The 115,343-nt window shown below is 68.4% G+C and carries 94 protein-coding genes, 1 pseudogene and 1 riboswitch (1 of these 96 only partly in view); of the genes and pseudogenes, 39 read left to right on the top strand and 56 right to left on the bottom strand.

The window, feature by feature from the left end; translation table 11 throughout:
- Nucleotides 1–205: 205 nt before the first annotated feature.
- Both ACVCL9_RS09635 and ACVCL9_RS09640 read right to left on the bottom strand, forming a co-directional pair.
- Nucleotides 206–1,201, bottom strand: coding sequence for a hypothetical protein (locus ACVCL9_RS09635; protein ID WP_447098297.1), 996 nt, complete (start codon nt 1,199–1,201; stop codon nt 206–208).
- Between the two features lie 106 nt (nt 1,202–1,307).
- Nucleotides 1,308–2,549: a S8 family serine peptidase gene (locus ACVCL9_RS09640; RefSeq protein WP_447098296.1), complete on the bottom strand. Its 1,242-nt coding sequence runs from the start codon at nt 2,547–2,549 to the stop codon at nt 1,308–1,310.
- A gap of 121 nt (nt 2,550–2,670) precedes the next feature.
- Here ACVCL9_RS09640 and ACVCL9_RS09645 point away from each other — a divergent pair, with 121 nt between their 5' ends.
- The 6 genes from ACVCL9_RS09645 (at nt 2,671) to ACVCL9_RS09670 (ending at nt 7,450) form a co-directional block, all read left to right on the top strand.
- Entirely contained in the window at nt 2,671–3,162 is a 492-nt protein-coding gene (locus ACVCL9_RS09645) for an RNA polymerase sigma factor (RefSeq protein WP_136257897.1), read from the top strand.
- The gene (locus ACVCL9_RS09650) at nt 3,159–3,890 is read left to right on the top strand and encodes an anti-sigma factor family protein (RefSeq protein ID WP_447098295.1); all 732 of its coding nucleotides are present in this window, start codon (nt 3,159–3,161) and stop codon (nt 3,888–3,890) included. Before ACVCL9_RS09645 ends, ACVCL9_RS09650 begins: the two co-directional genes overlap by 4 nt.
- Nucleotides 3,891–4,021: 131 nt before the next feature.
- Complete coding sequence (locus ACVCL9_RS09655; RefSeq protein ID WP_136257895.1) at nt 4,022–4,423, top strand: VOC family protein; 402 nt, start codon at nt 4,022–4,024, stop codon at nt 4,421–4,423.
- A gap of 155 nt (nt 4,424–4,578) precedes the next feature.
- A complete protein-coding gene (locus ACVCL9_RS09660) occupies nt 4,579–5,310 on the top strand; it encodes an ion channel (protein WP_447098294.1) in 732 nt (243 codons plus the stop codon).
- Between the two features lie 26 nt (nt 5,311–5,336).
- On the top strand, nt 5,337–5,762 hold the full coding sequence (locus ACVCL9_RS09665; protein WP_447098293.1) for a cupin domain-containing protein: 426 nt from the start codon (nt 5,337–5,339) through the stop codon (nt 5,760–5,762).
- A gap of 140 nt (nt 5,763–5,902) precedes the next feature.
- The gene (locus tag ACVCL9_RS09670) at nt 5,903–7,450 is read left to right on the top strand and encodes a GH39 family glycosyl hydrolase (RefSeq protein WP_447098292.1); all 1,548 of its coding nucleotides are present in this window, start codon (nt 5,903–5,905) and stop codon (nt 7,448–7,450) included.
- A 37-nt stretch (nt 7,451–7,487) separates the two neighbouring features.
- On the opposite strand, the gene ACVCL9_RS09675 is transcribed toward ACVCL9_RS09670, so the two are convergent.
- Entirely contained in the window at nt 7,488–9,080 is a 1,593-nt protein-coding gene (locus tag ACVCL9_RS09675) for a tryptophan halogenase family protein (protein ID WP_447098291.1), read from the bottom strand.
- 141 nt (nt 9,081–9,221) lie between these two features.
- Here ACVCL9_RS09675 and ACVCL9_RS09680 point away from each other — a divergent pair, with 141 nt between their 5' ends.
- Both ACVCL9_RS09680 and ACVCL9_RS09685 read left to right on the top strand, forming a co-directional pair.
- Nucleotides 9,222–11,642 (top strand): TonB-dependent receptor, encoded by a 2,421-nt coding sequence (locus tag ACVCL9_RS09680; protein WP_447098290.1) that lies wholly within the window; start codon nt 9,222–9,224, stop codon nt 11,640–11,642.
- 637 nt (nt 11,643–12,279) lie between these two features.
- Nucleotides 12,280–13,644, top strand: a complete 1,365-nt coding sequence (locus ACVCL9_RS09685) for a hypothetical protein (protein ID WP_447098289.1) — start codon at nt 12,280–12,282, stop codon at nt 13,642–13,644.
- Between the two features lie 280 nt (nt 13,645–13,924).
- Here the strand turns inward: ACVCL9_RS09685 and ACVCL9_RS09690 are convergent, their stop codons facing one another.
- Nucleotides 13,925–16,483, bottom strand: coding sequence for a glycoside hydrolase family 3 N-terminal domain-containing protein (locus ACVCL9_RS09690; protein WP_447098288.1), 2,559 nt, complete (start codon nt 16,481–16,483; stop codon nt 13,925–13,927).
- Between the two features lie 114 nt (nt 16,484–16,597).
- On the bottom strand, nt 16,598–17,611 hold the full coding sequence (locus tag ACVCL9_RS09695; protein ID WP_395119919.1) for a LacI family DNA-binding transcriptional regulator: 1,014 nt from the start codon (nt 17,609–17,611) through the stop codon (nt 16,598–16,600).
- Nucleotides 17,612–17,914: 303 nt separating this feature from the next.
- Between ACVCL9_RS09695 and ACVCL9_RS09700 the strand changes: the two genes are divergently transcribed.
- Nucleotides 17,915–20,107, top strand: coding sequence for a Six-hairpin glycosidase-like protein (locus ACVCL9_RS09700; protein WP_447098287.1), 2,193 nt, complete (start codon nt 17,915–17,917; stop codon nt 20,105–20,107).
- Entirely contained in the window at nt 20,104–21,591 is a 1,488-nt protein-coding gene (locus tag ACVCL9_RS09705; protein ID WP_447098286.1) for an MFS transporter, read from the top strand. The genes ACVCL9_RS09700 and ACVCL9_RS09705 overlap by 4 nt, the downstream gene beginning before the upstream one ends.
- A gap of 93 nt (nt 21,592–21,684) precedes the next feature.
- Here ACVCL9_RS09705 and ribB read toward each other — a convergent pair whose 3' ends face one another.
- A complete protein-coding gene (ribB, locus tag ACVCL9_RS09710; RefSeq protein WP_447098285.1) occupies nt 21,685–22,776 on the bottom strand; it encodes a 3,4-dihydroxy-2-butanone-4-phosphate synthase in 1,092 nt (363 codons plus the stop codon).
- A gap of 132 nt (nt 22,777–22,908) precedes the next feature.
- Nucleotides 22,909–23,550 carry a riboflavin synthase gene (locus ACVCL9_RS09715; protein ID WP_447098284.1) on the bottom strand — a complete coding sequence of 214 codons (642 nt, stop codon included), beginning with the start codon at nt 23,548–23,550 and terminating at the stop codon, nt 22,909–22,911.
- Between the two features lie 128 nt (nt 23,551–23,678).
- Nucleotides 23,679–23,853, bottom strand: a riboswitch (FMN riboswitch).
- A 109-nt stretch (nt 23,854–23,962) separates the two neighbouring features.
- Between ACVCL9_RS09715 and ACVCL9_RS09720 the strand changes: the two genes are divergently transcribed.
- Nucleotides 23,963–25,153 (top strand): hypothetical protein, encoded by a 1,191-nt coding sequence (locus ACVCL9_RS09720; protein WP_447098283.1) that lies wholly within the window; start codon nt 23,963–23,965, stop codon nt 25,151–25,153.
- Nucleotides 25,154–25,199: 46 nt separating this feature from the next.
- Here ACVCL9_RS09720 and ribD read toward each other — a convergent pair whose 3' ends face one another.
- The 3 genes from ribD to glyA all read right to left on the bottom strand — a co-directional run bounded on the left by ribD (nt 25,200) and on the right by glyA (nt 28,271).
- Nucleotides 25,200–26,294: a bifunctional diaminohydroxyphosphoribosylaminopyrimidine deaminase/5-amino-6-(5-phosphoribosylamino)uracil reductase RibD gene (gene ribD / locus ACVCL9_RS09725; RefSeq protein WP_447099566.1), complete on the bottom strand. Its 1,095-nt coding sequence runs from the start codon at nt 26,292–26,294 to the stop codon at nt 25,200–25,202.
- Between the two features lie 120 nt (nt 26,295–26,414).
- Nucleotides 26,415–26,924 (bottom strand): transcriptional regulator NrdR, encoded by a 510-nt coding sequence (gene nrdR, locus ACVCL9_RS09730; RefSeq protein ID WP_395119928.1) that lies wholly within the window; start codon nt 26,922–26,924, stop codon nt 26,415–26,417.
- Between the two features lie 93 nt (nt 26,925–27,017).
- Nucleotides 27,018–28,271 carry a serine hydroxymethyltransferase gene (glyA, locus tag ACVCL9_RS09735; protein ID WP_447098281.1) on the bottom strand — a complete coding sequence of 418 codons (1,254 nt, stop codon included), beginning with the start codon at nt 28,269–28,271 and terminating at the stop codon, nt 27,018–27,020.
- A 169-nt stretch (nt 28,272–28,440) separates the two neighbouring features.
- On the opposite strand from glyA, the gene ACVCL9_RS09740 reads away from it, so the two are divergent.
- The 5 genes from ACVCL9_RS09740 to pyrF all read left to right on the top strand — a co-directional run bounded on the left by ACVCL9_RS09740 (nt 28,441) and on the right by pyrF (nt 33,660).
- Entirely contained in the window at nt 28,441–29,436 is a 996-nt protein-coding gene (locus ACVCL9_RS09740; RefSeq protein ID WP_447098280.1) for an aldo/keto reductase, read from the top strand.
- Nucleotides 29,437–29,467: 31 nt separating this feature from the next.
- Nucleotides 29,468–30,358: an NmrA family NAD(P)-binding protein gene (locus ACVCL9_RS09745; protein ID WP_447098279.1), complete on the top strand. Its 891-nt coding sequence runs from the start codon at nt 29,468–29,470 to the stop codon at nt 30,356–30,358.
- Nucleotides 30,355–30,972 (top strand): TetR family transcriptional regulator, encoded by a 618-nt coding sequence (locus ACVCL9_RS09750; RefSeq protein WP_447098278.1) that lies wholly within the window; start codon nt 30,355–30,357, stop codon nt 30,970–30,972. The genes ACVCL9_RS09745 and ACVCL9_RS09750 overlap by 4 nt, the downstream gene beginning before the upstream one ends.
- Nucleotides 30,973–31,072: 100 nt before the next feature.
- On the top strand, nt 31,073–32,740 hold the full coding sequence (gene ettA / locus ACVCL9_RS09755) for an energy-dependent translational throttle protein EttA (RefSeq protein ID WP_447098277.1): 1,668 nt from the start codon (nt 31,073–31,075) through the stop codon (nt 32,738–32,740).
- Between the two features lie 107 nt (nt 32,741–32,847).
- On the top strand, nt 32,848–33,660 hold the full coding sequence (gene pyrF / locus ACVCL9_RS09760) for an orotidine-5'-phosphate decarboxylase (RefSeq protein ID WP_447098276.1): 813 nt from the start codon (nt 32,848–32,850) through the stop codon (nt 33,658–33,660).
- Between the two features lie 68 nt (nt 33,661–33,728).
- Here the strand turns inward: pyrF and ACVCL9_RS09765 are convergent, their stop codons facing one another.
- Nucleotides 33,729–33,986 (bottom strand): hypothetical protein, encoded by a 258-nt coding sequence (locus ACVCL9_RS09765; RefSeq protein WP_395119932.1) that lies wholly within the window; start codon nt 33,984–33,986, stop codon nt 33,729–33,731.
- On the opposite strand from ACVCL9_RS09765, the gene ACVCL9_RS09770 reads away from it, so the two are divergent.
- Entirely contained in the window at nt 33,940–34,446 is a 507-nt protein-coding gene (locus ACVCL9_RS09770; RefSeq protein WP_447110609.1) for a helix-turn-helix domain-containing protein, read from the top strand. The genes ACVCL9_RS09765 and ACVCL9_RS09770 overlap by 47 nt on opposite strands.
- Nucleotides 34,447–34,474: 28 nt before the next feature.
- On the opposite strand, the gene ACVCL9_RS09775 is transcribed toward ACVCL9_RS09770, so the two are convergent.
- The 3 genes from ACVCL9_RS09775 to ACVCL9_RS09785 form a co-directional block, all read right to left on the bottom strand.
- Nucleotides 34,475–34,843 (bottom strand): hypothetical protein, encoded by a 369-nt coding sequence (locus ACVCL9_RS09775; RefSeq protein WP_395119934.1) that lies wholly within the window; start codon nt 34,841–34,843, stop codon nt 34,475–34,477.
- A 138-nt stretch (nt 34,844–34,981) separates the two neighbouring features.
- A complete protein-coding gene (gene def, locus ACVCL9_RS09780; RefSeq protein WP_395119935.1) occupies nt 34,982–35,518 on the bottom strand; it encodes a peptide deformylase in 537 nt (178 codons plus the stop codon).
- An 81-nt stretch (nt 35,519–35,599) separates the two neighbouring features.
- Nucleotides 35,600–36,382 (bottom strand): DUF4197 domain-containing protein, encoded by a 783-nt coding sequence (locus ACVCL9_RS09785; RefSeq protein WP_447098274.1) that lies wholly within the window; start codon nt 36,380–36,382, stop codon nt 35,600–35,602.
- A 170-nt stretch (nt 36,383–36,552) separates the two neighbouring features.
- Between ACVCL9_RS09785 and ACVCL9_RS09790 the strand changes: the two genes are divergently transcribed.
- On the top strand, nt 36,553–38,625 hold the full coding sequence (locus tag ACVCL9_RS09790) for a carbon starvation CstA family protein (protein ID WP_447098273.1): 2,073 nt from the start codon (nt 36,553–36,555) through the stop codon (nt 38,623–38,625).
- Nucleotide 38,626: 1 nt separating this feature from the next.
- The gene (locus ACVCL9_RS09795) at nt 38,627–38,821 is read left to right on the top strand and encodes a YbdD/YjiX family protein (protein WP_395119938.1); all 195 of its coding nucleotides are present in this window, start codon (nt 38,627–38,629) and stop codon (nt 38,819–38,821) included.
- Between the two features lie 27 nt (nt 38,822–38,848).
- On the opposite strand, the gene ACVCL9_RS09800 is transcribed toward ACVCL9_RS09795, so the two are convergent.
- On the bottom strand, nt 38,849–39,646 hold the full coding sequence (locus tag ACVCL9_RS09800; RefSeq protein WP_447098272.1) for a class I SAM-dependent methyltransferase: 798 nt from the start codon (nt 39,644–39,646) through the stop codon (nt 38,849–38,851).
- Nucleotides 39,647–39,970: 324 nt separating this feature from the next.
- Complete coding sequence (locus tag ACVCL9_RS09805) at nt 39,971–41,239, bottom strand: hypothetical protein (protein WP_447098271.1); 1,269 nt, start codon at nt 41,237–41,239, stop codon at nt 39,971–39,973.
- 439 nt (nt 41,240–41,678) lie between these two features.
- Here ACVCL9_RS09805 and ACVCL9_RS09810 point away from each other — a divergent pair, with 439 nt between their 5' ends.
- Nucleotides 41,679–42,212: a DUF2127 domain-containing protein gene (locus ACVCL9_RS09810; protein ID WP_447099533.1), complete on the top strand. Its 534-nt coding sequence runs from the start codon at nt 41,679–41,681 to the stop codon at nt 42,210–42,212.
- Here the strand turns inward: ACVCL9_RS09810 and ACVCL9_RS09815 are convergent.
- From ACVCL9_RS09815 to ACVCL9_RS09840, 6 genes are all read right to left on the bottom strand, one after another.
- Complete coding sequence (locus ACVCL9_RS09815; RefSeq protein WP_395119941.1) at nt 42,200–43,093, bottom strand: DMT family transporter; 894 nt, start codon at nt 43,091–43,093, stop codon at nt 42,200–42,202. The two genes, ACVCL9_RS09810 and ACVCL9_RS09815, sit on opposite strands and share 13 nt — an antisense overlap.
- A 79-nt stretch (nt 43,094–43,172) precedes the next feature.
- Nucleotides 43,173–44,057: a glycosyltransferase family 2 protein gene (locus tag ACVCL9_RS09820; protein WP_447098270.1), complete on the bottom strand. Its 885-nt coding sequence runs from the start codon at nt 44,055–44,057 to the stop codon at nt 43,173–43,175.
- Nucleotides 44,058–44,210: 153 nt separating this feature from the next.
- A complete protein-coding gene (locus tag ACVCL9_RS09825; protein ID WP_447098269.1) occupies nt 44,211–44,975 on the bottom strand; it encodes a hypothetical protein in 765 nt (254 codons plus the stop codon).
- Nucleotides 44,976–45,003: 28 nt separating this feature from the next.
- Nucleotides 45,004–48,870, bottom strand: coding sequence for a phosphoribosylformylglycinamidine synthase (purL, locus tag ACVCL9_RS09830; RefSeq protein WP_447098268.1), 3,867 nt, complete (start codon nt 48,868–48,870; stop codon nt 45,004–45,006).
- 78 nt (nt 48,871–48,948) lie between these two features.
- A complete protein-coding gene (locus ACVCL9_RS09835) occupies nt 48,949–49,722 on the bottom strand; it encodes a thioredoxin fold domain-containing protein (RefSeq protein WP_395119947.1) in 774 nt (257 codons plus the stop codon).
- A gap of 114 nt (nt 49,723–49,836) precedes the next feature.
- A complete protein-coding gene (locus tag ACVCL9_RS09840) occupies nt 49,837–50,355 on the bottom strand; it encodes an adenine phosphoribosyltransferase (RefSeq protein WP_447098267.1) in 519 nt (172 codons plus the stop codon).
- Nucleotides 50,356–50,477: 122 nt separating this feature from the next.
- Here ACVCL9_RS09840 and ACVCL9_RS09845 point away from each other — a divergent pair, with 122 nt between their 5' ends.
- Nucleotides 50,478–50,858: a VOC family protein gene (locus tag ACVCL9_RS09845; protein ID WP_447098266.1), complete on the top strand. Its 381-nt coding sequence runs from the start codon at nt 50,478–50,480 to the stop codon at nt 50,856–50,858.
- 12 nt (nt 50,859–50,870) lie between these two features.
- Here the strand turns inward: ACVCL9_RS09845 and ACVCL9_RS09850 are convergent, their stop codons facing one another.
- The 7 genes from ACVCL9_RS09850 to lptF all read right to left on the bottom strand — a co-directional run bounded on the left by ACVCL9_RS09850 (nt 50,871) and on the right by lptF (nt 60,148).
- Nucleotides 50,871–51,893 (bottom strand): LacI family DNA-binding transcriptional regulator, encoded by a 1,023-nt coding sequence (locus tag ACVCL9_RS09850; protein WP_395119950.1) that lies wholly within the window; start codon nt 51,891–51,893, stop codon nt 50,871–50,873.
- 189 nt (nt 51,894–52,082) lie between these two features.
- A complete protein-coding gene (locus tag ACVCL9_RS09855) occupies nt 52,083–53,504 on the bottom strand; it encodes a sugar porter family MFS transporter (RefSeq protein WP_447098265.1) in 1,422 nt (473 codons plus the stop codon).
- Nucleotides 53,505–53,766: 262 nt separating this feature from the next.
- A complete protein-coding gene (recQ, locus tag ACVCL9_RS09860; protein ID WP_447098264.1) occupies nt 53,767–55,581 on the bottom strand; it encodes a DNA helicase RecQ in 1,815 nt (604 codons plus the stop codon).
- Between the two features lie 140 nt (nt 55,582–55,721).
- Nucleotides 55,722–56,807 carry a hypothetical protein gene (locus tag ACVCL9_RS09865; protein ID WP_447098263.1) on the bottom strand — a complete coding sequence of 362 codons (1,086 nt, stop codon included), beginning with the start codon at nt 56,805–56,807 and terminating at the stop codon, nt 55,722–55,724.
- Nucleotides 56,808–56,848: 41 nt separating this feature from the next.
- Nucleotides 56,849–57,868, bottom strand: a complete 1,020-nt coding sequence (gene ltaE, locus ACVCL9_RS09870) for a low-specificity L-threonine aldolase (protein ID WP_447098262.1) — start codon at nt 57,866–57,868, stop codon at nt 56,849–56,851.
- A 70-nt stretch (nt 57,869–57,938) separates the two neighbouring features.
- Nucleotides 57,939–59,039, bottom strand: a complete 1,101-nt coding sequence (gene lptG / locus ACVCL9_RS09875) for an LPS export ABC transporter permease LptG (RefSeq protein ID WP_447098261.1) — start codon at nt 59,037–59,039, stop codon at nt 57,939–57,941.
- A complete protein-coding gene (gene lptF / locus ACVCL9_RS09880) occupies nt 59,039–60,148 on the bottom strand; it encodes an LPS export ABC transporter permease LptF (protein WP_395119957.1) in 1,110 nt (369 codons plus the stop codon). Before lptF ends, lptG begins: the two co-directional genes overlap by 1 nt.
- 263 nt (nt 60,149–60,411) lie before the next feature.
- Between lptF and ACVCL9_RS09885 the strand changes: the two genes are divergently transcribed.
- Together ACVCL9_RS09885 and ACVCL9_RS09890 are read left to right on the top strand one after the other, a co-directional pair.
- On the top strand, nt 60,412–61,896 hold the full coding sequence (locus tag ACVCL9_RS09885) for a leucyl aminopeptidase (RefSeq protein ID WP_447098260.1): 1,485 nt from the start codon (nt 60,412–60,414) through the stop codon (nt 61,894–61,896).
- Nucleotides 61,897–61,989: 93 nt separating this feature from the next.
- Nucleotides 61,990–62,412 (top strand): DNA polymerase III subunit chi, encoded by a 423-nt coding sequence (locus ACVCL9_RS09890; RefSeq protein ID WP_395119959.1) that lies wholly within the window; start codon nt 61,990–61,992, stop codon nt 62,410–62,412.
- A 105-nt stretch (nt 62,413–62,517) separates the two neighbouring features.
- On the opposite strand, the gene ACVCL9_RS09895 is transcribed toward ACVCL9_RS09890, so the two are convergent.
- The 3 genes from ACVCL9_RS09895 to ACVCL9_RS09905 all read right to left on the bottom strand — a co-directional run bounded on the left by ACVCL9_RS09895 (nt 62,518) and on the right by ACVCL9_RS09905 (nt 70,416).
- Complete coding sequence (locus ACVCL9_RS09895; protein ID WP_447098259.1) at nt 62,518–66,066, bottom strand: ATP-binding protein; 3,549 nt, start codon at nt 66,064–66,066, stop codon at nt 62,518–62,520.
- A gap of 139 nt (nt 66,067–66,205) precedes the next feature.
- Nucleotides 66,206–69,769: a two-component regulator propeller domain-containing protein gene (locus tag ACVCL9_RS09900; protein WP_447098258.1), complete on the bottom strand. Its 3,564-nt coding sequence runs from the start codon at nt 69,767–69,769 to the stop codon at nt 66,206–66,208.
- 95 nt (nt 69,770–69,864) lie between these two features.
- On the bottom strand, nt 69,865–70,416 hold the full coding sequence (locus ACVCL9_RS09905; protein ID WP_447098257.1) for a YdeI/OmpD-associated family protein: 552 nt from the start codon (nt 70,414–70,416) through the stop codon (nt 69,865–69,867).
- A gap of 139 nt (nt 70,417–70,555) precedes the next feature.
- Here ACVCL9_RS09905 and ACVCL9_RS09910 point away from each other — a divergent pair, with 139 nt between their 5' ends.
- A complete protein-coding gene (locus tag ACVCL9_RS09910) occupies nt 70,556–72,019 on the top strand; it encodes a GTPase (protein ID WP_447098256.1) in 1,464 nt (487 codons plus the stop codon).
- Between the two features lie 109 nt (nt 72,020–72,128).
- Here ACVCL9_RS09910 and ACVCL9_RS09915 read toward each other — a convergent pair whose 3' ends face one another.
- On the bottom strand, nt 72,129–73,871 hold the full coding sequence (locus ACVCL9_RS09915) for a hypothetical protein (RefSeq protein WP_447098255.1): 1,743 nt from the start codon (nt 73,869–73,871) through the stop codon (nt 72,129–72,131).
- An 82-nt stretch (nt 73,872–73,953) separates the two neighbouring features.
- Nucleotides 73,954–74,715 (bottom strand): hypothetical protein, encoded by a 762-nt coding sequence (locus ACVCL9_RS09920; protein ID WP_447110610.1) that lies wholly within the window; start codon nt 74,713–74,715, stop codon nt 73,954–73,956.
- Between ACVCL9_RS09920 and ACVCL9_RS09925 the strand changes: the two genes are divergently transcribed.
- From ACVCL9_RS09925 to ACVCL9_RS09935, 3 genes are all read left to right on the top strand, one after another.
- Nucleotides 74,710–74,946, top strand: a complete 237-nt coding sequence (locus ACVCL9_RS09925) for a hypothetical protein (RefSeq protein ID WP_447110611.1) — start codon at nt 74,710–74,712, stop codon at nt 74,944–74,946. The two genes, ACVCL9_RS09920 and ACVCL9_RS09925, sit on opposite strands and share 6 nt — an antisense overlap.
- A gap of 283 nt (nt 74,947–75,229) precedes the next feature.
- Nucleotides 75,230–77,272: an elongation factor G gene (gene fusA / locus ACVCL9_RS09930; protein WP_447098253.1), complete on the top strand. Its 2,043-nt coding sequence runs from the start codon at nt 75,230–75,232 to the stop codon at nt 77,270–77,272.
- Nucleotides 77,273–77,290: 18 nt separating this feature from the next.
- The gene (locus tag ACVCL9_RS09935; protein WP_447098252.1) at nt 77,291–78,205 is read left to right on the top strand and encodes a sel1 repeat family protein; all 915 of its coding nucleotides are present in this window, start codon (nt 77,291–77,293) and stop codon (nt 78,203–78,205) included.
- 147 nt (nt 78,206–78,352) lie between these two features.
- On the opposite strand, the gene ACVCL9_RS09940 is transcribed toward ACVCL9_RS09935, so the two are convergent.
- The 9 genes from ACVCL9_RS09940 to ACVCL9_RS09980 form a co-directional block, all read right to left on the bottom strand.
- On the bottom strand, nt 78,353–78,730 hold the full coding sequence (locus ACVCL9_RS09940) for a hypothetical protein (protein ID WP_447098251.1): 378 nt from the start codon (nt 78,728–78,730) through the stop codon (nt 78,353–78,355).
- Nucleotides 78,731–78,796: 66 nt separating this feature from the next.
- The gene (locus ACVCL9_RS09945; RefSeq protein ID WP_447098250.1) at nt 78,797–80,104 is read right to left on the bottom strand and encodes a DUF58 domain-containing protein; all 1,308 of its coding nucleotides are present in this window, start codon (nt 80,102–80,104) and stop codon (nt 78,797–78,799) included.
- Nucleotides 80,104–81,102, bottom strand: coding sequence for an AAA family ATPase (locus ACVCL9_RS09950; protein WP_447098249.1), 999 nt, complete (start codon nt 81,100–81,102; stop codon nt 80,104–80,106). The genes ACVCL9_RS09945 and ACVCL9_RS09950 overlap by 1 nt, the downstream gene beginning before the upstream one ends.
- Entirely contained in the window at nt 81,099–82,214 is a 1,116-nt protein-coding gene (locus ACVCL9_RS09955) for a DUF4350 domain-containing protein (RefSeq protein WP_447098248.1), read from the bottom strand. Before ACVCL9_RS09955 ends, ACVCL9_RS09950 begins: the two co-directional genes overlap by 4 nt.
- Nucleotides 82,211–83,743, bottom strand: a complete 1,533-nt coding sequence (locus tag ACVCL9_RS09960; protein ID WP_447098247.1) for a DUF4129 domain-containing protein — start codon at nt 83,741–83,743, stop codon at nt 82,211–82,213. The genes ACVCL9_RS09955 and ACVCL9_RS09960 overlap by 4 nt, the downstream gene beginning before the upstream one ends.
- Nucleotides 83,733–84,710, bottom strand: coding sequence for a stage II sporulation protein M (locus ACVCL9_RS09965; protein WP_395119973.1), 978 nt, complete (start codon nt 84,708–84,710; stop codon nt 83,733–83,735). Before ACVCL9_RS09965 ends, ACVCL9_RS09960 begins: the two co-directional genes overlap by 11 nt.
- Nucleotides 84,707–85,387 carry an RDD family protein gene (locus tag ACVCL9_RS09970; RefSeq protein WP_395119974.1) on the bottom strand — a complete coding sequence of 227 codons (681 nt, stop codon included), beginning with the start codon at nt 85,385–85,387 and terminating at the stop codon, nt 84,707–84,709. Before ACVCL9_RS09970 ends, ACVCL9_RS09965 begins: the two co-directional genes overlap by 4 nt.
- Nucleotides 85,388–85,400: 13 nt before the next feature.
- Nucleotides 85,401–85,919 (bottom strand): RDD family protein, encoded by a 519-nt coding sequence (locus ACVCL9_RS09975; RefSeq protein WP_395119975.1) that lies wholly within the window; start codon nt 85,917–85,919, stop codon nt 85,401–85,403.
- An 82-nt stretch (nt 85,920–86,001) separates the two neighbouring features.
- Nucleotides 86,002–86,469 (bottom strand): SET domain-containing protein, encoded by a 468-nt coding sequence (locus tag ACVCL9_RS09980; protein WP_447098246.1) that lies wholly within the window; start codon nt 86,467–86,469, stop codon nt 86,002–86,004.
- Between the two features lie 179 nt (nt 86,470–86,648).
- Between ACVCL9_RS09980 and ACVCL9_RS09985 the strand changes: the two genes are divergently transcribed.
- Entirely contained in the window at nt 86,649–87,140 is a 492-nt protein-coding gene (locus ACVCL9_RS09985) for a hypothetical protein (RefSeq protein ID WP_395119977.1), read from the top strand.
- A gap of 22 nt (nt 87,141–87,162) precedes the next feature.
- Entirely contained in the window at nt 87,163–88,953 is a 1,791-nt protein-coding gene (locus ACVCL9_RS09990) for an acyl-CoA dehydrogenase C-terminal domain-containing protein (protein ID WP_447098245.1), read from the top strand.
- A 152-nt stretch (nt 88,954–89,105) separates the two neighbouring features.
- On the opposite strand, the gene ACVCL9_RS09995 is transcribed toward ACVCL9_RS09990, so the two are convergent.
- A complete protein-coding gene (locus ACVCL9_RS09995) occupies nt 89,106–89,351 on the bottom strand; it encodes a hypothetical protein (RefSeq protein WP_395119979.1) in 246 nt (81 codons plus the stop codon).
- 99 nt (nt 89,352–89,450) lie between these two features.
- Here ACVCL9_RS09995 and ACVCL9_RS10000 point away from each other — a divergent pair, with 99 nt between their 5' ends.
- Complete coding sequence (locus tag ACVCL9_RS10000) at nt 89,451–90,485, top strand: Lnb N-terminal periplasmic domain-containing protein (RefSeq protein ID WP_447098244.1); 1,035 nt, start codon at nt 89,451–89,453, stop codon at nt 90,483–90,485.
- A gap of 222 nt (nt 90,486–90,707) precedes the next feature.
- Nucleotides 90,708–91,307 (top strand): OmpA family protein, encoded by a 600-nt coding sequence (locus ACVCL9_RS10005; protein ID WP_395119981.1) that lies wholly within the window; start codon nt 90,708–90,710, stop codon nt 91,305–91,307.
- 96 nt (nt 91,308–91,403) lie between these two features.
- On the opposite strand, the gene ACVCL9_RS10010 is transcribed toward ACVCL9_RS10005, so the two are convergent.
- Entirely contained in the window at nt 91,404–92,843 is a 1,440-nt protein-coding gene (locus ACVCL9_RS10010) for an RNB domain-containing ribonuclease (protein ID WP_447098243.1), read from the bottom strand.
- 115 nt (nt 92,844–92,958) lie between these two features.
- On the opposite strand from ACVCL9_RS10010, the gene ACVCL9_RS10015 reads away from it, so the two are divergent.
- Complete coding sequence (locus tag ACVCL9_RS10015; RefSeq protein ID WP_395119983.1) at nt 92,959–93,432, top strand: GNAT family N-acetyltransferase; 474 nt, start codon at nt 92,959–92,961, stop codon at nt 93,430–93,432.
- Between the two features lie 67 nt (nt 93,433–93,499).
- Here ACVCL9_RS10015 and ACVCL9_RS10020 read toward each other — a convergent pair whose 3' ends face one another.
- Nucleotides 93,500–94,273 (bottom strand): SapC family protein, encoded by a 774-nt coding sequence (locus ACVCL9_RS10020; protein WP_395119984.1) that lies wholly within the window; start codon nt 94,271–94,273, stop codon nt 93,500–93,502.
- A gap of 230 nt (nt 94,274–94,503) precedes the next feature.
- Between ACVCL9_RS10020 and ACVCL9_RS10025 the strand changes: the two genes are divergently transcribed.
- A complete protein-coding gene (locus ACVCL9_RS10025; protein WP_395119986.1) occupies nt 94,504–95,109 on the top strand; it encodes an HNH endonuclease in 606 nt (201 codons plus the stop codon).
- Nucleotides 95,110–95,430: 321 nt separating this feature from the next.
- Here the strand turns inward: ACVCL9_RS10025 and ACVCL9_RS10030 are convergent.
- Nucleotides 95,431–95,826 (bottom strand): annotated as a pseudogene (locus ACVCL9_RS10030) (low affinity iron permease family protein); the annotation flags it as partial.
- Between the two features lie 140 nt (nt 95,827–95,966).
- Between ACVCL9_RS10030 and dxs the strand changes: the two are divergent.
- Nucleotides 95,967–97,856 (top strand): 1-deoxy-D-xylulose-5-phosphate synthase, encoded by a 1,890-nt coding sequence (gene dxs / locus ACVCL9_RS10035; RefSeq protein ID WP_447098242.1) that lies wholly within the window; start codon nt 95,967–95,969, stop codon nt 97,854–97,856.
- A gap of 132 nt (nt 97,857–97,988) precedes the next feature.
- Here dxs and ACVCL9_RS10040 read toward each other — a convergent pair whose 3' ends face one another.
- Entirely contained in the window at nt 97,989–98,129 is a 141-nt protein-coding gene (locus ACVCL9_RS10040; protein ID WP_447098241.1) for a hypothetical protein, read from the bottom strand.
- 28 nt (nt 98,130–98,157) lie between these two features.
- Between ACVCL9_RS10040 and ACVCL9_RS10045 the strand changes: the two genes are divergently transcribed.
- A complete protein-coding gene (locus ACVCL9_RS10045; RefSeq protein WP_447098240.1) occupies nt 98,158–98,658 on the top strand; it encodes a hypothetical protein in 501 nt (166 codons plus the stop codon).
- A 96-nt stretch (nt 98,659–98,754) separates the two neighbouring features.
- On the opposite strand, the gene prmC is transcribed toward ACVCL9_RS10045, so the two are convergent.
- From prmC to ACVCL9_RS10065, 4 genes are all read right to left on the bottom strand, one after another.
- Nucleotides 98,755–99,585, bottom strand: coding sequence for a peptide chain release factor N(5)-glutamine methyltransferase (prmC, locus tag ACVCL9_RS10050; protein WP_447098239.1), 831 nt, complete (start codon nt 99,583–99,585; stop codon nt 98,755–98,757).
- Nucleotides 99,578–103,675, bottom strand: a complete 4,098-nt coding sequence (locus tag ACVCL9_RS10055; RefSeq protein ID WP_447098238.1) for a hypothetical protein — start codon at nt 103,673–103,675, stop codon at nt 99,578–99,580. The genes prmC and ACVCL9_RS10055 overlap by 8 nt, the downstream gene beginning before the upstream one ends.
- A 694-nt stretch (nt 103,676–104,369) precedes the next feature.
- Nucleotides 104,370–105,263 (bottom strand): hypothetical protein, encoded by an 894-nt coding sequence (locus ACVCL9_RS10060; RefSeq protein ID WP_447098237.1) that lies wholly within the window; start codon nt 105,261–105,263, stop codon nt 104,370–104,372.
- 951 nt (nt 105,264–106,214) lie between these two features.
- Nucleotides 106,215–108,917, bottom strand: a complete 2,703-nt coding sequence (locus ACVCL9_RS10065) for a M1 family metallopeptidase (RefSeq protein ID WP_447098236.1) — start codon at nt 108,915–108,917, stop codon at nt 106,215–106,217.
- Nucleotides 108,918–109,076: 159 nt separating this feature from the next.
- Between ACVCL9_RS10065 and ACVCL9_RS10070 the strand changes: the two genes are divergently transcribed.
- Together ACVCL9_RS10070 and ACVCL9_RS10075 are read left to right on the top strand one after the other, a co-directional pair.
- Nucleotides 109,077–110,084: a LysR substrate-binding domain-containing protein gene (locus tag ACVCL9_RS10070; protein WP_447098235.1), complete on the top strand. Its 1,008-nt coding sequence runs from the start codon at nt 109,077–109,079 to the stop codon at nt 110,082–110,084.
- A gap of 184 nt (nt 110,085–110,268) precedes the next feature.
- On the top strand, nt 110,269–110,868 hold the full coding sequence (locus tag ACVCL9_RS10075) for a hypothetical protein (RefSeq protein ID WP_447098234.1): 600 nt from the start codon (nt 110,269–110,271) through the stop codon (nt 110,866–110,868).
- 308 nt (nt 110,869–111,176) lie between these two features.
- Here the strand turns inward: ACVCL9_RS10075 and ACVCL9_RS10080 are convergent, their stop codons facing one another.
- Genes ACVCL9_RS10080 through ACVCL9_RS10090 form a run of 3 tightly spaced genes read right to left on the bottom strand, consistent with a single transcriptional unit; the run spans nt 111,177 to nt 113,652 of the window.
- A complete protein-coding gene (locus ACVCL9_RS10080) occupies nt 111,177–111,986 on the bottom strand; it encodes a Stf0 family sulfotransferase (protein WP_447099568.1) in 810 nt (269 codons plus the stop codon).
- A 47-nt stretch (nt 111,987–112,033) separates the two neighbouring features.
- Nucleotides 112,034–112,858, bottom strand: coding sequence for a hypothetical protein (locus ACVCL9_RS10085; RefSeq protein ID WP_447098232.1), 825 nt, complete (start codon nt 112,856–112,858; stop codon nt 112,034–112,036).
- A 56-nt stretch (nt 112,859–112,914) separates the two neighbouring features.
- On the bottom strand, nt 112,915–113,652 hold the full coding sequence (locus tag ACVCL9_RS10090; protein WP_447098231.1) for a hypothetical protein: 738 nt from the start codon (nt 113,650–113,652) through the stop codon (nt 112,915–112,917).
- A gap of 192 nt (nt 113,653–113,844) precedes the next feature.
- On the opposite strand from ACVCL9_RS10090, the gene ACVCL9_RS10095 reads away from it, so the two are divergent.
- Entirely contained in the window at nt 113,845–114,402 is a 558-nt protein-coding gene (locus tag ACVCL9_RS10095) for a dihydrofolate reductase family protein (RefSeq protein WP_447098230.1), read from the top strand.
- 131 nt (nt 114,403–114,533) lie between these two features.
- Nucleotides 114,534–114,920, top strand: coding sequence for a VOC family protein (locus tag ACVCL9_RS10100; RefSeq protein ID WP_447099532.1), 387 nt, complete (start codon nt 114,534–114,536; stop codon nt 114,918–114,920).
- A 24-nt stretch (nt 114,921–114,944) separates the two neighbouring features.
- Here ACVCL9_RS10100 and ACVCL9_RS10105 read toward each other — a convergent pair whose 3' ends face one another.
- Nucleotides 114,945–115,343 carry the 3' portion of a VOC family protein gene (locus ACVCL9_RS10105; protein ID WP_447098229.1) on the bottom strand. It continues 18 nt past the right edge of the window, so only the last 399 of its 417 coding nucleotides appear in the window; its start codon lies off the right edge, out of view; its stop codon occupies nt 114,945–114,947.

A 115,343-nucleotide genomic window follows, 5' to 3' on the forward strand; every position in this document is an offset into this window, starting at 1 on the left:
CGCGGCTCCGGTGCCGCCTTTCGCGTGTCAACTGGATGCATCGCGCACTCTTTCTCACCCCTGCGACGATCCTCGTCCGCTGCCTCCTGCCCGCCTGCCTTCTCGCCATCCCGGCGCGGGCCGCGATGAAGGCGGGGAGCGAACCGCGGCCTGCGGCGAACCCGGGACAGGGTTCGCGGCAGGCCGCGGAAGTTGCACTACGGACTCAGTGCTGCGCATCCGCGCTGGCACCGGCGTCGCCGTTGGCTTGTGCCGAGGCGGAGAGGCCGCCGCGGGCCGAGCCGTGGGCGTTGGCGTGGCCGCCGGCGTTGGCCGAGCCGTTGCTTTGGGCGGCCGGGCCGGCGTTGGCGTCGGTGGTGCCGTGGGCGGCGCCGGAGCCGGAGACGTCAAGCGATGCATTGCCGGCGCGGCGTGCGGCATCCGCTGCTTGGGGTAGCAGGCCCGACGACGGGGGCGTCGAGTCATTCGACGGCTGTTGCGCGGCGTCCGTGGTTACCGGGCTGGTCCGCGCCGCGTTGCCTGCGGCAGCCGCGCCGAGCGAGCCGTCCGCGCTGACCGACTGGGCGCCGTTGGCGATCGCCCTCCCGGCGCTGTCCAGGCCCGCGCTGGCCGCGGCTTCGGCGTTCGCCGGGGCGCTCTGCACGCGATCCAGCGCGTTGCGGGTTCCGCGTTTGGCCGTCGAGACGGCTGAACGCGTCGAGCCGGCGGCCTGACCGGCGGCATCTGTGGCGGCCCGGCGCGGACCGCTGGCGTCGATGGCGCCATTCACGGAAGAACCCAGTTCGCCTGCACCATTCAATACCGCGTTGCCGTTGCCGGCGGGGTTGGCGGCGACCGAGCCGGCGAGGCTGCCGGCCGCACCCGCGCCCGCCTGGCCGTTCACCTGGCGAGTGGCCTGCGCGGCGGCACCGGTGGCCGCATCGGCGGCTGCCGCGGCACGCTGGTGCGGCGCGCGACGTTCGGCGGCACGGGGGTTCACGTCGGGAGCATGGAGATTGCCCATGCCGCGGGCGGCGCCGTCGATGCGACCACCGATCTGGTCCATGGTGCTCGGCATGGAACCGCGCAAGCCACCGCCGATGCCACCACCGAGCGCGCCGCCCAGCACCTGGGCATGCACCGGTATCGCCGTGGCGAGCGCAAGCGTGCCGGCGAGCAGGCCGATGGTGACAGTCTTGTTGATGAGAGTCGTGTTGCGCATGGTAGGACCTCCTGCCAGCGGACGATCCGCGGCTTCCAAGGTCCTGTACGTCGCTGCCGGGGGAATCCTTCCGTACCGGCCAGTGACGCTTGGGCGGCGTTCAGTTTCAGGGCGACAGCAGGCCGTAACCGTAACGCGGGTCGCGACCGCGGGCGCCGAGCGGGCGCGCTTCGCCGATCAGCTGCTGCTGCACCTGGGCCGCGGCGCCGGTGCGCGGGGCTTCCAGCAGTCGCGCCGCTTTTCGCGCCACGATCGGCGCCGCGAACGAGGTGCCGCGCAGTGCGTTGCGGCCGCTGCCGACCACGCCGGACGCACAGAAATCCACCTGCTCGCCGCTGCCGGCTTCGGGCAGCACACGGTCGTGCGCGTCGACGCCGCTGACGCCGATCACGTCCGGGTACGCCGCCGGATACAGCGGTGGCGCCGCGGGGCCGTCGTTGCCCACGGCGCTGACCAGCACGTGGCCGCGGGCGATCATCGCCTGCACTGCACGCGCGAGCACCGGGTTGTCCGGACCGACCAGGCTGATGTTGATCACCGCCACGTGCTCGCGCGCCATCCACGCCAGCGCGTCCACCAGTTTCGAGGTGGCGCCGCCGACCGCATCGCCGCACCACAGGTCGGCGGCATACAGCGTGTCCGCGTCGCCGGCGACGAGGCGCGCGGCGACCGCCGTGCCGTGCCGCGACGGATTCGCCGTGGTGCAGCCGTGCCGCTCGATGCGCGCGTGCGCCAGCGCGGGATCGCCGGGATCGACGCCGCCGTCGATCAGCCCCACGCGTTGCGATGGCGCAACGGACGACGGCGCCGCTGCCGTCGCGACGCGGGCCGCGTCGCCCTCGCCGGCGGGCAGGTACAGGTGCTGGTAGGTGAACGCTGCACCCGGCGCGGCTCGCTGCAGGGCGCGCAGGGCGCGGGACGTGCGGCGGTCGCGGGTGTCGTGCAGCACCACGAAGTCCAGCCCCAGCGTGGCATCCGCCGACGTTTCGCGATCCACCACGAAACCGGCTGCCTGCGCGGCATCGCGTTGCGCCGTCGACAGGCCGGTGGCGAGGAATTCGCCGCGCAGGACCGGCGCGCCGTGCGGGTCGATGTCGACGCGCCGAGGCTCCCTGCGCCGCAGCGTGTCGATCTGCACTTTTCGCGTGAGGGCGAGCGGGCCGCGCAGCAGGTCGTCGACGCTGTGCAAGGGCGCAACGGGATCCAAGCCGGGCAGACGCGCGCCGGGCAGTTGCACGTTCGGCAATCCTTGCACCGGGCCGAGCACCTGCGCCTGCGCAGGCGCCACGCCGATCGAGGCGATGGCCAGCAGCAAAACGAACACGGCGGACGGACGGCGCATGGGCATGGCCAACGGCCTCGGGAGCAACGGGGCCGGATGCTAGCATGGGTCCGCTTTACGCCCTCGAACCGCGCCGACGCGCACGAGGGATGGAATCCACCCCTCCAGACGTAATGGAAGGTGATGCGTGAATTCGAGCGACGCCGTGCGCGAAGGACTGATCCCGCTGTTGCCGCGCCTGCGCCGGCTGGCGCGGGCGCTGGCCGGCCAGGCCGCCGACGCCGACGACCTGGTGCAGATCGTGCTGGAGCGCGCGCTCGCTCGTGCCGCGCAGTGGCGGCCGGATGCCGCGCTGGATCGGTGGGTGTTCGCGATCGCACGCAATGCCTGGCGCGACGAACTGCGCGCGCGCGGCCGTTCGCAGCATCTGTTCGCGCCGGAGGAAGCCGGCGAGATGGCGGCCGACCGCGCCAGTGCGCAGCCGGCGCAGCAACTGGAACTGGCGATGGCGCTGGCGGCGCTGCCGCCGGACCATCGCGAAGTGGTGGCCCTGGTGCTGGTCGAGGGCATGTCCTACGGCGAGGCCGCCGAGCTGCTGGAGGTGCCGGTGGGCACCGTCACCAGTCGCCTGGCTCGCGCCCGCGCCACCTTGCAGGCCCACCTTGGGAAAGAAGCATGAACGCGATCGACGACGACACCTTGCAGGCTTACGTGGATGGCGAACTCGACGCCGACGCGGCCGCGCGCGTCGACGCCGCGCTGGCGCACGACGCCGTGCTCGCCCACCGCGTGCAGCAGGCGCGTGCCGTGCGCGCGCAACTGCATGCCGCGTTCGACCCGGTGCTCGACGAGCCGGTGCCGGCGCGGCTGTCCGCCTTGCTGCAGCCGCCCGCCGCGCCGGCGCTCGCCGGTGGACGTCATGCGCACGCCATGCATCGCCGCGCACCACGGCGCTGGTATGTGGGCGCCGCGCTGGCCGCGTCGGTGGCACTGCTGGCCGTGGCCCTGTGGTGGCCGCGCGCCGGCGGCGACATGCTGCGCATGCACGGCGGCCAGTCGTTTGCCGCCGGTCCGCTGGAGCAAGCGCTGAATCATGCGCTGGCAAGCGAACCGGAAGCAGATGCGCAGGTGGCGATCGGCCTGAGTTTCCGCAGCAACGACGGGCACATCTGCCGCAGCTTCGTGCTGCATCGTGCACCGGCGCGCGCCGGGCTCGCCTGCCATGGTGACGGCGGCTGGAGCGTGCCCGTGCTCACCGCGGCGCCCTCGCCCGGGGACGACGGCGAACTGCGCCAGGCCGCCAGCGACTTGCCGAGCGCGGTGCGCGCCGCGATCGACGCCCGCTTGCGCGGCGAAGTCTTCGATGCGAAACAGGAGCGCGCAGCGCGCGACGCCGGCTGGCAGTAACCGTGCAGCCCATCACGCGGACTGCGCGACTGCGGCCGTCGACGGTCTTGCATCGCCGGTCCGCTGCCGTGCAGGCTAGGCAGCGCCCGACCGTCGGCCGGCCGCCACCTTCCAATGCGGAGACATACGCCATGTTCAGTCACGTGATGGTCGGCTCGAACGACATCGAACGGGCAAAGCGCTTCTATGACGCCGTGCTGGGTACGCTGGGAGCGGGCCAACCGCACCGCGACCGGACCGCCACCGGCCACGACCGCCTGTTCTATCGGCACGACGGCAACACCTTCTGCGTGAGCGAGCCGATCGACGGCGGCGCGGCAACGTTCGCCAACGGCGGAACGATCGGCTTCAAGTGCAACTCGCCCGAACAGGTGCGCGCGTTCCACGACACCGCCGTGGCCCACGGCGGCACCTCGATCGAACAGCCGCCCGGGCTGCGCGAAAGCGGCTTTGGCGCGCTGTACCTGGCCTACGTGCGCGACCCCGACGGCAACAAGCTGTGCGCGAGCCATCGCGTCAGGCGGGAGGAGTGAGAGCGGGCGAGAAGATGTCTTGTGCCGAGCCGCGCGGAGAGCCCGGAAGGCCCAGTAACGTCATCCCAGCGAACGCGGGAATCCCTGGTGCGCCCCGCAAGATCAAGACGAATTCCCGCGTTCGAACTTCCTTTCGTTGAAACGCAGGAGCACGCATGAACCAGACCGCGAACGCCTCCGACCACCACACTTCGCGCATCGCCCGGCCACGCTGGGTGGCCACGGTGATCCGCCATCCCTCGGCGATCCTCCTGCTGGTGCAGCTGGCCGGCTTGCTGCTGTATCCGTTCATCGAGCAGACGCATTCGGCGCGCGCGTTGTTCGGCGCGTTCGGTGTGGTGGTGTTGCTGCTGACGATCGCGATGGTGCAGCGCACGCGCGGACGCGGCTGGGTGAGCCTGGCGATCGCGGTGCCGGCAGTGGTATTGAACGTGATGGGCCTGACGCTGGAGCTGCCGGCGCTGCGGCCCTGGTGGGCGGCGCTGGAGGCGCTGTTCTACTTCTACGCGGCCGGCTGCCTGATCGCGTACATGCTGGCCGACCGGCGCGCCACCACCGACGAGCTGTTCGCCGCCGGGGCCACCTTCACCCTGCTGGTGTGGGCGTTTACCTATGTGTTCGTGTTGTGCCAGACCTTGCAGCCGGGCTGTTTCTCCGCGGCGGTCGACCCGCAGGCGCCGCGCACCTGGACCGAGCTGCTGTTTCTCAGTTTCGCGCTGATGTCGAGCACCGGCATCGGCGATGTCATCCCGATCACGGTGCATGCGCGCGCGGTGGCCAGCCTGGAGATGTTCGTCGGCGTGATGTATCTCGCGCTGGTGGTCTCGCGGCTGATCGGGCTCACCATCGCTCCGTCGGCAGCGGGCGGCAAGCGCGGAGAATCGTGATTTTTCGACCGGATGAGGAGGTTCGCATGAACGCGCCAGACGCCACCCGCAAGCCGCTGATCACGCGACCGGCGCAGGGCCGCCGCTACGACATGGGCCGCATGCGCGCGGTATTCCATGCCGATGGCGCGCAGACTGCCGAGCGCTACTCGCTGTCGGAGTGGTGGCTGCAGCCGCGCACCGGCGGGCCGGGCAGCCATGCCCATGACGACGACCACATCTATTACGTCCTCGCCGGCACGCTCAGCGTCTGCATCGACGGCGAGTGGGCGCCGGCGCCGCGCGGCAGCTGGGTGCTGATCCCCGGTGGCACGCCGCACGATTTCGAGAATCGCGACGCCGCCGAATGCGGTTTCCTGTGCATCAACACGCCCGCTGGCTTCGAACGGAAGATGCACGAACTGGTGGCCTGGTTTGCCGACAACCCGCTGGGCGACGCCCGGTCCGGTTGACTCGCGCCGGCCGGGCGGACGGGGCTCACTGGACGTCGCACGCCGACTGCAAGATACTGCGGCAGTCGGCACGTAAACGTTTACATCGCGCGCGCCCGACCCCACCGACCCAAGCTCCGCTGACGACGAGGAATCCCCCGATGCGCCTCCCGGCCGCCTTCCGCCATTTCCTGCTCGGCCTGTGCGCCAGCGCCTTGCTGGTTGGCTCCGCCCTCGCGGCCACGCCGGCCACCGTGCAGATCCGCGTCGACGCGCAGGCCGCCGGCACGCCGTTCCCGCACTTCTGGGAAACCATGTTCGGCTCCGGCCGCGCCTCGCTGTCGCTGCGCGACGATTACCGCAAGGACCTGGACGCCGTGCGCGAGGCTACCGGCCTCAGCTACATCCGCTTCCACGGCATCTTCGACCACGACGTGGGCATGGTGAACCGCGACCCGGACGGCTCGATCCGCTACAACTTCTCCTACATCGACCAGATCTACGACGGCCTGCTCGAGCACGGCGTGAAGCCCTTCATCGAGCTGGGCTTCATGCCGCCGGCACTGACCTCCGACCCGAACGAGCTGCAGGAGTTCTGGTATCACCCCAACCGCGCGCCGCCGAAGAACTACGCCGAGTGGGACGCGATGATCACCGCCTTCGCCCGCCACCTGGTCGCGCGTTACGGCATCGACGAGGTAGCCAGCTGGTACTTCGAGGTGTGGAACGAGCCGAACATCGGCTTCTGGGCCGGCGAACCGAAGCAGTCCACCTACTACACGCTGTACGACCACACCGCCCGCGCGCTGAAGGCGGTGAGCCCACGCCTGCGCGTCGGCGGGCCGGCCACCGCACAGGGCGCGTGGGCCACGGATTTCCTGGCGCACACGAAAAAGAACAACGTGCCGGTCGATTTCCTCAGCACCCACGTCTACGGCGACGACACCGCGCAGAACGTGTTCCACAGCGACGAGCACATCCCGCGCCGCGACATGGTCTGCCGCACGGTGGACAAGGTGCACAAGGAGATCCTCGCCTCGCCCTACCCGCAGATGCCGCTGGTGTTCAGCGAGTACAACGCCAGCTACGCCAACCTGCCCAACGTCACCGACACCGTGTTCATGGGGCCGTGGATGGCCAACACGATCCGCGAGTGCGCCGGCAAGATCCAGATCATGAGCTACTGGTCGTTCTCCGACGTGTTCGAGGAACAGGGCATCGTGCGCAATCCGTTCTACGGCGGCTTCGGCCTGATCGCCGCGCGACGCATCCCCAAGCCCGCATTCAACGCCTTCGCGATGCTGCACAAGCTGGGCGATCGCCAGCTGAAATCGGACTCCGACTCGGCCCTGGTGACCAGGCGCGACGACGGCACCGTGGTGCTGGCACTGTGGAACTACGCCCCGCCAGTGGGCGACACCGCCAGCTACACGCCCGGCAAGCCCCGGGGCACGAACAGGCATTTCAGCGTCGACGTGCGCAACCTCGCCGCCGGCGCCCATGCCACCGTGTGGCGGCTGGACGAAAACCACGGCAACGCGGTAGCCGCGTTCGACCAGATGGGTCGCCCGGACTTCCCCAGCCGCGCGCAGATCGCCGCCTTGCGCAAGGCCGGCGAGATGGCGCCGCCGCAGCGCGTCGAACTGCATGATGGCAAGCTGCAGCTCGACATTCCGCCGCAGGGGCTGGTGGTGGTCGAGTTGCGCTGAGGTCGGAGCCCGGCGCGCATCGCGCGCGCCGGAGGCGTCAACCGCCGACTGCCACCGGTTCGTTTGTGCGAACCGGATTTCGCTGCGCATGTTGCCGGCACAACTGCTCCACCAGCGCCCGGTGATCCGGCAGATCCTGCAGCGCGCGCCCCGCCACCTGCTGGATCATCGCGAACTCGCGCCGCGCCTCGTCCATCTGCGGGTAGGCGCTGCGGGCGTGCTCCAGGTCGGTCCTGAACTCCATGCCATAGAGCACGTACTGCCAGCTCGCCGGCATGAACATTTCCAGGTCGGTGACGAAGTCCAGCCGGTGCGGCGGGCGACGCCGCCACAGTTGCAGGCGATCGCGCAGCGTCTGCGGAATGCTGGCCGGGTTGGCGTTGTCGATCCAGAACGCCGAGTCGCGCCGTTGCGACAGGCAGTAATGCATCTTGATGAAGTCGATGATGCGCTCGTAGCGCGCCACCATCATTTCGTTGAAGCGCCGTGCCGTGCGCTCCATGTCGTCGTGATCGGCCGGGAACAGGTGGGTCAGCATGCACACCGCCAGCTCGACCAGCGCGATGCCGGTGGATTCCAGCGGTTCCACAAAGCCGCCGGCCAGCCCGACCGCCACGCAGTTCCCGCGCCAGTGTTCCGGGCGATAGCCGGTCTCGAACTGCAGGTGCTGGGCTTCGAGCGCATCGGCCGCCGCACCGACGTAACGGCGCGCGATCTCCTCGGCCTGCGTGGCATCCATGTGCCGGGACGAATAGACGTGGCCGATGCCGCGGCGCTTCTGCAGGCCGATGTCCCAGACCCATCCCGCCGGCTGCGCCGTGGCCCGGGTATACGGCAGGATCGGCGTGTCCGGTGCCGGATACGGCACCTGCAAGGCCACCGCGCGATCGACGAACAGCACGTCGCGGCGACTGCGGAACGCCGATCGCATGGCGCCGCCGATCAGGCTGCCGCGCAGGCCGGTGCAATCCACGTAGAGGTCGGCCGAGAGCGCACCGAGCTCGGTGGTGACCACCCGCGCGATATTGCCCCGCTCGTCCAGCTCCGTGCGTTCGACCGTCGCCAGATGGCGCTTCACGCCCAGGCCTTGGCCGTGCTCGGCCAGGGTGGCGGCGAAGGCGGCCGCGTCGAAATGGTAGGCATGGTTCATCGGTGCCTGGTAATCGGCATCGGAGGCGTGCTTTGGTGCGCGCCCGTGATCGACCAGCCGGCTCTGCATGGTCACCGCTTCGGCGAACGGCGTGCCTTCGGGGGCGGCGCCCAGCAACCAGTAAGGCAACAGCTCGGGACTGCCCGGCCGACGGCTGGGCGTGTTGAACGGATGGAAGAAACGATCCGCTCCCGGCATGCCCGGCGGCCGCACCCAGTTGACGTACTGGATGCCCTGCTTGAACGTCGCCGTGGCGCCGACCAGGAACCGGCGTTCGTCCAGGCCGATCGCCGCCAGCGTGCCCCGGATCGAGGGAAAGGTCGCCTCGCCCACGCCGAGCAGGCGGATGTTCGGCGACTCGACCAGCTCCACCTGGACGCTCTCCGGCGCCGTGCTGTTCATCGCCTTGGCCAGGTAGCAGGCGGCCAGCCAGCCGGCCGTGCCACCCCCGACGACCAGCACCTTCTTGAGACGTGGCATGGATTTTCTCCCCTGCTGCCATGCAGCAAGCAAATTCGCGATATTCGCAGTAGCATCCGAATTGACAGCGCTGTCATATTGAAGTTGACAGCGCTATCAATCAGCCTACCGCAAGCTCACGATATTGGGGAGAGGGAGACCATGAAACTTCGCTATTCCGCGCTGTACATCGCCGTGACCGCTGTATTTGCATCGGCCGCGGTCCACGCGGCAGGCCAGCAGGCAAGCCAGCCGACGGAGAAAGCTCCCTCCGCCAGCAAGGTCAAGAACCTGGATGCCGTCCAGGTCACCGCGACCAAGCGCGAGACGCCGCTGCAGAAAACCCCGATCGCCATCACCGCGATCGGCGGCGACACGCTCGACAAAGAGCGTGTGATGACCGTGCAGGACCTGACCAAGCTGGTGCCCGGTCTGCAAGGCACCTCGCAGGGCGACCACGGCGTGGTCACGCTGACCTTGCGCGGCATCGGCAACGACAGCGCCAAGACCGAGTATGCCGATCCGGAGGTCGCCACCTTCGTCGACGGCGTGTACACCCCGCGTGCCGAGGCCGCCGCGAGCCTGCTGCTGGACATGGACAGCGTGGAAGTGCTGCGCGGCCCGCAGGGCACGTTGTGGGGCCGCAACTCCACCGCCGGCGCGATCAGCTTCAACACCGTCAAGCCCGACATCGATGGCGGTTTCTACGGCAACGGCAGCATCGGGCTGGGCAACTACAACCAGAGCGGCGTGCGCGCGGCGGTGAACCTGCCGATCAGCAACACCTTCGCGGTGCGCGTGGCCGCCGTGCACGAACAGCACGATGGCTACGTCGACTACCAGAACCCGGTGGGGCAGATCCCGACGCTGGCGCAGCAGCAGGCCAACTATCTCGCCTCCGGCGGCGATCCGGCCAACTTCCGGCCGATCGACACCAACCTGTTCGTGCAGAAGGGCCCGAAGTACAACTCCCAGGACCAGTCCGCCGCGCGCGTGAGCGCCCGCTGGCGGCCCAGCGACAGCTTCCTGTGGGATCTGTCGTACGAGTACTTCAAGGATCGCGGCACGCCGGGCATGAACCTGATGCAGCATCCGCGTGCGGGGCAGGATTTCTGGTCCGCGCTGATCGACGTGGCGCCGTACCTGGACCGCAGCTCGCACTCGGTACGCAGCCGGATGGACTGGGTCATCAACGACAACCTCGAACTGACCTACGTGGCGGGCTTCAACCGCTACTCGGGCAAGAGCGACTTCGACCAGGACGGCGGCGTCAACGTGCCGACCAGTTTCACCACCAACGGCGTGTACCAGGAAGACCGCACCAACCATTCCAACTATCTCAGCTCCAGCCACGAGTTCAACCTCAAGTCCCGCGGCGACAACACGCTGGACTGGATTCTCGGCGCGTACTACGAGCACGAGAACAACAACATCCGCTTCGACATCCCGATCATGAACGGCACCCAGCAGGGCACCGTCAGCTGGCAGGGTTCCTTCATCCAGCCGGAGGAACGGGTCACCGCCACCGCCGCCTTCGCCCAGGCCACCTGGAACATGAGCGACAGCTGGCACCTCACCGGCGGCGCGCGCTGGTCGCACGACAAGCGCGAGAACCGCGGCGGCGTCAACTGGGGCTGGGCCTACGACCCGGCCTACCCGCAGCAGCCCATCTCGCCCGGCCAGCAGCCCGGCGATGTCGGCTTCGCCATCAGCCAGCACAACGACGCCACCTACAGCAAGAGCAAGCCCACCTGGCTGCTGCGCATCAACCATGACGTCGGCGCCAACAGCATGATCTACGCGAGCGTATCGACCGGCTACAAATCCGGCGGCACCCAGGACGGCGGTGCCCTGTACCAGCCCGAGACGCTGACCAACTACGAGATCGGCGCCAAGCTCGCGTTCCTCGACGGCCACCTGACCTGGAACAGCGCCGCGTATTACGAAGTGTTCAAGAACTACCAGTTGTCGGCACCGGTCACCTATCCCGATGGTTCGCACGGGCTCGGCTTCTCCAACGTCGGCGGCAAGACCAAGGTGGCCGGCTTCGAATCGGAGCTGGCCTGGCAGTCGACCAACGACCGCGCCAACCTCGTGCTGTCGGTGATCCCCGAGAAGAAGCTGGGCACGGAGAAGTACGCCGCCAGCAACGACTACTACGTGCCGACGATCTGCCCGCCGGAGTCGACCATCAGCAACAACTGCATGGACATTTCCGGCAACGACCTGCCGCACGCCCCCAACGTGTCGCTCACCGCCATCTACGAGCACGACTTCGTGCTGGGCAGCGGCGGCCGCCTGACGCCGCGGATCAGCGCGCAGTACCAGAGCGCCCAGTGGCTCAGCTGGTTCAACTTCGGCGCAGGCGACAAGCAGAAGGCCTACGCGCGCGGCGATCTCTCGCTGCGTTACACCGAGCCCGGCGACAAGTGGTACATCAACGCCTACGTGCAGAATGTCACCGACGGCAAGGTGAAGAGCAACGCGGCAGGCAGCACCCTGCTCGCCGACGGCAGCGTGGCGTTCACCTCCCAGTACCTGCCGCCGCGCACCTACGGCGTGCAGTTCGGGTTCTGGTTCTAAGGAGCCATTCGTTTCACCGGCGACAGGCCCCTCCCCTGCGGTCGCCACTGGATGCCCCGGCAACGGGGCATCCTTTTTTGCCGGCTGCAAACGCGAAGTGATCCAGCCTGAGCGACCTCATGCGAGTGCATGGAAGCCAGCGTAGCTCTACTGCCTCCTCTGACCGTGGCCGATGTGGATGCGGCCCGCTTCTTGCCCGAGCGCACGATTGAGCGCGTCGGCCGGCCCTATCGACGGCACGCCGGGCGCGGTCCTGGAACTGTCGCAAGCGATCGCCCGCTACATGTTGCAAGGTGATCGCGGCTTCCAATGCCGCGATACTTGCTGGTCGGCCCAACTTTCATCGTCGACAAGCAAGGGCTATCGTGATTCATGGAATGCAATCAACAGGGCGCACGGGTGGCTGGACCAGGTGTCGGATGCCACAACTTTGCCAGCGCTTGCGAACGCTCTCATCAAGGGGGTCCCGATGCGAGTCCCTGTTCGCGCCGTAGCGTCAGAAGTACCAATCTCACGTGCCGGATGAAAGATATGCGCTGGCCCCTGTGCCGCCCGCGAGGCCATCTTGCCCGCCCTGTCGCGGCTGCTGGGCGATTCCGCCTTGGAGCGGTCTGCGGATACCGTGAGAAGCGAAAACATGACATACCGCAATAACAAATGCGCGACGCATCGAGACGGAGTGCTGGCACTCGCAAGAGCGATTTATGCGACGGCTTTCCTGTGTGTAGCCAGTTTTGGCGCTGCCGCAGCCCCTCCTCCCTTCCAGAGATTCAATGACTCATTGAAGGCCTTCACTCGCGGGGCCGCCGACAATTTCGAGACGTATATGGCTCTGCGCCATCTATATGCAGAGATCGATCCTCCGCACCGCAATTACGCCGCTCAGATGCTATCGATGTACGATGCAATGAACGGCCGTTATGAGGATGCAGATATCCACTTCCGGGAATCCTTCCCCGGGGCAACGAAACCGCGTAGTTGCCCAATTGACGGGTACCGGTCTGTTCCGTTGAAGGAGGCTATCACCAGCGTCGCGCTCGATTCCCGGGTGCTCATGATCAACGAATCGCACTCGGAGATTGGGACGCGCGCACTCATCCTCCGAATGCTTCCAATACTGCGCAAGGCGGGCTTCCGGAACGTCGCTTTCGAGGCTTTGGCGGGCCCGAAAGACATGCCGGGGTGGGTCGCAGGAGCTTCAGTTTTACCCCTCGATGACAGAGATCTGGTTACGCGGGGTTATCCGCTCGACTCCAATCAGGCCGGGTTCTATCTGCGCGAACCGGTTTTTGGCGAACTCATCCGGCATTCGATCCAACTTGGATTCAATTTGGTTGCGTACGATCCAAGGAACTTCTCGTCGCGGGACGATCGCGAAGAGAAGGAGGCTCGAAACCTGAAGGCTTTCTTGGACGAACATCCACATGAGCGACTGCTCGTCATAGCTGGTTATTCCCACATCTGGAAGACCGGTGGCTGGATGGCGGACAGATTGAGAACCATGGGAAATTACAAAATTACCTCCGTTGACCAGATAGATGGTTGGGGTGGATGTGAAGGCACCACGTGGTCGAAATCATATCCATTTGTTTTCATGAGCAGATCGTCAAATTCGGAGTATTGGGCCTATAAAAAAGGCACGGACGTGACGGTTCTCAATCTGATGAACAATCAGCGCGGCGCAAGGACGAGCTGGCTATCACTGAACGGATTCCGGCGGAAGGTCACGCTGCCTGGCTCGGTGTGCAATGGGCTAGCGCCATGCCTGGTATCGGCCACCTACATTTTGGAATCGGCGGACGCCGTTCCGGCTGATCGTCTTTTTGTATTGGAAGGCGAGAAACCCATTTTGTATCTCCGACCGAACACCTATCGCCTGACTTCCCAAACTGGCACAGGCAAATTGGTGTGGCGTCTACAAGTAGACCAAGAAGGAGAGACGCTGGAGCCAGTAGAGACTCAAGCACGCAGCCATAGGAACCCACTCAAAAATTCGCGGTGAGGTTCCCGCTGTTGTTCTCAAAGTCAATATTTTTCGAATCAACGCAAGCGTTCGCCCGCCACGGCCTCTCTCGCATCCTTCGGACGGTTTGGATGCATCCTGGTTAAGGGGCACCGTGCCCGATCCGGGTGCGGCCATCGGTCAAGTGTTTCGGGCATTGCCTCGGTTCGGGCGTCGGGCCACCGCTCCTGCGTTGCCTCAATTCGGGCGTCCCTGCCCTCGCGCTGCCTTCGCCATGTTGTCGTGTTGGGAGGGCTTTCGACGTCGAGAGTCGCGCCTCTCAATGCGCCTTGCAGGCCAGCGTCCTGTCTGCCACGGTGCCCAGCGACACTTCGGTGAGGACAATGCTTTCGCCACGGCTGCTGGTCCACTCGAATGGCCGATCCAGCTTGCTCATGTCGGCGCCCGCATCGCGGAAGCACTTCAGCGGAATGCCCACACGCAGCCACTGCCCGCGCGGCAGCGCCGCGAGTTGGGAGCCGATCGAAACCCCGGCGCCGCAGCCCTTGCCGCAGGCGACGCCGAGGGTCGTGCCGCGGGGCGACAGCGCATCGATGCGCAGGGTGGCCACCAGCATCACGTCGCCGTTGGTCTGGCGATCCAGGTCCAGCGGCGAGCTGCTCGCCAGCGCGGCGGTCGCCGTGCCGGCAGCGGACCAGCTCAAGCGTCGCGCGTCTTCCTGCGCCTTGTAGTCGAGGGCGGCCACTTGCAGGCTGCCGTCGCCGGTGGCGGCAGGCGCCGACGATACGGTGTCGCTTTCGCCGTTGGCGGCCGTCAGTTGCAAGGCGAAACCGTGCGCCGCCTGGCCGCGCACGAAGTACACCCCGGCGCGCTCGTCATCCAGCGCCACGCCGGCCTGCTCCGGCAAGGTGCCCAGCTCGCGGTGATCGGCATAGCTCAGGCCATAGCCATAGGGGAATTGCGGGTGGTAATCCGGCTGTCCCACGTTGAGCGGTGTCTGGATCGCCGTGCGCGGCCACGAATAGGGCAGCTTGCCGTGGAAGTCGTAGTCGATCGAGCCGTCGCGCTTGCGCAGCAGCACGTCGGCGATGCCCTCGCCCTCGCTGCCGGGCAGCCATGCCACCACGAAAGCATCGGAGGCGTTGATCTCGCGATTCATCCACAACGGCCGGCCGGTGATGAACAGGGCCACCACCGGAACGCCCCGATCATGCAGGCGGCGCAGCAGGTCGAGGTCGTGATCGTTTCCGGGCTTGTAGGCAAGGTTGGGCAGGTCGCCCTGGAACTCGGCATAGGGATCCTCGCCGAACACCACGATGGCGGCGTCGGGCTTCTGCCTGTAACTGCCGTCGACCGACAGCACCGCCGTGCCGCCCGCGGCACGCACCTGCGCATCGATGCCGGCCCAGATCGAGGTCGCGCCGGGGAAGTTCGCGTTGGTGAGGCCGGTGCCTTGCCAGGTCAGGGTCCAGCCACCGTTCTGCTTGGAGATGTTGTCCGCGCCATCGCCGGCGACCAGGATGCGCTTGCGCGGGTCCAGCGGCAGCAGGGCGTGGTTGTTCTTCAGCAGCACCAGCGACTCGCGCACGGCGCGCCGCGCCACGGCCCGATGCGCGGCGCTGCCGATCACCTGCGCCGATGAGCGGGCCAGCGGATTTTGGCTGGGCAAGCCTTGCTTGAACATGCCCAGGCGCATCTTCACCCGCAGGATGCGGCTGACCGCGTCGTCCACGCGGCTCATCGGGATCGCGCCGGACTTCACCTCGGCCAGCGTGTTGCGGTACAGCCCCTTCCAGGAATCGGGCGCCTCCAGCATGTCCAGGCCGGCGTTGTAGGCGGCGGCGCAATCCTCGTTGGTGCAGCCGGGCACCTGGCCATGCGCGTTCCAGTCGCCCAGCACGATGCCGTCGAAACCCATGCGCTTTTTCAGCACGTCGGTGATCAGCGCCTTGTTGCCGGCCATCTTCACCCCGTTCCAGCTGGAGAAGGACACCATCACCACCTGCACGCCGGCGCGGATGGCCGGCGGATAGCCCGCGCCATGCACGTCGCGCAGCACCGCCTCGCTGACTTCCGCGTCGCCCTGGTCCTTGCCGTCCCTGGTGCCGCCGTCGCCAATGAAATGCTTGGCGGTGGCGATCACGTGATTCGCATCGAGGAACTGCGGCGTGCCGACCGCGCCCTCCAGCCCGGTCACGATCTGCGAGGCGTATGCCGCCACCAGTGTCGGGTTTTCCGAATAGCCCTCGTAGGCGCGGCCCCAGCGACTGTCGCGCGGCACGGTCAGGGTGGGGGCGAAGGTCCAGTTGATGCCGCTGGCGCGCAGCTCCCGCGCGGTGACCTTGCCGATGTCGCGCAGCAGTTCGGGATCGCGCGTGGCGCCCAGGCCCACGTTCTGCGGAAACAGCGTGCTGCCGACCAGGTTGTTGTGACCGTGCACGGCGTCGATGCCGAACAGCACGGGGATCGCGGGGCGCCCGTCGGAGCGCTCCAGCGAGGCGCGATGGAACGCGTCGGCCAGCTTCTTCCACTGCGCCGCGGTGCCGTACTCGCCACCGTCGGGGCCGGAATTGCCGCCGGCCAGGATCGAGCCGAGGCGGTACTGGCGCACGTCCTCCGGCGTCACGTACTTGATGTCGGCCTGGATCATCTGGCCGACCTTGTCCTCCACCGACATGCGATCCAGCAACGCCTTCACCCGTGCGTCCAGCGCGGGGTCGGCCGGCAACGGCGAGCTCACCCTGGGCCACAGCTGCGGATGCACGGTGGTCGAGGGGCTGACGGCATGGGCCGGCACGGCAACGAGCAAGGTGCCAGCGATCGAAACGACCACAAGACGGCAGGACAGGCCCCGGATCGGGCGAAAGGACTGTGGCACGTGAGGCTCCAGGCTGGCTCGCGCGCAAGGCGCGGAAGCCGCAGCGTGACACAATTGACAGCGCTGTCAATTTGCAGGGCAACATCGCCGCGGAGCGGGCTCGCGGCGGCCAATTCAGGCGGGGCTGGCGGTCGAGTCGCGGACTTCCAGCGAGAACGGCATCTCCACCAGCCGCCCTGGTCCGCGACCGCGCAATACTTCCAGCAATTGCAGGGCGGCGACCTTGCCCATCTCGCGGCTGGGCTGGCGAATCGTGGTCAGTGCCGGCCACAGCTGGCTGGCCAGCGGGATGTCGTCGAAGCCGCACACGGAAATGTCCTGCGGCACCTTCATGCCCCGCTCGTTGGCCACCCACATCACGCCGCTGGCCATGTCGTCATTGGCCGCGAACACCGCGGTCGGACGTTTCTTCAGCGCGAACAACTGCCGCGCCGCGGCCACCCCCGAGGCGAAGGTGAAGGCACCCTGCACCACCAGTGCCGGGTCCTCGACCAGGCCGGCGGCGGCCATCGCCTCGCGGTAGCCGGCCAGTCGCCACCTGCTGGCGCCGTGGTCGGCAATACCCGAGACGTGCGCGATCCGCCGGTGTCCAAGCGACAGCAGGTGCTCGACCATCGTGCGCGCGGCGAGTTGCTCGTCCATCGCCACGCCGATGTTGTTCTCCCGCGACACCGGCGACACGCTGGCGAACGGCACCTGGCGTTCGCGCAGGCGCTTGAGCAGCGGTGCGTAGTCGGTGATCGGCGGGGTCAGCACGATGCCGTCGGGATGATGGTCGGAGATCACCGCATCGAGCCGGCGCACGAAGTCCTCGCCGCGCATGCGCAGCGGCCGCACCATCATGTTGTAGCGGTGCGCGTCGCAGGCCTCGAGCACGCCATCCTGGATCTCGGCCAGGTAGGTCGAGGCGGGATTGTCGTTGTTGTCGTACAGCATCGCCACCAGGAACGAACGATTGCCGGCCAGGCTGCGTGCCGACGACAGCGGCCGGTAATCCATCGCCTCCATCGCCTCGGTCACGCGCTTGCGCGTGGCGTCGCTGACGTTGGCCTCGTCGTTGAGCACGCGCGACACCGTCTTGGGCGAAACGCCCGCGCGGCGTGCAACGTCTTCCAGCCTTACCCGCATGCCTTGATCCAAGTGTTGCCGCGCCTGCGCTCAACTATGCGGTCAGCGCCGGCCCGTTTACAAGAACCGCCGCGACCGGCGGTCGGCAGCCGCCCGGACCCGGCGCGGCCAGGGCATGAATACGTATGCATCGGGTAGTCGTCGGCGCGCGCGGCTGCCTACCATGCCGGATGGCCGGGCCGGTTGGGTGCCGTGGATGCTGCACTCGCAACGTGCAGGCCGGGCGCGGCCGTGACATAACACCTGTCGGAGAATCCAGCACATGAGCCGCATGACCCCTCGCCACACTTCCAGGCTCTCGCCATGCTGGGCCTGATGCTGGCTGCCGCCATGGCCAGCGCGCCGCTGGAAGCGCCCGCATGGCATGACGGGCTGGACTGGCACGGCGTGCACGTGGGCATCCGGCGTGACGCGCAGGACACCTACACCCTGGACTGGCCGTTCGGGCAGCGGGTGATTGCGCCGCAACCGTTCAAGGCCGATACCGCCAGTGCGCTGTTCGACGGCTTGTACGCGATGGCGCAGGACGATCTGCGCCAGGACTCGGTGAGCGCGATCCGCGACGGCGCCTTCGACCACGGCGCGCCGATTCCCTGCCACTGCTTCGAGACCGGGCTGAAGTGGCCATACGTGTGGACGCGCGACCTGTCGTACGCGATCGACCTCGGCCTGTGGCGGTTCGACCGCGCCCGCGCGCGCAACGGGCTGGAGTTCAAGCTGTCCGGCGTGCGCGAACCATCCGCGCCGCAGGGCCTGTACGTGATGCAGGACACCGGCTCGGGCGGCAGCTGGCCGATCAGCACGGATCGCGTGGTGTGGTTCCTCGCCGCGCGGCACCTGCAGGACGATGCCGCGTTCGCCGACAAGATGCGCACGGCCCTGCGCGACACCCTGGCGCAGGACCGGCAATACGCGTTCGACGCCAATTTCGGCTTGTACCGCGGCGAGACCTCGTTCCTGGACTGGCGCGAACAGACCTACCCGGCGTGGACCGCCAACGAGGTGACCTTCATCGGGCAATCGTTCGCGCTGTCGACCAACGTGCTGCACTACGAGGCGTTGCAACTGGCCGCCGCGCAGGCCGGCGCCGATCACCAGGCTACCGCCAGGAACACCTACCGCACCCAGGCCGCGGCGCTGAAGCAGGCGATCAACCTGCACTTCTGGCGCGCCGACCGCGGCATGTACATGAGCTACATCGGTGGCGACGGCACGCCGGTGGACAGCTACGACCTGCTCGGCATCTCGCTGGCGATCGCCAGCGGAGTGGCCGACGGCGAGCGCGCGCGCCAGACCCTGGAGAACTATCCGAGCTGGCCGGCCGGCAGCCCGGTGATCTGGCCCGAACGCAGCGACCAGCCGATCTATCACAACCGCGCGATCTGGCCGTTCGTCAGCGCCTACGCGCTGCGCGCCGCACGCACGGTCAACGACCCGGCGCGCATCGCCCACGAGATCACCTCGGTGATGCGCGGCGCGGCGCTGGTCGGCTCCAACATGGAAAACTACGAGCTGCTGACCCAGGGCCAGCACGTGGACGAGGGCAAGCTCAGCGGCCCGGTGGTCAATTCGCCGCGCCAGCTGTGGTCGGTGGCGGCGTACCTGGACGTGGTGACCGAGGGCGTTTTCGGCGTGGAGGAAGACGGCCGCGTGCAACCGAAGCTGCCTGTCTCGCTGGTGCCGATGCTGTTCGGCGCGCGCAACGCCATCAGCCTGGACCTGCCCGGTCGCCGGATCACGCTGCAATTGCCGGCCAAGCGTGACGGCAACCTGCTGGTCGCCGATCGCATCCGCACGCAAGGCACGCATGCCACCGTGACGTTGAAGGCGATCCGGGCCGACGCACCGCCGCTGCGCATGGACGCCCCGCTGTACGCGCCGATCGCCCCGGCCGCGCCGACGCTGGCCGCCGACGGCGATCGCTGGATCGTCAACGGCGACGGGAAGCTGCAGCTCTACGTCAACGGGCGGCGCGCCGGTGCCATCGACGGCCACGGCACGCTCGCCCGCACCGAGGATCTCGCCTGCGTGCGCGCCACCCGCGTCGATGCGCATGGCCTGGAATCCCTGCCCAGCCCGGCGACCTGCGTCGGCCCGGTCGATCAGGCCGGCGGCGACTGGCCGCGCCACTGGATCGCGCCCGCCACCGGCAGCTATCGCGTGTGGGCGGATTACCGCAACGCCAACGGCCCGATCAACACCGGCGTCACCGCCGCGGTGAAATGGCTGCTCATCAACTGCGATGGCAGCGACACGCAGCGCGTGCCGCTGGTGATGCCGCACAGCGTGGCCACCCAGCCATCCACCCATGGCCGCTTCAGCGCCACCGACAAGGCGCGCTGCACGTTCGCGCTGGAGGACGGTCTCAACATGAGCTACCTGCAGCACTTCGCGCACTACACGGGCGGTACCGGCGGCATCGACGGGCCGTTGAACCAGGCCGAGGTCGACGACCTGCACATTGCGCCGCTGGCGGACGGAACCCGTACCCCATGAGCAGGAAACCCGAGCTGTCGTTCTGGCAGATCTGGAACATGTGTTTCGGCTTCCTGGGCATCCAGTTCGGCTTCGCATTGCAGAACGCCAACGTCAGCCGGATCTTCCAGACGCTCGGCGCCGAGGTGAACGACATCCCGATCCTGTGGGTGGCCGCACCGCTCACCGGGCTGATCGTGCAGCCGATCATCGGCCACTACTCCGACCGCACCTGGAACCGGCTCGGCCGTCGCCGGCCGTATTTCCTGGCCGGCGCGATCCTCGCCACGCTGGCCCTGCTGGCGATGCCGAACTCACCCACGCTGTGGGTGGCTGCAGGGCTGCTGTGGATCATGGACGCCTCGTTCAACGTGTCGATGGAGCCGTTCCGCGCCTTCGTCGGCGACCAGTTGCCGGAGCACCAGCGCCCGCGCGGCTTCTCCATGCAAAGCGTGTTCATCGGCGTGGGTGCGGTAGTGGCGTCGCTGATGCCGTGGCTGCTGACCAAGGTCGGCGTCAGCAACGTCGCCCCGGATGGCGCGATTCCGGACACGGTCAAATACGCCTTCTACGCCGGCGGCGCCCTGCTGATGGGTACGGTGCTGTGGACCGTGCTCTCCACGCGGGAGTACCCGCCCGAGCAGTTGCGCGAATTCGACGACGACGCCAGGCCCATGCCCGTGGACGCCTCGCGCGCGTGGCGGCCCGGCCTGCTGCTGATCGTCGGCGGCCTGCTGGTATGGCTGGCCATCCGGCACTTCTCGCTCGAAAAGGAACTCTACGTGCTGGCCGGCGGCCTGCTGGTGTTCGGCGCGCTGTTCGCCTGGCTTGCCTTCAGCCGCACAGAGGGCATGCTGCGCGAGGTGATGGGCGATCTCTACAGCATGCCGGATGCGATGCGGCGGCTCGCCATCGTGCAGTTCTTCTCGTGGTTCGCGCTGTTCGCGATGTGGATCTTCACCACCCCGGCGGTAACCGCCGTGCAGTTCGGCAGCAGCGACCCGCATTCGGTGGCCTACAACACCGGCGCCAACTGGGTCGGCGTGCTGATGGGTGCGTACAACGGCTTCGCCGCGCTGGCGGCGATCGCGATCCCGCTGCTGGTGCGCCGCATCGGCCTGCGCTGGAGCCACCTGGTCAACCTGTGGCTGGGCGGCGCGGGGCTGCTCTCGTTCCTGTTCATTCGCGACCCGGACTGGCTGCTGCTGTCGATGGTCGGCGTGGGCGTGGCGTGGGCCTCGATCCTGTCGCTGCCCTACGCGATGCTGTCGGACAACCTGCCCGCGCAGAAGATGGGCGTGTACATGGGCATCTTCAATTTCTTCATCGTGATCCCGCAGCTGATGGCGGCCAGCGTGCTCGGCCTGCTGCTGCGGTTGTGCTTCCACGACGAGCCGATCTACGCGCTGGCGCTGGGCGGTGCCAGCCTGTTCGTGGCCGGCCTGTTCACCCTGCGCGTGCGCGAGCCCGCCATCGATGACGGAAAGCCTTCGCCCGCCCCGTAGGAGCCCGCTCGCGGGCGATGCTCTCGAAGTCGGGATATGCAAGAGCAAGAGCTATCGCCCGCGAGCGGGCTCCTGCACGGAGAGTCGGAAGGGTCAGACGTACTCGACCACCTCAAGCCCGAAGCCGCCCAGTCCCACCAGTTTGCGCGGCGTACCCAACACGCGCAGGCGGTGCACGCCGAGGTCGGCCAGCATCTGCGCGCCGAGGCCAAGCTGGCGCCACTCCTGCTGCTGCGCATCCTCCGGCGCCTGCGCCGCCGGCTTGCCCTGCAACCGCGCGAGCAGGGCCTCCGGCGTGTCCTCGCCGGAGAGCACCAGCAGCACGCCGCGACCCTCGTCGGCGATGCGGCGCAAGGCCGAAGTGACGGTGAGGCCGAGGTCGTCGCGCTTGAGATGCAGCACGTCGGACAAGGTATTGCGCACGTGCACGCGCGAGAGCACCGGCGAGCCGTCGTCCACGGTGCCGCGCACCAGCGCGTAGTGCAGGCCGCGACGGATCACGTCGCGGTACGCCACCAGCCGGAACGGGCCGAACTCGGTCTCCACCGATTCCTCGTGTACGCGCTGCACGGTCTTTTCGGTTTCCAGCCGGTAACGGATCAGGTCGGCGATCGAGCCGATCTTCAAGCCGTGCCTGGCCGCAAAGACTTCCAATTCGGGACGACGCGCCATCGAGCCGTCTTCATGCAGCACTTCGATCAGCACCGCCGACGGCTCCAACCCGGCCAGCGCGGCCAGGTCGCAGCCGGCCTCCGTGTGGCCGGCGCGGGTCAGCACGCCGCCCGGTTGCGCGGTGAGCGGAAAGACGTGGCCGGGCTGGGCCAGGTCCTGTGGCTTCGCATCGGACTTCACCGCCACCTGGATGGTGCGCGCGCGGTCGTGCGCCGAAATGCCGGTGGTGACGCCCTCGGCCGCCTCGATCGAGACGGTGAAATTGGTGTGGTAGACCGAGGTGTTGTCGCTCACCATCGGCCGCAGCCCGAGCTGGCGCGTGCGCTGCTCGGTGAGCGTGAGGCACAGCAGGCCGCGCGCCTCGCGCACCATGAAGTTCACGTCTTCCGGCCGCACCATCTGCGCGGCCATGATCAGGTCACCCTCGTTCTCGCGGTCCTCGTCGTCGAGGATCACGACCATGCGGCCGGCGCGGATGTCTTCGAGGATTTCGGGGATGGTGTTGAAGGGCATGGGGACGTCCTGGGGAATTTTGATTTGATCGCAGTGACAGGGAGTGAGTGGAGAGGAGTGAGAAGTGAGAGAAGGCATCTCGAAGCTGCGGCTCTCTCTCACTTCTCACTCCTCCCCACTCACTTCTCGCCTTCAGGCAAAGCCGTGCTGTTTCAAGAACGCCTCGTCCAGCTTCGGCGCCTCGCCGCTGGCCAGCAGGCGCTCGACATAGCGTGCAATCACGTCCACCTCGATGTTCACCGCATCACCCGCGCGGCGCGCGTGGAACGCCGTGTGCTCGACCGTGTGCGGGATCAGGTTGACGCCGAAGCGATGGCCGGCGACTTCGTTGACGGTGAGGCTGGTGCCGTCGATGCAGATCGAGCCTTTCGCGGCGATGTAGCGCGACAGGGCGGCGGGCACTTCGAACGTCCAGCGCTGCGAGCGGCCATCGGGCGTGATCGAGACCACCCTGCCCAGCCCGTCGACATGGCCGGAGACCAGATGCCCACCGAGCCGGTCGGCCACGCGCAGTGCCTTTTCGAGATTCACCGGATCGCCGGGCTTCAACTGGCCCAGCGACGTCAGCGACAGCGTCTCGTTGGAAACATCGGCGCTGAAGCCGCGCGCATCCAGCGTGATCGCAGTGAGACACACGCCGGAGACGGCGATCGAGTCGCCGAGCTGCACGTCGGTGAGGTCGAGGTCGGCGGTATCGACGTGCAGGCGCACGTCACCGCCGCGCGGTTCGAGTCGCACAACGCGTCCCACGGTCTGGATGATGCCGGTGAACATCAGCACACCTCCCGGGGGGAGATGGCAAGCGAGACTGAAACGATGACAGGCATGAAACGTTCTCCGCGTCGGAAAGCGAGAACGCCCCAAGGCATGAGGCAGACGCATGGCATCGCTGCCATCCGCCTGGCCGTCTTCTTTCATCCGGACTGTGGGCCGCACCGGCGAACCGGAACAACCTGGACCGTCGGCTCCGGCATCGGACCGGATCTGCTGACCTCCCGATGCTGCCGGGAGCGCTCGCGGGCTCGTTCCGAGGAACCTACCGCCGGTGGGGAATTTCGCCCCGCCCTGAAGACGTTTGCCGATGAACCGGCCGCCGGATTCTAACACGCCCGCCATGCGCCACTCGCGCGCCAGCCGTTTGCCCGCCCGCTGCGGCATCATGTCCGTCCCTGCCAAGGAGGTTTCCATGCGCAAGCATCGACGCGACTGGTCGACGTGGCTCGCCATCCTGCCGGCCATGTTCTGGCTGGCCCACGCGCGCGCCGGCGAGGCGCCGGCCGACGTCTACACCGGCACGCTGGGCCGGCAGGCCATCGTGCTGCAACTCACCCCCGGCGACGACGCCGCCACGGCCGGCCGCTACTTCTACGTGCGCCACCACCGCGACATCGCCTTGTCGGGCGCGCCGGCCAGCAACGGTCACCTGCAACTGCGCGAAGGCTGGGACGCCGACGCCAACGGCCCGCGCATCGCGCTGGACCGGCAAGCCGACGGTGGCTGGCGCGGCCAATGGCAGGACGACAAGGGAACGACCCTGCCGGTCGCCCTGCACCCGGCCACGGTGGCGCCGCCCCCCGCCGATACGCCGCCCTGGCTGAAGCAGCTCCATGCGAGCGACCGCTACGACTACCTGCGCCTGGCCGGCCTCAAGCCACAGGCCGGCCAGCGCGAAACCTTCATGGGCCATGCCCTGCAGTGGTGGCGCGTGCCCGACGCCGGCATCGCGTTCTTCGAGATCCTGGACGGGTACCCGCCCGCCGAGCTTGCGCGCATCAACCAGGTGCTGATGGACCGGATGTGGCGGGAAACCGGCAGCTACTACGACTGCATGTTCAACCACTTCAACGAAGGCGATTACGAGCAGACGGTGACGCCGCGCCTGCTCACGGCGAACCTCGTCAGCGTCAGCGTGTTCACCAATTACTACTGCGGCGGCGCCCATCCGGACTTCGGCGATGCGGCGATCAACCTCGACGCACACACCGCCCGGACGCTGGAGCTGGAAGACATCCTGTGGCTGGGCAAGGGCAAGCCGCTGCACTACGCCACAGACGCCGACGGCAACCCCGCACCCGGCTCGGCCAGCTTCGAGGCGTGGTCGGATTACCGCGAGCAGCACCTGGCGCCCTGGCTGGCGCGTCAATGGCGGCAGCTCTATCCGCAGGAGACGACGGCCACCGGCGGCGAAGACGATTGCGGCTACGACGACCCCGGCGTGTGGCAGTTCGTGAGCTGGCACATGACACCGAAGGGCTTGTTCATCGGCCCCTCCTACGCTCGCGCCGCGCGCGTGTGCGAAGCCAACGACGACTGGTCGGTGCTGCCGTGGGAGACGGTGCGCCGGCACCCGGGGCGGCTCCGGCCCGGCTTGCCCTGAGTGACGCTGTGCGCATGTTGGCGAGCGGGCGACGTGCGTGAGCGCGTCAGGCCGGCGGGCGCAGGCGCAAGCGGATATCCGGACCGAGCATGCGCTGGTCGACCACCTGCAACTGCCAGCGCGATGCCATGTCGGCCAGCGACGGCAACTGCAGCAGCGACCGCGCGCTGTCGCCCAGCAGCAAGGGCGCGACATAGAGCAGCAGTTCGTCGACCAGGCCGGCCGCGAACAGCGCACCGCACAGGGTCGGGCCGGCTTCGACGTGCACCTCGTTGCAGCCGCGTCCGGCCAGCAGGGCGAGCACGGCGGGCAGGTCGAGTCCGTGGTCTCGTGTCGCCACCGCAAGGCGTTCCGCCCGGGCAAAGCGATCGTCTGCGCACGTTGCCGCAGCGCCATGCAGGACCAGCGTCGGCGCCGCGCCGTCCAGCACATGGCTGCCGGCGGGCGTGCGCAGTTGGCGATCCAGCAGCACGCGCAGCGGCGGCATGAACTCCTCGTCCTGCGGCAACCGGACGGTGAATCGCGGATCGTCCGCCAGCACCGTGCCACTGCCGGTGAGGATTGCCGAGCTGCGCGCGCGCCAGCGCTGCACGTCCAGGCGCGCCGCATCGCCGGTGATCCACTTCGACTCGCCACTGGCCAGTGCGGTGCGCCCGTCCAGGCTCATCGCCAGCTTCACCCGCACGAACGGGCGGCCGCGTTCGAGACGGCCGAGGAAGCCGCAGTTCAACTCGCGCGCCGGCCTGCGCAGCAGGCCGGTTTCGACCGCAACGCCGGCGGCGCGCAACTTGTCGATACCGCGACCGGCCACCTGCGGAAACGGATCTTCCGCGGCAATCACCACCCGCGCCACGCCGGCAGCCACCAGCGCATCGGCGCATGGCGGCGTACGTCCATGGTGTGCGCACGGCTCCAGGGTCACGTAGGCGGTGGCGCCCCGCGCCCGCGCGCCCGCCTCGCGCAACGCATGTACCTCCGCGTGCGGCTCGCCGGCGCGCTGATGAAAGCCGGTACCGATCACCTCGTCGCCATGCGCGATCACGCAGCCCACGCGCGGATTCGGCTGGGTGGTGTACAGGCCGCGCTCGGCCAGGCGCAGCGCGTGCGCCATGTGGAGGTGGTCAGTGCCTGAAAATGCCATGCGTCGATTGTACGGGCCCGCTGGCGGGCGATGCTCTTGGCCGGGAATCGGCCTTTCGACAAGCTCGGGACGGTGAATTGGGGAATCGGAGAAACGGGAGCATCGCCCGCCAGCGGGCTCCTACGGTTTGCGCGTACCGCCACCGAGCAGGGGAAGCTGCAGATCGGACAGGCCCGGCAGGTCGCGTTCCAGCTTCTCGATCTCCTCGCGGAACGCGTGCACGTCCTCGAACTTGCGGTAGACCGAGGCGAAACGCACGTAGGCGACCTGGTCGAGGTTCTTCAGCTCGCGCATCACCAGCTCGCCGACCTGGCGCGAAGGCACCTCGCGTTCGCCGCTGCGGCGCAGGTCGTTGACGATCGCCCGCACCGCCGCGTCCACCGCATCACTGGCCACCGGCCGCTTCTGCAACGCCCGCTCGAAACTCACCCGCAACTTGCGCTCGTCGAAGGTCTCGCGCCGCTCGCCGCTCTTCACGATCGCCGGCAACTTCAGCTCGGCCGTCTCGAACGTGTTGAAGCGCTCGCCGCACTGCGGACACTCGCGCCGCCGCCGCACGGTCGAACCGTCCTCGGTCAGGCGCGAGTCGATCACGCGCGTGTCTTCGTGCTGGCAGAAGGGGCAATGCATGGGTCAGGAATGAGGGTAGAGAAGTGAGTAACGAGAGAACAGCATCAACGCCGACTATCTCTCACCTCTCACTCCTCTTCACCCACTTCTCGCTCAGCCGTAGACCGGGAATTTGCGGCACTGCGCCGTCACCGCGTCGCGCACGCGGGCGATCACGGCGGCGTCGTTCGGGGCGTCGAGCACGTCGCAGATCCAGCCGGCCAGGGCCACGCAGTCGGCTTCCTTGTAACCGCGGGTGGTGGCGGCGGGGGTGCCTACGCGCAGGCCGGAGGTGACGAAGGGCTTTTGCGGGTCGTTCGGCACGGCGTTCTTGTTGACCGTGATGTGCGCCTTGCCCAGCGCGGCCTCGGCGTCCTTGCCGGTGATCGGCTTGCCGATCATGTCGACCAGCATCAGGTGGTTCTCGGTGCCGCCGGAGACGATCTTGTAGCCGCGTTCGATGAAGGTCTTCGCCATTGCCTTGGCGTTCTTCACCACCTGCGTCTGGTACTCCTTGAACGCCGGTTCCAGCGCTTCCTTGAACGCCACCGCCTTGGCCGCGATCACGTGCATCAGCGGGCCGCCCTGGATGCCGGGGAACACGATCGACTGCAGCTTCTTCTCGATCTCCTCGCCCGCGCCCCTGCTCACGATGATGCCGCCGCGCGGGCCGCGCAGGGTCTTGTGGGTGGTCGAGGTGACCACGTGCGCGTGCGGCAGCGGGCTCGGATAGACGCCGGCGGCGACCAGGCCGGCGACGTGGGCCATGTCGACGAAGAACAGCGCGCCGACCGAATCGGCGATCCGGCGCATGCGCGCCCAGTCGACCACCTGCGAGTAGGCGCTGAAGCCGCCGACCAGCATCTTCGGCCGGTGTTCGGTGGCCAGGCGCTGCAACTCGTCGTAGTCGATCAGGCCGTTCTCGTCGACGCCATACTGCACCGCGTTGAACAGCTTGCCGGAGATGTTGACCTTGGCGCCGTGGGTGAGATGGCCGCCATGCGCGAGCGACATGCCCAGGATGGTGTCGCCCGGCTGCAGCAGCGCCAGGTACACCGCCTGGTTCGCCTGCGAACCGGAGTGCGGCTGCACGTTGGCGTAGTCGCAGTCGAAGAGCTGCTTGAGCCGCTCGATCGCCAGCTTCTCGGCCACGTCCACGTACTCGCAGCCGCCGTAGTAGCGCTTGCCGGGATAGCCCTCGGCATACTTGTTGGTGAGCTTGGAGCCCTGCGCTTCCATCACCCGCGGGCTGGCGTAGTTTTCCGAGGCGATCAGCTCGACGTGATCTTCCTGGCGCTGGCCCTCGTGGGCGATGGCCTGGGCCAGTTCGTCGTCGTAACCGGCAATCGTGCAGTCCTTGGGGAACATTCTGGCCTCGTGAAATGGCGGGTGGGCAAGTCGGAAATTGTAGCCCCGGCCGGCATTTCCGGCCACCGACACGCCGCCGACCCGGCGCAGGATGAATATTTGAATGACAGATATTGAAATCTGTCATTCAAATATCTACTATTCCCACTCCCCCGAACCGGCACACCCCATGAAACACCGCACCCTGGGCCGCAGCGGCCCGCAGGTTTCCGCCCCCGGCCTCGGCTGCATGGGCATGTCGGACTTCTACGGCGACACTGATCGCAGCGAAAGCATCGCCACCGTGCATGCCGCGCTGGACGCCGGCGTCACCCTGCTCGACACCGGCGATTTCTACGGCATGGGCCACAACGAGCTGCTGCTTGGCGAGGCGCTGGCCGGCCGCCCGCGCGACAGCTACCAGCTCAGCGTGAAGTTCGGCGCCCAGCGCGGGCCGGACGGCGCGTGGCTCGGCTACGACGCGCGCCCGGCGGCAGTGAAGACGGCGCTGGCGTATTCGCTCAGGCGCCTGCGCACTGACTGCATCGACGTCTATCGCCCCGCGCGGCTCGATCCGAACGTGCCGATCGAGGACACCGCGGGCGCCATCGCCGAGCTGGTGCAGGCCGGCTACGTGCGCCATCTCGGCCTGTCCGAAGTTGGCGTGGAAACCATCCGCCGTGCACATGCCGTGCTGCCGGTGGCCGACCTGCAGATCGAGTACTCGCTGATCTCCCGCGGCATCGAGCAGGCGATCCTGCCGGCGTGCCGCGAGCTGGGCATCGCCGTCACCGCCTACGGCGTGTTGTCGCGCGGCCTGATCAGCGGCCACTGGGCGAAGGATCGCGGCACCGACGCGCGCGACTTCCGCCAGCACAGCCCGCGCTTCCAGGGCGACAACCTCGAACACAACCTGCAGCTGGTCGACCTGCTGCGCGGCTTGGCCGAGGCACGCGGCTGCAGCGTGGCGCAACTGGCGATCGCCTGGGTGCTGGCGCGTGGCGACGACATCGTGCCGCTGGTCGGCTCGCGCACCCGCGAACGCCTGGCCGAGGCGCTGGGGGCGCTGACCGTCACGCTGGGCGCGGACGACCTCGCCGCGATCGAGCGCGCCGTGCCATCGGATGCCGCCGCGGGCGAGCGCTACGCCGCCACCCAGATGGCGATGCTCGACAGCGAACGCTGAACCACCTTTCCGCTCGACGAGGAGATCCGACATGTACGCCATCATGGACATCACCGGCCAGGTCGGCAGCGCGGCCGCGAAATACCTGCTGGAGCGCGGCCAGCGCGTGCGCGGCATCGTGCGCGGCAAGGACAAGGCCGCGGCCCGAGCCGTGCGCGGCGTCGACCTCGCGGTCGCCGAGGGAGCGGAGGCACTGGCCGCGGCATTTGCCGGAACCGAGGGCGTGTTCGTCGCGTTGCCGGCCAGTCTCGCACCCGGTTCCGACTTCGCCGAATCGCGCGCCATGATCGCCGCACTGGCCAGCGCCCTGCGCAAAGCCACGCCAGCGAAAGTGGTGGCGCTGTCCTCCATCGGCGCACAGCACGCGCGCGACCTGGGCTTGCTCACTCCCCTGCACCTGCTGGAGCAAGCGCTGGACGCGCTGCCCCTGCCCCGCGCCCACGTGCGCGCCGCCTGGTTCATGGAGAACCTGAGCCGGCACGTGGTGCCTGCGCAACTCGAAGGCCATCTGGAAAGTTTCCTGTCGCCGCTCGATCGGGCGATACCGATGGTCTCCACCGACGACGTCGGCCGCACCGTCGCCAGCACGCTGGAGGAAACCTGGTTCGGTCGCCGGTTGATCGAGGTCGAAGGGCCGCGGCGCTACAGCCCGCTCGACATGGCGCAGTCGTTCGCCGCGGTGCTGGAGCACGACATCGAGACGACCGCGATACCGCGCGACCAATGGGCAACGCGCTTCGCTGACGAAGGCATGCCGGCGGACCGCATCGCCGGGCACGTCGCCATGCTGGACGGCTTCAACAGCGGCTGGATCGCGTTCGAGAAGCGCGCGACGGAACACGTCTGCGGCCGCATCCCGCTGGGTTACGTGGCGGACGAACTCGTCTGTGCCACGCTCGATGTGCTTGAATCGGCGGCATGAACGACTCCGTACTCACGCCCGAACGCATCCTTGCCGCTGCCGAAGACGTGCTGCGACGCTATGGCCCCGGCAAGGCGACCGTGGTCGACGTGGCGCAGGCGCTCGGGGTCAGCCATGGCAGCGTGTACCGGCATTTCGCCAGCAAGGCGGCGCTGCGCGAGGCGGTCCTGCAGGGCTGGCTGGCACGGTCGATGGCGCCGCTGCAGGCGATCGCCAACAGCCGCACGCCACCGCCGGCACGCCTGCGCCAGTGGTTCACCGCGCTGCGCCAGACCAAGCGCGACAACGTGCTGGGCGACCCCGAGCTGTTCGCCACCTACAGCGCGCTGGCGGCGGAGGCGGGCGACGCCATCGCCGAGCACAAGGCGCGCATGCAGCAGCAGATCGCCTCGATCCTTGCCGCCGGCGTGGCCAGCGGCGATTTCCGCCCGCTCGATCCACCCGCTGCCGCACGGGCACTGTTCGACGCCACCGCGCGCTTCCACTACCCGGGCCTCTCGCACCTGTGGGACCAGCCCGGCGAGGATGCCGCGTTCACGCAGCTGCTCGACCTGTTGCTGGCCGGCCTGGCCCCGGCGCCCGCTGCGCCACGGCGGCGCAAACCGGCGCGCTGAACGGCGTAACGCCGGCGCAAGCCGCTATAATGCGTGGTTTGTCGAATTCCCTCCCCGTGCCGGTGCTCCCGGCGGCGGGGCGCTCGCCTTCGGAGGTTGCATGAGCTCGCAGTACATCTACACCATGAACGGGGTCAGCAAGATCGTCCCGCCGAAGCGCCAGATCATCAAGGACATTTCGCTCAGCTTCTTCCCCGGCGCGAAGATCGGCCTGCTCGGCGTCAACGGCGCGGGCAAGTCCACCGTGCTGCGCATCATGGCCGGCGTGGACACCGACTTCCAGGGCGAGGCGCGCGCGCAGCCCGGCACCAAGGTCGGCTATCTGGCGCAGGAGCCGGATCTGAACCCGGACAAGACCGTGCGCGAAGTGGTCGAGGAAGGCGTGGCCGAAATCCTCGATGCGCAGAAACGGCTCGAAGAGGTCTACGCCGCCTATGCCGAAGACGGTGCCGATTTCGACGCGCTGGCCAAGGAGCAGGAGAAGCTGGAAAACCTGCTGGCCGCCAACGATGCCCACGCGCTGGAGCGCCAGCTCGAGGTGGCCGCCGACGCGCTGCGACTGCCGCCGTGGGATGCGAAGATCGGCCCGCTCTCCGGCGGCGAGAAGCGCCGCGTGGCGCTGTGCCGCCTGCTGCTGTCCAAGCCGGACATGCTGCTGCTGGACGAGCCGACCAACCACCTGGACGCCGAATCGGTGGACTGGCTGGAAAAATTCCTGCACGACTATCCCGGCACCGTGGTGGCAGTCACCCATGACCGCTACTTCCTCGACAACGCCGCCGAGTGGATCCTCGAACTCGACCGCGGCCGCGGCATCCCGTGGAAGGGCAACTACACCGAGTGGCTGGAGCAGAAGGACCAGCGCCTGAAGCAGGAAGCCAACCAGGAGAAGTCGCGCCAGAAGGCGATCGCCAAGGAGCTGGAGTGGGTGCGCTCGGCCGCCAAGGGCCGCCAGTCCAAGGGCAAGGCCCGCTTGGCCCGCTTCGAGGAACTTAACTCGGTCGACTACCAGCGCCGCAACGAGACCAATGAGATCTTCATCCCGCCGGGCGAGCGGCTGGGCCAGGAGGTGATCGAGTTCAAGAACGTCACCAAGTCGTTCGGCGACCGCGTGCTGATCGAGGACCTGTCGTTCAAGGTGCCGCCGGGCGCGATCATCGGCGTGATCGGCCCGAACGGCGCCGGCAAGTCCACCATGATGAAGATGATCATGGGCAAGGAGACGCCGGACTCGGGCGAGGTGAAGCTGGGCCACACCACCAAGCTCGCCTACGTCGACCAGTCGCGCGACGCGCTCGACCCGAAGAACAACGTGTGGCAGGAGGTGTCCGGCGGCTCGGACATCCTCACCATCGGCAACTTCGAGATCCAGTCGCGCGCCTACATCGGCCGCTTCAACTTCAAGGGCACTGACCAGCAGAAGATCGTCGGCAGCCTGTCCGGCGGCGAGCGCGGCCGCCTGCACATGGCCAAGACCCTGCTGCAGGGCGGCAACGTGCTGCTGCTCGACGAGCCGTCCAACGACCTGGACGTGGAAACCCTGCGCGCGCTGGAAGATGCCCTGCTGGAATTCCCCGGCTCGGCGATCGTGATCTCGCATGACCGCTGGTTCCTCGACCGCATCGCCACCCACATCATCGCGTTCGAGGGCGACTCGCACGTCGAGTTCTTCCCCGGCAACTACAACGAGTACGAGGCCGACAAGAAGCGCCGCCTCGGCGAGGAAGGCGCGCGGCCGCACCGGGTGAAGTACAAGAAGCTGGCCTGAGAGCAGGAGTGAGTGGAGAGGAGTGAGAAAAGAGAGATAAAGCGTCGACGAACCCGCCTTCTCTCGTTTCTCACTCTTCTTCACTCGTTTCTCGAACGGAGATCCCGATGCACTTCATGCAGTCACTGCAGCAAGCCTGGACCCGCAACGACTCGCTGGTCTGCGTCGGCCTCGATCCGGAACCGACGAAATTCCCCGCGCATCTGCGTGACACGCCCGACGCGGTGTTCGATTTCTGCCGCGCCATCGTCGACGCCACCGCCGACCTGATCTGCGCGTTCAAGCCGCAGATCGCGCATTTCGCCGCGCTGCGTGCGGAGGAAACGCTGGAGCGGCTGATCGCGCACATTCATGCGCAGCATCCCGGCGTGCCGGTGATCCTCGACGCCAAGCGCGGCGACATCGGTTCCACCGCGCAGCACTACGCCACCGAAGCATTCGAGCGCTATCGCGCCGACGCGGTGACCTTGAACCCCTATCTGGGCCGCGATTCGATCCAGCCGTTCCTCGATCGTGCCGACAAGGGCGTGATCCTGCTCTGCCGCACCTCCAACCCCGGCGGTGCGGATTTCCAGGCACTGGATTGCGGCGGGCAACCGCTCTACCTGCGCGTAGCCGAAACCATCGCCCGCGACTGGAATGCGCACGGCAACTGCGCGCTGGTGACCGGTGCCACCTGGCCCGAGGAAATCCGCCAGGTACGTGCACTGATCGGCGACATGCCATTGCTGGTGCCGGGTATCGGCGCGCAGGGCGGCGACATCGAGGCGGTGATGCACGCGGGCCGCACCCGCGAGGGCCTCGGCCTGATGATCAACTCCTCGCGCGGCATCATCTACGCCGGCTCCGGCGAGGACTTCGCCGCCGCCGCGCGCGCCGCCGCCAGCGAGCTGCGCGGGGCGATCAACCGCTGCCGCTGAGCGGCGTCACTCTCGCATCAGGACGCGAAGCGACCGGCAACCAGCGAAGAAAAGCGCCGGGACGCCGGTCAGCCGGTCGCCATCTTCGCCGCCTGCAGCGCCTTCGCCTTCAGGTCGAGCGTATCGGCCGCATCCAGCAACGCCCGCGCAAAGCTGCGCACCTCGGCCGGACGCAGGGCGTACCAGCTGCCGCCGGTGCTGGCCTCGCCCACGTTGCGTCCCGCGCGCGACACACAATGCGGCCGGAAAATCACCATGCCGGTCAGCGGCTCCGAACTGATGTCCGCAGACACGATCTGCAGGTGTGTGTCGTCTTCTTTCTTCACCGAAGCTCTCCCGGACGGACAGCCGTCTTCCGGACACTTTACGCCGCCGGGCATTCAGGGATTGTTGGCCGCCCCGCCAGCGAACCGAACCGACGGGAACCGGCGTCGACAGGCGCTGCCATATCCGGCGCGGCGTGGGCGCGCGCCGGTCGGACCGGCGCATGTGCCATGGGCGCTCCCGCAACCGATTGCCGAGCTGGCCGCACTGGCGGCCATGAGCGAACGCAGCTTCATGCGCCACTTCAGGCAGGCCACCGGCACCAGTCCGGTGCATTGGCTGATCGGCGCGCGAGTGGATCGTGCGCGGGAATTGCTGGAAAGCTCGACGCTCTCCATCGACGCGATTGCCGGGCAGTGCGGCTTCGGCAGCGCGATCACGCTGCGCCATCATTTCCGGCGCAAGCTGGCGATCAGCCCGGCGGCTTATCGGTCGCGCTTCGCGCAGACACGCCGCGGCTGAGCGGTCACGGGCACCGCCCCGCGCGGCTTCAGCGCACGTGGACCCAGTACACGCGGGTGCCGTTGGCACGATCCTCCGCACGGTGACCTTCGCGACCTTCCACCACGGTGCCCCAGTTTGAGCGCAGCGAACCCAGCACGATGCGGTCGATGCGCAGCTTCTCGCCGGCCTGGATGAGGAAGTTCGCCTCGATCACCATCACGCCCTCGCGCTCGAACACCAGGGTGGCGCCGCGCACCGCGCCCGCGCCCCAGCCGATGTGCAGTTCGCACGGTACCGGCGAGAACACACCGCGGTTGTCGAGGCTCCAGCCTTCGGTCTTGCCCAGCAGCGATTGCAGCTCCGGGTGGCTCCAATCGACGTTGTTGCCCGATGGGGGCTTGGCGTGATGGTTCATGAGCATGGCTCCTCGCACGCGTGGGCAGCCACCGGGAAGGCGAGGCTTCCCGGCCGGTCGGTTCCGCCATGCAGATGGCCAAAGCGTGGGCTCATGGCCTCGGTAACGGCAGGCCCGCCCGCCACTTGAGCGGCGCGTTCAGGCATCTGCTGGCGGCTGACCCGGAAACAGCACGTCGGTGTAGCCGAATTTGCTGAAATCGGTGATGCGCGAGGGGTAGAGGCGACCGATCAGGTGGTCGCATTCGTGCTGCACCACGCGCGCGTGGAAACCCTCGGCGGTGCGTTCGATGCGCTGGCCGCGCGGGTCGAGGCCCTGGTAGCGGATCAGCGAAAAACGGCTCACCGCGCCGTTCAGCCCGGGCACGGACAGGCAGCCCTCCCAGCCCACCTCCATGTCCTGCGACAGCGGGGTGATCACCGGATTGAGCAGGATCGTCTGCGGCACCTCGGGGGCGTCGGGATAGCGCTCGGAATGCTCGAAGCCGAAGATCACCAGCTGCAGGTCCACGCCGATCTGCGGCGCGGCCAGGCCCACGCCGTCGGCAGCGCGCATGGTCTCGAACATGTCCTTGATCAGCATGTCGAGCTCCGCGCTGCCGAGCATCGCCGGGGGCACCGGCGGCGCGATGCGCAGCAGCCGGGGGTCACCCATCTTGAGGATCTCGTGGATCATGCCTGCCTCGCTTTCGCCATGCCGACCATCCTGCCCGCGTCCACGTGAACGCGGCATGTGTTGCCGCGGTCGCGGCTGCCGTCAGCGGCCGAACACTTTCTTCAGCAGGTCAGTGGTGCGCGCGCCGGGGTTGGTCCGGATGGATTGCTCCTGCGCGCCGATCTCGGTGAACAGGCCGTCGAGGGTCTTCGCGGTGACGTAATCGTCCAGGTCCAGCGCCGTGCCGCCGTGCGTCGACTTGTCATGGTCGAGCGCACCCAGCAGGCCGCCCAGCGCACCGCTGCTGCTGCCGGACATGAACGCCTTGTATTTCTGGGTGACGCCGACGCTGTCGGTGGCCTTGGCGACGATCGGATGGATGCGCGCCGTCAGCGCCTCGCCGGCGACGCGGCGGAAGTAGTCGGTGGCTGCGTGGTCGCCGCCAGTGAGGATGCCGCGCGCGTCGTCGAGCGTCATCTTGCGGATGGCGTCGCCGAAGATCTCGGCCACCTGCGGCACCGCCTTTTCCGCCGCACGGTTCATGCTCAGCTCGAACGCGTCCACCTTGGCGCCCTGGCCGAGCTGGCGCGCCAGCTTGCCGGCCTGTTCCAGCTTGCCCGGGAGCGGGATGCGCACCTTGGCGTTGTTCCAGAAACCGCCGTCGCGGCCGAGGTTGTTGATCGCGCTGGTGGTGCCCTTGGCCAGCGCCTCCTTGAGGCCGGCGGCGATGTCGCTGCTCGGCAGGTTGCTGCCCTTCGCCGGCGTGGCGTGGGTGGATTGCCTGGCCTTGTTCAACAGGTCCTTGAACTGGCTGGCGTTGGCTGCGGGGGTGCCCGTGGCGAGGAGGAATACGGCCAGGAAACTGCAATGTGCCAGGACGCGCATGACGAACTCCTCGCAATCGACAGGGCGGCCAGTGTAGCGCCGCCATGCCTCCCGCAACGAAGCCGGGCGCGCCTGCCATTCGACCAATGGCTAATGCCGGCGCGCGGCTTCCGGGATTGACCCCCGCCGCCGGCAGGACGATTCTTGCGGCATTGCCGAGGAGAACCGCCATGCAAGTCGCCGTGCGCAGATCCGGTGTCGCCAGCAAGCTGGTATGGGCCGCCGTCGCCATCATCGGTGCAACCTGCCTCGGCGTGGTGGCGCTCAGGCGCGGCGAACCGGTCAACGCGATCTGGCTGGTGGCCGCGGCCATCGCGGTGTTCTCGATCGGCTTTCGCTTCTACGGCAAGTTCGTCGAGCACTCGGTGCTGCGGCTGGACCCGACGCGCGCGCCACCCTCGGTACTGCGCAATGACGGGCTCGACTACGTGCCCACCGACAAGTGGGTGGTGTTCGGCCATCACTTCGCCGCGATCGCCGGCGCCGGCCCGCTGGTCGGCCCGGTGCTGGCCGCGCAGATGGGCTATCTGCCCGGCACCTTGTGGATCCTGTTCGGCGTGGTGTTCGCCGGCGCGGTGCAGGACTTCATGATCCTCGGCCTCTCGCTGCGCCGCGACGCCCGCTCGCTCGGCCACATGCTGCGCGAGGAACTCGGCCCGTTGCCCGGCCTGGTGGCGATGATCGGCGTGCTGGTGCTGATGATGATCGTGCTGGCGGTGCTGGCGCTGGTGGTGGTCAAGGCGCTCACGCACAGCCCGTGGGGCACCTTCACCGTGGCCTGCACCATCCCGATCGCCTTCCTGATGGGCGGCTACATGCGCTGGTTCCGGCCGGGACGCATTCTCGAAGTGTCGATCATCGGCCTGATCCTGCTGCTGCTCTCGATCTGGGCCGGCAAGTTCGTGGCGGACTCGGCCACGCTGGCACCGCTGTTCGACATGGATGCCAAGGCGCTGGCCTGGTGGCTGATCGGCTACGGCTTCGTCGCCTCGGTGCTGCCGGTGTGGCTGCTGCTGGCACCGCGCGATTACCTTTCCACCTTCCTCAAGATCGGCACCATCGCGCTGCTGGCGCTGGCCATCCTGATCACCGCACCGGACCTGCAGATGCCGGCGGTGACGCGTTTCATCGACGGCACCGGCCCGGTGTTCGCCGGCGACCTGTTCCCGTTCCTGTTCATCACCATCGCCTGCGGTGCGGTGTCGGGCTGGCACTCGATCATCGCCTCGGGCACCACGCCCAAGCTGCTCGCCAACGAGGGCCAGGCGCGCATGGTCGGCTACGGCGGCATGCTGATGGAGGCGTTCGTGGCGATCATGGCGCTGATTGCCGCCACCTACCTGCACCCGGGCGTGTACTTCGCGATGAACTCGCCGAGCGCGATCATCGGCAGCACGGTGCAGGACGCGGCCACCACGATCAGCCAGTGGGGCTTCGTGGTGACGCCGGAGCAGTTGCTGCAGACCGCGAAAGACATCGGCGAAAACAGCATCCTCAGCCGCGCCGGCGGCGCCCCCACGCTGGCGGTGGGCATGGCGCAGCTGCTGCACAACATCATGCCCTCCGGCGGCCTGATGGCGTTCTGGTACCACTACGCGATCCTGTTCGAGGCGCTGTTCATCCTCACCACGGTGGACGCCGGCACGCGCGTGGGCCGCTTCATGATCCAGGAGATCGCCGGCCTGATCCACAAGCCGCTGCAGGAAACCGATTCATGGGCCGGCAACCTGCTGGCCACCGCGATCTGCGTGCTCATCTGGGGCTACTTCCTGTACCAGGGTGCGGTCGACCCGCTGGGCGGCATCAACACCTTGTGGCCGCTGTTCGGCATCGCCAACCAGATGCTCGCCGCGATCGCGCTGATGCTGGCCACCGTGGTGGTGGTGAAACTCAAGCGCGAGCGCTACGTGTGGGTGCCCGGCATCCCCGCGCTGTGGCTGATCATCTGCACGCTCACCGCCGGCTACCAGAAACTGGTCGGCCCGATCAGCTTCACCGCGGCGGCCAACAAGTACGCCGACGCCATGCAGCAGGGCCAGTTGCTGGCGCCGGCCAAGACCACCGCCGCCATGCAGCAGATCGTCACCAACAACTACGTCGACATGGTGCTCACCGGCCTGTTCATGGCGCTGGTCGTGGTGATGGTGCTGTTCTCCCTGCGCTCGCTGGTCAAGGCCTGGCGTACCAACCACCCGACCGCGCACGAGGAACCCTACGTGGCGCTGAGCAGCGTGGCCGGCTGAGATGAACGCGACGTTCCGGTCCGTGCGCAAGTGGGCGGTGCAAACCGCCCGCCTGTGCTGCGGCATCCCCGACTACGACGGCTACGTCAAGCACCTGCGCGAACACCATCCCGAGCGCAAGGTGCCGAGCTACGGCGAGTTCTTCCGCGAGCGCCAGGAAGCGCGCTACAAGGGTGGCGGCGGGCGCTGTTGCTGAGCGTCCGCGCGGCACGGCGTGCCGGCTTCAGGGTTTGCGCGCCACGACGATCTGGCTGATCGGCATGAACTCGTCCAGCTGCTGCTTGAGCTGCGCGCCCTGCGGCATGTCCAGCAGCGCCTGCCAGGCCGCGGTCCAGTGATCGAGTACCGGATGCGCGGGGTCATGCAGCTCCACCCGGCAACCCCAGAACAGCGCCCACCAGATCGACCAGAAAAAGCCGTGCTGGGTGTGCTCCACCACCACCAGGCCAGCCTCGCCGATCCATTGCGCGAACTCGTCGCGTCCGATCACCCGCAGTGCGCCACCGGGCAGCTCGCGGGACTCCGGCGGCAACACCTTTTCCTGCAGCGTCTCCTGCAGCGCGCCGGGCACGCTGAGCAGGTAGATGGCGCCGGATGCGCCGACACGGAACAGCTCGGCCAGCACCTGACGCGGGTCGTCGACGTGCTGCAACACCTCGGTGCAGATCACCCGCGTGGCGATGCCGTCGTCCAGCGGCAGCGGGTTCGCGTCGCTGACCAGCGCGGTCTGCGTGCCGCGGCCCTCGACGCTCAGCCGGGCGCGCACCTCGCGGATCACCTGCGGCTCGCGGTCGACGGCGTAGACGCGGGCACCGTGGCGCGCGCAGAACACGCTGTTGACGCCGGCGCCGCAGCCAACGTCCACCACCACGTCACCGGCGCCGATCGGCACGCCGCGGAACAGCTCGCCGCTGTCCTCGCGATACCAGCCGCCGAGTTTCGCGTCGCGCAGGCCGACCGCCGACGGGCCATGCGGCGCGGGCTCGTCCACGGCGGTGGAATGCTCGACGGGATGGGGCATGGCTGGCCTCCGGAACGGGTAAACGAAGAGTGGGGCACGCGCGCATCCTCCACGAACGAACCCGGTGCGCCACCCGGTCCGCGCAGTGTGGCACTGCGAAGCGTGCGAGGCATGCCGCCGGCACGCGCCGGACCGGCGACAATTCCGGCCGCTCCCCCCCCCCCCCCGCTGCCACCCGATCTCCGCCTGGCCACGGCGAGTTCTTCTGCGAGCGCAAGGAAGCGCGCTGCAAGGGCGACGGCGGGCGCTGTTGCTGGAGGAAGAACCCAGTCGGGTCCCTTGTATCGGAAACCCCGGCAGACCCGGCACCTATTCCGACTCGCGTCAGCGGAACAGGACTCCGGGCGTATCGAACGATGCCGCCCTGCGCTGGATCAACTCCGTCTTGATGACCCGCTCCAGGTCATCCGCAAACCCGCGCATGGCACTCTCGCTGCCGAAGGAGGCGGTCATGGCGTTTCTACGGGTGCCGGGCCCGCCGGCCAGCGCTTTCGCCACCACGACGCTTCCGACATACGCGTTGAACTCCTGCTCAAGCCAGCGGCACACGATCGCCGTTTCCTTGGCCTGGATATAGTCATTGGCGACGTCAATACGCGCCGATGATCGCCCCGACCATTTCGGCGACGGCGGATACAGCCCCTCGACCGCGGCGCTCCCCGGGCGCGCCATGCTCCTCGCAGTTCGTTGGTCGCGCCCGGCTTGCCGGTTGACCCAGGCTGCGGGTGCGGTGTCGTTGGCCGTGTTGGTCTCCCCACTCCAGGCAGGGTCGCCCAGACGGGACGGATGGACGAACGCACGCTGGAAAGTGAAGTGCTTGCCATGTGCCGTTGGAGTCGGTGCCTGGTACTCCGTCCCCATCAGGTCGAGCATCATCAGTCCCATCATCCAGGCACGGGCATTGCGCATCGGCTCGGCTATGAACATGACGGCAGACAGCAGCGGCAAGGCCGAGATGGTGTCAGTTGCACCAGCCGTCTGCGGGGCCGAGGCCTTCTGCGGAGCCTTGCGTTTCGACTCGTCGGGGTTCATGTCGACTGTCCAGCGCGTACCCTTCGCCTGGAGTCCGCCGCCGGTTCTGGGGGCGGTTCCCTTGAGCACGCCGCGCAAGGACGCCGCGATACGCTGCGACCAGACGACACCTTCCATGCCGGAGACCGTATTGCCTTCGTGCATGAACTTGCCGAACTCGCGATAGCTCGCACCATCGGCCCGATTCCAGATGGTGCCGGCGCGGGCGTCGGTGCCCGAATAGCCGACGTCACACATGTAACACCCATCGGCGAAGCCGCCACTGCGTCCGTCCTTGATCTTGTGGATCAGGCGACCGGCGATGGAAAAGTACAGGTCCTGCGACCGACGGCTTGCCGCGGCCTGCCAAGCGCCGGCGTAACTGCCGTACCCGCCAAGGACGTAGGGATCAGCCTGGGAGCCGCTCCCCGGAGGCGCGCTGGCACCGGCCTGCACGGCACGGGCAGCGGCATCCACCCACTCCAGCAGCGTCGAGCCGGGAATGTACAGGCTGTGCTGTTGTCGGCGTCCGGTGCTCCAGTCGGCCAGGTAGTCCACGTCGATAGCGAGATGGTCGAACATCCGTTTGTCTCCCTTTTGTCGTTCCAACAGGTGCCGGCAAGCATGCTCCGGAACTCGCATGGACTGCTCGAGTCAGAGCGGCTCCGGTCCGGGGTTGCCGGGCGCTTGTCCGTTCGTGCCGGGCTGAGTCGGCGCCGCCATGCTTCCCCCGAAGCGGCAGCCAGCGACGACCGTAGCCAATCACGACCAGCACCGACATCCGCCCGCTCAATGCAACACATCCCAAGCTCGACCGGAAAAAAGACAGGCCGACCCGAGGCGCCACGTGACCTCGGCAAGCGACCGCCCCACCGGGGGTGAGCAAGTGCTACAGGGTTGGATGATCCTCGTCGGCTGTCAAGATCGCACACAGCTCCATTTCCGCGAACTCGTGCCATCACGCACAGGCGGCCCCACGCCTGATCGGCGAGAATGTCTGCTGCCCATGTCTTCCCCGCCCATGCCCAACTCCGAATCCGTCGACGCAGCCACCCCCGCGGCGACCGCACGCGGCCAGCACCACGCCGGCCTGCGCGTCATCGCGATCTACGAGATCATCAAGACCGCGTGCCTGCTGCTGGTGGCGCTGGCGGCGTTCCACTTCTATCGGCAGCAGAACTTCGAGCAACTGGTGCACTGGCTGGAGCACCTGTCGCTGGCCGACAGCAACGGCCTGCGCTGGAAACTGGTGGAACTGCTGCACCAGCTCGGCCCCGGCAAGTTCGAGGCGGTGGGGCTGGTGGCGCTCGGCTACGCGGTGCTGTTCGGCATCGAGGGCGTGGGCCTGTGGCTGGGCAAGCACTGGGCCGAGTGGTTCACCGTGATCGCCACCGGTTCGCTGATCCCGCTGGAACTGTACGAGACGCTGTACCACTTCGGCTGGATCAAGCTGGCCACCCTGGTCGGCAACGTGGCGATCATCGTCTACCTGGTACGCATCGCGCTGCAGCCGGGTGTCGCCCCGCCCGCAGGGGAACGCCCTCACACCTCGTGATGCACCGCCTCGGCCGGCAGCTCGTCGCGCCGCGGCATCAGCTCCACCAGGTACATCGCTGCCAGCACCAGGCCGCCGCCGGCAAGCATGCGCCAGGTCAGCGCATCGACGCCGAGCAGTACGGCGAAGGCGGCGGCGAACACCGGCTCGGTGGTCATCACGATGGCGGCACGTGCCGCCGGCAGATGCGATTGCGCCCAGGTCTGCATCACCATCGCGCCGGCGCCGGCGATCAGCGCCATGTACAGCACGACGAACCAGGCGCCGGGGTCCGGCGGCAACATCGGACCGTGCGGCAAGGTGGCCAGCGAGCAGACCCCGGCGATCGCCACCATCTGCACGGCCGACAGGCCGAACGCCTCGCCGCGGCGGGACCACTGCCCAAGCAGCACGATGTGCAGCGCGTAGCACGCCGCCGACGCCAGGGTCAGCCACACGCCCAGGTTGATCTCGAAGCCGTCGAGCGTGAGCAAGGCCAGGCCCGCGGTGGCCACGGCGATGGCCAGCCACACGCTGGCCGCGACGCGCTGGCGCAGCACCAGCAGTGCAAGGATCGGGGTGAACACCACGTACATGCCGGTGGCGAAGCCGCTGACGCTGGGCGAGATCAGCGCCAGTCCCCAGGTCTGCACCAGCTGCCCGACACCGTAGATCACGCCGAGCAGCAGGCCGCGCCGGATCTGCAAAGCGCCGAGCCGCCACGCCTGCCGCCCGAACAGGAGCACCATCGCCAGCGCCGCCATGACGAAACGCACGGCCAGGAAATCGGCCACCGGCATGCGCCCGAGCACGTCCTTGATCAGCACGAAGGTCGAGCCCCACACCGCCGTCATCGCGATCAGGCCGAGAGTGGCGAGGATGGTCAGGGTGCGTGGGGTCATCGGCGAGGAGTGCGTGGAGAGGAGTGAGGAGTGAGAGAACGACAGCGGCGCGACGAGGCGATGTTGCCTCTGGCTTTCCTCACTTGCTTCTCGTTTTCAGCCGCCACCATTGGCCGGGGACCTGCAGCACGAAGTGCGTCCAGATGCCCAGCCACACCACCGCCGACACGAACGGGTTGCGCGCGGCCGGATCATGCTGGCGGAACCAGCGCCACATGCCGCGGTGCTTGTGCCGGCTGACGAACACCGGGCGATGACGGCTGGAGCTGCCCTTGCCATGGGCCACGCGCACGTCGCCGGCAAGCAGCACCCGGTAGCCGATGTCGCGCACGCGGCGGCACAGATCCAGATCTTCGCAATGCAGGAAGTATTTCTCGTCGAAGCCGCCGAGGCGCTCGAACATCTCGCGAGTCAGCAGCATCAGCGCGCCGGAAACCACCTCGCATTCGATCAGCTCGGCGGGAATCTCGCCGCCGACTTCCACCGTCTCGCCGGGCCGGCCGAGCAGCGTGTTGAGCGACCGGCGCAACAGCGGATCGCGCCGCCGCGAAGCCGGGTCGGGCCGACCCTCCGCGTCGCACACCACCGCGCCGATCAGGCCGGCCTTCGGATGCGCGGCCTGCACCGCCAGCAACCGCCTGAGGTCGTCCTCGCCGATCAGGCAATCGGGGTTGAGGATCAGCAGCGCGCGGCCGCCGGCCTGCTTCGCGCCCAGGTTCACCGCCGGGCCGAAGCCGATGTTGCGATGGCTGTAGATCAGCTTGAGCCGCTCGTCGTGCTCGTACGCCCGCGCGATCGCCGGCGGCACGCCATCGTGCGAAGCGTTGTCGACCAGGATCAGTTCCAGCGGCAGCCGGCAGGCAAGCACCTGGCGCACGCAATCGCGCAGATCCGGGCCGCTGTCGGCCGCCACCACGATCACGCTGAGCGCCGGCGAGGACGAGGACGGAGGAATGGCAGGCATGTTCACCGCGCGAAGTATGCGCGGAGACGCGCAGCACGTGAACCTCCGGTTCCCCGCGCGCAGGAGCCCGCTTGCGGGCGATGCCCTTGGGCCGGGAATGGGGAATGGGGAATCGCAGAAGCAAAAGGGAAAGCATCGCCCGCGAGCGGGCTCCTACGGGGTGTGGGGAGGGTCTGGTGGTTCGTCGGCGTCGTGGCCCAGCACGGCGGCCAGCGCCAGCGGCATGGTGCCTTCGCGGCGGCTGAGCCAGGGTTGCTCGCGGTGCCAACCGCACAGTTGCCAGCCGCGCAGGCGGTGCCGTCGATCGCGCTGGCGATCCCACAGCAGCACGCCGCGCTTGCCGCTGCAGGCGACAAACCAGCGACCGGCGGGACTGAAGGCGATGCGGGTGACGCCGTCCCGCATTTCGACGCGGGTGCCATCGTCGAAACGACAGCCGCCGGGCTCGCCATGCACCGCCCCGCCGAGGGGGTCGGGCAGCTCGCCACGCGCTTCATGCCATTGCGGCGGCGACAGCTCGATGATCTCGGCCGGCGGTCCGATCGGTGCGTGGGCGAGTTCGGGCCATTCCGCGGCGGGCGGCCCGGCGGGCGCACGGCGCAAGTCCCGATCAAGCCAGGCTTCCAGCCCGGCCAGCAAGGTGTAACCGACCAGCGCGCCGAGCAGGGCCGCGCCCCAGGCGAAGGCATCGCCACCCAGGATGCGCTGCAGGGCAAACAACCAGCCCGGCAGGCCCCAGCGCAAGGCGCTCCGGATCAGCGCGGCATGCGCAGTTGCCAGCCGATGCTGCAGCAGCAAGACCGCCGCGGCGAGCGCCAGCAGGATCGGCAACCCCAACCACCACGGCAGCAACGCCAGCAGCACCACCCACAGCGCGGTGCAGCCGGCGAACATCCACGCGGGGCGACGCCGAGTCATCGCTGACGCCAGCGCCACATGCCGTCGATCAGCCGCACCACACGCGTGCGTTGCGGAACATCCGCATCCACGGCGAATCCTCGCCCCACGACTCCGGGTGCCAGCTCATCTGCACGCTGCGGAACACCCGCTCCGGGTGCGGCATCATGATCGTCACGCGGCCGGCGGCGGCGGTGAAGCCCGCCAGGCCGCCGGGCGAACCGTTGGTGTTGAGCGGGAAGTTCTCGGTCGGCTTGCCGCGGTTGTCGACGAAGCGCACCGCGCCATGCGATTTCGACGGGCTGCACGCCTGCGGAAAACTCACCCGCCCCTCGCCGTGCGCCACCGCCACCGGGATGCGCGAGCCGGCCATGCCCTGGAAGAAGATGCTGGGCGAATCGAGCACCTCCAGCGTGGCCACGCGCGACTCGTACTGCTCCGACGCATTGCGCAGGAACTTCGGCCAGTGCTGCGCGCCGGGGATGATCTCCTTCAGTTGCGACAGCATCTGGCAACCGTTGCACACGCCCAGCGCGAACTTCGTCTCGTCGGCGAAGAACGCCTCGAACTGCGCACGCAGCATGTCGTTGTAGAGGATCGACGTGGCCCAGCCGCGACCGGCGCCGAGCACGTCGCCGTAGGAGAATCCGCCGCAGGCGGCGAAGCCGCGGAAGTCGGCCAGCTTCACTCGGCCGCTGGCGAGATCGGACATGTGCACGTCGACCGCCTCGAAACCGGCACGCGTGAACGCGGCGGCCATCTCGACCTGGCCGTTGACGCCCTGCTCGCGCAGGATCGCCACGCGCGGCCGCGGGCCCTTGGCGATGAACGCGGCGGCCACGTCCTCGGCCGGGTCGAACGCCAGCCTGGGGCTGATGCCGGGATCGGCGTCATCCATCCGCCACTCCAGCTCGGCATCGGCGCTCTGCGGGTTGTCGCGCAGGCGCTGCATGGCGTGGCTGGTTTCGTTCCACGCCTTGTACAACTTGCTCCAGTTCCACTTGACGAAGACTTCGTCGCCGAGGAACAGCTTGATGCCGAGCTTCTCCTTCGGCCGGCCGACGCGATGGCTGATGCCGGCCAGGCCGAACTTCACCAGCAGCGACTCGAATGCCTCGCGGTTGGCCTCGGCCACCTGCACCACGGCGCCCAGTTCCTCGCTGAACAGCGCGCGCAAGGTGGCTTCGGCCCAGCCGTCGAGATGCAGCTCCAGGCCGCAGTGGCCGGCGAAGGCCATCTCCAGCAAGGTGGTGATCACGCCGCCGTCGGAGCGGTCGTGGTAGGCCAGCAGCAGGCCATTCGCATTGGCCTGCTGAACCAGTTCGAACAGCGCCTTGAGGCGCTTGGCATCGTCCAGGTTGGGCGGGATGCCGCCGGAGCGATTGAACACCTGGGTCAGCGCCGAGCAACCGAGGCGATCGCGCCCGGCACCCAGATCGATCAGCCACAGGTCGGTGGCGCCGCGGTCGAGCTTGAGTTGCGGCGTCAGCGTGCGGCGCGCGTCGCCGACGCGGGCGAAGCCGGTGATCACCAGCGACACCGGCGACACCGTGCGCTGCTCCTGCGCGCCGTCCTTCCACACCGCCTGCATCGACAGCGAATCCTTGCCGACCGGGATCGAGATCTGCAATTGCGGACACAGTTCCATGCCCACCGCCTTCACCGCGTCGAACAACGCGGCGTCCTCGCCCGGATGATTCACCGCGGCCATCCAGTTGGCCGACAGGCGCACCTCGCCGAGGCTGGCAATCGGTGCGGCAGCCAGGTTGGTGATCGCCTCGCCCACCGCCAGGCGCGCCGCATCGGCGCTGTCGAGCACGGCCACCGGCGCGCGCTCGGCCATCGCCATCGCCTCGCCGGCATAGCCGTCGAAATCGGCGAGCGTCACCGCGCAATCGGCTACCGGCACCTGCCACGGACCGACCATCGGGTCGCGGTGGTTGAGCCCGCCGACGGTGCGGTCGCCGATCGTGATCAGGAAGCTCTTGCTGCCCACGGTGGGCAGGCGCAGCACGCGCAGCAGCGCCTCGTCCAGGTCGATGCCGGTGAGGTCGGGCAGCAGGTCCACCCGCGGCGTTACCCGCACGGCGTCGCGATGCATGCGTGGCGGCTTGCCGAACAGCACGTCCATCGGCAGGTCGATGACGGTCAGCTCGCGGCGCGGATCGGTCAGCAGCAGGCGGCGCTCGCGCGTGGCCTCGCCCACCACGGCGTACGGGCAGCGTTCGCGGATGCACATGGCCTCGAATTCGGCGAGGTTCTCCTGCGCGATGGCGAGGACGTAACGCTCCTGCGATTCGTTGCTCCACACCTGCATCGGCGACAGCGATGGATCGTCGCAGGGGATTTTCGACAGGTCGATCACGCCGCCGACGCCGGCGTCGTTGAGCAGCTCGGGGATCGCGTTGGAGAGGCCGCCGGCGCCGACGTCGTGCACGCTGACGATCGGGTTGTGCTCGCCGCGCGCCCAGCAGGCGTCGATCACTTCCTGGCAGCGCCGCTCCATCTCGGCGTTGTCGCGCTGCACCGAGGCGAAGTCCAGCTCCGCGCTCGACGCGCCGCCGGCCACCGACGAGGCGGCGCCGCCGCCCAGCCCGATCAGCATCGCCGGCCCGCCCAGCACGATCACCGCGTGGCCGGGCTGCACCGCGCGCTTCAGCACATGGTCGGGACGCAGGTTGGCCAGGCCGCCGGCGAGCATGATCGGCTTGTCGTAGCCGCGGCGCACCCCGGCCTGGCCCGGCACTTCGCTTTCCCAGGCGCGGAAATAGCCGCCCAGGCAGGGCCGGCCGAATTCGTTGTTGAACGCGGCCGCGCCCAGCGGGCCGTCGCGCATGATCTCGAACGCGCTGGCCATGCGCGGCGGCAGCGGGCGGTCCACTTCCCACGGCTGCGGCGCGCCCGGGATGCGCAGGTCGGACACCGAGAAGCCGGTGAGCCCGGCCTTGGGCTTGCCGCCGCGGCCGGTGGCGCCCTCGTCGCGGATCTCGCCGCCGGCGCCGGTGGCCGCGCCGGGCCAGGGCGCGATCGCGGTGGGATGGTTGTGCGTCTCCACCTTGATCGCGTAGTCGATGCGCTCCTCGTGCCCGCGCCACACGCGGTCGGCGGGGTCGGCGAAGAAGCGCTTGCCCGTGCTGCCCTCGATCACCGCGGCGTTGTCGCTGTAGGCAGACAGGGTATGTGCGGGCGACTGCTGGTGGGTGTGCTTGATCATGCCGAACAGGGTCTTGTCCTGTTCCTCGCCGTCCACCGTCCAGTTGGCGTTGAACACCTTGTGCCGGCAATGCTCGGAGTTGGCCTGGGCGAACATGAAAAGTTCGGCGTCGGTGGGATCGCGACCCAGCTCGGCGTAGCGTTCGACCAGGTATTCGATCTCGTCCTCGGCCAGCGCCAGGCCCAGGCGCCGGTTCGCCGCGGCGAGCGCCGCCTGCGGATCGGCGCCCAGCGCCACGTGCACCAGGTCGCCGGGCGTGCCGGCCAGGAACAGGCCTTGCGCATCGTCCAGGCGGGCCAGCACCGATTGCGTCATCGCGTCATGCAGCACACCCATGATCGCCGCATGATCCGGCGCGCCGGGTTCGGGCAGGCCGCTGAGCTGCCACGCCAGCCCGCGCTCGACGCGGCGCACGTCGAAACCCGCGCCATGCAGGATGTCGGTGGCCTTGCTCGACCACGGCGAGATCGTGCCCAGCCGCGGCACCACCCACAACGTGGCCGGCTGCGGCGCGGCGTCCTTCGCCTCCAGCACGGCCAGCAGGCGTTCGCGCAGTGTGCCCTCTGGCGCCGCGTCCATGTCGAGCACGAACACATGCCAGGCGGATTGCACGCGCACGCCCCGGTGCACGGCGTCGAGCCGTGCATTGAGTCGTTCGAGGCGGAACGGCGAGAGGGCGCTTTGCCCGTCGAATGCGATCATGCGGGAAGGGGGCGCTGTGCGGAGGAAACGCCCATTCTACCCCAATGCTGCAATACGGCATAAGCCGCCCGGGCGGGATCAGCCGCCCGCTTGCAGAGCCTGCAGCAGCTGCTCCGGCGTCACGTAGCCGCCCAGCACGCTGCCGTCCGGCCCGATGATCGTGGGCGTGCCGCTCACGCCCAGCTTCACGCCCAGGTCGAATTGCTGCTTCACCGGGTTGGTACAGGTCGCCGCCGGGGGCGCGTGGCCCTTGGTGGCGGCAGTGAGCGCGGCCTTGGGGTCCTTCGCGCACCATACCGAGACCATTTCCTTGTAGGTCGGGGTGAGGTTTCCGGCGGTGGTGGTCACGCCCTCGCGCGGCCAGGCCAGGTATTCCACCGCGATGCCCGCCTTGTTGAACGCGGCGATGTGCTCGTGCAGCGCGCGGCAGAAGCCGCAGTTGACGTCGGTGAACACGGTCACCGTGTACTTCGGCTGCGCCGGCGCGAACACCAGCCGCTGCGACGCCGGCACCTTGGCCAGCGCGGCCACGCGGAACTTCGCCCAGGCATCGTCGCTGAGGTTCTCGCGGCGACTCAAGTCGACCACGTCGCCGTGCATCAGGTACTTGCCGTCGGTGCTGATGTAGACCATCTGACCCGACGCGATCACCTGGTAGAAACCCGGCAGCGGTGCCGGCTGGATCGAGTCGACCACCACCTTCGACGACAGCTTGGCGATGGCCTGCTGCACCATCTGCACCGCCGCCGGCGTGATCGTGGGGCCGACCACCGGCGCGTTCGCCGGCGCGGTGGCGGCCAGCACCTGGCCGGCCCAGGCCAGCCCACCCAACAACAGCAGCTTCTTCAACATCCGACGGCCTCGGCACGTTCAGCATCGCCCGCAGGACGCGTGCGACAACGCGGCATTCTCGCACGGCGCATGGGCCGCCTTGCCCAACTGCGGCGAAACGGCGCGTACGATGGTTCAGTAGCGCAGCAAACTGTGCAGCGGGCCACGTTCCGCCCAGCGTACGCGTCCCGCCAGCGCGTCAAGCTCGATCACCACGCCGGCGCCGACCAGCGTCGCGCCGGCCCGCTCGATCAACTCCGCCGCCGCGCACAGCGTGCCGCCGGTGGCGAGCACGTCGTCCACCAGCAGCACGCGCTGCGCCGGCTGCAACAAGCCATCGCGGATCTCCAGCCGATCCTCGCCGTACTCCAGCCGGTAATCCACCGCCTGCACCGGCGGCGGCAACTTGCCCGGCTTGCGCAGGGGCACAAAGCCGGCCTCGAGCCGCAGCGCCAGTGCCGCACCGAAGATGAAACCGCGTGCCTCCACGCCGCCCACCACCTGCACGCCGCTGTCCCGCCACGGTGCGGCCAGCGCCTCGATGCAGCGCGCGAAACCGTCGGCGTTGGCCAGCAGCGGGCTGACGTCGCGAAACATCACCCCGGCTCGGGGGAAATCGGGCACGTCGCGAATCAGCTCGGCCAGGTCTTGCATGCACGCCTCCGGGAATCGCCATCGAGGCACCTACAGTAGCAAGCGCACCGCCGGCTCGCGCTTGACCGCAGCGCAACGGGCGCGCAAGGCTGACCGCCCTGCCGCCCGCGAAGGAGAACCCCATGCACCGCAGCCGCCTGTGCAGCCTCATGATCGACTGCCACGCCGACGACCTCGACGAAGCCGCCCGCTTCTGGTCGCGGGCACTCGGCCGCCCCATCAAGGAAGGCGCCGATCCCGCGCAGGAGAAATACGTCGGCCTGATCACCCATGACGACGAGCCCGTCATCGAACTGCAGAAAGTCACCCACCCCAGCCGCGTGCATCTGGACATCGAGAGCGACGACATCGAGGCCGAAGTGCACCGACTGGAAGTCCTCGGTGCGAGGAAGGTCGAAGCGATCCGCACCTGGGTGGTGATGGAAGCCCCCACCGGTCACCGCTTCTGCGTGGTGCGGCCGCAGCGCGGGGAGATGGGGGCGCATGCGAACGAGTGGCCGTGAGCGACCGATGGCTCAGCGCAAGCTGGACTTGCGCACCATCAGCTTCACCGGCAGCACCTCGCTCTCCACCGATTCGCCGCGGATCAGGCCGAGCAGGCTGTCGACCAGGACCGCGCCGGCCTGGCCGGTGTCCTGCAGCACGGTGGTCAACGGCGGGTTGACGAAGCTGGCGGTGGCGATGTCGTCGAAGCCGGCCAGGGCGACGTCCTGCGGCACGCGCAGCCCGTGGTCGCTGAGCGCGCGCATGGCGCCGATCGCGATGAGGTCGCTGGCGGCGAACACGGCATCGAAGCCGGCTTCCTGCAGGATCAGCCGGCGCATGGCCTCGTAGCCGGAGTGTTCGGTGCTCTCGGCGTTCTCCTGCAGCGCGGGGTCGACCTCGACGCCGGCGGCGGTGAGTGCGTCGACGTAGCCGTTGTAACGGCCGAAGAACTCCGGGTAATGGCTGGAGGCGTCGCCGAGGAAGGCGATGCGCCGGCAGCCGCGTTCGAGCAGGTGCTCGGCCACCTGCCGCCCGCCGTAGACGTTGTCGCTGCCGAACGACACCCCGGGCTGGTCCGGCAGCACCGCGCCCCAGCGCACGAAGCGGGTGCCCTGCGCGACGAGCTTTTCCAGCTTGTCGCGGTAGGCGAGGTAGTCGCCGTAGCCGAGCAGGATCAGCCCATCGGCCTTCTTGCTGTCGGCGAAGTCGGCGTGCCAGTCGTCGGACAGCTGCTGGAACGAGATCAGCAGGTCGTGGCCCTGCAGGGCGCAGGCGCGGGTGATCGAGCCGAGCATCGACAGGAAGAACGGGTTGATGTGCGACTCGTCGGCAGTCGGGTCCTCGAAGAACAGCAGCGCCAGCGTGCCGGTATGCATCCGGCGCAGGTTCGAGGCGTTCTTGTCGAGCTTGTAGTTGAGCTGCTCGGCGGCGGCCTGCACGCGCCGCCGGGTTTCCTCATTGACCAGCGGGCTGCCGCACAGGGCGCGCGAGACCGTGGCCTGGGACACTCCGGCCAGGTGTGCAATGTCGATCGATGTGGCCTTGCCCTTCATCCGCGACCCGATCCGTCAGCATCTCGTTCAATCGCGCGCGATGAACCGTGGCCGGGCCATCGCCGTTGCCGCATCGTAGCTGCTTTGCGCGCCGCGCGTCGTAGACCGCCCGGCGCGCTTCCACGCCGAGGCAGGCGCTGGCCGGCGGCCGCGCGCCGGTACCGCCGCTGAAGCCGTGCTCCATGATCCTCATGCCTGCATGTCCTCCAGTTCCACGCCCTTGGTCTCGCGTACCGCGCGCAACACGAACACCAGCGACAGCACGGCGAACGCCGCGTACAGGCCGTAGGCAAAGGTCAGGCCCAGTTCGGCCAGTGCCGGGAAAGTGCTGGTGATGGCGAAATTGGCCAGCCACTGCGCGGAGGCGGCCACCGCCAGCGCGGTGGCACGGATGCGGTTGGGGAACATTTCGCCGAGCAACACCCACACCACCGGCCCCCAGCTCACGCCGAAGAACACCACGTAGGCGTTCGCCGCGACCAGCGCCACCATGCCGACCGCGCCGGGCAAGGTCAGCTCGGCGCCGCTGCCGACGGCCTGCGAGAAGCACCACGCCATTATCCCGAGGGTGATCGCCATGCCGGCCGAGCCGACCACCAGCAGCGGCTTGCGCCCGATCTTGTCGACCAGCGCGATCGCCACCAGCGTGACCAGCACGTTGACGATCGAGGTGACCACGGTGATGGTGAACGAGTCGGCCTCGCTGAAGCCCACCGAGTGCCACAGGGTGGCCGAGTAGTAGAAGATCACGTTGATGCCGACGAACTGCTGGAACACCGACAACGCGATGCCGATCCAGACCACCGGCAGCAAACCCGTGCCCTTGCTGCACAGGTCGCGCAGGCGCGGCTTGTGTTCCGAGCGCAGGCTGGCCTCGATGTCGCCGAGTTTCTTGTCCAGCGCCGCGGTGCTGTGCATCGACAGCACCTTCTGCAGCACCACCCGCGCATCGGCCAGGCGGCCCTTGGCCACCAGGTGGCGCGGCGACTCGGGCACGCCCAGCACCAGCAGGCCGTAGATCAGCGCCGGGGTGACCGCGGCGAGGAACATCCAGCGCCACGCCGGCAGGCCCAGCCACAGCACCTCGGCTGCGCCGCCGGCCGCACCGGCCAGCCATGCATCGCTCAGCAGCGCGGCGAAGATGCCCAGCACGATCGCCAATTGCTGCATCGAGCCGAGCCGCCCACGAATCCGCGCCGGCGCCACCTCGGCGATGTAGGTCGGCGCGATCACCGAAGCCACGCCCACGCCGATGCCGCCGACCAGCCGCCACAGGACCAGGTCCCACACCGCCATCGCCAGGCCCGAACCGGCGGCGGCAGCCACCAGCAGCACCGCGGCCACCTGCATCGTGCGCACGCGGCCGAAGCGGTTGGCCAGCATGCCGGCGTACCACGCCCCCAACGCCGAACCGAGCAGCGCGCAGGACACGGTGATGCCGATCTCGCCCGCGTTCAGCCCGAAATGGGCGCGGATCGCGTCGACCGCGCCGTTGATCACCGCCGTGTCGAAACCGAACAGGAAGCCGCCCAGGGCGGCGGCAGCCGAGATCAGGATCACCCGCAGCGTGGCGTGCTGGCCCAGCCCATCTGTCGCGCTCGTCGAACTCATTGCCTTCCCCAGGTCATGACAGGTCGCCGTGCCCCCGATTCTGCGGTGCACGCATCGCGCTGTCCGGTTGAATACGTATGCAGCGCCGTCAGCCCGCCATCACCTTGCCCCACGGGCCGGTAAACGATTACGGTCGTCCCGTGGTTGCAGTATGACAGCGCTGTCAAACACGTCCAGCATAACCCGCCCGTTTCACCCTGGGAACCACCCGGGATGACCGTCGGCGCGCGTACCGGACGCACGCCCGCATCCAGGCGCCGAATCACTGGGGAGAATTGATCACCGCGAGGAAATCGCGCCCATAGCGTTTGAGCTTGGACTCACCGACGCCGCTGATGGTGGCCAGTTCGTCCTCGTTGGCGGGCATCGCGCGCAGCATCGCCAGCAAGGTGGCGTCGTGGAATACCACGTAGGGCGGCACGCCCTGCTGCTTCGCCAGTTGCGTGCGCAGGGCACGCAGCGCATCCCAGGTGGATTGCTCGTAGGCCTCGATGCCCAGGCTGCCGCTGGCCACGCGACTGGCTTCGCGCTTGCGCCGGCCGGCGCGTTCGGGACGGGCGTCCTCGCGCAGCCGCACCGTCCGCTCGCCGCCGAGCACGGCGCGGCTGGCGGTGGTCAGGCGCAAGGTGCCGTAGCCCTCGGCGTCGGCCTCCAGCAGGCCGGCGGCGAGCAACTGGCGGAACACCGAGCGCCACTGTTTCTCGTCCATGTCGGCGCCGACGCCGAAGGTGCTCAGGCGATGGTGGTCTAGACCGAGCACGCGCTCGGTCTCCTCGCCGCGCAGCACGTCGATGACGTGGCCGGAGCCGAAGCGCTGGCCGGTGCGGTACACCGCCGACAGGGCCTTCTGCGCCACCACGGTGGCGTCCCAGGTCTTCGGCGGCGCCACGCAGTTGTCGCAATGGCCGCAGGGGCCGGGATAGGTTTCGCCGAACGCGCCCAGCAGCAGCTGGCGGCGGCAGTCGGTGGCCTCGGCGTAGGCGAGGAGCGATTCCAGCTTCTGCCGCTCGACGCGCTTGCGGTCGTCGGCCGATTCGGACTGCGCGATCATCTGGCTCATCGTCACCACGTCGGACAAGCCGTAGATCATCCACGCCTCGGCTGGCAAGCCATCGCGGCCGGCGCGGCCGGTTTCCTGGTAGTAGCCCTCGATGCTGCGCGGCAGGTCCAGGTGCGCCACGAAGCGCACGTCGGGCTTGTCGATGCCCATGCCGAACGCCACCGTGGCCACCATCACCACGCCGTCCTCGCGCAGGAAGCGCTGCTGATTCTTCGAGCGCGTGGCCGCGTCGAGGCCGGCGTGATACGGCAACGCCTCGATGCCCGATTCGGCCAGCCACTGCGCGGTGTCGTCCACCTTGCGCCGACTGAGGCAGTAGACGATGCCGGACTCGCCCTCGTGCCCGAGCAGGAATTCCCCCAGCTGGCGCTTCGCGTTGTGGCGCAAGCCCACGCGATAGCCGATGTTCGGGCGATCGAAGCTGGAGATGAACTGACGGGCGTCCTGAAGCGCCAGCCGCTCGACGATCTCCTCGCGCGTGCGCGGGTCGGCGGTGGCGGTGAGCGCGATGCGCGGCACGGCAGGAAAGCGCTGCGGCAGGATCGCCAGCTCGCGATATTCGGGGCGGAAATCGTGACCCCACTGCGACACGCAGTGCGCCTCGTCGATGGCGAACAACGCCACCTCGGTGCGTTCGAGCAGGTCGAGGAAGCGCGCCGTCAGCAGCCGCTCCGGCGCCACGTAGAGCAGGTTCAGTTGGCCGGCCAGCAGTTGCTTCTCCACCTCGCGCTGCGCGTCCGCGGCCAGGCTGGAGTTGAGATACGCCGCCGCCACACCCGCCTCGCGCAAGGCGTCGACCTGGTCCTGCATCAGCGCGATCAGCGGCGACACCACGATCGCCGTGCCCTGCCGCAGCAGCGCGGGAATCTGGTAGCACAGCGACTTGCCGCCGCCGGTCGGCATCAGCACCAGCGCGTCGCCGCCCTCGCCCAGGTGCTCGACGATGGCTTGTTGCTGGCCCCGGAAACTGGGGTAGCCGAAGATGTTGCGCAGGATGTCGAGGGCGGCGGAATGCATTGGCCGAATGCTAGCAAATGGGGACGGCGGGGTCGGGCGCCGTCGGTGTAGGCCCGGAGCGCGCGCGGATGCCGGAAAGATCAAGCTGCGTTCGTGCGCCGTGGGTGTCGGCGTTTGCCGCACGGCCTGCGTCGCGAAGCTCACTCCATACCGCAGCCAACCCCGGCGCAACTGACCGTGTTGAAGTCGTACAGGGTCGAGTGACCGAGTTTTCCGGTGGGCCGCGGTACGCCCTTGGGCACGAAGAAGGTGGCCGAATTCGCGCCGTACAATCCGGCCGGCAAGGTGTACGCCTTCAGCACCACGTAGGCGCGGAACATCGAGGGCATGCGCGGTGCCGGGGCGCCGCCGGCAATCGGCGGCGCATCGACCGGAGCGTGCTGCCGGGCGCGTCGGGCAGCGATCCACGCCGCACCGTCGGAAGCGTCCGCTTCGCGCAGAAAACCGTCGCGCACGCCCTGCTCCAGCCCCGCCGGCCCGGCCAGCGAGCTGTTCGGCAAGCGGAACGCGGAGGCCGGCCTGGCGCTTCCATCGGTGACCAGCGCGCTGCCTGCCGGCAGCGGTGATCCGACCACCACCTCGCCGCCCTGGGCGGGATACAGCATGTCGACCGGACGGCCAAACATGCGGCGTGCGATCGGGTTGAGCTTGCCGGCATTTTTTGGCGCCACGTAGAAATATTCGCAGCGGCTCCTGTTGTCGTACGTGCTTGTCCGCACCGGCACGTCGGCGGGCAGGCCGGTGATCTCCTGCCGGTGATAGCCGCTCACCAGCACCGCCAGAATGCGCGTGCCCGGCGTCCAGCCGACGCTCCACACGGTGGGTTCGTAGGCACCCAGCATCAGTACCACCGGCGCATCCGGCTGGTTGACCGCCACTCGCATGGCAGTGGCCTCGTGCCCGCTCTGGTCGATCTGGAAATCCTGCCGACTGCCGCCGTAGGCACCGGCGGCGTAGATCCTGGTCGACGGCGGCAACTGCAGGCCGGTGAACGCGCAGCCCGCAGTGGCCGACGCGGCATCGGCAGCAAATGCGAATGGCTTGGTCGGCGCCGACACCGGCGCGGCAGGCTGCGGCGCCGGACCGCTCGCCACGATTGGCGTCCGCGCCGCAACGGAAGCGGTCGCCGCGGGCGCCTGCGCGAGGCCGGTCGAGGGGGCCTCGGGGAGACAACCGGTCATCGCCAGACAGGTCAGCGCGAGCAGCAGGGAATGCGTGTTGGTCACCGGAGAAATCCTTGTCGTGGTTGCGCGCGGGCCGCCGGCGTTCAATGCGACTTGAAGAATGCCGCAAACGCCGCCGCCGTGCGCTCGATGCCGTCGTCGTCGACGTCCAGATGCGTCACCAGCCGCAAGGTCGGCAGGTAGCCGATGCTGATGCGGATGCCGGCCCCGCGCAGATGGACGTCCAGTTCGCGCAGGCGCGTGGCCGGCACGTCGACGAAGACCATGTTGGTGTGCTGACCTAGCAGGTCGATGCCGGCGATCTCGCGCAGGCGACCGGCGAGGTAGGCCGCGCGCCGGTGGTCGTCGGCCAGCCGCGCCACGTGATGATCCAGCGCGTGCATCCCCGCCGCGGCCAGCATGCCCGCCTGGCGCCAGCCGCCGCCACAGACCTTGCGCCAGCGGCGCGCCTTGTCGATCAGCGCATGCGAGCCGAGCAGCACCGAGCCCACCGGCGCGCCCAGACCCTTGGACAGGCAGATCGAGACGGTATCGAAATGCCGCGCGAGATCGCGCGCCGGCACGCCGCAGGCCACCGCGGCGTTGAACAGCCGCGCGCCGTCCAGGTGCAGGCCCAGCCCGTGCGCGCGCGCCGTGTCGTGCGCGGCGCGCAGGTAATCCAGCGGCAGCGGGCGGCCATGCCAGGTGTTCTCCAGCGCCAGCAGGCGGGTGCGTGCGAAGTGCGGGTCGACCGGCTTGATCGCCGCCTCGATCCGCACCAGCGGCAGGCTGCCATCCTCGTCCTGCACGATCGGCTGCGGCTGGATCGAGCCCAGCACCGCCGCGCCGCCGCCCTCGAACTTGTAGGTGTGCGCATCCATGCCGACCAGGTACTCGTCGCCGCGCTCGCAGTGCGCCAGCAAGGCCAGCAGGTTGGACTGGGTGCCGCTGGGCACGAACAGTCCGGCATCGAAGCCGAGGTCGTCGGCCAGCCGCTGCTGCAGCGCGTTGACCGTCGGGTCCTCGCCATAGACGTCGTCACCCACCGCCGCCGCCAGCATCGCCTCGCGCATCGCCGCCGTCGGCCGCGTCACCGTATCGCTGCGCAGATCCACCCCATCCATCACACCCTCCCGCTACCGTTGCCGTTGGTTCTTGCCATTCCCTATTCCCTATTCCCCATTCCCTGCTCAATCACACCCTGCGCCTGAAATACAGCCAGGCAATGCACGCCAACAGCATCGCCGGCAGCAGGTTGGCGAGGAATGGCGGCAGGCCGTAGACGGTGCCAAAATTCACCATCGCCTGCTGCATGAAATACCAGCCGATCGCCAGCAACATGCCGATGAACAGGCGCTTTCCCAGGCCGCCGGAACGCAGTGTGCCGAACGCGAACGGCATCGCGCACAGCACCAGCACCAGCACGTTGAGCGGATACAGCGCGCGGCCCCAGAACGCCACCGCGTAGCTGCCCGGGCTCTCGCCGTTGCTCTCCAGGTAACTCATGTTGCGGCGCAGGTCGCGCATCGACAGGTATTGCGGTTGCACCACGGATTGCGCCAGCACCTGCGGGTTGAGGCTCGACGGCCACGACTCGTTGGCGGTGGTGGTGGAATGCGTGCCCTGCTCATCCAGCGTGGTGCTGCGCACGCCGTGCAGGATCCATTGGTGGCCGTCGTGCGTGGCGCTCTGCGCCAGGCGGAAGCGCTTGAGCTGACCGTCAGGCGTGAAGGTGAACACGCGCACGTCGCTCAGTTGCACCTCGCTGACCCCGTCGTGCTCCTTGAGCGAGGTGCCGCGTGCGTTGATGATGTCGTTGCCGTCGCGCGCCCACAACCCGCTGCCGTCGCCCAGGCCCAGGTTGCCCGAGCGCACGCGCAACTGCATCGCCTGCGCCTGCTGGTCGCCCCACGGCGCGACGGTTTCGCCCAGGATCACCACCCCCACGATCAGCACCGCCACCACGCCTGCCGCCGAGCCGGCGATGCGCAATCGCGACAGGCCGGCCGCGCGCAAGGCGGTGAGTTCGCCACTGCCGGCCAGGCCGCCGAGGCCGAGCAGGCCGCCGATCAGCGCGGCGTTGCCGAACATCTCGTAGGCGCGGCGCGGGAACGTCACCAGCACGTAGACCGTCGCATCGGTCACCGTGTAGCCGTGCTTGCCCACGTTGCCCAGTTGGCGCAGGAACTGGGTCACCGCATCGAAGCCGGTGAGCACCAGCCACACCGTCAGCAGCGAGCCGAGCACGCTGAGCGCCACCAGCCGATCCACCCGCTTGATGCTGAATATGCCCATCACGCGGCACTCGCCGCCGTGCGCACGCGCCGCGGGGAATACTGTTTCCACAGCAACCAGCCGGCCAGCCCCAGCGCGAGCAGGTGCAGGCCCCACAGCGGCGCCTGGCTGTGCCAGTGATCCTTGCCGATCTGCGCGCGCCCCAGCGCCAGCAGCAGGTAGTAGAGATAGAACGCCAGCATCGCCAGCAGCAGCCGGCCGTACTTCGGCTCGCGCGGACTCTGCCGCGCCAGCGGCAACGCCAGCAGCACCAGCACCAGGGTCAGCGGCGCCGCATTGCTGCGCCAGGCGAACTCGGCGCGATCCTCCGGATTGTCGGACTGGAACAGCGCCCAGCTGGTCTTGGAGTGCGCGGGATCCTCATCCTCGTCGGCCTGCACGCTGGACAGCGACGTGTCGTTCTGCCGGTACTGCATCTGGCGCCAATTGTCGGCACCCAGCGGGATGTCGTATTGCCAGCCATCCTTGAAGGCGATGAAACGGCCCTCGCCGTCGCTCTCCTGGTACAGCTGGCCGCTGGCCGCGCTGACCACTTTCAGGTGGGCCCCGCCTTCCTTGCTGTTGCGCTGGGTCGCGACGAAGGTGCGGCCCAGTCGTGTGCCGTCACGGCTCAGGCTGTCGACGAAGATGATGCCGCCCTGGGCGGGCAGGCTGGTGAAGCGCCCGGCGTCGAGGCCGGCGGCGATCACCGAACGGTTGGCCGCGGCCACCAGCGCATCGCTGGTGCGTACCGCCCACGGACCCAGCCACAACGCCACCACCAGGGTGATCGCCACCAGCACCGCGGCCAGCACCGCGACCGGACGCAGCAGGCCCGCCGGACCCATGCCGGAGGACGACAGCACGTGCATCTCGCTCTCGCGGTACATGCGGCCCAGCCCCATCAGCACGCCGATGAAACTCGCCAGCGGCATCAGGTTGGTCAGGCCGTCGAGCGTGCGCAGCCCCAGCACCTGAAACATCACGCTGGCCGGAAAGCTGCCGCTGGCCACCTGCTGCAACACCTTGGCGAACGCGCTGCCGGCCACGATCACCAGCAGGACCACCACGGTGGCGGCGACGGTCTGCGCCAGCTCACGCAGGAAGTAGCGGTCGAGGATGCTCAGCATGCGATAAACTTGATGGCTTGTGCGGTGACACCCCGGGAGCGTGGGCGGCAGAAACTTCCGAGGCGAAAAATGTGGATGCGCGAGGACGGGTTTTCGACGGTTCGCCGGCCCATGGTGGTTCCATGGGTCAAGAATCGGCGGAAATACGGACCGCGCAGCCGCTTTTGCAGCCCGGAAGATTTCTGCCGCCCACGCTCCCAGGGGCGGCGAACCGCAAGTCTAGCCTGTCCGGCCACGACCGGGCCCACACGGGAACGCATCCGATGACTCTCCAGTTCAGCCTGACCAACACTGCCGCCACTGCCGTCGACAGCCCGTGCATCGTGGTCGGCGTGTACGAGCAGGCGGTGCTGGGCAACGCCGCCGAAGCGGTGGATCGCGCCACCGGCGGGTTGATCCGCCAGCAACTCGAAAGCGGCGACATCAGCGGCAAGGCCGGCAGCACCAGCGTGCTGTTCGCCCCGCCGGGCATCGCCGCCAAACGCGTGATGGTGGTCGGCCTGGGTGCGCAGAAATCGTTCGACGGCGCGCGCTTCCAGAAGATCCACATCGAAGCCGCGCGTGCGCTCGGCCGGTTGCCGTTGAACGCGGCGGTGTCCTATCTCACCGACGTGGACGTACCCGGCCGCGACGCCGCCTGGCGCGTGCGCGTGGCGGCGCTGGCCAGCGATTTCGCCGCCTACCGCTACACCGCCACCTTCAAGCCGCGCGACAAGGCCAAGCCGGCGGAACTGGCCACGCTCGCCTTCGCCGCGGGCGACGAGGCACACGCCGCGCTGGAGCAGGCCACCGCCATTGCCGAAGGCGTGCGCTTCGCACGCGAGCTGGCCAACCTGCCGCCGAACATCTGCAACCCCGCCTACATCGCTGCCCAGGCCCAGGCCTTCGCCGACCTGCACGACAAGGTCAACTGCCAGGTGCTGGACGAAGCGCAGATGGCCGAGCTGGGTTTCGGCTCGCTGCTCGCCGTGGCGCGCGGGTCGGCCAACAAGCCGCGGCTGATCGCGCTGGAATACAAGGGCGGCGATCCGGACGACAAGCCGTATGCCTTGGTCGGCAAGGGCGTCACCTTCGACTCCGGCGGCCTCAGCCTCAAGCCCGGCCCCGGCATGGAGGACATGAAGTTCGACATGGGCGGCGCCGCCGGCGTGATGGGCGCGTTCGTGGCCGCGGTGAAGATGGGCCTGAAGCGCAACCTCGTGTGCGTGGTGCCGAGCGTGGAGAACATGCCCGGCGGCGACAGCTACCGTCCCAGCGACGTGCTCACCAGCCTCTCCGGCCTCACCATCGAGGTGCTCAATACCGATGCCGAAGGCCGGCTGATCCTGTGCGATGCGCTGACCTGGACGGCGAAGACCTACCAGCCGCACACCATCGTCGACGCCGCCACCCTCACCGGCGCCTGCGTGGTCGCCCTGGGCAAGCATGCCAGCGGCCTGATGAGCAAGCACGACGACCTCGCCGCCGAGCTGCTCGCCGCCGGCGAGGAAACCCTCGATCGCGCCTGGCGCCTGCCGCTGTGGGACGACTACCAGGTGCAACTGGAATCGGGTTTCGCCGACGTCGCCAACATCGGCGGCAAGACCGCCGGCGCGATCACCGCCGGCTGTTTCCTCTCGCGCTTCACCGACGGCCAGCGCTGGGCCCACCTCGACATCGCCGGCACCGCCTGGGAAGACGGCCGCAAGGGCCTCGCCACCGGCCGCCCGGTGGCGTTGCTGGCGCAGTGGCTGCTGGATCGGGAATAAGGAAATGGGGAATGGGGAATAGGAAGAGCTGGCAGCCGCAACGGCGGCGTTGCCTTTACTATTCCCCATTCCCCATTCCCCATTCCCAGCCTGATGCGCGCCGACTTCTACCTGATCGCCAACAAGCCACGCTTCATCGAGCAGCCGCTGCTGCTGGTGTGCGAGCTGGCGAAAAAGGCCTACGCGGCGCAGCAGCCGACGCTGATCCTGGCGCGCGACCACGAGCAGGCCCACGAAATCGACGAACTGCTGTGGGCGTTCGACGACGACGCGATGATCCCGCACCAGCTGGCCGGCGACGACGACGACGAATTCACCGCCGTGCTGATCGTACCGCCCGGCGTCGACACTCCCGACCGCCCGCTGCTGATCAACCTGCGCGACCGCTGCCCCGACCAGCCGTGCGAACGGGTGCTCGAAGTGGTACCCGCCGACCCCGATGCCCGCGACGGCTCGCGCGAACGCTGGCGCGAGTACCAGCGACGCGGTTTCGAACTCCACAAGAGCGACCAGTAGGAGCCCGCTCGCGGGCGATGCTCTGGCTCCCGCGAATGCCCGTTCCCTGTTCCCGATTTTCGGCTCGAATGCATCGCCCGCCAGCGTGCTCGCACCGCGCCACCGTCAGGCCGGGGGCGCTTCGGCCGGCGTCGCCAGTGCACGCGCCAGTGCCGCCGCCAATTGCTCGCCGCTGACCGGCTTGCGCAGGAAGCCGTCCATGCCCGCTTCGCGGGCGCGCGCCTCGTCGCGGCCGCCGGAGCGGGCGGTGACCGCAATGATCGGCACGTGGCGGGCGTCCGGTTCGCGCTGGCGGATCAGCCGCGCGATCTGGAAGCCGTCGACGCCGGGCAGGTCCAGGTCCAGCAGCACGGCGTCGAAACTCACGTGTGCCAGTTCGGACAGTGCGGCCAGCCCGTTGACCACGTGCACCACCGCGTGGCCCTCGCGCTCCAGCAGGCCCCGGATCACCACCGCCACGATGGTGTCGTCCTCCACCAGCAGCAAGCGGTAGCTGCGGGCGGCGCGAGTCGGCGTCGGCGCTTCGACCGGCGGCTCGGCCAGCGGCAGGCGCACGCGGAAGGTGCTGCCGTGGCCCACGCGCGATTCCAGCTCGATGCTGCCGCCCATCATGTCCACCAGCTCCCGGCAGATCGCCAGGCCCAGGCCGCTGCCCGCCGCACGCTGCGGGCCGTCGGCCTGCTCGAAGCGCTGGAACAAGCGCGCCTGGCTCGCCTCGGGAATGCCCGGCCCGGTGTCGCTGATGCCGAACTGCAAACCGTCGGCGGTGCGCTGCGCGCTCAGCGAGACGCTGCCGTGCTCGGTGAACTTCAAGGCATTGTTGGCCAGATTCAGCAGGATCTGCTTGATCCGCACCGCGTCGCCGAGCAGTTGTGCCGGCAGATCGTCGGCCAGTGCCAGCTCGAAGCGGATGCCCTTGGCGTGGGCCAGGCCCTGCTCCAGCTGCGCCACGTCCTCCAGCAACTGGCGCGGGCTGAACGGCGCCGGCTCCAGCTCCAGCCGGCCGGCCTCGATGCGGGCCAGGTCGAGCGCGTCGTTGAGCAGCTTCAGCAGCATGCCGCCGGAGCGTTGCATCGCCTGCGTGTAGTCGTGCTGCTGCCGGTTCAGCGGCGTGCTCAACAGCAGCTCGGCCATGCCCATCACGCCGGTCATCGGCGTGCGTATTTCATGGCTCAGGGTGGCCAGGAACTGCGTCTTCGCCGCGCTCGCCGCCTCGGCCATCTGCCGCTGCTGCTCGGCCAGCTGGATCTTGTGGCGCTGCGCCAGGCGACGGCGCCAGGCATGCAGGATCAGAGCCACCAGCGCCGCCACCAGCAGCACGTAGATGGCCCACGCCCACCAGCGCAGCCACGGCGGCGCCTCGACCTGGATGCGCAGCGGCGTGGCCAGGTGCACCCATCGGCCATTCGCGCCCGCGGCCATCACGTCCAGCGTGTAGTCGCCTGCGCCGAGGCCGCTGAAATCGCGCTCGCCGCGGCTGCCGGTGTCCACCCAGTCGCTGTCGAAGCCGTACAGCCGGAAACGGTAGCGGTTGGCAGCCGGCGCGACATAGGAGAACACCCGCGCCTCGATCGCGAGCTGGCTGTCGTGCCAGTCCATGTGCAGCGGCTGCGTGCCGATCGGCAGTACTTGGGCGGCGCCGCGGTGGCGCACCCTGGCCTGGGTGAGCGCCATCTGCGGCACGCTGGTCTGCCGGTTGCTCCGGTCCGGGTTGAACGCCACCACGCCGCCCAGGGTGGCGGCGTAGATGTAGCCGCTGGGCATCCGCGCGTAGCCGCGGAAGAACTCGCCGTTGGTCAGGCCATCCTGCAGGCCGAACGAACGGAACGTGCCGGTGTCCGGCTCGAACCGCCACAGGCCGTCGTGGCCAAACACCCAGACCCGGCCGGCGGCATCGACGCGCAGGTCGGTGACGTTGACCGACGGCCAGCCATGCACCGCGTCGATCCGGCGGTCCGCCACGATGCCGTCGCCGCCGCGGCGGTAGTGGACCAGCCCGTCGGCATTGGCCATCCACAGTCCGTCGGCGGTGAAATCGAAGGCGTCGACGGATTGTCCTGCCGGCCCGCCCGGCACCATCACGAAGCGGCCCCGGGTCGTGTCCAGCCACATCATGCCGCCGTCGCTGGCGTACCAGAAGACGCCGTCATGCAGCGTCATCTGGCTGCCCCAGCGCACCTTGTCGCTGGAGCCGTCCATCGGCACCGGCTGGACCGCCAGCGTCTCCGGGTCGATGCGGAACAAGCCCTGGCCGAAGGTGCGCGCATACATCTGGCCATCCGGCCCGGACTCGACCTCCAGCGGCCGCTGCAGCATCGCGCCGGCCGGGTCGACCCGGTCGAGTCGCCCGTCGGTGTCGCGGTACAGCGCGCCCTGCACCACCACCCACAAGCGGTTGCTCGCGTCCTCGGTCATGCCGACCACGTCGCCGCGCAGTCCCGATATCGCGTGCTCGACCGCGCCGGTCACCGGATCGAGCCGGTCGACCCGGCCGCCGCGCTGGCCCACCCACACGTGGCGACCGTCCTTGCCGCGCGCCATGGTGGTGGCGATCGCGTCGCGCAGGCTGGACGGATCGTCCGGCGTGTGGGTGAAGCGGCTGAAGCGGTTCCAGCCCGGCCCCAGGTACGCCACGCCGCCGTCGTACAGCGCCGCCCACATGCCGCCTTCGCGGTCGACCATCAGCTGCCATACCCAGGTACCGGGCAAGTTGCCGTAGAGCACCGGCTGGTCGGCCACCGCGGTCACCGGCCCGCCCGGGCGCGCCTGCAGGAACAGGCCCTTCTGCGTGCCGACCCACAGGCGGCCGGCGGCGTCGCGCACGCTGCTCATCACGTTGGTGGCGGGAATCACGCCGGCGCCGAAGCGGCGTGCCACGCCGTCGGCGCCGACGATCCACAGGCCGTCGGTGGCGGCAAGCCGCACCTCGTCGCCGCTGCCGTCGATCCGCCACGCGTCGATGGTCCGCTGCGGCTCGGCCGACGGTATGCGGCGGATCGCGCCGTCCGCCTCGCGCACGAATACGCCGTGGCTGCTGCCGATCCACAATCGGCCGCGCCCGTCCACATACAGTGCGGCAACGGTGCCGACCGCGGCTGGCGTGGCACCAAGCTGCGGATCGACCACGTGCTCGAAGCCGCGCTCGTCCGGGTGCATGCGGTCGAGCCCGCCGGCGCTGCCTATCCACAAGCTGCCGTCCGGTGTTTGCGCGATGGCCCAGACCCGGTCGCTGGACAGGCTGGCCGGGTCGGCCTGATCGTGCCCCCAGTGGCGGAAGCTGCCGCTGGCCTCGTCGTAGCGGTTCAGGCCGGCGTTGAGGCCAGCGGCCCACAGGCGTCCGCGGCGATCGACCGTCAGCGTGGCAATGCCGTTGGCGTACAGCGAGCCCGGGTCGTTCTCCGCATGCCGGAACACCTTGAAGCCGACGCCGTCGAAACGCGCCAGGCCACCCTTGGTGCCGAACCAGATCGCGCCCTTGCGATCCTGCACCACGGCGTAGACATTGGTGCTGGGCAAGCCATCCGAGGTGTCGTAGCGGCGAAACTGCGGCGTCGGCAGCGGATCGGCCCGACTCGCGGCCGTCGGGATGGCCGGCATGCCCGCGACGGGCAGGGCCAGCCCGAGGGCCAGGGTCAGCAAGGCTGCCGAAAACATTCAGGTCGTCCCCTTCGGGCTTCCATGCCGGCCAGCACCGCGTTGCATGCGAGCGACGCGCCATGGCGGCAGCCTGTCCCGTAGCGGCCATGATGCCAAAGCCTTCCTGCCAGCGCGAGCACAGGCGCCCGTCCGCGGCTCAGGCCGTGGCATCGCTCGCCGAGGCGATGACCCGGGCCAGCGCACCAGCCAGTTGTTCGCCGCTGACCGGCTTGCGCAGGAAGCCGTCCATGCCCGCTTCGCGGGCGCGCGCCTCGTCGCGGCCGCCGGAGCGGGCGGTGACCGCGATGATCGGCACGTGGCGGGCGTCCGGTTCGCGCTGGCGGATCAGCCGCGCGATCTGGAAGCCGTCGACGCCGGGCAGGTCCAGGTCCAGCAGCACCGCGTCGAAGCTGGCGTGGGCCAGCTCGGCCAGCGCGGCCAGCCCGTTGATCACGTGCACCACGTGATGGCCTTCGCGTTCGAGCAGGCCGCGGATGACCGCCGCCACGATGGTGTCGTCTTCCACCAGCAGCAGGTGATGGCTGCCGCCGGCGGCGAGCGGTGCCGCCAGTGGCGCCGGCTCGGCCGGTTCGGCCAGCGGCAGGCGCACGCGGAAGGTGCTGCCGTGGCCCACGCGCGATTCCAGCTCGATGCTGCCGCCCATCATGTCCACCAGCTCCCGGCAGATCGCCAGGCCCAGGCCGCTGCCCGCCGCACGCTGCGGGCCGTCGGCCTGCTCGAAGCGCTGGAACAAGCGCGCCTGGCTCGCCTCGGGAATGCCCGGCCCGGTGTCGCTGACGCCGAACTGCAAACCGTCGGCGGTGCGTTCGCCGCGCAAGGTCACGTGGCCGCGTTCGGTGAACTTGAGCGCGTTGTTGGCCAGGTTCAGCAGCACCTGCTTGATGCGCACCGCATCGCCGACGACCTGTGCGGGGAGGTCATCGGCCACCTCCAGCACGAAGCGGATACCGCGCGCGTGCGCCAGCCCCTGCTCCAGCTGCGTCACGTCCTCCAGCAACTGGCGCGGGCTGAACGGCGCCGGCTCCAGCTCCAGCTTGCCGGCCTCGATGCGGGCCAGGTCGAGCGCGTCGTTGAGCAGTTTCAGCAGCATGTCGCCGGAACGTTGCATCGCCCGGGTGTAGTCATGCTGCAGCGGATCGAGCGACGTGCTCAACAGCAATTCGGCCATGCCCATCACGCCGGTCATCGGCGTGCGTATCTCGTGGCTCAGGGTGGCCAGGAACTGGGTCTTGGCTGCGCTGGCCGCCTCGGCCATCTGCCGCTGCTGCTCGGCCAGCTGGATCTGGTGGCGCTGCGCCAGCCGCCGGCGCCAGCCACGCAACGCCAGCGCGACCACGGCTGCCACCAGCAACAGGTAACCCAGCCATGCCCACCAGCGCAGCCACGGCGGCGCCTGCACCGTGACCAGCAGCGGCCGCGCCTTGCCCCACTGGCCGTCGGCGCCATGGCCGTGCACTTCCAGCGTATAACTGCCGGCGCCGAGCCCGACGAACTCGCGCTGGCCCTGGTTGCCGGTGCTCACCCAGCCGCTGTCGAAACCGCCCATGTGGAAGAAGTAGCGGTTCGCTGCCGGGTCCACGTAGGACGACATGCGCGCCTCCACGCGCAAGTCGCGATCGCGCCAGCCCAGGTGCACCGGCTGCTCCGGCGACAGCGCGACGGTCTTGCCGTCGCGGCGCACGCTGACCTGGGTGAGCGACAGCAGCGGCAGCGGGCCGGGCCGTTCCAGCCGCGCCAGTTCGGCCGGCTGGAACGCGGTGACGCCGCCGCTGCTGGCGGCAAGCATGGTGCCGTCGGCAGCGACCACCGCCGAGCCGTTGGTGAACTCTCCATTGCTCAGGCCCTGCGCCGCACCGAACTGGGTGAACGTGTGGGTCAGCGGGTTGAAGCGGCGCAGGCCCGGGCTGCTGAACAACCACAGTTGCCCCTGCCGATCGACCAGCATGGTGCGCAGGTCCGCGATCAGCCCCATCCGGCTGATGTCGACGCTGTCGTCGCGCGTGGCGCGCCCGTCCGCCAGGCGGTAATGCTCCAGCGCGGTTTCGGTGGCGATCCAGAAACCGTCGTCATCGAACGCGAAACTGTAGATCTCCCGCCGCGATACGCCCGGCACGAACGCCAGCGGCTGTCCGGGCCCTTCGCTGCGCATCAGCCCGGCCATGCTGGCGTACCAGACCGCCCCGTCGTGCGCCCGCAACTGGTCGAAGAAGCGCGCGCCGTCGGGCGCATCGGCCGGCAGCAGCGGCGTCGACGCCAGCGTGTCGGGGTCGATCGCGAACACGCCCTCGCCCCACGACGCCCCGTAGATATGGCCGTCCATGCCGGCGACCAGCGCGAGCGGCCGTTTCATGTGCGTCTGCTCGGCGCCCAGCGTCAGCAGCTTGCCGTGGTCGTAGCGGTAGATGCGCCCGGGCCCGGTGATCCACAGGCGGCCGCGCGCATCCTCCGCCAGCGAGGTGAGGTTGCCGTGCAGGCCGCGCAGCACGTGGCTGACCTCGCCGGTCGCCGTATCCAGCTTGTCGACCCAGCCGTTGTAGCCGCCCACCAACAGCTCGTGGTCGCGCCCGGTCAGCACCGACAGCGCTGCGGTGTTGGACAGGCTGTCGGCATCGTCCGGGATATGCGTGAAACGCGCGAAACCATTCCAGCTCGGCGGCAGGTACGCGATGCTGGACTGGTCGAAGGTGAACCACAGGCCGCCTTCGCGATCGCGGAAAATCTGCCACAGCCGATCGCTGGGCAGGCCGCCGGGCAACAGCGGCGCGCCGGTGATGTGCTGCAGCGGGCCCTGTTCCGATTCGAGCCAGACGCCGTCGAGGCTGCCCAGCCACAACCGCCCTTGGCTGTCGCGCACGCTGCTCAGGATGCGCGTGTTGGCCAGTTGCCGATTTGCCAGCGGCCGCGCCACGCCGTCGGCGCCGACCACCAGCAGGCCACCGCTGACCGCCACGCGGATCTCGTCGCCATCGCCCTCGATGCGCCACACCGCGCCGACGTCGCCGGCGAACGCGGGGTCGACCGCCACGCGGCGCACCTTGCCGTCGGTCGAGCGCACGTAGAGACCATGCTCACTGCCGATCCACAACCGCCCCTCGTGGTCGGCCAGCAAGGCGCGGATGGCGCCGAACGGGGCCGCCTGCCCGCTGCCGGCATCGAGCCGCACGGGTTCGAAACCTCTCTCGTCGCGGCGCATGCGGTCGAGGCCGCCCTGGGTGCCCACCCAGATCTGGCCATCGGGGGTCTGCGCGATGCTCCACACTTCGTCGTTGCTGAGGCTGTGCGGATCGTCCGCTGCGTGCACCCAGTGGCGAAAGCGCCCGCCGTCCTGGTCGTAGACGGTCAGTCCCGCCGAGACGCCGCCGGCCCAGATGCGGTCCGCCTTGTCCACGAACAGGGTGTAGATCTGGTTGCTCGGCAGCGACAGCGGATCGCCGCTGGCATGCCGGAACACCTTGAACGTGACGCCGTCGAAGCGCACCAGGCCGCCATCGGCACCGAACCACATCATGCCGCGATGATCCTGCGCCACCGCGTAGATCGAACCGCTGGGCACGCCGTCGGCCACGCCATAACGACGGAACTGCGGCGTCGCCGGCATGCTCGCGCCGGCGGCCGGCATTGTCGTGCTGGCACCGCCGGCGGCCGCGGACCCCGGCGTGGCCACCGCCAGAACCGCACCCAACATGAGCGATGCAAGCATGCGCAGATTCCCCTGATCCGCCCCATCATGCCAAATCGGGTCCGTGGCGGCGAGCATCGCGCCGGCCCGGAGCGATGCGTTTCACGCGTCGTGCGTCATTCGGCCGCGTCGGGCGCCGCCAACGCCTTGCTGTAGAAACCCGACGGATCGAAACAGCACACGCGCCGCTTGCCGGCGGCGAGCATGTCGCAGGCGGCGGCGACGCGCTGCGTGCGGGTCTTTGCCTGCTTGGCCGAGACGATCCAGTGGATCCAGTCCACGCGCGCGATCGTGGTGGTGGCGTCCCAGCCGGCGCGGGCGGCGGTGGGCGCATCGTCCAGCGCCTGGCGCAGGTCGGCCGGCAGCGCGGGTTCCGGCTCATGCTTCACCGGCGCGATCTCCAGCGCCACGGTGTCGCCCGCTTGCGCACGGACGGTCTTGAGCAGGCGGCTGTCCAGTTTCAGCCAGTGGCTCAACTGGCCATCCGGCTCCAGCGTCGCCTGGAAGCGGTGGCCGTTGATGCTGGCGTCGACCGTGGTGCGCCCACGGCGCGGCAGCTTCTCGCTCACCGGTCGCGGCAACAGCACGAAGGCCCATGCGGCATCGTCGGGCATCGCCGGGCGCAGCACTTTCGCCGTGAAGCGGGAGGTGGTGTCGGCCTTGCTCATGTCGCATCGTCCTCGGGGAAGGGGCTTGCCGCACGCCTGGGGGCAAGGCAACGCGGGGATCGTACCGCGCATGCCGTGGCGCGGCGAAAGGGCCATCGGCCATGGGCGTGTGCGGTGCGCGAGCCCCTACAATCGCCGGATGTCCCGACGCCTACGCCTGCTGTTCGCCGCCCTGGCCATAGCCGCACTGCTGTGGCTGCTGTTTGCCGCGGCGGAACGTTTCCTCGCGCTGGCCCAGCGCTTCCTCGCCTTGCCGGCGCCGTTGCAGTGGACGCTGGGCCTGGTGCTGGCGATCTTCGCCGCCGCCGGCCTGGCCGTGCTGTGGTGGCTGCTGCGTCCGCGCCGCCGGCGCCGACCCCTGCCGGTGCCCGACCGCGCCAGCCTGGAGCAGCGCATCGACAAGTTGCGCGAACACGGCGCCGACACCGGCGCGCTCGCCACCGAGCTGGGCGAACTCGACCAGCGCCGGCTCGGCGCGCGCCTGTACGTCGCGCTGTTCGGCGAGATCTCCACCGGCAAGTCCAGCCTGATCCGTGCGCTGGCGCCGCAGGCCACACTGGCCAGCGAGGCGCGCGGCGGCACCACGCGCGCGGTCGGTCACTACGACAGCACCTTGCCCGACGGCCGCAGCCTGGTACTCGCCGACGTACCCGGCAGCCGCGAGAGTGGCGGCGAAGCGCGCGAACGCGAGGCACGCGAAGAAGCCCTGCGCGCCCACGCGGTGATCTACCTGTGTGCCGGCGACCTCACCCGCAGCCAGGTCGACGAACTGCGCTGGCTCGCCGATTTCGGCAAGCCGCTGCTGCTGGTGTTGAACAAGGCCGACCAGTGGGGCGAGCCGGAGCTGGCGCAGCTGCTGGACAAGCTGCGCGCGCAATCGCGCGGCATCGCCAGCGCGGTGGTGGCGATCAGCGCCGGCGGCAGCGAGCGATACCAGCGCCGGCTCGCCGACGGCAGCACCGAATCGGTCGAACGCCAGCGCAAGCCGGCGATCCAACCGCTGCTGCGCGCACTCACCCGCCTCATCGCTCCCGGTGCCGAGGGACTGGAGCCGCGTCGCGAGCAGGCCGTGCTCGCCGGCCTGCACCAGCGCACCGGCACGCTGGAGGCGCAGACCCGCGCCGAAACCGCAGAGCGCATCGTGCGCCAGTACGCCCGCCGCGCGATCGTCGGTGCGATGGCGGCGGTGGCGCCAGGCAGCGACCTGGTGATCCAGGGCGTGCTCGCCACCGGGCTCACGCGGGCGCTGGCCGAGCTGTACGGCGTCGGGCTCAGCGACGTGCAGATCGAGGATTTCGTGCGCCAGGCCAGGCTGACCCTGCGCACCGGCAGCTCGATCGTGCTGGCGGTTGCCGGCAATGCACTGAAGGCGTTCCCCGGTCTGGGCACGCTGGGCGGCGGCGTGCTGCACGCGTTCGCCTACGCGCTGATCTTCGACTCGATGGGCCGCGCCCTGGCCGCCTCGCTGGCCGAGCGGCAGACGCTGGACCAGGACGATGCCGACGCGCGGCTGAAGACCCTGCTCGCCGATGCCGGCGGCACGCGCCTGAAACAACTGGCGACGTTGACGATGGACACGCTGCGCGAACCGCGCGTGGAGTAACCCGTGCTCACTGGTAGGGCGGGCACCGCCCGCCGGCTCTTGTTTCGTGTCACGGAAGGCGGCGGGCAGTGCCCGCCCTCCCCCGCCGTTGCCGCTGCCGAATCCCGGCCTAATGAAACTGATCGCTCGCCGGCACCCACGAACTGGAAGCCGGGGCCGGCAATCGCACTGGCGTGGCGGGCGGCAATTCCGACGCGCAGCCCGGCGGCAACGGGCCGCCGGCGACGCGGGCGGCAGCGCATTCGGCGGCGTTGTCGAACTTCACCATCGGCGCGGAGGTCGCCGGTGCCGGCGTGCTGGCGGCCGCGGGCGGCGCCAGCGGGGCGGCAGGCGCCAGGTGCAATGGCGCATACGCGCTGGCGGCGACCGGTGCCGGCGGCGGGTCGGGGTTGCGGCAGCCGAACAGCGCGATCGGCAGCAGTGGTTTCACCGCGCACTCCACCCGCACGCCGCGCGGCAGGTGGAAGGTGTGCTTGACCGTGGTCTTTTCCACCGCGCGGCGCAGCGCGGTGTCGACCGAGCTTTCGTCCTCGGGCGTCCAGTCCTGCTCGAAGCGGGTGGGCCGGTAGCCGACGTCAGGCGTGCGGTGACGCATGATTTCGGTATCGCCGCTCGGCTTCAGCTGCACGTAGTCGCCCACCGCGCCGTGCTCCCCGCCTTGCGCTGCGCCGGGTCGATCGCCGCCGAGCTTGCCCGCGGCCAGCGAGGGCGCGTGCTGGCTGCCGGTACTGGCGGCGGCACGAACCGCTGGCGCAGGTGCCGACGGCGGCGCGACGCTGGTGGCGCCGGCCGGCTCGCCGACCGTGGCGGTGTCGCTGCCTTGCGGCGAGGCCTCCGGCGCGCGGCTGACCTCGGCGGTGGCCGGCAGCGGCAGTGCGGAGGCGGCGGGCGGAGGCGTGATCGCGGCCACGGCGGTCGGTGCCTGCAACACCGGGCGCAGGGTCGCTGGCGTCATCGCCGGCGCCGGTGCGGAGCGCTGCAGGTCCAGCTGGGTCGGTGCCAGCGCGCGCGGGGGCGCGACAACCTCGGCCGGCACGGCTTCGGCCAGTTGCGCGGGTTGGGTCAGCTGCGGCACCAGGCGCGGGGCGGGCGGCGCGATCGGCGTGGGGGGCACCAGCGTTTGCGGCTGCGGACGCGGCAGTTGCGGTGGCGCTGGCGCGGGTTCCGGCGCTTCGCTGAGCGCGGCCAGCGTGGTCGGCGCCGCGACTTGCAGCGTGATCGCGGGCGGTGCGGCGACCGCAGGCACGCTCGCCTGGGGCAAGGCCAGCGCGGTCGGCGGCAGGATCGGGCGATTGCCTTCGGCCTGCGGCGGACGTTGCGGCTCGGGCTGGGGCGCCGGCAGCGCGGGAGCCACCGGCGCCGGCAGGGTCAGCGCCAAGGGAGGCGCCGGCACCGCCGGTGCCGCCGGTTTGGGTAGCGGCAGCGGCGTCGGCGCCGGCAGGCTCACTGGCGGCTGCGGCGCGGCGACCGGCGCGGCTTTCGCCGGCTTCGCGGGGGTGGCGGCGGCCGTCAGCGCGACGGCATTGGCGCTCGGTTCGACGCGCGGTGCGGGATGCTGCCGACCCTGCTGGCGCGGCCCGCGCTGCTTCGGTGGCGTGCCATGCACCGGCGGCGGTGGCGGCGGTTCGGGTGGCTCGATCAGGCGCACCTGCAGCAGCGGTTCGCGCGAATGGTCCGGCAGCACGGTGGGTTCGTAGGCCGGGCCGAGCACGAACGCGAACAGGCACAGCAGATGCACCAGCAAGGTGCCGAGGAAGGCCAGCGCGCGACGACCCCGCGACGGCGGCGGCGCGTGCCGACGCAGATGATAGACGCGGCCGCGCGTGGCCGCCGCCAGCGGCGAGTCCAGCAAGACTCGCGCGGGGTTGGCGGCACGACGGGGTGGGACGGAATCCGGGGACGGCGCGGGCATGCGGCCAGTGTAGCGGGGGCCATCAGCGGCCGGCGCCGCGCGCTGCCTTGCGCTCGCGCAACTCCTCGTCCACTGCGCGGTCGGGCGTATCCACCGGACAGCCTTGCGCCAGCGGCTTGCCGGCGCGATACATCGCGATGCAGGCCTCCACGCCGGGCGGGGTGAAACCGTGCGTGCGACCGTCGGGCGTGCTGGCCGGCGCCATGTTGAGGCGCATGTCGCCACTTTTCGCCGACGGTGGCGGCGGCGGGTCGCCACCGCAACCACCGGCGAGCATCGCCAGCGACACGGCGCAGTGGATGCGGATGCCGCCGGGCAGGTGGATCGTCGTTTTCTTCGTGGTCTTGTCCACCAGCTTCTGCAGCGCGCTGTCGACGGAGCTGCCGCCCTTGTCCCAGTCGTCCGCGAAGCGGGTGGGCTTGTACTTGACCGGGCTGTCGTGACGCATGACCTGCGTATCGCCCTGCGGCATGCGTTGCACGTAGCCGGGCACCGGCGCACTGGAAACAGGCGCCGGCGGCAGCAGTGGCTGGCCATGCTCGTCGTACAACCGCAGCGGCGGGGCCTGCACCACCATGGCGCCCTTGGCCGGCGGCTCCGGCCGTGCCCGCGTCGGCGGCGGTGCGGCGGGCGGCGCGGGCGGCAAGGCCAGCGGCGGCGGCGCGTGGCTTGCAGGTGTGTCCTCGATCAGGCGGATCTGCAGGAACTGCTCGGGTGGCGCCTCCTCGTGCGGTACCGGCGGGCGCGTGCCGTACCACGCCACCAGCGCGAACAACGCATGCAACAGCAGTACCGCGGCGAGCGTCCAGCGATGCGTGGCCCGCTCGACCGGCGGCTCGTGCCAGCGATGCCGCTGTCGCGTGGCCCGCGCACGCCAGTCGCCAGCCGCGGGCACGAGCTCGCGCCGCTCGGGTTCGGGCGGCTCGGGCGTGGCTGGCTGGGGCTGCGGCGCAACGGCGATGGCGGTGCCTCGTGGAAATCGGTGGGCGGTCGCAGCATGGCCGAAGGCGATTGAACCCCGCTAGACCGGCGTGACGATCGCGTCGCCGGGGCGCGCGACACCTGGGACAGACAGCCGCCGGCGCCGCGCGGTTCCCCGCAGTGCAGCTTGACCCCACTTGCGCATGGCACAAGGCTAGGCCGATCGACGCCCCGCGCCGATCCCCCGCCATGACCGCCCTCGCCGCCGCATCGCGCAGGACGACCATGACGGCCCGCTTTTCCAGCCGCCCCGCGCGGCCTCGGGCGGTGCCGTTCATGCCACGAGGCTGCGCCCTTAGCATGAGGAGGGTCGCATCGTGTCCGAACTCGTCACGGAACATATCCGCAACATCGCGCTCGCCGGTCACGCCGGCGCCGGCAAGACCACGCTGTTCGAGGCCTTGCTGCATGCCGGCGGGGCGATCCAGTCCATCGGCACCGTCGAGCGCGGCAATACCGTGTCGGATACCGACGCGCAGGAACAATCGCGCGCCCATTCCATCGACAGCAGCATCGCCCAGGTCGAGCACGGCGACTGCCGCATCAACCTGATCGACACCGCCGGCTACGCCGATTTCCGCGGCGGCACGCTGTCCGCGCTGGCTGCGGTGGAGAGCGTGGCGATCGTGGTCAACGCGATCAACGGCATCGAGCACGGCACGCGCCGCATGATGATGCACGCCCACGAGCGCGGCCTGGCGCGCATGCTGGTGATCAACAAGATCGACTTCGACGGCGCCGACCTCGCCGCCCTGGTCGACGCGCTGCGCGAGGAATTCGGCAGCCAGTGCCTGCCGGTGAACCTGCCGGCGCAACGCGGCAACCGCGTGCTGGATTGCTTCTTCCACGACGACGGCGCCACCGATTTCTCCTCGCTGGCCGTGGCGCACCAGCAGATCATCGACCAGGTGGTGGAGGTCAACGAGGCACTGATGGGCCGCTACCTGGACGAGGGCGAGCAGGCGCTGGGCGCGCAGCAATTGCACGACGCCTTCGAGCAATGCCTGCGCGAAGGCCACCTGGTGCCGATCTGCTTCACCAGCGCGCGCACCGGTGCCGGGGTGAAGGAACTGCTCGACGTCGCCGCGCGGCTGCTGCCGAATCCGGCCGAGGGCAACCCTCCGCCCTTCGTGCGCGGCGACGGCCTGCCGCTGCGGGTGAGCGCCGACCCGCAGGCGCACGTGATCGCCGACGTGTTCAAGATCATCAACGACCCGTTCGTGGGCAAGCTGGGCGTGTTCCGCGTGTGGCAGGGCACCGTGCGGCGCGACAGCCAGCTGCTGGTCGACGACGGCCGCAAGCCGTTCAAGGTCGGCCACCTGTTCCGCCTGCAGGGCAAGAACCACGTGGAGATCGAGGCGGCGATCCCCGGCGACATCGCCGCGGTGGCCAAGGTCGAGGAAATCCACTACGACGCGGTGCTGCACGATTCGCACGACGACGATCGCATGGCGCTGGCGCCACCGCGGTTCCCCACGCCGATGGTCGGCCTGGCGCTGGAGCCGCGGCACAAGGGCCAGGAGCAGAAGCTCTCCAACGCGCTGGCGCGCCTGGCCGAGGAAGATCCCTGCTTTCGCGTCGAGCACCACAAGGAACTCAACGAGACCGTGGTGCGCGGGCTCTCCGAGCTGCACCTGAAGGTGATGCTCGAGCGCATGCGCGAACGCTACGGCGTGGAAGTGGAGACGCGCCCGCCACGCATCGCGTATCGCGAAACCATCGCCGCCCTCGCCGAAGGCCACCACCGGCACAAGAAGCAGACCGGCGGCGCCGGCCAGTTCGGCGAGGTGTTCCTGCGCATCGAGCCGCTCGATCGCGGCGCCGGCTTCGAATTCGTCGACGCGATCAAGGGCGGCGTGATCCCCGGCCAGTTCCTGCCGGCGATCGAGAAAGGCGTGCGCCAGGCGATGGAGCGCGGCGTGGTGGCCGGCTACCCGCTGCAGGACCTGCGCGTCACGGTCTACGACGGCAAGTACCACTCGGTCGACTCCAAGGAGGTGGCCTTCATCAGCGCCGGCAAGAAAGCCTTCCTCGACGCCGTGGCCAAGGCGCATCCCGTGCTGCTGGAGCCGATCGTCAACGTCGAGGTGGCGATCCCCGAGCGCCACGTCGGCGACGTCACCGGCAGCCTCGCCGGCAAGCGCGCGCGCATCCTGGGCACCGATGCGCAGCGTGGCGGCGAGCTGGTGATCAAGGCGCAGGCCCCGCTGGCCGAACTGATCGATTACCCCACCGAACTGAAATCCATGACCGGCGGCCGTGGCCGCTACAGCCTCGACCTGAGCCACTACGAAGCCGCCCCCGCCACCGTGCAGAAGCAGTTGGGAGAGGCTTGGAAGCCGCGCGCGGAGGAGGATTGAAGTGCATCGGGTGGCCTCTTGCCGGCGCGCCACGCTACGATGCCGGAGCACTATCCAGTTCACCACCAGCCAAGGGAATTGCTGATGAAGCCACTGTTGCTCGTTCCGACATGCCTGCTGCTGGCATGCGTCTCCACCCTTTGCCTGGCGGGTCAGTCGGCCGACGGCTCCAACGCACGGCCGGCTTCGACCCATGTCGCGCCCGCGGACGCGCCGCCACCGACGCCACCGCCACGGCAGACGCCTGACATCGAGCGCACCCTGCGCGCCATGGACGACGCCTCCACCCAGGGACACCCGGATCTCTTCGGCCAGTTTGCCGGCATGCGGCGCCTGTTCGAGGGCGACTACCAGGGCGCCATGAAGTACTTCCGGATCGGTTCGCGCTACGCCGACAAGATGTCCCAGCTCAGCATCGCGATGATGTATCTCAACGGCCGGGGCGTGAGGAAGGACCGGGCCAGTGCCTGCGCCTGGATCACGCTGGCCGCCGAGCGTGGCTACCCTTCCTACGTCAACGCGCGCGACCGGATCTGCGCCGCGCTGGCACCCGCACAACGCACGCAGGCGAACACGATGCTGGCCGCGTTGATGGCCGAGTTCGGCGACGCCGTGGCCAAGCCGAGGATGAAGCTGGCCCTGATCTCGGCCAGGAACTCGCTGACGGGGTCGCACCTGGGCCACGACTCCGGCGTCAAGGTCATGGGGTTGAACGCCGACAATCCGACCCGCTGCGGCGGCAACCGTCTCGTCCTCGGCGGCGTGGAGATTCCCCGCGAAGGATGCGGCAGGTACGACCCGTCGCTGCTGGACCCAAACCGTTATTTCGCCGCGCGGGACGCGCAATGGTTCGGCACGGTGACCGTCGGCAAGATGATCAAGGCGGACCCGCCGCCGTCCACCGCACCGGGTGCAAGCGATCACTCCCACTGAGTGGGTCGCCCGAAGCCGCTCCGGTATGACTGTCACTGCCCGATGGCGCGCGCCTTTCAGCGCGCGCCTGGAGGACAGCCCAGGTCGAACCATGCCGTCTTGGCACGCGTGACGCCGAACCCGTGGGGTTCCGCGCCAACCGGCAGCCTAGTAATCCCTGGCCCCGAGCAGCCCCACCGCGTAACCGGCCTGGCGCAGCCGCGAGGTGGCCCGGGAACTCAGCATGACCAGCACGAGCAGGCCGACCAGCGGGACGAGCATCAGCACCAGCAGCACGATGCGCCCCCAGACGGGGTAGTCCAGGCCGCGGGCGATCTTGTAGATGCCGGTCCAGGACATCCCCAGGCAGACCAGCAGGGCGAGCAAGGCGATCGGGCCGACCGCGGCGCGCAGCGCGGCGGCGAGGAAGTACAGCAGGATGGCGTAGATCACCAGCTTCTGGCCGGAAGCGACATCGTCCAGCGACGCGCTGCGCTTTTCGCGAACCTCCAGCACGGCACCGGGACTCTGGTACGGATTTTCCATGATTTCCCCCTGATCGGTTTTGAACGACATTTGCCCGGCGACAAGCGCAACGCGCCGGGATTTCCCCTACAGCCGATTCCCCCGCTTGATCGCCAGGTAGCGCTCGATCAGCGCACCGGACAGTTCGCCGCAGCTCACGTCCAGCGTGTTGATGCCTTCGCGACGCAGCGCTTCGTGGGTGCGTTCGCGATCGGCCAGATAGTGCATGGCGGCGGCGCTGCGGATGCTGCCTTCCAGTTCGTCGCCGGGGTCGGCGGCGGCGTGGTCGAGGGCCAGTTCGCGCAGGCTGACCAGCATCACCAGGTGACGCCGGGACAGCATGCTCACCGCGGCGCGCAGTTCGGCGTCGTCCTCGTCGCGCACGTTGGTGATCAGCACCACCAGCGCGCGACGTTGCTGGTGCGCCTGCAGGGCGCTGGCAGCGGCGAGGTAGTCGGTGGCCAGCGGCATCGCGTGCAGGTCGTAGCCGGCGCCGAGCAGCATGTCCATGCCGCCGCTGCCCTGTTGCGGCGGCAACCAGCGTTGCTGCTGGCCGGTGCAGGCCAGCAGGCCGACCGCATCGCCCTGGCGCAGCGCGATGCTGGCCAGTGCCAGCGAGGCGTTCAGCACGTGGTCGAAATGCACCCGGCGATCATCCTGCGCCAGCAGGCGGCGACCGCAGTCGAGCATCAGCACCACCTGCTGGTTGCGCTCGTCGCGGTACTCGCGCGAGATCAGCCGGCTGCTGCGCGCGGTGGCCTTCCAGTCGATCTTGCGCAGGCTGTCGCCGACGCGGTAGTCGCGCAGCTCCTGGAACTCGGTGCCTTCGCCGCGACGCCGTTGCAGCCGCGCGCCGACGCTGCGCGAGGCAAGTTCCACGCTCAAGCCCGCCAGCTCGACCAGCGCGGCGAAGTTCGGATACACACGCACCGTCGACGCGGCGCCGAGCACGCGGCGCACCGACCAGCAACGCCACGGCGAATGCAATTGCACGTGGCAGCCGTCGAAGGCGAACTGGCCGCGTGCGTCGGGCGTGACCGCGTACTCGAGTCGCACGTCGCCGCCCGCCGGCAGCAGCAGCGTGCGCGGCATGCCGCGCACCGCCCAGCCGCCCGGATGCAGGTCGTGCAGGCGCAACTTCTGCGCGCGCCGCGTGGTGCCGCGCACGCGCAGGCCGATCCGCGCCTCCGGCCCCAGCGGCAGCACCGGCGCCAGCTCGCGCGACACCTCGGGCGACGGCATCCGGCGCAGGCGCCAACCATCGACGAGCGCCAGCAGCGCAAGCGCACCGCCGCCGGCCAGCCACGCCGCCAGCGGCAGCCAGCCGAGGCTGGCCAGCACGCCGAGCACGGTCCAGCCGAGCAGCAGCCACAGCAGCGCGGGCGCAGGCCTCATCACTGTCGCGGTGCCGGCACCTTGTGCAGCAGCGTCTTGAGCACGTCGTCGGGGCGCTGGCGTTCGAGCAGCGCCTCCGGCGCCAGCAGCAGGCGATGGCGCAAGGCCGGCAACGCCACCGCGCGCACGTCGTCCGGGGTGACGAAATCGCGGCCGTCGACTGCTGCCTGCGCGCGCGCCAGCCGCGCCAGCGCCAGGCCGCCGCGCGGACCGGCGCCGCCGATCACGCCCGGCCATTCGCGCGTGGTGCGCGCAATGCGCACCGCGTAGTCGGTGACCGCGGCATCCATGCGGATCGACGCCACCGCCCGCTGCACCGCCAGCAACTGCGCCTGGCTCAGCACCGGCTGCACCTGCGACACGTCGAGGTCGGCGGCAACCTTGCCGTCGATCACGCGCGAGACCATGCGCCGCTCGTCCTCCAGCCCCGGATAGCCGATCACCACCTTGATCAGGAAGCGGTCCAGCTGCGCCTCGGGCAGCGGGTAGGTGCCCTCCTGCTCGATCGGGTTCTGCGTGGCCACCACCATGAACGGTGCCGGCAGCGCGAAGCGACGACCCTCGATGGTCACCTGCCCCTCCTGCATCGATTCGAGCAACGCGGCCTGGGTCTTGGCCGGCGCGCGGTTGATCTCGTCGGCCAGCAGCAGGTTGGCGAATACCGGGCCGCGGCGGATCTGGAAACGTTCGGTCTTGGGGTCGTAGATCGCGTGGCCGGTGACGTCGGCCGGCATCAGGTCGGGAGTGAACTGCACGCGGCCGAAGGTGCAGCCGACCGACGCGGCCAGCGCGCGCACCAGCAGCGTCTTGCCCAGCCCGGGCACGCCCTCGATCAGCACGTGGCCGGTCGCCAGCAGCGCCAGCAACACCTGGTCGAACACCTCGGCCTGGCCGATGAAGGCGCGCCCGACCTGCTCGCGCAACGCGCGCACGTGGTCGCCGAGTTCGGCGGTGGAAGGCGGCGGCAAGGCCGGCGCGGCGAGCGTGTCGAGGGTCATGGACGATTCCTGAGTCGGGCCAGGGTGAGGATGGAAACGCGAAACGCCTGCGCGTTCGCCGGTGACTGGAAGGCCTGCGCGATGCGCGCGGCGTCCAGCGCGCTGCGCTCGGCCAGGCGCGCGTACAGCGCCTCGCCGTGCAGCATCGCGCAGGCCGGATCGCGGCGACGCAGGCGCGCCAGCACGGCCTGGCAGGCCAGCGCGTGCAGGCTGCGACCGCCGTCGCGGCGATAGATGAACTCGCCGGCGGCCTGCACGTGTTCAAGCAGGGCGCGGCGGTGCGCGGGCGGAGCCGGCAGCAATGGCCCGAGCCGTGCGCTGCGCATCGCCATCCACGCGGCCAGCAGCAACGCCAGCGCGAGCAGCGCGGGCCAGCCCTTGATCGCCATGAATTGGAGGAAGGGCGGACCGTCCAGCGCGTAGACCAGGTAGATCGTGCCGCGGCCGCGATTGGGCTGCAGCAGGTTCCAGGCAAACTCCTGCGCCGCGGCCTGCTTCAGCGCGGTGTGCGCCAGCGGGGCAAAATTGGCCAGCACGCTGACCGTGCCCTGCCCCAGCGGCATGCGCGCGTACAGATAGCCGTCGTGCGGCGTGCCGATCGCCGCGTCGAGTTTCCCGATGACGCCCGGCCGCAGCCGGAAGCGCGAGCCGCACAGGGCGACGTCGTCGCGCTTGCTCGCCGTCGCGCCGTGCAGGGCCGCGCACTCGAACGAGGCGGCGCGCGAATCGAGCACGCCGAGCGCATCGAACAGCGGCGTGTGCGCCACGCTGGCCGCTCCCGGCGACAGCAGCAGGTGGCCGCCGCCGCGCACCCATGCCACCAGCCGTGCCGCATCGGCGGCATCGACGCGGCCGGCATTTTCGCCCAGCAGCACCGTGTCGCCATGGCGCAACGGCAATCGCGCCGCACTCAATGTGGTCAGCGACTGCACCGGCAGCTGCAGCTCATGCAGCATCAGTTCCAGCGCGAGGAAGCGGTTGCTGCGCGCCGCGCCGTGCGGCGGGATCGTCTCGGTGACGTCCTTGCGCTCGAAGGTGGCGAAGAACCCGGCGACCAGCAGCGCCAGCGCGGCCGCGACCAGGGCGGCGATCAGCAGCGTCTTGCGGTTCATGTCGACGCCCCGGGCTGCGCCGGCCAGCCGGCGAGCAGTTGCTCGACGGTGGCGTCGTCGGGATAGCGCCCGGCGTAGGCAGCGAACTGCCAGGTGCGCACGATCTCGACCACGCGGCGGCTGCGCTGCGGATCGTCGATGGCGCGCGCCTGGCGCAGCCAGTGCGCCTCGGTCGCATCCGCTGCGGGCGGCTGCCGCAGCTCGCGCGCGGTCTGCTCGACGCAGCCGCGATAGAGCAGCGCCAGTGCCTCGCGCCGGCGCTGTGCCTGCCACAGCGCGCGTGCCGCGCCGGCCAGGTCGGCGGGCAACGCGGCTGGCGCGTCGACGATCGACGATATCGGCGGCGACAGCGCCGGCGCGACCTCCTCATCCCGCAGCAGCCAGCGCCCGCGCCAGCGCCAGCCCAGCCAGACCAGGCCGCCGAGCACGCCGATCAGCAGCAGCCACAACAGCAGCTGGAAGAACCCGCCCAGCAAGTGTCCGAGCCAGGGGAACAGCGGATTGATCGACGTCGCGGCCGGTTCCGGCTTGTACTTGAGCTGCCAGCGCCGCACCGTGTGTTCACCGCCGAAGCGCGGGTCGCGATAAGCCCGCGCGGCCGCTTGCGCCAAGCCCGGCTCGGGTGCCTCCGCGCGCGCGCCGAACAACGCGTCCAGCGACACGCTGGCGGGCTTGTCGACCGCCGCGGCGTGCACCTCGGCCGTCGCCTGCGCCTGCACGGGAGGTGTCCATGCGCCGAAGCACAGCAACGCAACCGCCAGCAGCGCGGTGCCCTGCAGCCGCGCGCGCAGGCGCCGGAAGGCCAGGTCGATGTCCCACGCCTCCAGTTGCGTGCGCCGGTTGAGATACAGCGCAAAGCCGCAGGCGACGTAGAGCGGTTCGATCACGCTCATCGCCAGATAGGCCACGCCGGCGCCGGCCAGCACCCACGCGGTGGGGATCACCTGCGTGTCGCCGCGCACCAGCTCGATCAGCGATTGCGGCCGCCATTCGTGCGGGATCAGCAGCAACGCGAACAACCACACGCTGAGGAACAGCACCAGCTCGAACAGCAGGCAGAAATAGGTGAGCAGGCTGGTTTCCCCCACCAGGCGCCGACGCAGCACTTTCCAGCGTGCCGAACGCTGCGCCCGCGTGCTGCCTTCGAGCAGATCGAGCGGCAGGCGCAGCGCGCGGTTGCTGTCGATGCGCAACCAGGTCAGCGCCGCCAGCGTCCGTCGCCACGGCCAGCGCGCCTGGCCGCGCAGGGTCTGGCGCCAGCCCGGCGCCTGATCGAACACCGCCCGCGACAACACGTACAGCGGCAGCCGATCGAACAGCGGCTTCAGCCACCACATCAGCCCCCAGCCCAGCCACGGCCAGCCGAGCGCGACACCGAGCCCGTTGCACAACACGAACAGCGGCAGGGTGAAGGCGAACCACGCCGACCAGACCGGCCGCGCATGCGCGCGCAACATCGCCGCGCCGAGATCCAGCGCCTCGCGCGTCACCCTGGGCCGCAACACCACGCCGATGCGTTCAAGCTCCATGCCGCACCGCCCTGCCGCCGCGCCACAGCCAAGCCAGCACCAGCACCCACAGCACGCCGGCCACGCCGAAGCGCAGCGGATCGGGCAGGCTGGCGATGGAGGACCAGTACGCCTCGATGAACGCCGCCACCAGCAGCATCGCGAATGCGCCCAGCGCCAGTTGCGCGCCGACCCAGCCGGCCGCGACCAGCGCCGGTCCGCGGCGCTGCCGGCCCGGCGCCAGCAAGGTCAGGCCCAGATGCAGGCCGGCGCCACCGGCGATCACCAGCGCGGTGAGCTCGAACGGCGAATGCCCCGCCACGAAGCGCCAGAACGGGCCGCCGTAGCCGATCGCGGTGAGATGGCCGGCGATGCCGCCGATCAGCACGCCGTTGGCGCCCAGCACGTAGACCGCGCCGACGCCGAACACCAGCCCCGAGGCGAACGTGCGAAACGCGATGCCGACGTTGTTCATCACGTAGAAGCCGAACATCTGCAGATCGGTGCCGCTGCTGCGGCCGATGTGCGGATTGGCCGGGTCGTACATCTTCTCGAACTGCGCCAGCTGGGCGCTGCTGAACAGCGTGTGCGCCAGCTCCGGGCGCAGTTGCAGCAGCACCAGCAGGCACAGCGCCGGCACGTAGAACAGCACCGCCGCCAGCGCCATGCAGCGCCACTGCGCGCGGACCAGCCGCGGGAAACCGGCCAGCAGAAACATCGCCACCCGATGCCAGCGCGGCGGCGGCGGCCGGTACAGCACGCGGTGGCCATGCTGCACGAGTTGCTGCAGCCGGTCGGTCACCTCGTGGCTGTAGCCGCGGCCGCGGGCCAGCGCCAGGTGGTGGCAGACGCGCCGGTATTCGGCGGGGAAATCCAGCGCCTGCTCCTGCCGCAGCGTGCGTCGCGGCTGGCGGTCCAGCGCATGCAGCCAGGATTGCAGGCGATCCCAGGTCTTGCCGTGCAAGGCCACGAAGCGTTCCTGTTTCATGCGCGCCCCAGCAGCCAGTTCACGTGCGCCACCAGTTGCCGGATTGCCGCGGTGTCGCGCAGGCCGGTCAGCGGGGTCAGCAGGTTGGCCAGTTCCTCCTGGCGCTGCACGGTGAGCTGGCCGGCGCGCTCGGCATAGTCGACCAGCGCGGCCTGTTCGTCGGCGGACAAGGCCAGCGGCAGCGGCAGCGCGGACACCGCCGGTACCTGCTGGCCAGGCGGCAGTTCGCGCGCATGCACCACCATGGTGCCGGCCACGATGTCGCCGAGCCGGCGCGCGTGCGGATCGACCAGGGTGCTGACCAGGCCCACGCCATAGACGCCGGGCAGGATGTCCACCACGCGCAGCAGGTTGCGCACCACCGACGGCAGCCAGGTCACCGGCGTGCCGTCGGCATGCACCACGCGCAGGCCGAGCGCGCGCTTGCCCGGCGTCTGGCCGTCCATCCAGACCTCGCAGACCACCCCATACGCCCACATCAGCGCGAACAGCAGCAGCATCGCCAGGCCGTTGCCGGCCACGCCGAAGATCGACAGCGGGATCATCGCCACCAAGAAGAAGACACCGCGCAACAGCAGGTCGAGCACCCACGCCTGCGCCCGCGGCAACGCTCCGGCGGCGCGCAGGCGCAGCGAGATGCCTTCGGCGGTCTCGATCTCGCGGACGGTATCGATCATCGAGTGCCGATCATCAGGCGTCGACGACGATGGTATCGGCGATCAGGTCGTGCAGGCAGCGGCGCTCGTTGCCGAAGATCAGCAGCGGATCGATCAGCGTCGCCAGCCGGCCGATGTAGGGAATCACGCCGAGCAGCGCCACCGGCAGCACGCGGATGAAGAGATAACGCAACAGGCCCATGCGACTGCCATCGGTACGCACGATGGCGATGTCCAGCATGCGCTTGCCGATGGTCTGGCCACTCCGATGCAGCATGACGCAGTTGACCACGAAGATCGCCACCAGCAGGGCGAAACCCAGCAGCAGCACGCCGATCATCGGCGCGGCCGGCTTGATCCCCTTGCCGACGCCGACTGCCATCATGGCGCCCCACAACACCGGGAGGGCCCAGACCAGGTTGATCACCCCGTCGAGCAGCGCCGCCGCCAGGCGCTTGCCGCGGCTGGCCTTGCGTTCCTCCAGGCCCTGCGCATCCCACGCGCGCACATCGTCGACCGTTGCCTCGGGCGCGGCATAAGGATTGGCTTCCATCGCATTCCCCCGTCACTGTCCATGTTGCCGCTCCCCCCGGCCGGCAACTGCGGCGAGTATAAAAGCGTTGTCCGGAACGCGGCTACCGCTTGGGCTTGAGCAACGTGCCGGTGCATTTCGGCGCGCCGCACAGGCACTGCCACAGCTTCTTCAGCCGCGCGGTGTGCGGCACGTCAAGCACGATGCCGTAGTCGTAGGTGAGCTCATCGCCGGGCTTGATGTGGCGGATCGCCTCGATCTTCACCTTGTCCCGGCGCGGGTCGCCGCTGGCGCTTTCCTCGACCACGGCGCGGCAGTTCGGCGCGCAGCTGTGGTTGATCCAGCGCGCGGTGTTGCCGCGCTGGTTGGCGTCGATCACGTACTTCTCGTTGAGCGTGAACAAGAAGGTATGCCCGGTTTCACCACCGTCCCCGTACAGCGTATCGGCCTCGTCCGGCGTGAGCAGCTTGCCCTTGTATTCGATGATCTCCTCGCCGCGGGCGATCGGCGCGGTGGCGAATACGCCGTTGCCGTGGATCGGCGAGCGGCGGGCAATGAAACGTCGTGACATGCTGCAGTACCCGGACTGGAAGGCAAGCCGACGATGATGCCTGTTCGCGCGCCATCGCGAAACCTCGGCACCACCGCGATCCCCGGCGCGAGCCGCGACGACGGCCTGCCCGGTCGACTGGCGCGGACACCCCGATCGCGGTTAGAGTCAGGATTCAAACGATCGTTTGGAGAACTGCGATGCGTCCGTTGCGCTGGGTCGTTGCCCCGTTCCTGCTCGCCGTGCTGGCGTTTGGCCTGGCCGCCTGCGGCCCGGCGAAGAAAAGCGTGTTCCCGCCCACGGTGAGCATCCAGCAGTTGCAGGTGCTGTCCAACGGGCAGTGGCAGCTGAGCGTGCGCATCCAGAACAACAGCTACGCCGGGATGGACTTCCAGTCGCTGGACGGCCAGTTGCAGGTCGCCGCGCTGGCGCCGGTGCGCCTGCACGACACGTTCGAGCTGGCCATCCCGCAACTTGCCGGCGACGTGGTGCAGCTCAAGGTATGGCCCACCGCCGCGATGAGCCGCGCACTGGAGGCCATCGCCGACAAGGGCAGCGCCGCGTCGCTGGCCTATTCGATCAGCGGCACCGCGACCGCCAAGCCCGAGCAGGAGAGCAAGGCGCGCGCCTTCGACTTCAGCGGCAAGGACTGGATTTCGGCCGTGCCGGGCATCGCACACACCTTCCGTTAAACCGCCTGCATCAGGAGTTCCCATGACCGCTTACAAGGCCCCCCTCGACGACCTGCGCTTCGCCCTGTTCGATGTGCTGGACGCCGAGCCGGTTCTCACCTCGCTGCAGGGCGGCGAGGCGCATGGCCGCGACCTGCTCGACGCCGTGCTGGAAGAAGCCGGTCGCCTGAGCGAGCAGTTGCTCGCGCCGACCAATGCACCGGCGGACGCCGAGGGCTGCCAGTTCGACAAGGCCACCGGCAAGGTCACCACGCCGGCCTCGTTCAAGGAGGCGTTCCGGCAGTTCGCCGAAGGTGGCTGGACCGGCTTGACCAACCCCGAGCAGTACGGCGGACAGGCCCTGCCCGGCGTGCTCGGCACCGCCACCACGGAGATTTTCCAGTCCGGCAACCTCGCCTGGAGCCTGTACCCGCTGTTGTCCGAAGGCGCCACGCATGCGCTGCAACAGCACGGCGAGGAATGGCAGCGCGAGCTGTACATGAAGCCGATCGTGGCCGGCCGCTGGACCGGCACGATGTGCCTGACCGAACCGCAGGCGGGCTCCGACCTGGGCCTGCTGAAGACGCGCGCGGTACCGGGCGAGGCCGACGCCAACGGCCGGCCGACCTGGAAAATCAGCGGCACCAAGATCTTCATCAGCGCCGGCGAGCACGACCTCACCGAGAACATCGTGCACCTGGTGCTGGCGCGCCTGCCTGATGCACCGGAAGGCAGCCGCGGCATCTCGATGTTCATCGTGCCGAAGTTCAAGCTCGACGCGGACGGCAAGCCGGGCGAACGCAACAGCGTCGCGGCCGGAGCGATCGAGCACAAGATGGGCATCCACGCCTGCTCCACCTGCGTGATGAACTTCGACGGCGCCGAGGGCTACCTGATCGGCAAGCCGCACAAGGGGCTGATGGCGATGTTCACCATGATGAATGCGGCGCGGCTGTCGGTCGGCGTGCAGGGACTGGCCCTGGCCGAGCGCGCGTTGCAGAACAGCCTCAACTACGCGCGCGAACGGCTGCAGTCGCGCTCGCTGTCCGGGCCGAAATTCCCCGACAAGCCGGCCGACAACCTGCTGGTGCAACCGGACGTGCGGCGCATGCTGCTGACCCAGCGCGCCTTTGTCGAAGGCTCGCGTGCGCTGGTGCTGTACACCGCGCTGCAGACGGACATCGAGCATCGCGCCACGGACGAGGCGGCGCGCCAGAAGGCCGGCGAACTGGTCGCCTTCCTGATCCCGATCGCCAAGGGCATGGTCACCGAGCTGGCGCAGGAGTGCACCAAGGAAGCGCTGCAGATCTACGGCGGCCACGGCTACATCGCCGAGAACGGGATGGAACAGTTCGTGCGCGACGCGCGCATCATCACCCTGTACGAGGGCACCACCGGCATCCAGGCCGCCGACCTGCTCGGCCGCAAGATCCTCCAGCTGCAGGGCGTGGGCTTCAAGCATTTCCTGGAGGAGATCAGCGCGTTCTGCCAGCAGCATGCCGACACCGAATCGCTGAAGGCGTTCATCGGCCCGCTCGCCGTGGCCACGCGAAACTGGAGCGAGCTCACCGTGGCACTGGCCCAGCGCATCCAGGGTAACCCCGAGGAACTGGGCGCGGCGGCCACCGATTACCTGTACTACTCCGGCTACGTGACCCTGGCCTACCTGTGGGCGCGCAGCGTGCTGGCGGCCGAGAATGGTACGCAGTCGGCCGCGTTCAAGCAGGCCAAGCGCGACACCGCGGCGTTCTACTTCAGCCGTCTGCTGCCCCGCACGCTCGCCCACCAGGCGGCAATCGAGGCCGGCGTGGCCAGCGTGCCGGCGATCGACTGAGCCGCAGGCACCCCCGCACGAAAGAGCCCGGCGATGCCGGGCTCTTTCGTATTCGGGGCAGTCATGGACCGAAGTCCGGCCATGTGCGGCACGTCACATGTCCCGGCGGGTCAACTTTTGCTCAAAAGTGGCAATGGCGGCCGGGTAGGTGTTCAACTGGCGCAGCTTTCGCGGAAGGTCTCGCCGCTCAGGCGCAGGTACTGCTGGACCATGGCGTCGTGGATCGGCGCGCACTGGATCAGCTCGCGGGCCAGCGCCTCCTGCGCCTCGGCCACGCCGGAGCGGGCGGCCCGTGCGGGAACGGTGGGAACGGCCCGAACGATCCGCGGCGCCGGCACATCGGCCTGTTGGCGTTCGACGTCGAGCAGATGGGAGATGTCATAGGCGATGTCGTTCATGCCCGAGGTAATGCAACAGGCTTGCCAACTCACCGCCCGCCCGGCATCGGTTTCGGGCCGCGCGTTGTTTTCCGGCCGGGGAATCGGCACGCTGGAGGAATGGATCGCGGCAGCATCGGCGGGATGATGGACAAGCTCGGCATGATCGGTCGCGTGGCCATCGTGATGGTGATGACGCCGATCGTGTTCTGTTCCGGCGCGTGGGCCGCGCTGGCGCTGTGGTATCGGCTGCCCGGCGGCCGCGCCGGGCGCGCGCTGGGCAGTGCGCTCTGGGTGATCGCGACCGGAGTGCTGTACGCCTGCGCGATCGGCGGGCGCAGCTGGCTGCCGCTGGTCGTCCATGCCGCGCTGTACGCGATGGTCCTGCTGTGGTGGGTCGCGATCAGGCCCTCCGGCGCGCGCGACTGGCGCGACGACGTTGCCCGCACGCTGACCGGCAGCGTGCACGGCGATCGCGTGGTGCTCGACAACGTGCGCCACTTCGCCTGGCGCAGCGACAACGATTACGACATCCGCTGGGAGCGCCACGAGTACGACCTGGCGCAACTGGCCAGCGCCGATGCGGTGCTGTCGCACTGGGGCAGCCGGGCGATCGCCCACGCCATGATCTCGTTCGGTTTCGACGACGGCCGCCACCTGGTGTTCTCGGTGGAGGTGCGCAAGAGCCGCGACCAGGAGTATTCCTCGGTGGGCGGCTTCTTCAAGCAGTTCGAGACGATCCTGGTCGGCGCCGAGGAAGACGACATCATCCGCGTGCGCACCAACGTGCGCAACGAGGACGTCTATCTGTATCCGCTGCAGATCGAACCGGCCACGCTACGCGCGCTGCTGCTCTCCTACGTGCATGCGGCCAACCGGCTGGCCGCGCGGCCGGCGTTCTACAACACCTTCACCTCCAACTGCACCACCCTCGTCCATCGCATGGCGCGGCAGATCGATCCGGGCCTGCCATGGGACATGCGCCTGCTGCTGACCGGCTATCTGCCGGAGTATCTGCAAGGCATCGGCGCCCTCGATCGTCGCGTGCCGATCGGAACACTGCGCGAGCGCGCACGCATCAGCGAACGCGCCCGTGCGACACCGGCCGGCGCCGATTTCTCGCGCGCGGTGCGTACCGTCACCGCACGCGACTGATGCGCGCGAGCCGTTCGCGTCACGACCTCGACGCGAGCCGCGCAGCGCAACCCGACCTGAACGGCGCGACGCGGAATGTGCCGCTTTTACGCGTCCTTGCCGCCTCGATGGGTTAGGTTCCGGGAGGACAGCGATGGCGGCACCGTTTCGTTCGTCCTGCAGGCGCGCCGCTGTCATCAGCGCCTGCGTGCACCCCCACCCCGTACAAACCAGGAGACCCGGATGAACACGAGGATCACTCGCGTGGCCGCATTGACGGCGGGATTGCTCACCATCGGCCTGGCCGGCTGCTCGCAGTACGTCAAGCAATCCGATTTCAACACGGCCATCCAGCAGCTGCAGCAGAAGCAGACCGACCAGCAGCAGCAGATCGATGCCATCAAGCAGCAGATGCAATCGCAGTTTGCCAAGTACGACAGCCAGATCACCGCGATGCAGGGCCGCGTCAGCATCGACACGGTGGCGCACTTCGCGTTCAACAGCGCCACCCTGAGCGAGCAGGACAAGCCTGCGCTGCAGGACTTTGCCGCGACCATCGGCAAGTACCACCCCGGCGTGCTGATCACGGTGGAAGGCTTTGCCGACCCGGCCGGTTCGCGTGCCTACAACAAGAAGCTCGGCATGCAGCGCGCCGATGCGGTGCGCGATTTCCTGATCAGCAGCGGCCTGTCCGCCGATCAGGTACGTGCGGTCAGCTACGGTGAAGACAGCAACCGCCAGGTCGCCAAGGGCGCCACGCACGACCAGGGCCGCGACAACCGCCGCGTCTCGCTCACCGTCGATGCCACCGGCGCCGGTGCGGTCGCCACGACGGCCCCGTAAGCGGCGCCCGTCGATGGCCAGCAGCGCGGGTGGCCGGCACGGCCGCGCTGCTGGCGTCGTGTCCCCCCCCCCGGCATGCCTCGGCGCCGCGGCGTGTCAGCCTGCCAGCTCGAAACGCGTCACGCGCCGCACCGGGTCGGCCTCGACCAGGCTCACCCGGACGTCGGCGCCGAGCGTGAGGTTGCCGCTGCCGGAAACGCCGGCCTCCACCGCCGGGTTGCGCACGATCACCGTGCCCTTGGCCGGATCGCCGCGGGCGACCTCGACGATCGCACCGTCGAAAACCTCGCCCACCCGCGGCGCCAGCGCGGCGGCTTCGGCCAGGTTCAACACGGCGCTTTCGTACTGGCCCGCGCGATGGCCGGAAGCCTGCATGGTGTCCGGCAGGCCGGGCAAGGCGGCCAGTGCCCACGCCGGCACCGGCTGCTTCGCGCACAGCGCCAGGCAGACCTCGCCGGTATAGCGATCGACCAGCCGGCGCAGCGGCGCGGTGGCATGGGTGTACTGCGCTGCCAGCGCCGAATGCATCGGCTGCGCGGGCAGCGCGCCGTCGAACGCCGCGTAGCCGGCCCCGCGCAGCACCGTGGTGCAGGCGGTCAGCATGGCCACGTGCACGTCGTTGGACGGGTCCAGCGAACGGATGAAGCCGGGATAGTCCAGCCCGGACGGCCAGGCGATGCCGAGCACCCGCGCGGTGACGCGCAGCCGCGCGATGGCGTGCGGGTCGGGTGGCGGCAGCGTGCGCAACAGCCCCAGTTTCGCCTGCACCATCAATTGCGCCGCGGCCATGCCGACCAGCAGCGAGATCTGCTCGTTCCAGTTCTCGATCGGCAAGCGCGCGCGGAACGCCAGCGTCCAGCGGCCGTCGACCACGTCGATCTCCTGTTCCGGCAGGGGCAGGCTCACGCCGCCGCGCGCGCGCTCGCACTGCTCGCGCAACTCGCCGATCCGGCGCAGCACCGCCCACATCGGATCGTCGCTGCCGGCGTCGATGGCCTGCTGCACGCCGGCATAGTCGAGCTGGGCGCGGCTGCGCACGCGCGCCCGGCGCACGTCGATGGCGGCGATGCGGCCGGCAGGGTCCAGGTCCACCGTCCACAACAGCGCCGGGCGCACCTGATCCGGCAACAGCGAGGCGGCATCCTCGGACAACACTTTCGGGTGCAGCGGGATCTTCGAATCCGCGCCGTACAGCGTCTCGCCGCGCCGATGCGCTTCCAGGTCCACCGGGTCGCCGGCCTGCACGAAGGCGGCGACGTCGGCGATGGCGTAATGCACGCGCCAACCGTCGCCCTGCGCCTGAACGTGCATGGCCTGGTCGAGGTCGCGCGCGCCCGGCGGGTCGATGGTGACCAGCGGCAGCTCGGTGCGGTCCAGCGCCGGCAGGCGCGGGTTCGCCGCAGCGGCCGCGGCGGCGGCTTCGACTTCGGCCGGAAACGCGGTGGGCAGGTCCAACTGTTGCCGGATCTCGTCCATGCCCTGCGCAAGCACGGCACTGCCCGCGGGCTGCAGACGGATGCGTCGCGTCGTGGTCATGGTTCCTCCGTTGATGGCTGCCGGCCGTACGCGAATATACATGCCGCCTTCGGTGGGCTTTCGTCCACGCCGGGGGCGGTGTAGAAAGCCGTCAGGCCCACCGACCCGATCGCCCATGAACGACTCGCCCCTGCTGATCCGCCTGGCTGCCGACGACGACGATTTCATCCTTGCGCTGGTGCCACGCTTCGCCGACTTCGCGCTGCCGGCGTGGCGTCGCCGCCACGAATGCGTCGAAGGCATCCGCCGGGACCTGCTGCACCATCTGGAGGACCAGCCGGCGAACAGCTTCCTGTTCGTGGCCGAGAATGGCGACGGCGAGCGGGTGGGTTTCATCCACCTGCAGCGCACCGCCGATTTTTTCAGCGGCCGCAGCAACTGCCACATCTCCGATCTCGCGGTGGCGCCGCAGCACGAAGGCAACGGCGTCGGCAAGGCCTTGCTGGCGCACGCCGAGCAGTGGGCGCGCGAGCACCAGTGCCAGCTGGTGACGCTGGCGGTGTTCCCCGGCAATGAGCGCGCCCGCGCGCTGTACGAGGCCAGCGGCTACGCGACCGACCTGATCAAGCTGGCCAAACCGGTGCGTTGAAGGCGCGCAAACGAACAAGCCGCCCGCAGGCGGCTTGTTGCGTGCAGCAGGCGAAGCGAAGTCCTGCTCAGTTGGTGGTCTTGGCCGCCGACTCGGCCTGCTCGCGCTCGTCCAGGCGACGGGCCAGGCGGTCGATGTTGCTGAGCGACAGCAGGTGGGCGTAGATCCACGCCATCACGCCTTCGCGCAGCATCTCGTGGGCGACCTTCTCGTCCAGCGCGCGCAGCTTCTCCTCGTTGACCATGAACAGGCCGTTGAGCGTGATGCCATGGCCGGAATCCGGCTCGCCCTTGTGCAGTTGCACGTTGCGCGCTTCCAGCAGGTCATGCTTGACCAGGTACTGCATGAAGGTGCGGGTGCGGTCGATGTTCTGCTGGAACTCGCCGAGGAAACCCACGGCGTTCTTCAGCAGCTCGGTGTCGCTGCCGTCCTCGTTGAACAGGCGCTCGCCGTCGGCGGCGTTGAAACCCTCGAAGCCCTGATCGAGGAACACCGCGAAATCGCCGCCCTCCTGCCCGGCCGGTTTCTCGGCCAGCACGAACGGGTAGCGGCGCACGAAGGCCGGCACGTAGGTGTTGGGCGCCCACTGGCCGGCGGCGTCGACGTAGAGGTTCTCGTTCTGACGCAGGCCGAGCAACGCGATCGGGCCGGCATTGGCGGCGTCGGGACCGGCGAACACGATCAGCAGGTCACGCGCGGCCAGGCCGAACTCCGCCGCGGTCAACGGCACCGAGTGCGTGTTCATGGCGAACTTCATGTTGGGCACGCCCTTGAGCCGAAGATTCTTGTGTTCGGCCCGGTTCAGCGCCACCGGGTGCTCGTAGAAAATGACTTCAGCCACGTTGATCCACCTTTGGTCCCCCGTCGCGCCGGGCCGCCACGGCGGCGGCCCTGTCGAACCCGGCGTGGGTTTCATGTCGAGCCAGGGATCATATCAGCGGGCACCGGTGCCTGCGAATCCCGCCGCGCCGGCGCCTTCGGAACGGCGGAAAAGTGTTCTATGCTGCGATCGGGCTGGCCTTGCGCCATGCCCGCTGGTTCCCTCGATGCCCCGGCGGAAGGACGAACTGCATGCTGATGGACGCTGTCAAACCGGCTGACCTGCAGGCGACGCGCGTGTTGTCGCTGGACGCCGCTGGCCGCATCCTGGACTGGATCAGCTGGCAGGACGCGGTGTGCCTGTACGTGCGCGACGTCGTCGCCTGGACCCTGGGCGATCCCTGCCTCACCGTGCACGGCGGCCACAACCGTGCGCTGGGCACGCAGAGCCTGCTGCAGTTGCACCCGATCATCGCCAGCACCGGCCACTGCCGCGAGCATGCGGTCGACCCGTCGCCGGCGCTGACCAACACCGCGCTGTTCGCGCGCGACCGGCACATCTGCATGTACTGCGGCGAGCACTTCACGCGCATGGAACTGACCCGCGACCACGTGCTGCCGATTTCCCGGCAAGGCAAGGACGAGTGGGAGAACGTGGTCAGCGCCTGCCTGTCGTGCAACCTGAAAAAGAGCAACCGCACGCCGCAGCAGGCCAACATGCCGCTGCTGGCGGTACCGTACCGGCCAAGCTGGGTGGAGCACCTGATCCTGTCCAACCGCAACATCCTCGCCGACCAGATGGAGTTCCTGGTCAGCCGGCTGCCGCGCGACCGGCGCCCGATGGCGGAATACGCCTAGGAGCGTGGGCGGTAGAAACTTTCGAGGCAAAAGTGGCTGCGTGAGTGCAGATTTTCCACGCTTCGCCGGCCCATGATGGTTCTGTAGGCCGGGAAGCGGCGGAAACATAAACCGCGCAGACGCCTTTGCAGCCCGGAAGATTTCTACCGCCCACGCTCTAGGAGACGCCAAGCCTCACTTCCGCCGTTCCGCCGCGGTGTCGGCATGGCCCTCTTCCGCGCGCGTCTCGCGGTTCTTCTCCAGTTCGCGGTCGATCTCGTCGACCTCCTCGCAGGCTTCGTCCGCCTCGCCCGCTTCCTCGGCTTCGCCCCGGGCCGGGCCGCCGTGCCTGCGCTTGCGGCCGCCGCTGGCACGCTCGCGCCGTGCCGCCAGCTTGCGGTAGTTCTCGCGGATACGCTCCAGGGTCTCCTCGTCGAGGTCTTCCAGGTCGAGCAGGCCGTTGTGGGCCGCGGTAGTGCGGATCAGCTCGTCCAGCTTGATCTGCAGCGCCGCGCTGTCGCGGTTCTGGCTGTTCTGGATCAGGAACACCATCAGGAAGGTGATGATCGTGGTGCCGGTGTTGATCACCAACTGCCAGGTGTCGCCGAAGTGGAAGAACGGCCCGCTGGCTGCCCAAACCGCCACGATCAATACGGCCGCCAGGAAGGTCGCCGGTCGACCGGACTGGCGCGCGGTGGCTTCCGCAAAGCGGCGAAAAGCCTGCGAGACACTGGCCATGGACGGATCTCCGCAAGGGAATCTGCGCGCAGCATGCGATGCCGATTGTGTGCCGCACTTGCAGGCTGCACCGGTCGCAATCAGGCCTTGTTCACTGTTTCGCCCTTGCTCCGCCCCGCCGCTGGGCCAACAATACGAGGATGAATGACCTCAGCCATTATCCCCGCCTGGCTTCGATCGACGCGCCCGCCGACCTGCGCCGGCTGCCCGACAGCGAACTGCCGCAAGTCGCCGACGAACTGCGCCAGTATCTGATCGAGGCCGTCGCCAGCTCCGGCGGCCACTTCGGCGCGGGCCTGGGCGTGGTCGAGCTGACCGTGGCCCTGCACCACGAGTTCGACACGCCGCACGACCGCCTGGTCTGGGACGTCGGCCACCAGTGCTATCCGCACAAGATTCTCACCGGCCGCCGTGACCGCATCACCACGATCAAGAAGAAGGATGGCCTGGCGCCGTTTCCGCGCCGTGAGGAAAGCGAGTACGACACCTTCGGCGTCGGCCACTCGTCCACCTCGATCTCGGCCGCGCTGGGCATGGCGATCGCCGCGCAGGCCAGCGGCGAGCAGCGCAAGGTGGTGGCGGTGATCGGCGACGGCGCGATGACCGCCGGGCTGGCGTTCGAGGCGCTCAACCACGCCGGCGACGTCGAGCCCGACCTGCTGGTGGTGTTCAACGACAACGGCATGTCGATCAGCGAGAACGTGGGCGCGCTGACCAAGATGATGGCGCGCGCGATGGCCAGCCGCCGCCTCAACGACTTGCGCGAGCGGGCCAAGCGGGCCATTCCCAAGCAGTCGTTCATGGGCCGCTGGTTCAAGCGCTGGGAGGAGCACGCCAAGGGCATGTTCGTGCCCTCGACGCTGTTCGAGGAACTCGGCTTCCACTACACCGGCCCGATCGACGGCCACAACATCCCGCAACTGCTGCAGGCGTTGCGCACGGTGAAGAACCTGCCCGGCCCGCAGCTGCTGCACGTGATCACCACCAAGGGCAAGGGCTACGCCCCGGCCGAACAGGCGCAGATCGAATACCACGCGGTCGGCCCGTTCGACCCGCTGGCCGGCGTCAAGAAGAAAACCGGCAAGGCCAAGCCGACCTACACCGACGTGTTCGGCGACTGGTTGTGCGACCAGGCCGCCGCCGACCCGCGCCTGCTCGGCATCACCCCGGCGATGCGCGAGGGTTCGGGCCTGGTGCGTTTCTCCAGGGAATACCCCGCGCGCTATTTCGACGTGGCGATCGCCGAGCAGCACGCGGTGACACTGGCCGCGGGCATGGCGTGCGAGGGCGCCAAACCCGTGGTGGCGATCTACTCCACCTTCCTGCAGCGTGCCTACGACCAGGCGATCCACGACGTGGCGCTGCAGAACCTCGACGTCACCTTCGCCATCGACCGCGCCGGCGTGGTCGGCCCGGACGGCGCCACCCATTCGGGCAGCTTCGACCTCACCTACCTGCGCTGCCTGCCGAATTTCGTGATCATGGCGCCGGCCGACGAGAACGAGTGCCGCATGATGCTCAGCACCGGCTTCAGCCACCCCGGCCCGGCGGCCATCCGCTACCCGCGCGGCACCGGCCCCGGCGTGGCGACCCACCACGAGCTGGAAACGCTGCCGATCGGCAAGGCCGAGCTGCGCCGGCGCGGCCACGGCCTCGCCCTGCTCAGCTTCGGCGCGATGCTGGCACCGGCCGCCACCATCGCCGCCGAACTCGACGCCACCCTGGTCAACATGCGCTTCATCAAGCCCCTTGACGACACCCTGATCCTGGAACTGGCCAGGACCCACGACGGCTTCGTCACCCTCGAGGACAACGCCGTCGCCGGCGGCGCCGGCTCCGCCGTGGCCGAGTGCCTGGCCGCGCACGGCATCACCCTGCCGATCCTTCATCTCGGCCTTCCAGACGTCTATCTGGAACACGGCAGCCGCGAGGAGGTGCTGAGCATGGCCGGCCTCGACCTGCCGGGCATCCGCCATGCCATCCACGCACGATTTCCGTTGATCGAGCGGCTCAGCCAGAACAGCGCCTGATTCCGGCCATCCATCCGGGTTCGCCAGCGCTCCAGGACCCGGATCACGCTCGGCCGCTTCGTGCTTCAGTTACGCTCGGAGCAGCGCAGCGACACCACGGAAGGGAACATCTTGACGGGATGGATCGACGGATCATGGCGCCAGCTGAAAGACTGGGCCAGCCGGCAAGCGGCCACGCTGCGCGATGAAGCGCGCCTGATCGCGACCCGTGCCGAGTGCCTGCGCATCGCCATTGAACGTTCCGAGGGCATCGCCGCCGGGCAGGTTCTGCATGACCTCCGCGAACTGAGGACCCAGGCTCATGATCCAGAATTTTGTTTACGTTCTGAACAACGGCCTCAGGACCAAAGTTGGTGAGTACCTGCCTTCAGTGCCGCTGCTTCAGCAAATCAATGACCCGGAGTACCGACCAAAGGCGTACCAATGGGAGAACGATGGTCGAACGTTTACACGGCAGATTGATGGTCATGACACGCGGACTGCGCAACTCCTGCCCGACGGAGACGGCATCATCGTCCTTCAGGCACAAGCTCATTGCGGTGCCGACAACGTCATCGTTCTGGATGCTGCGAACGAACTGCGCCGACGCATCGTCAATCCTTACCGGGATTCGAAATTTTTCATGGCTGGCGACGAATTCTGGTTCTATGGCATCACCGTGCGCGGTGACGACGTCATCTTGAACATTCAGGTGCAACGCAAACTTGCAGGGAGGTCACACGATGCCGTGCCGATCTACGAGGCAAGTTACGACCCCATGACATGGGATTTGAAAAAGATCGAATGGAAACCTGCGACGTAAAATCTCTGCTTCGCGGGGCGCAGCAACAATCGCCACCGCCAGCAGCAGGTTGTGCGTTGAACCGGAGCATCGTGGACGGGGGATGCACGCCGGCCGTCATCGCCGAGCACAACGCCCGCCGCTCACCCGATCGCGCTGCTCCAGATCCTGCGCCGTGAATACTTCGACATAGCCGGCATCGCGCACCAACACGCGCGCGGCCTCGCCCTGGTTCCAGCCGTGCTCGAACAGCAGCCAGCCGCCCGGGGCGAGATGGCCGAGGGCGCCATCGACGATGCGGCGGATGTCGTCCAGGCCGTCGCGGCCCGAGGCCAGCGCGCTGGCCGGCTCGAAGCGCAGGTCGCCGCGGGCCAGGTGTGGATCGCCGGCCTCGATGTAGGGCGGGTTCGAGACGATCAGCTCGAAGCGCTGGCCCGCCAGCGGCGCCAGCCAGTCGCCTTGCACAAAGCTGACGTTGTCGATGCCGTGGCGCTGCGCATTGCGTCGGGCAACGGCCAGCGCCGTCGCGCTGGCATCGGTGGCGATCACCTGCGCGCGGGGATGCTCGCGCGCGATCGCCAGCGCAATCGCGCCGCTGCCGGTGCCGAGGTCGGCGACGCGGCCGCTGAAACCGGGTGGCAGGCGCTGCAGCGCCAGTTCCACCAGCAGCTCGGTTTCCGGGCGCGGGATCAGCGTCGCCGGCGTAACTTCCAGATCCAGCGTCCAGAAGCCGCGATGGCCGACGAGGTAGGCCACCGGCTCGCCGGCCTCGCGACGGGACAGCAACTTCTGGTAAGACGTCTGGACGTCCATTTCAAGCGGATCGCCGGCATGCGCGAACAGCCAGCTTCGCGGCCGCTGCAGGACGTGCAGCAGCAGGAGTTCGGCCTCGGTGCGGTCGCCCAGCCGTTGCGTCGCTGCGGCCAGCGCCTCGCGCACGTCAGGCATCGCGCCCCGGCCCCGCCGCCGAAGGCGGCAGTTGCGGCGGCACCACGCCAGGCTTCGGCTCGCGCTTGCGCCAGTAGCCGCCATGCGTCCACGCGTCGAAGGCCCAGCGCAGCCAGCCGATCAGCGCATTGGCGAGCCACAGCGCCCAGACCAGCATGGCGAGCTTGTAGATCCACAACGGCAGGCTGAACACGCCGGCCAGCGGCAACGCTCCGTCGCTGCGATCGGCAAACCAGTGCAGGTTCGACCCCGACGAGTGGTTGCCGGCCACATGCATGTCCGGCAAGCCCAGCAGACCCTGCGGCACGGCGCCGACCAGCACGCACAGTGCCAGCACGGTCAAGGTCGCCAGGCCCAGCTGCAGCAGGTTGAAACGCAGGCGTTCGAGCTGCTCCGGCGCCCGCAGCCGCGCACGCAGGCCCAGGGCGATCAGCCACACCACCACCAGCGCGAACGCACTCCAGGCGAAGGCCGAGAAGCCCAGCCCCAGCAGCACCCAGTGGCGCAGGCGCAACGGCGTCGGGGCGTAGCGCGCCAGCAGCCAGGCGGCGATCAACAGCACCAGCACCTGTGACCAGTACAGCACCGCCGGGCCGTCGGTGGGCCCCCAGGCCCACAACACCCAGCGATCCTGCGGCAGTTGCAGGTTCAGGCCGATGTTGGCCGCCGGCGCATGCAGATCCAGCGCAGGCGTGCGCACGCGCATCGCCACGCCCAGCGGCTCACGCAGGTGCACGGCGTAGTCATGCGCGCCGGGCAGCAGCGGCAGGCTCAGCTTGCCATCGCGTATCGCCAGGTTGATCGGCTGGTTGTCGCGCCGGGCATCGATCAACTCGCTGCCGGGCGGCAAGTCGATGGCATGCTCGCCGCCACGGGTGCTGCGCACGCGCAGGTCCAGCTGCAACTCGCTGGCGCGCTCGCCGGTGCGGATGGTCAGCTGCGCGCCGTCGATGGCGAGGCTGTCGCCGGCCATGGCCACCGGCCGCGTGATCGCCAGTTGCAGCTTCTCGCCCGGCAGCGGATCGAACCGCAGGCCGTCATCGCTGGCGCTGGTCGGCACGCCTTCGGCATCCACATGCCACATCGGCGCCGCGCCCACTTCCCACACCTCGGAGCGCTCGCCCAGCGGCGGTGCTTCCAGGGTGATCTTCGCGGAGCGATCGAGCTGGCTGCTCCAGCTCACCATCGATTCGCCGGCCTTGAAGGTGACGTTGATCCTGCCGTCCTTGACCAGCACGCCCTCGCCGCGCGGATGCTCGCCCGGCAGCAGCGGCAGGCTGATGCTGAATCCACCCTCCTGCGGCGCGATGCGCTCGACCCGGTTCAGCACGATCCAGTCCAGCCCCAGGCCGATGCTGCGGGTCAACCGCACATACGGCGGAAAGCTCTGCGCGGTCGGCAGTTGCTTGCCGTCGGCCGCCGTCTGCACACGGCGCAGGGTGACGCTGTCGCCCAGCACCCGGCCGCCATCGACGCCATCGAGCGACCAGCCCGGGTCGCTGAAGGCGATGCGTTGCGGCGCCAGCGCGAAGTGCAGCGCGGCGCTGTCCACCGCGTCCAGCCGGTAGCGCAGGCTGACGCGGTGCACGCCGCGATCCAGCCGCAGCAGCAGCTGATCATCGTCGCGCAACAGCGCCGGATCGGCCTGGCCGTCGAGGCGGACATCGACCAGCGGCATTGCCTGGTCGGATGTCGGCAACGGCAGCGCCACGCTGGCTCCGGCGTGGGTTTCCAGCACGACCTCCAGCATCGCGCCGTTGACCTGAAGTTGCGCCTGCGCCACCTCGGCACACTGCGGCGCGCACTTCGGCGCCTCGGTGAGCCGGCTGCGCAACTGCTCGAGCAACTGCGCATCCGGCAGCGCCTGCGCGCGTGCGCCGGTGGGCAAGAAGGCGATCGCCAGCAAGGCGGCACCGGCGATGCCTGCAGCACGCGAAGGCAGCCAGTGGTTACGCAGCGGTCGCCACAGCTTCATGGCCAATCGACCCAGCACCACCGCCAGCAAGCCGACCATCACTACGCGCAACAGGCGCACCAGCCATGCCGGTGCGATCACCAGCCGGGTGGTTTGCTGCGGCGTCACCGGCCCCGACCAGCCGAGCCGGTAGTTGTTGCCCTCGTCCCAATGCGGCGTGCCGACGCCGGCCTGGATCACGGTGCGGTTGTCCTGCTCGCTGGCCACCAGTTGGCTGGCCGTCATCCGCGAACCGGTGACAACCACGCTGGCCAGGGTGCCGGGGGCCGCCTGCACGACATTCGCGCTCATCTCGCTCACGGCCCGCGCGCCCGGTGGCGGTGGCGGAGGCGGTGCCGGCACGCCGGCCGCCATCTTGTCGGCGACGACGGCCTGCGGTGCATACGCCGCCGACACCATCCGCGGCGCGCTGCCGTGCTCCAGTTGCGGATGCAGCGCGTACTGCAATTGCGCGGCCGCGAACGGCAGCGCCCACAGCACCGCCAGCGCAAACACGGCCAGCGCGCCGCCGCGCGCAAACCCGCGCAAGCGACCTTCCGGCAGCGCGCGCAGCAACAAGGCGAGCGCCAATGCCAGCGCCAGCGTCCACAGCGGTGCCAGCGCCTCGTGCTGCGCCAGCGCCAGATAGCCCGCCGCCAGCAGGGCCCACGGCCAACCGAGCAAGCGCCCGGCCAGCAACGCAACCAATGCCACCACGAACAGGTCGAGCAGGCTCCATTGCGCGGCCCAGGAATCGTTCGAGCGATCCGCACCGATCACACCGAGCAGGCGATAGCCGTGCGGCAGGTGCACGGTAGCCTCGATGCCGTCCAGCGGCAGCTGCCAACCGGAACCCGGCATCGCGCCGACTCCGGCCGGCACGCGCAGGCCGGCTGCCACGTCGATGCGGCGATCGCGCAGCTCGACACCCGCATGGCCTTTCGCATCCCTGGTGACCAGCAGCGGTTCGCCGTCTTCCGAGGCACGCTGCAACTGCCACGGCGCGGTGACGTCGAGCCGCTGGTGATGGCGAAGTTCGCCACTGAGACGATCGGCGACGCTGAAATGCCCACCGTCGAAATCCAGCCACATCTCGCGTTGCAGGTGCAGCGCGTCGCTGCGGCTGCCTTCATTGCCGCGGTTGCCCTGCTCCACGCTCAGCCCGCTGCGGTCATCCAGCGCGTAGGCCGGCAGGTTGGCCCAGTCGCCCGGCACCCCGGCCTGCGCCGCGTCGACCGCATTGCCTTCCACGCGCGTGCCGCGCAGCGCGTTGTCATCGGCGTAACTCCAGACCTCCTGCTTCGGCCACGGCGCGGGCGGCAGGGTCACGCCGACCTTCGCCAGTGGCGCGACGCTGCGCGCCAGCAGGGTCAGCGTCCACTGGCCCGGCCGCAATTGCACGCGCAGATGGCCATCGTTCTCCAGTCGCGCGGGCAGCTCGCCGCTGAGCGCAGTGGCGACGAAACCCGCGGGCAGCACCGGTCCCAGCACCTGCTCGCGCGCGCTGCCGCTGACGTTGAATTGCAGCTGCGTCTCCAGCGTAGCCGGGAGGCCATCGGCCAGGCGGCGATACACGCGCAGCGAAAGCGCATCGGCCGCGCGTTGCGCGCTGGCCGCTTCGCCCAGCGTGAGCTGCCGGCCATCGCGTTCGATTCGCGTCACCGTGGCGCCGTCGACGCGAAGCGTCACCAGCCCGATCGACTCCGGCACGCCCAGGTTGGCGGGTCGCGACGTCCATGGCAGCTCGCCCTGGATGTGATAATCGCCCGACTCCAGCCACAACATCGGTTGGCCCTGATGCTCCAGCACCGTCGCCGGCCGGTTGCCCAGGTTCACCTGCTGCGGCCAGTGGCGACTGTCCCCCGGCAGGGCCACCCAGCTCGGCGCATCCACATGCACCTCCAGGCTGAAGTGCCCGCCATCCTCGCCGGCATCGAGCGCCAGCCGCCCCGGCCAGGCGCAGCGGTAACTGTCCTCACCCGGTGCCTGGTCGGCCAGGAACGGGCAAGCGTGCCCGGGCACGTCGTGCAGCACCCAACCCTGCCAGTCACGCAACGGCGGCGGAATGTCCTGCGCCGCCAGCGGCGCGGTCAGCAGCAGACCCAGACCCAGCAAAATGCACAATCGACGAAGCATGCTGCTTTACCCCTTTAGGCCGGTCGGCGGGCACAGTGTAAGTGGAATGCGTCGGGCGCACGAAGCGGCCCGCGCCATTGGTGGTGATGACGCGCGGGCGTGTGCCAATCGCACTCTGGATTGAACGCAGCACGCGGCGGAATGGGGTTGAGGCTCGTCCCCCTCACACGTCGTCATGCCTGCGAAGGCAGGCATCGCACTTCGGCCGTCATATTTGCAACGTAGCTTGCAAGCGGAGCAAGAGCTTTCGTCTGCCTGCGGCAGCCGAATTACTTTCGTGCGCGATTGCAGGAGCGCACCCTGTGCGCGATGCTCTTGCCGCATTCAAAGCCAAGAGCGGTCGATCGCCTGCGGCGACCGAGTCACTTTCTCTTTGCGTGGCCAAAGAGAAAGTAACCAAAGAGAAAGGCCACCCCGCTTGGCGCTTGTTGGGCATCCTGCCCAACAAGTCCGTGAGCCGGGGCCGGGCTTTTCGAACGGGCATCCTGCCCGTGCGAAAAGGAGCCGACATCCCTGTCGGCTCCCGCTACGCGGCCTGTCGACCCCGCCTCACCGCCGCACAGGGGCCCCGGGTAGAGCAGCGGGCCATCCTGGCCCGCACTCGGTGCGCAACCGCTGCGTGGTTGCGAGAGCTAAGGGATCTCGGCGGTGAATGGACATTTCAGCTGGGTCATTACAGTTAGGGGCAACACCGTTACTCCACAATCACTGCGCGACGGAGGAACGACTTCAACGGTTCAGCCGAAAACCCGGACATCTGATTATCGAGGAGAAATACCCAAAAATTTTGCCGCACCAACATGCTCAAGGTATTCCGATAGAAGTGATCGCCCAGTCCGGCTCCGTGTGCTTTCGGTGGCGAGGTGCTTTCTACGGGAATCGCCGATTGCCTGTAAACGGCAGTCACATCCCATCCGTCGTAGATCGTAAGCAAGAGGTTGACGGTTTTTGGAGTTGCGCCGCGCATGAATCTGACGTCGAAGTGTGCCTTTCCCAAGGCCATGTTTCCCATTCCGATGTAGAGCGGGCCTTCTATGCCGTTGGGTCGATGGAGATATGCGTTGATGACACCCCAGACCTGCCACTCGGAGGACGGCCCCCGCGAGGGTGCCCACCACATGCACATGCATCCTTCGTTCTCGCCTACCCTCACGCCCAACGCACTTGGCGCTGAGGGGTAGGAAGCCTCATCGGCCAGTCTGGCAGTCATCAAGCCAGCATCGACTGTCTCACCGGACTTTATTCGGATGACGCGAAGTATGTTGGCGGAACTGCTTGCCTCTGAGCGCGATCTGAGCAAAGTAGGCAGCAGCGTATTCATTCCCAAAAAAAACGATGCCGCAACAAAAATGGCGGCACGCAATGTCTTGTGAACTTTGAAGAGCGACGCGAGCCAAGCCGCCAACAGAAGGTTAATGGCGGACGGGATGAACCACCAGCCTAGGAGAAGGAAGAAGGCGCCTCCCAGGAAGCCAGTGGCGGGATGTAGCGAAACAAAATAGAGAAGCACCAGGCCAAACGCGATCGCTGGCAACGTCAGACGTTTCGGCAAGCCGCCGCGAAGGTCGTGCAAAGACGAAAACAGCATGAACCTCTCCCTGTCGCTCCGCCATCTATCGCTACTTCGCCGGTGATGGTGCGCCTTGTAGTCTATCCCTTGCAGCGCGACGCCTGAGGTTCGTAGGGCGGACACTGTCCGCCGACCCTTCACGCAACCGCGGCGAGCATTGCCCGTCCTACGCGCCGAGCTATCCCGCGTGCGCAGGAACTGGTGCGACCCAGGCAACTCACGCGCTCCTGCCGTCTGGCGAGGCCGCATCGAGTGATGCGCGTGCCTCCGAAAATCCGCACGCGGCTCAGCGCAACCCCAACACCGCCCGCACCCCCGCCCGAAACCGCCGACTGAGATCCAGCCGCGCCCCGTCGTGCAGCACGACCTCGGCGCCCCCCTTGCACTGAAGCCGGGATGGAGGAAGTTAAACAAAGAAGGAAATGGCCAGCACGCTGCTTCGGCGTTTGCGCTGCTTCTCTGAAGAGTGCGGGCCACGATGGCCCGCTGCTTTACCCAGGGCCCCTGTGCGGCGGTGAGTCGGGGTCGACAGGCCGCGCAGCGGGCATCGGCAAGGAGGCCGATGCCTTTTCGCCAGCACATGGATGTGCTGTCGAAAAGCCCGGCCCGGCTCACGGACTTGCCGGGCAGGAGCCCGGCAAGCGCCAAGCGGGGTGCTCTTTCTCTTTGGTTACTTTCTCTTTGAGCACGCAAAGAGAAAGTAACTCGGTCGCCGAAGGCGATCGACCGCTCTTCGCTTTGAATTCGGCCAAAGGCATCGCGCGCAAGCGCGCTCCTGCAAGTGCGAGGGATCGACCGTTCTTGTGAGACGGGCGATGCCTGTCTTCGCAGGCATGACGGAGTGTGGGGACGAGGTGGGAGGCCTGTCGAAAGCCCGGCAGCCACGTCATATCTCTCAATCAAAAGAATGGCGCGCCGGCCAGACAACCGGCGCGCCACATGACACATGCTGAGCGAGCGTCAGCGCGGTTACTGCAGGATCGCTGCAGGGTCCTGCGCCTGCTTCAGCGCCGCGCACAGTTCGATCGACTCGCCGGTCTGCGCCAGGCCGCGGGCGATGCCGGCCGCGTCGTCCACGCGCGAATCGAAGAAGGCGTGCAGGCGCGCGGACTCGGCGGTGCTGCAGCCACCGGCTGCGGCCAGCGACGGCAGGCGGCCGCCGGCGAAGCTGCCGGTGCGCTCGAGGATCCGCGGGTAATGCGCGGTGAACCACTGCCACATCGCATCGCGCTGGGCGATGGTGTCGCGCTCGCCCATCAGCAGCATGCCCATCTCGCCTACCTTCACCGTGTCGGTCAGGGCGAAGTTGCGCACCTGTTCGGCCAGCGCCGGATCGTCGGCGCGCGACAGCCCGTCGAGGATGCCGTTGCGCAGCGCCGGGTCGCTGGTGTGGGGCAGTTCGGCGATCAGCGTGTCCACCGCGGATTTTCCGTGCGTCTGCACTGCCATGCCCAGCGCATCACCGAGCAGGTCGGGGTTGGCGGCGGCCAGGTCCAGGCGACCGTTGGCGCCGGGCTTGAGCGCCGCCTCGCCCTGCTTGAGCAAGGCCGCGCGCACTTCCGGCACGCGGAAGTCGAACGCCAGCGCGTCGGCGAGCGTGCTGCGCAGCAAGGCCGCTGTATCCATCTCGCCGGCCACGCGCTGGTAGCCGAGCTTCTGCAGCCGCGGCAGGTATGCCGCGCGAACCCAGCCGTCCACGCGTGCACGCTGCGCGTCGGTGCGCGCCGCGTGGTGCGCGATCCACGCCAGCTGGCCCAGCGGGGCGGTGGCGACGTCGGAGATCGGCGAGGCGGTCAGCGGCTTGAACGCGGCCAGCACGTCGCCGGCATCGAGATCGCCGCGACGGAAACTGGCGCTGACCGCATCGGCATACGCGAGCTGCTCGGCGTCGCTGAGCTGGCCGACCACGGCGGTCAGCCGGGCCAGTTGCGGCTTGTCGAGGCTGAAACGGTAATAGCCGTTGGCGTTCGCGTTGGGCATGACCCAGGTCGGCTTGCCGGCACCGGGCAGCGCCATCGAGCCGCTGGCCTGGTCGAGCATCTTGCACTCCACCTTGCTGGACTGCGCTTCATCCTTGCCGTTGGCGCGGGTGCCGTAACGCACGCACACCGGCACGCCCCACAGGCGCTGTGGGTCGCCCTTGCTGCCCAGCGGCAGGTAGCGATCCTGGCTCAGCCGCAGCACGGTCTGGCCGCCCTTGTATTCCAGCTTGGTGCGCACGTAGGGCACGCCGGACTGGTTGAGGAAGCTCTCGAATGCGTGCTTGAACGGCGCGCCCTTGCCCGCCGCGTCGGCGATGGCGTCGACCAGATCATCGGCGGTGGCGTTGCCGAACTTGTGATCCTGGATGTACGCGCGCATCCCCTTGCGAAAGATCTCCTCGCCCACGTAGTTCTCGAACATGCCCAGCACGCTGGCACCCTTCTGGTAGGTAATGCCGTCGAACGCGGTAGTGATGTCGCCGTTGCCGGTGATCGGCTGGCGCACGCTGCGCGCGCTGACCATGCTGTCGCTGCCCATCGCGCGCTGGCCGCCGCGCACGCGGTCGAGATCGGCGCGGTATTCCGGATGCACCTGCATCGTCACCTTCTGCTGCATCCAGGTGGCGAACGCCTCGTTGAGCCAGATGTCGTTCCACCACTCGGTGGTGACCGTGTCTCCGGTCCACATGTGCGCCAGCTCGTGCGCGGTGACGTTGAACGAGCCGCGCACGTTGCGCGCGGGGGAATCGTTGTCGAGCAGCAGCAGCCAGTCGCGGAAGGTGACCAGGCCGGGGTTCTCCATCGCGCCGGCGGAGAAATCCGGCGCGGCCAGCAGGTCGAGCTTGTCGAACGGATAGCCGAAGCCGTAGTAGTTCTCCAGCGCGTGGATGATGCTGGGCGATTCGGAGAGGACATGCTGCATGCGATGGCCCTCGCCTTCGGCGGCGACGCCACGCAGCTGCAGCGGCTTGGCGCGGTAAGCGGTCGGCGAAATGTCCGGGCCGGCGACGACGTCCCACGGGCCGACCGCGAAGGCCACCAGGTAGGTCGGCAGCGGCACGGTGCGGGTGAAGGTGACGGTCTTCCAGCCCTTGCCGGCGCTCTGCTCGCTCACCGGCTTGGTGTTGGCCACCACGGTCTCGTCGGCGGGCGCGGTGATGGAGATGTCGAACGGAGTCTTGAAGCCGGGCTCGTCGAAGCCGGGAAAGGCGAAGCGCGCGCTGATCGGTTCCATCTGGGTCATCGCATACGGCTTGCCCTTGGCGCTGACCTTGTACAACCCCTGCAGCTGCGCATTGAGCGGCGCGGTGTACTCGAACTTCACGCTGAGCTGCTGCGGCTGCAACACGCTGCCGAAATCCACCCGCGCCACACCGGCCTTCGCATCCGCCGCCACGTACTTGCCCACGTGCACCGCGCCGGCAGCATCGGTGATCTCCACCCTCGACACCTTCAGGTCGGCGCCGTCCAGCCACAGGTGGTCGGAGGCCTTTTCGAGCTTCACCTCGATCGTCGTGGTGCCGGAGAAATCTGCCTGCGCAGGGTCCACCTTGAACGCCAACTGGTACGACTGCGGCATGGCCCAGCCGGGCAACCGGCCGCTGGGCGCCTGCTCGGCGGAAGCGGCCAGGGTCGAGGCGCCACAGGCAGCGAGCGCGGTGAACAAGGCGGTCTGGACAAGGCGGCGCATGGCTTCACTCCGGGACGGACAAAGCCCCACGCTAGGGGGCGGCATGACTTTCGACCCAGTGCCAGAAGGCATGGCTGGCGGCCTGCGGCATCGTCAACGCTGATTATTTGCGTGGCGCATCATAGGTATGATCTATGTTTCGACGGACCGGGAGCGGCGATGAACCTGCGCGACCTGCAATACCTCGTGGCTCTGGCGGAGCACCGCCATTTCGGTCGCGCGGCGGCCGCGTGTTTCGTCAGCCAGCCCACCCTCTCCACCCAGATCAAGAAACTGGAAGAAGAACTGGGCGTGTCGCTGGTCGAGCGCGCGCCGCGCAAGGTGCTGCTGACCGAGGTCGGCCGCGACATCGCGATCCGCGCGCGCGACGTGCTGGGCGGCGTGGAACAGATCCGCGCGGTGGCGCGGCGCACGCTGGACCCGGAGTCCGGCACGGTGCGGCTGGGCATCTTCCCCACGCTGGGGCCGTACCTGCTGCCGCATGCGCTGCCGCTGGTGCGCGCGGCCTTTCCCAAGCTGGAGCTGCTGCTGGTCGAGGAAAAGACCGAGGCGATCCTGCGCCTGCTGCGCGAGGGCCGGCTCGACGCCGGCATCCTTGCCCTGCCGCTGCACGAGGACAGCCTGCACAGCGAGTTCCTGTTCGAGGAGCCGTTCCTGCTCGCCGTATCCGACGAACACCCGCTGGCGCACCAGCCGGGGCTGCTCAAGCTGCGCGACCTGTCCCACCAGAACCTGCTGCTGCTGGAAGACGGCCACTGCCTGCGTGACCAGGCGCTGGAGGTTTGCCACATGGCCGGCGCCGGCGAGCACTCGGGCTTTCGCGCCACCAGCCTGGAGACCCTGCGCCAGATGGTGGCGGCCAACGTCGGCATCACCCTGCTGCCGGTGACGGCGGTAAAGCCGCCGGTGGCGCCGGTCGACGGCCTGCACCTGATCGAGTTCAAGGGCCACGCACCCAGCCGCCGCATCGCGATGGTGTGGCGCAAGAGTTCGGCGATGCACGCCTTCCTGCAGCGCCTGGCCGAGGTGTTCCGGCAACTGCCCGCCGAACTGCTGGATGCACATTCGGCCGCCTCGCCGGTGGCGGCGACGGAACCGGCACCCGCCACCCGCCGAAGCCGCCGCACGGCGACCGCCGCGCCCGCGCCCGCCGCCGATCCCGGCTGAACTCGCCCCGCCTCGGGAACTTCCCAAAACCCGTCGCCCCAGCGAACGCTGGGGCCCAGCGCCTTCGACTCATCGGGAAAAAAGCAGAGGCGCTGGATCCTGCCTTCGCAGGAATGACGGAACAATGGAGTTATTCGAAATCCCCTTCGCGTAAACTCCGCCCAGATCGAGGGTCGGGGCCTCCATGCGCAAAATATTGATCGCCGCCGTCGCGTCGCTGGTGCTGCTGGGCGTGCTCAAGCACCACGGGCGCGCGCCCGTGCACCCCGGCCCCGGCGTGCTGGCCCCCGCCGCGCCGGAACAGGTCGACCTCGACCACGGCGCGCAACTGCAGAAGGGCGACACCACCCTCACCACCCGCGCGCATTTCGACATCACCGCCCGCGTGCTCTCGCGCAAGGACTACGGCGGCGCCGACGGCGAGCTGGTTCCGCTGGACCTGGCCATGGGCTGGGGCCGCATGTCCGACAGCGACGTGCTGCAGCACATCGACATCCGCCAGTCCGGCCGCTTCTACTACTGGCACGTGCAGGAGTTCCCGATCCCCCGGCGCGAGATCGAAACCTCCAGCGCCAACATGCACATGATCCCCACCGACGCCGACGTGAAAAACCAGCTCGAGCAGGTGCGCACCGGCGAGGTCGTCCACCTCGAAGGCTTCCTGGTCGACGCCAGCCGACCTGGTGGGTGGCACTGGAAGACGTCCATGAACCGCGAGGACACGGGTGCGGGGGCGTGCGAGTTGATTTATGTGGAGCGGGTGGACGTGGTGCCGGCGCCATAGGAGTGTGGCGTGCCGCCGCTCAACCTGGCCTCGCACGCCCCACTGGCCGTGCAAGGCACTGGCCCGGTTCTGGGCACGGCGATCCTGCTCGAGAGCGGGGATGTCGCACGCTTCGCCTCGGTCGGTGACCACGCCTCGTACTGCCGTATGGTCGAGAGCGCACGGCTACCAGACGGCAAGCCGTGCGCTAGAACACCATCCGAACGGCCCACGAGTACGTCGGGGACTTCTTCTTCGAGGTTTCAGTCAGGGGCGCAGCTTCCCCTCACGTTATCGCAGGGAGCGAGATTTGGGACTGGGGTCCGACGCTAATCAGGCGTTTTCTTTTCAGCAGAAATAGCCTCGTGAGATTCATCCTCAGCGAAGCGATTTCGCCAGATACGGCTAATACCATCCGTCTGCCTGAGCGTCACGGGGATATCAATGCGAGAGGTACGGTCAACCTTAATCCCCATACGCCCAAGAATGCACCCAGTGAAGGACTCGGCGTCACTCAAGAGATCCTCGTAAAAAATACGAATAGGCTCTATCTCGACGGTATCGAAGATATCTTCCCAACATCTCTTCTGTTCCCTGATCAATCGCAGACACTTTTTGATATGAAAAAAATCATAAGCAACCTCAGACACATTTGCTATTCCTCCGAACCATGTTTTTGACCTCATTGCCCTCGAATAAGAAAAAGCCTGACCCAACTCATCCCTTCTCGTCAAATATAAAACATAGTTTGGCGTAATTTCCTTAAGCAGCTCAGGGTACTTTTTTGATATCTCGAGGAAATTTGAGGTAAACATCTTCCAGCCGAATACACCATTCAAAGAAGTTCTTATAATCTTCACACTCCGCCAGTAGGATTGAACATGCCCGGACAAAACTCCTCCATCACCGCTGATCGGATAACCCAGCCTCTGGTACAGATCGGCTATCACTCCAAAGTTCAAATATTCCATCGGCGATCCGAGCAGACCGGTCTGCCATAGCTTTATCGCACAATAGGTACTTCCTGAACGAGGTAGGGTCGCTAACATGTACGTACCCAACGGCTCTCTGCCGAAGCAGTTAAAATCGAACTCGGCATCATATAACCTACGTGCCAAATGCCTTCCTTGCTTTTCCATATCTTATCCACTGATCACTCAACGATCATCGAACAAAATAGAGCTAATCAATTTCTCATGCAGCCGCTCGGATTAGATGTAAGCTTCGACGACTTGTCAAAATACTTCGAATAAACCTGGGCCGCCCAAACGTTTGCATTGACAATCTGGGCGTTAGTCAGACGCTGTGCTGCAACGCGAGCATTATCCGCATAAATTTTCTTCAGACCATCTGCTGCGCCGAGTTGAAGCAATCTGTTTGCGCGATAAAGGGTAAATGGCTTGCCAATGATGTCCATAGAGGACATAACACCCATACCGTCGTGGTCAGGGCTGTCCTTGGCCAGAAGGGCGACGGCCCGCCAATCGCCTCGTTCGATAGCTTCCTTTAAATATCTATGTGCGTTAACCCTATACTCGTCGATATCAACATCTTTCGGTGTAAAAAAAGCGCCATCGACATAGCAAATGCGCGCATCTTCGTCCCCGTCCTTTGCAGCAATTATAACAGCTTTGCGAAACTCTCTTTCAAGAACACTGGGGTCCCCGCTGCACCCCCTCGATGAAGCGTTGGCTTTCGAAGATTCTTCCAGAGCCTTGCTCCATCTCGCGCACTGTTCGGAATTAACACCTTTATGCCGAGAGCAGCTATTCATCCCACTGGACAAGACCGATGCATCTAGGTAATGCGTAAAGCATTCCCTCGCGTCAAGGAATTCCCGACGATGCCCTTCTGCGATGACACTGATTCTTCCGCTAGCAATCTTGCCACTGGACGTCGGATCCACGCTCGCGGGGGGAGTGCCTTGCGCGGCCACCAAGGCTGCCCCCGATGTGATGAAACAGAGGCAGGTGGCGAGCAAGGTCATGCGTTTGGGGGCGAGTATTGTCATGATCTCTCCAATATACCTTGAAAGTTGTACGTAACTACCTGAGTGCCACAGCCCGCCTAGTTACACTTAGCCCCACCGTCTGCGACATAACCATTCTCGGCGTCTTGGCCAGCTTGGTCCGCAGCATCTTCCTCGGCTTTTTGTTGCGCCGGAGTTGCGTTTGGATTGTAATGATTTTGATGATACCATTCGTGTGCTATAATCTTTACCAGATGCGCGTCAGATTGATATGCATGTTTATATATCTCCGTTCGCGCAATATGATTCTGTTGATTCTGGTCCGCAGTTAGAAATGTGGTCGCGTCATCCATTTGCCAATATTTAGCTCCGAGAGGAAGTGGCGGATCTTCGATGGTTGACGTCGTCGTATGACTCACCCAAACTCCGTCAGCGTCCTTAGCGGTCCATCCATACACGTCTGTGAATTTGGTTGGCAAGGACGGGCTAAGCGCCCCATAGGCCAATGCGCATTGCTCCAAATGTTGCTGACTTACTGTATTGGGGACATTGTAATCATAACCGCCACCCCCACCCCCTCCCATATCGGGAGGGGGCGGCGCACTCGTTATAGGCAGACCAGAAACATAGGTCGGCGGCGGCACGGTTGCTGTGACGTTGCAGCCGTTGGCGGTGCAGGACCCATGGGTTTGTGTCTGCTCCATCGAGTCGTCGGACCCGATAATGATCTGAATTTCCTCCGGGGACAAACTCCGCATGGGTTTGTTCGGGGCGCATGTGTTCATCTCACCAATACTGCACTCATAGATGCGCTCGGAATCGCTTTGCCATTTCACCAGATTCCACGAATTTGACGCGTTGCCGCCTAATGAAGAGCTGCCGCGTGCTTCGGGATTTGGCGTCAGAACAGGGGTCAGTGTGTACTTTTTCTAAGAGGATGGTGACTTCTGCGGACAAAGAGGACGTTGCCAGTTAAGTTCGGCAAGCCTCGGAGCCGACCCTGTTCCGGTCTCACAAACGGACGCCCCATGGGCCTCTTGACCTTCAGCCTCAACCTCACCCTGGATGGCTGCGTCGACCACCGCGAAGGCATCGCCGACGACGAGACGCACGCGTTCTTCACCCGCCTCATGGACGAGAGCGGGGCGATGCTGTGGGGCCGCGTCACCTACGAGCTGATGGAAAGCTACTGGCCGGCGGTTGCCCGCGGCGAGATGGAAGCAGCGCCGGCGATGCGCGAGTGGGCAGTCAGGCTGGAGGCCAAGCCGAAGTACGTGGTGTCCTCCACGCGCACGGAATTCCCCTGGCGCCACAGCCACCATGTCGGCGGCGACCTGCGCGCGGGCGTGCAGAAGCTGAAGGACGCGACGCCGGCCGGCGTGCTCCTCGGCAGCGGCAAACTCGCGGCCGCGCTGGACCGGCTGGATCTGATCGACGAGTACAGGTTCCTGGTCCATCCCCGCATCGCCGGTCATGGGCCGACCCTGTACCAGGACGGGCTGCCCGGCACGCGACGACTGGAGCTGGTCTCGGCCACGCCGCTGCGCAACGGCGCAGTCGCCGTGCACTACCGGCGCGCACGCTGACCGGTAGTGCTCCGATGGCGAACTGATAGAGTCCTTCCGGTTGGAGTGAAGTCCGAAGCAGTGCGCGAACGGTTCGCCGCACGACTGCCACGGTCCTGCAGCCCGAGCGCGAAGCCTCTCCCATGAACCCCATCCGCATCGAACGCCTCGACCATCTCGTCCTCACCGTCAAGGACATCCCCGCGACCTGCGATTTCTACTCGCGCGTGCTCGGCATGGAGGTCGTGACGTTCGGCGCGGGCCGCAAGGCGCTGGCGTTCGGGCAAAGCAAGATCAACCTGCATCAGCAGGGCCGCGAGTTCGAGCCCAAGGCCGCCGCGCCGACGCCCGGCTCGGCCGACCTTTGCCTGGTCACCCTGGCCCGACCGCAGGCCGTGCTGGCCCACCTGGAGGCGTGCGGCGTGGCCGTACTGGAGGGGCCGGTGCAGCGCACGGGGGCCACCGGGCCCATCACCTCTGTCTACTTCAGGGACCCCGATGCCAACCTCATCGAGGTCTCGAGCTACGGCGAAGCCTGAAGGGCGCCCGACCCTGCCCCGCGCTTACCCGGGCCGGTTGCAGTTGACCATCCACATCGCGCCGTAGCGATCGGTGAGCATGCCGAAGCGCAGCGCCCAGTCGGTCTCGGCCATCGGCATGGTCACCTGCGCACCTTCGGACAGGGCGGCGAACAGGCGCTCGGCTTCCTGCGGCTGGTCGACGCTGAGCGACACGGCGTTGCCGTGGATGCCCGGATACGGGCCGCTGTCGGGATTGCACCAGTCCGAGCCCATCAGCACGGCGTCGCCCACCTGCAGGCGCACGTGGGCAATGAGGTGGCGGGTGGCGGGCGGCGCCGCATCGCCGGACATGTCGCCCATGGTCACCTTCATCGCGATCTGGCCGCCCAGGCAGCGGGCGTAGAAGTCGAAGGCTTCGGCGGCGTTGTCCTTGAAAAACAG

Source organism: Rhodanobacter sp. UC4438_H5, from assembly GCF_052978405.1.

Coding starts and splice junctions, on each gene's coding strand:
- ACVCL9_RS09635 (WP_447098297.1), bottom strand. CDS start 1,201: ATGCGCAACACGACTCTCATCAACAAGACTGTCACCATCGGCCTGCTC.
- ACVCL9_RS09640 (WP_447098296.1), bottom strand. CDS start 2,549: ATGCCCATGCGCCGTCCGTCCGCCGTGTTCGTTTTGCTGCTGGCCATC.
- ACVCL9_RS09650 (WP_447098295.1), top strand. CDS start 3,159: ATGAACGCGATCGACGACGACACCTTGCAGGCTTACGTGGATGGCGAA.
- ACVCL9_RS09655 (WP_136257895.1), top strand. CDS start 4,022: ATGTTCAGTCACGTGATGGTCGGCTCGAACGACATCGAACGGGCAAAG.
- ACVCL9_RS09660 (WP_447098294.1), top strand. CDS start 4,579: ATGAACCAGACCGCGAACGCCTCCGACCACCACACTTCGCGCATCGCC.
- ACVCL9_RS09665 (WP_447098293.1), top strand. CDS start 5,337: ATGAACGCGCCAGACGCCACCCGCAAGCCGCTGATCACGCGACCGGCG.
- ACVCL9_RS09670 (WP_447098292.1), top strand. CDS start 5,903: ATGCGCCTCCCGGCCGCCTTCCGCCATTTCCTGCTCGGCCTGTGCGCC.
- ACVCL9_RS09675 (WP_447098291.1), bottom strand. CDS start 9,080: ATGCCACGTCTCAAGAAGGTGCTGGTCGTCGGGGGTGGCACGGCCGGC.
- ACVCL9_RS09680 (WP_447098290.1), top strand. CDS start 9,222: ATGAAACTTCGCTATTCCGCGCTGTACATCGCCGTGACCGCTGTATTT.
- ACVCL9_RS09685 (WP_447098289.1), top strand. CDS start 12,280: ATGACATACCGCAATAACAAATGCGCGACGCATCGAGACGGAGTGCTG.
- ACVCL9_RS09695 (WP_395119919.1), bottom strand. CDS start 17,611: ATGCGGGTAAGGCTGGAAGACGTTGCACGCCGCGCGGGCGTTTCGCCC.
- ACVCL9_RS09700 (WP_447098287.1), top strand. CDS start 17,915: ATGCTGGGCCTGATGCTGGCTGCCGCCATGGCCAGCGCGCCGCTGGAA.
- ACVCL9_RS09705 (WP_447098286.1), top strand. CDS start 20,104: ATGAGCAGGAAACCCGAGCTGTCGTTCTGGCAGATCTGGAACATGTGT.
- ribB (WP_447098285.1), bottom strand. CDS start 22,776: ATGCCCTTCAACACCATCCCCGAAATCCTCGAAGACATCCGCGCCGGC.
- ACVCL9_RS09715 (WP_447098284.1), bottom strand. CDS start 23,550: ATGTTCACCGGCATCATCCAGACCGTGGGACGCGTTGTGCGACTCGAA.
- ACVCL9_RS09720 (WP_447098283.1), top strand. CDS start 23,963: ATGCGCAAGCATCGACGCGACTGGTCGACGTGGCTCGCCATCCTGCCG.
- ribD (WP_447099566.1), bottom strand. CDS start 26,294: ATGGCATTTTCAGGCACTGACCACCTCCACATGGCGCACGCGCTGCGC.
- nrdR (WP_395119928.1), bottom strand. CDS start 26,924: ATGCATTGCCCCTTCTGCCAGCACGAAGACACGCGCGTGATCGACTCG.
- glyA (WP_447098281.1), bottom strand. CDS start 28,271: ATGTTCCCCAAGGACTGCACGATTGCCGGTTACGACGACGAACTGGCC.
- ACVCL9_RS09740 (WP_447098280.1), top strand. CDS start 28,441: ATGAAACACCGCACCCTGGGCCGCAGCGGCCCGCAGGTTTCCGCCCCC.
- ACVCL9_RS09745 (WP_447098279.1), top strand. CDS start 29,468: ATGTACGCCATCATGGACATCACCGGCCAGGTCGGCAGCGCGGCCGCG.
- ACVCL9_RS09750 (WP_447098278.1), top strand. CDS start 30,355: ATGAACGACTCCGTACTCACGCCCGAACGCATCCTTGCCGCTGCCGAA.
- ettA (WP_447098277.1), top strand. CDS start 31,073: ATGAGCTCGCAGTACATCTACACCATGAACGGGGTCAGCAAGATCGTC.
- pyrF (WP_447098276.1), top strand. CDS start 32,848: ATGCACTTCATGCAGTCACTGCAGCAAGCCTGGACCCGCAACGACTCG.
- ACVCL9_RS09770 (WP_447110609.1), top strand. CDS start 33,940: ATGTCCGCAGACACGATCTGCAGGTGTGTGTCGTCTTCTTTCTTCACC.
- ACVCL9_RS09775 (WP_395119934.1), bottom strand. CDS start 34,843: ATGAACCATCACGCCAAGCCCCCATCGGGCAACAACGTCGATTGGAGC.
- def (WP_395119935.1), bottom strand. CDS start 35,518: ATGATCCACGAGATCCTCAAGATGGGTGACCCCCGGCTGCTGCGCATC.
- ACVCL9_RS09785 (WP_447098274.1), bottom strand. CDS start 36,382: ATGCGCGTCCTGGCACATTGCAGTTTCCTGGCCGTATTCCTCCTCGCC.
- ACVCL9_RS09790 (WP_447098273.1), top strand. CDS start 36,553: ATGCAAGTCGCCGTGCGCAGATCCGGTGTCGCCAGCAAGCTGGTATGG.
- ACVCL9_RS09795 (WP_395119938.1), top strand. CDS start 38,627: ATGAACGCGACGTTCCGGTCCGTGCGCAAGTGGGCGGTGCAAACCGCC.
- ACVCL9_RS09800 (WP_447098272.1), bottom strand. CDS start 39,646: ATGCCCCATCCCGTCGAGCATTCCACCGCCGTGGACGAGCCCGCGCCG.
- ACVCL9_RS09805 (WP_447098271.1), bottom strand. CDS start 41,239: ATGTTCGACCATCTCGCTATCGACGTGGACTACCTGGCCGACTGGAGC.
- ACVCL9_RS09810 (WP_447099533.1), top strand. CDS start 41,679: ATGCCCAACTCCGAATCCGTCGACGCAGCCACCCCCGCGGCGACCGCA.
- ACVCL9_RS09815 (WP_395119941.1), bottom strand. CDS start 43,093: ATGACCCCACGCACCCTGACCATCCTCGCCACTCTCGGCCTGATCGCG.
- ACVCL9_RS09820 (WP_447098270.1), bottom strand. CDS start 44,057: ATGCCTGCCATTCCTCCGTCCTCGTCCTCGCCGGCGCTCAGCGTGATC.
- ACVCL9_RS09825 (WP_447098269.1), bottom strand. CDS start 44,975: ATGACTCGGCGTCGCCCCGCGTGGATGTTCGCCGGCTGCACCGCGCTG.
- purL (WP_447098268.1), bottom strand. CDS start 48,870: ATGATCGCATTCGACGGGCAAAGCGCCCTCTCGCCGTTCCGCCTCGAA.
- ACVCL9_RS09835 (WP_395119947.1), bottom strand. CDS start 49,722: ATGTTGAAGAAGCTGCTGTTGTTGGGTGGGCTGGCCTGGGCCGGCCAG.
- ACVCL9_RS09840 (WP_447098267.1), bottom strand. CDS start 50,355: ATGCAAGACCTGGCCGAGCTGATTCGCGACGTGCCCGATTTCCCCCGA.
- ACVCL9_RS09845 (WP_447098266.1), top strand. CDS start 50,478: ATGCACCGCAGCCGCCTGTGCAGCCTCATGATCGACTGCCACGCCGAC.
- ACVCL9_RS09850 (WP_395119950.1), bottom strand. CDS start 51,893: ATGAAGGGCAAGGCCACATCGATCGACATTGCACACCTGGCCGGAGTG.
- ACVCL9_RS09855 (WP_447098265.1), bottom strand. CDS start 53,504: ATGAGTTCGACGAGCGCGACAGATGGGCTGGGCCAGCACGCCACGCTG.
- recQ (WP_447098264.1), bottom strand. CDS start 55,581: ATGCATTCCGCCGCCCTCGACATCCTGCGCAACATCTTCGGCTACCCC.
- ltaE (WP_447098262.1), bottom strand. CDS start 57,868: ATGGATGGGGTGGATCTGCGCAGCGATACGGTGACGCGGCCGACGGCG.
- lptG (WP_447098261.1), bottom strand. CDS start 59,039: ATGGGCATATTCAGCATCAAGCGGGTGGATCGGCTGGTGGCGCTCAGC.
- lptF (WP_395119957.1), bottom strand. CDS start 60,148: ATGCTGAGCATCCTCGACCGCTACTTCCTGCGTGAGCTGGCGCAGACC.
- ACVCL9_RS09885 (WP_447098260.1), top strand. CDS start 60,412: ATGACTCTCCAGTTCAGCCTGACCAACACTGCCGCCACTGCCGTCGAC.
- ACVCL9_RS09890 (WP_395119959.1), top strand. CDS start 61,990: ATGCGCGCCGACTTCTACCTGATCGCCAACAAGCCACGCTTCATCGAG.
- ACVCL9_RS09895 (WP_447098259.1), bottom strand. CDS start 66,066: ATGTTTTCGGCAGCCTTGCTGACCCTGGCCCTCGGGCTGGCCCTGCCC.
- ACVCL9_RS09900 (WP_447098258.1), bottom strand. CDS start 69,769: ATGCTTGCATCGCTCATGTTGGGTGCGGTTCTGGCGGTGGCCACGCCG.
- ACVCL9_RS09905 (WP_447098257.1), bottom strand. CDS start 70,416: ATGAGCAAGGCCGACACCACCTCCCGCTTCACGGCGAAAGTGCTGCGC.
- ACVCL9_RS09910 (WP_447098256.1), top strand. CDS start 70,556: ATGTCCCGACGCCTACGCCTGCTGTTCGCCGCCCTGGCCATAGCCGCA.
- ACVCL9_RS09925 (WP_447110611.1), top strand. CDS start 74,710: ATGCAACAGCAGTACCGCGGCGAGCGTCCAGCGATGCGTGGCCCGCTC.
- ACVCL9_RS09940 (WP_447098251.1), bottom strand. CDS start 78,730: ATGGAAAATCCGTACCAGAGTCCCGGTGCCGTGCTGGAGGTTCGCGAA.
- ACVCL9_RS09945 (WP_447098250.1), bottom strand. CDS start 80,104: ATGAGGCCTGCGCCCGCGCTGCTGTGGCTGCTGCTCGGCTGGACCGTG.
- ACVCL9_RS09950 (WP_447098249.1), bottom strand. CDS start 81,102: ATGACCCTCGACACGCTCGCCGCGCCGGCCTTGCCGCCGCCTTCCACC.
- ACVCL9_RS09955 (WP_447098248.1), bottom strand. CDS start 82,214: ATGAACCGCAAGACGCTGCTGATCGCCGCCCTGGTCGCGGCCGCGCTG.
- ACVCL9_RS09960 (WP_447098247.1), bottom strand. CDS start 83,743: ATGGAGCTTGAACGCATCGGCGTGGTGTTGCGGCCCAGGGTGACGCGC.
- ACVCL9_RS09965 (WP_395119973.1), bottom strand. CDS start 84,710: ATGAAACAGGAACGCTTCGTGGCCTTGCACGGCAAGACCTGGGATCGC.
- ACVCL9_RS09970 (WP_395119974.1), bottom strand. CDS start 85,387: ATGATCGATACCGTCCGCGAGATCGAGACCGCCGAAGGCATCTCGCTG.
- ACVCL9_RS09975 (WP_395119975.1), bottom strand. CDS start 85,919: ATGGAAGCCAATCCTTATGCCGCGCCCGAGGCAACGGTCGACGATGTG.
- ACVCL9_RS09980 (WP_447098246.1), bottom strand. CDS start 86,469: ATGTCACGACGTTTCATTGCCCGCCGCTCGCCGATCCACGGCAACGGC.
- ACVCL9_RS09985 (WP_395119977.1), top strand. CDS start 86,649: ATGCGTCCGTTGCGCTGGGTCGTTGCCCCGTTCCTGCTCGCCGTGCTG.
- ACVCL9_RS09990 (WP_447098245.1), top strand. CDS start 87,163: ATGACCGCTTACAAGGCCCCCCTCGACGACCTGCGCTTCGCCCTGTTC.
- ACVCL9_RS09995 (WP_395119979.1), bottom strand. CDS start 89,351: ATGAACGACATCGCCTATGACATCTCCCATCTGCTCGACGTCGAACGC.
- ACVCL9_RS10000 (WP_447098244.1), top strand. CDS start 89,451: ATGGATCGCGGCAGCATCGGCGGGATGATGGACAAGCTCGGCATGATC.
- ACVCL9_RS10005 (WP_395119981.1), top strand. CDS start 90,708: ATGAACACGAGGATCACTCGCGTGGCCGCATTGACGGCGGGATTGCTC.
- ACVCL9_RS10010 (WP_447098243.1), bottom strand. CDS start 92,843: ATGACCACGACGCGACGCATCCGTCTGCAGCCCGCGGGCAGTGCCGTG.
- ACVCL9_RS10015 (WP_395119983.1), top strand. CDS start 92,959: ATGAACGACTCGCCCCTGCTGATCCGCCTGGCTGCCGACGACGACGAT.
- ACVCL9_RS10025 (WP_395119986.1), top strand. CDS start 94,504: ATGCTGATGGACGCTGTCAAACCGGCTGACCTGCAGGCGACGCGCGTG.
- dxs (WP_447098242.1), top strand. CDS start 95,967: ATGAATGACCTCAGCCATTATCCCCGCCTGGCTTCGATCGACGCGCCC.
- ACVCL9_RS10040 (WP_447098241.1), bottom strand. CDS start 98,129: ATGCAGAACCTGCCCGGCGGCGATGCCCTCGGAACGTTCAATGGCGAT.
- ACVCL9_RS10045 (WP_447098240.1), top strand. CDS start 98,158: ATGATCCAGAATTTTGTTTACGTTCTGAACAACGGCCTCAGGACCAAA.
- prmC (WP_447098239.1), bottom strand. CDS start 99,585: ATGCCTGACGTGCGCGAGGCGCTGGCCGCAGCGACGCAACGGCTGGGC.
- ACVCL9_RS10055 (WP_447098238.1), bottom strand. CDS start 103,675: ATGCTTCGTCGATTGTGCATTTTGCTGGGTCTGGGTCTGCTGCTGACC.
- ACVCL9_RS10060 (WP_447098237.1), bottom strand. CDS start 105,263: ATGCTGTTTTCGTCTTTGCACGACCTTCGCGGCGGCTTGCCGAAACGT.
- ACVCL9_RS10065 (WP_447098236.1), bottom strand. CDS start 108,917: ATGCGCCGCCTTGTCCAGACCGCCTTGTTCACCGCGCTCGCTGCCTGT.
- ACVCL9_RS10070 (WP_447098235.1), top strand. CDS start 109,077: ATGAACCTGCGCGACCTGCAATACCTCGTGGCTCTGGCGGAGCACCGC.
- ACVCL9_RS10075 (WP_447098234.1), top strand. CDS start 110,269: ATGCGCAAAATATTGATCGCCGCCGTCGCGTCGCTGGTGCTGCTGGGC.
- ACVCL9_RS10080 (WP_447099568.1), bottom strand. CDS start 111,986: ATGGAAAAGCAAGGAAGGCATTTGGCACGTAGGTTATATGATGCCGAG.
- ACVCL9_RS10085 (WP_447098232.1), bottom strand. CDS start 112,858: ATGACAATACTCGCCCCCAAACGCATGACCTTGCTCGCCACCTGCCTC.
- ACVCL9_RS10095 (WP_447098230.1), top strand. CDS start 113,845: ATGGGCCTCTTGACCTTCAGCCTCAACCTCACCCTGGATGGCTGCGTC.